Annotated in this window: 116 protein-coding genes, 2 tRNA genes and 3 pseudogenes (1 of these 121 running past the window's edge); 59 read left to right on the top strand and 62 right to left on the bottom strand. The window is 63.9% G+C overall.

Translation table 11 applies throughout. The features are described 5' to 3' along the window. Window positions 1-112, bottom strand: partial view of a M24 family metallopeptidase gene (locus tag ACLGL5_RS06085; RefSeq protein ID WP_069090561.1) — the start only. The gene continues 1130 nt to the left of window position 1, outside the view; 112 of the gene's 1242 nt are visible here — the first part of the coding sequence; it begins with the start codon at window positions 110-112; the stop codon falls past the left edge of the window. A 398-nt stretch (window positions 113-510) separates the two neighbouring features. Here ACLGL5_RS06085 and ACLGL5_RS06080 point away from each other — a divergent pair, with 398 nt between their 5' ends. Further along, window positions 511-648, top strand: coding sequence for a hypothetical protein (locus ACLGL5_RS06080; RefSeq protein ID WP_210184866.1), 138 nt, complete (start codon window positions 511-513; stop codon window positions 646-648). Between the two features lie 94 nt (window positions 649-742). Here the strand turns inward: ACLGL5_RS06080 and ACLGL5_RS06075 are convergent. Further along, a tRNA-Ser gene (locus ACLGL5_RS06075) sits at window positions 743-843 on the bottom strand. A 966-nt stretch (window positions 844-1809) separates the two neighbouring features. Between ACLGL5_RS06075 and ACLGL5_RS06070 the strand changes: the two genes are divergently transcribed. From ACLGL5_RS06070 to ACLGL5_RS06060, 3 genes are all read left to right on the top strand, one after another. After that, on the top strand, window positions 1810-2547 hold the full coding sequence (locus ACLGL5_RS06070) for a universal stress protein (RefSeq protein ID WP_494372886.1): 738 nt from the start codon (window positions 1810-1812) through the stop codon (window positions 2545-2547). 60 nt (window positions 2548-2607) lie between these two features. Then, window positions 2608-5175 carry a cation-translocating P-type ATPase gene (locus tag ACLGL5_RS06065; protein WP_069090559.1) on the top strand — a complete coding sequence of 856 codons (2568 nt, stop codon included), beginning with the start codon at window positions 2608-2610 and terminating at the stop codon, window positions 5173-5175. Between the two features lie 92 nt (window positions 5176-5267). Next, window positions 5268-6329 carry an AI-2E family transporter gene (locus ACLGL5_RS06060; RefSeq protein ID WP_069090558.1) on the top strand — a complete coding sequence of 354 codons (1062 nt, stop codon included), beginning with the start codon at window positions 5268-5270 and terminating at the stop codon, window positions 6327-6329. A 31-nt stretch (window positions 6330-6360) separates the two neighbouring features. Here ACLGL5_RS06060 and ACLGL5_RS06055 read toward each other — a convergent pair whose 3' ends face one another. From ACLGL5_RS06055 to ACLGL5_RS06015, 9 genes and pseudogenes are all read right to left on the bottom strand, one after another. Next, window positions 6361-6561 carry an OsmC family protein gene (locus ACLGL5_RS06055; protein WP_494372885.1) on the bottom strand — a complete coding sequence of 67 codons (201 nt, stop codon included), beginning with the start codon at window positions 6559-6561 and terminating at the stop codon, window positions 6361-6363. Between the two features lie 178 nt (window positions 6562-6739). After that, window positions 6740-7189, bottom strand: a pseudogene (locus ACLGL5_RS06050) (universal stress protein). 44 nt (window positions 7190-7233) lie between these two features. Continuing rightward, window positions 7234-7428, bottom strand: coding sequence for an SHOCT domain-containing protein (locus ACLGL5_RS06045; RefSeq protein ID WP_069090557.1), 195 nt, complete (start codon window positions 7426-7428; stop codon window positions 7234-7236). 182 nt (window positions 7429-7610) lie between these two features. Next, window positions 7611-7997, bottom strand: a complete 387-nt coding sequence (locus tag ACLGL5_RS06040; RefSeq protein ID WP_038648521.1) for a DUF302 domain-containing protein — start codon at window positions 7995-7997, stop codon at window positions 7611-7613. Between the two features lie 181 nt (window positions 7998-8178). Continuing rightward, window positions 8179-9366 (bottom strand): efflux RND transporter periplasmic adaptor subunit, encoded by a 1188-nt coding sequence (locus ACLGL5_RS06035; RefSeq protein ID WP_069090556.1) that lies wholly within the window; start codon window positions 9364-9366, stop codon window positions 8179-8181. A 2-nt stretch (window positions 9367-9368) separates the two neighbouring features. After that, window positions 9369-11735 (bottom strand): ABC transporter permease, encoded by a 2367-nt coding sequence (locus tag ACLGL5_RS06030; protein WP_069090555.1) that lies wholly within the window; start codon window positions 11733-11735, stop codon window positions 9369-9371. Next, entirely contained in the window at window positions 11729-12457 is a 729-nt protein-coding gene (locus ACLGL5_RS06025) for an ABC transporter ATP-binding protein (protein WP_038648526.1), read from the bottom strand. Before ACLGL5_RS06025 ends, ACLGL5_RS06030 begins: the two co-directional genes overlap by 7 nt. A gap of 362 nt (window positions 12458-12819) precedes the next feature. Then, complete coding sequence (locus ACLGL5_RS06020; RefSeq protein ID WP_240564856.1) at window positions 12820-14121, bottom strand: sensor histidine kinase; 1302 nt, start codon at window positions 14119-14121, stop codon at window positions 12820-12822. Window positions 14122-14177: 56 nt separating this feature from the next. Beyond that, on the bottom strand, window positions 14178-14837 hold the full coding sequence (locus tag ACLGL5_RS06015; RefSeq protein WP_069090554.1) for a response regulator transcription factor: 660 nt from the start codon (window positions 14835-14837) through the stop codon (window positions 14178-14180). 146 nt (window positions 14838-14983) lie between these two features. Between ACLGL5_RS06015 and ACLGL5_RS06010 the strand changes: the two genes are divergently transcribed. The 7 genes from ACLGL5_RS06010 (at window position 14984) to ACLGL5_RS05980 (ending at window position 21531) form a co-directional block, all read left to right on the top strand. Further along, window positions 14984-15295 (top strand): PepSY domain-containing protein, encoded by a 312-nt coding sequence (locus tag ACLGL5_RS06010; RefSeq protein WP_069090553.1) that lies wholly within the window; start codon window positions 14984-14986, stop codon window positions 15293-15295. Continuing rightward, window positions 15285-15971: a cytochrome b/b6 domain-containing protein gene (locus ACLGL5_RS06005; RefSeq protein WP_069090552.1), complete on the top strand. Its 687-nt coding sequence runs from the start codon at window positions 15285-15287 to the stop codon at window positions 15969-15971. Before ACLGL5_RS06010 ends, ACLGL5_RS06005 begins: the two co-directional genes overlap by 11 nt. A 156-nt stretch (window positions 15972-16127) precedes the next feature. Then, on the top strand, window positions 16128-16490 hold the full coding sequence (locus tag ACLGL5_RS06000) for a hypothetical protein (RefSeq protein ID WP_038648533.1): 363 nt from the start codon (window positions 16128-16130) through the stop codon (window positions 16488-16490). 40 nt (window positions 16491-16530) lie between these two features. Further along, on the top strand, window positions 16531-17001 hold the full coding sequence (locus tag ACLGL5_RS05995) for a DUF2271 domain-containing protein (RefSeq protein ID WP_069090551.1): 471 nt from the start codon (window positions 16531-16533) through the stop codon (window positions 16999-17001). A 12-nt stretch (window positions 17002-17013) separates the two neighbouring features. Then, window positions 17014-19218, top strand: a complete 2205-nt coding sequence (locus ACLGL5_RS05990) for a PepSY domain-containing protein (RefSeq protein WP_069090550.1) — start codon at window positions 17014-17016, stop codon at window positions 19216-19218. After that, window positions 19199-20209, top strand: a complete 1011-nt coding sequence (locus tag ACLGL5_RS05985; RefSeq protein WP_083246489.1) for an FAD:protein FMN transferase — start codon at window positions 19199-19201, stop codon at window positions 20207-20209. Before ACLGL5_RS05990 ends, ACLGL5_RS05985 begins: the two co-directional genes overlap by 20 nt. Window positions 20210-20229: 20 nt before the next feature. Continuing rightward, window positions 20230-21531 (top strand): glucoamylase family protein, encoded by a 1302-nt coding sequence (locus ACLGL5_RS05980; RefSeq protein WP_069090549.1) that lies wholly within the window; start codon window positions 20230-20232, stop codon window positions 21529-21531. 859 nt (window positions 21532-22390) lie between these two features. Here the strand turns inward: ACLGL5_RS05980 and ACLGL5_RS05975 are convergent. Beyond that, window positions 22391-22465: transfer RNA gene (locus tag ACLGL5_RS05975), tRNA-Gly, on the bottom strand. A 212-nt stretch (window positions 22466-22677) separates the two neighbouring features. On the opposite strand from ACLGL5_RS05975, the gene ACLGL5_RS05970 reads away from it, so the two are divergent. The 4 genes from ACLGL5_RS05970 to ACLGL5_RS05955 all read left to right on the top strand — a co-directional run bounded on the left by ACLGL5_RS05970 (window position 22678) and on the right by ACLGL5_RS05955 (window position 25518). Continuing rightward, a complete protein-coding gene (locus ACLGL5_RS05970) occupies window positions 22678-23175 on the top strand; it encodes a prolyl-tRNA synthetase associated domain-containing protein (protein ID WP_069090548.1) in 498 nt (165 codons plus the stop codon). Between the two features lie 81 nt (window positions 23176-23256). After that, window positions 23257-24264, top strand: a complete 1008-nt coding sequence (gene trxA / locus ACLGL5_RS05965; protein ID WP_069090547.1) for a thioredoxin — start codon at window positions 23257-23259, stop codon at window positions 24262-24264. A 121-nt stretch (window positions 24265-24385) separates the two neighbouring features. After that, window positions 24386-25057 carry an LON peptidase substrate-binding domain-containing protein gene (locus ACLGL5_RS05960; protein ID WP_027047556.1) on the top strand — a complete coding sequence of 224 codons (672 nt, stop codon included), beginning with the start codon at window positions 24386-24388 and terminating at the stop codon, window positions 25055-25057. Between the two features lie 218 nt (window positions 25058-25275). After that, on the top strand, window positions 25276-25518 hold the full coding sequence (locus ACLGL5_RS05955) for a Trm112 family protein (protein WP_069090546.1): 243 nt from the start codon (window positions 25276-25278) through the stop codon (window positions 25516-25518). Window positions 25519-25813: 295 nt separating this feature from the next. Here ACLGL5_RS05955 and ACLGL5_RS05950 read toward each other — a convergent pair whose 3' ends face one another. Genes ACLGL5_RS05950 through ACLGL5_RS05940 form a run of 3 tightly spaced genes read right to left on the bottom strand, consistent with a single transcriptional unit; the run spans window position 25814 to window position 31609 of the window. Continuing rightward, the gene (locus tag ACLGL5_RS05950) at window positions 25814-29170 is read right to left on the bottom strand and encodes an error-prone DNA polymerase (protein WP_069090545.1); all 3357 of its coding nucleotides are present in this window, start codon (window positions 29168-29170) and stop codon (window positions 25814-25816) included. Further along, the gene (locus tag ACLGL5_RS05945) at window positions 29167-30642 is read right to left on the bottom strand and encodes a DUF6504 family protein (RefSeq protein ID WP_032920816.1); all 1476 of its coding nucleotides are present in this window, start codon (window positions 30640-30642) and stop codon (window positions 29167-29169) included. Before ACLGL5_RS05945 ends, ACLGL5_RS05950 begins: the two co-directional genes overlap by 4 nt. After that, a complete protein-coding gene (locus tag ACLGL5_RS05940) occupies window positions 30584-31609 on the bottom strand; it encodes an ImuA family protein (RefSeq protein ID WP_069090544.1) in 1026 nt (341 codons plus the stop codon). Before ACLGL5_RS05940 ends, ACLGL5_RS05945 begins: the two co-directional genes overlap by 59 nt. 181 nt (window positions 31610-31790) lie before the next feature. Between ACLGL5_RS05940 and ACLGL5_RS05935 the strand changes: the two genes are divergently transcribed. Next, window positions 31791-32213: a metallopeptidase family protein gene (locus ACLGL5_RS05935; protein ID WP_019862133.1), complete on the top strand. Its 423-nt coding sequence runs from the start codon at window positions 31791-31793 to the stop codon at window positions 32211-32213. Window positions 32214-32375: 162 nt separating this feature from the next. Here the strand turns inward: ACLGL5_RS05935 and ACLGL5_RS05930 are convergent, their stop codons facing one another. Together ACLGL5_RS05930 and ACLGL5_RS05925 are read right to left on the bottom strand one after the other, a co-directional pair. After that, on the bottom strand, window positions 32376-32582 hold the full coding sequence (locus ACLGL5_RS05930; RefSeq protein WP_027047555.1) for a DUF1737 domain-containing protein: 207 nt from the start codon (window positions 32580-32582) through the stop codon (window positions 32376-32378). A 49-nt stretch (window positions 32583-32631) separates the two neighbouring features. Continuing rightward, complete coding sequence (locus ACLGL5_RS05925; RefSeq protein ID WP_064981544.1) at window positions 32632-33525, bottom strand: HpcH/HpaI aldolase/citrate lyase family protein; 894 nt, start codon at window positions 33523-33525, stop codon at window positions 32632-32634. A gap of 681 nt (window positions 33526-34206) precedes the next feature. On the opposite strand from ACLGL5_RS05925, the gene ACLGL5_RS05920 reads away from it, so the two are divergent. From ACLGL5_RS05920 to ACLGL5_RS05905, 4 genes are all read left to right on the top strand, one after another. Then, window positions 34207-35748 (top strand): DUF4153 domain-containing protein, encoded by a 1542-nt coding sequence (locus ACLGL5_RS05920; protein ID WP_069090543.1) that lies wholly within the window; start codon window positions 34207-34209, stop codon window positions 35746-35748. 3 nt (window positions 35749-35751) lie between these two features. Further along, complete coding sequence (locus ACLGL5_RS05915) at window positions 35752-36444, top strand: response regulator transcription factor (protein WP_019862126.1); 693 nt, start codon at window positions 35752-35754, stop codon at window positions 36442-36444. Beyond that, window positions 36435-38036: an ATP-binding protein gene (locus ACLGL5_RS05910; RefSeq protein WP_069090542.1), complete on the top strand. Its 1602-nt coding sequence runs from the start codon at window positions 36435-36437 to the stop codon at window positions 38034-38036. Before ACLGL5_RS05915 ends, ACLGL5_RS05910 begins: the two co-directional genes overlap by 10 nt. 75 nt (window positions 38037-38111) lie before the next feature. Beyond that, window positions 38112-39278 carry an NAD(P)/FAD-dependent oxidoreductase gene (locus tag ACLGL5_RS05905; RefSeq protein ID WP_069090541.1) on the top strand — a complete coding sequence of 389 codons (1167 nt, stop codon included), beginning with the start codon at window positions 38112-38114 and terminating at the stop codon, window positions 39276-39278. Window positions 39279-39285: 7 nt separating this feature from the next. On the opposite strand, the gene ACLGL5_RS05900 is transcribed toward ACLGL5_RS05905, so the two are convergent. From ACLGL5_RS05900 to ACLGL5_RS05880, 5 genes are all read right to left on the bottom strand, one after another. After that, complete coding sequence (locus ACLGL5_RS05900; protein WP_069090540.1) at window positions 39286-40017, bottom strand: DUF72 domain-containing protein; 732 nt, start codon at window positions 40015-40017, stop codon at window positions 39286-39288. 73 nt (window positions 40018-40090) lie between these two features. Further along, window positions 40091-40585 (bottom strand): SRPBCC family protein, encoded by a 495-nt coding sequence (locus tag ACLGL5_RS05895; RefSeq protein ID WP_069090539.1) that lies wholly within the window; start codon window positions 40583-40585, stop codon window positions 40091-40093. Between the two features lie 44 nt (window positions 40586-40629). Continuing rightward, entirely contained in the window at window positions 40630-41076 is a 447-nt protein-coding gene (locus ACLGL5_RS05890) for an SRPBCC family protein (protein ID WP_019862121.1), read from the bottom strand. Further along, window positions 41076-41387 (bottom strand): ArsR/SmtB family transcription factor, encoded by a 312-nt coding sequence (locus ACLGL5_RS05885; RefSeq protein ID WP_064987727.1) that lies wholly within the window; start codon window positions 41385-41387, stop codon window positions 41076-41078. Before ACLGL5_RS05885 ends, ACLGL5_RS05890 begins: the two co-directional genes overlap by 1 nt. Window positions 41388-41479: 92 nt before the next feature. Then, window positions 41480-41905: a GNAT family N-acetyltransferase gene (locus ACLGL5_RS05880; protein WP_027047554.1), complete on the bottom strand. Its 426-nt coding sequence runs from the start codon at window positions 41903-41905 to the stop codon at window positions 41480-41482. Between the two features lie 155 nt (window positions 41906-42060). On the opposite strand from ACLGL5_RS05880, the gene leuD reads away from it, so the two are divergent. The 5 genes from leuD to leuB all read left to right on the top strand — a co-directional run bounded on the left by leuD (window position 42061) and on the right by leuB (window position 45825). After that, window positions 42061-42666, top strand: a complete 606-nt coding sequence (leuD, locus tag ACLGL5_RS05875; protein WP_019862120.1) for a 3-isopropylmalate dehydratase small subunit — start codon at window positions 42061-42063, stop codon at window positions 42664-42666. 71 nt (window positions 42667-42737) lie between these two features. Continuing rightward, window positions 42738-43667: an Ivy family c-type lysozyme inhibitor gene (locus ACLGL5_RS05870; RefSeq protein WP_019862119.1), complete on the top strand. Its 930-nt coding sequence runs from the start codon at window positions 42738-42740 to the stop codon at window positions 43665-43667. Window positions 43668-43887: 220 nt separating this feature from the next. Beyond that, window positions 43888-44280 carry a RidA family protein gene (locus ACLGL5_RS05865; protein WP_019862118.1) on the top strand — a complete coding sequence of 131 codons (393 nt, stop codon included), beginning with the start codon at window positions 43888-43890 and terminating at the stop codon, window positions 44278-44280. A 4-nt stretch (window positions 44281-44284) separates the two neighbouring features. Next, a complete protein-coding gene (locus ACLGL5_RS05860; RefSeq protein WP_064981533.1) occupies window positions 44285-44635 on the top strand; it encodes a VOC family protein in 351 nt (116 codons plus the stop codon). An 86-nt stretch (window positions 44636-44721) separates the two neighbouring features. Further along, on the top strand, window positions 44722-45825 hold the full coding sequence (gene leuB / locus ACLGL5_RS05855) for a 3-isopropylmalate dehydrogenase (RefSeq protein WP_019862116.1): 1104 nt from the start codon (window positions 44722-44724) through the stop codon (window positions 45823-45825). Window positions 45826-45985: 160 nt separating this feature from the next. Here the strand turns inward: leuB and ACLGL5_RS05850 are convergent, their stop codons facing one another. The 4 genes from ACLGL5_RS05850 to ACLGL5_RS05835 form a co-directional block, all read right to left on the bottom strand. Next, the gene (locus ACLGL5_RS05850; protein WP_019862115.1) at window positions 45986-46363 is read right to left on the bottom strand and encodes a MarR family winged helix-turn-helix transcriptional regulator; all 378 of its coding nucleotides are present in this window, start codon (window positions 46361-46363) and stop codon (window positions 45986-45988) included. Between the two features lie 70 nt (window positions 46364-46433). Next, window positions 46434-46862 carry an SRPBCC family protein gene (locus ACLGL5_RS05845; protein ID WP_069090538.1) on the bottom strand — a complete coding sequence of 143 codons (429 nt, stop codon included), beginning with the start codon at window positions 46860-46862 and terminating at the stop codon, window positions 46434-46436. A 155-nt stretch (window positions 46863-47017) separates the two neighbouring features. Further along, window positions 47018-47680: a DUF805 domain-containing protein gene (locus ACLGL5_RS05840; RefSeq protein WP_038650686.1), complete on the bottom strand. Its 663-nt coding sequence runs from the start codon at window positions 47678-47680 to the stop codon at window positions 47018-47020. Between the two features lie 70 nt (window positions 47681-47750). Then, on the bottom strand, window positions 47751-48455 hold the full coding sequence (locus ACLGL5_RS05835; RefSeq protein WP_069090537.1) for a DUF805 domain-containing protein: 705 nt from the start codon (window positions 48453-48455) through the stop codon (window positions 47751-47753). Window positions 48456-48596: 141 nt separating this feature from the next. On the opposite strand from ACLGL5_RS05835, the gene ACLGL5_RS05830 reads away from it, so the two are divergent. Continuing rightward, the gene (locus ACLGL5_RS05830; RefSeq protein WP_069093222.1) at window positions 48597-50021 is read left to right on the top strand and encodes a glycosyltransferase; all 1425 of its coding nucleotides are present in this window, start codon (window positions 48597-48599) and stop codon (window positions 50019-50021) included. A 2-nt stretch (window positions 50022-50023) separates the two neighbouring features. On the opposite strand, the gene ACLGL5_RS05825 is transcribed toward ACLGL5_RS05830, so the two are convergent. Beyond that, the gene (locus ACLGL5_RS05825; protein WP_069090536.1) at window positions 50024-51892 is read right to left on the bottom strand and encodes a DEAD/DEAH box helicase; all 1869 of its coding nucleotides are present in this window, start codon (window positions 51890-51892) and stop codon (window positions 50024-50026) included. Between the two features lie 35 nt (window positions 51893-51927). Between ACLGL5_RS05825 and ACLGL5_RS05820 the strand changes: the two genes are divergently transcribed. The 4 genes from ACLGL5_RS05820 (at window position 51928) to ACLGL5_RS05805 (ending at window position 54020) form a co-directional block, all read left to right on the top strand. Then, window positions 51928-52227: a hypothetical protein gene (locus tag ACLGL5_RS05820; RefSeq protein ID WP_069090535.1), complete on the top strand. Its 300-nt coding sequence runs from the start codon at window positions 51928-51930 to the stop codon at window positions 52225-52227. Between the two features lie 107 nt (window positions 52228-52334). Beyond that, complete coding sequence (locus ACLGL5_RS05815; RefSeq protein ID WP_069090534.1) at window positions 52335-53369, top strand: aspartate-semialdehyde dehydrogenase; 1035 nt, start codon at window positions 52335-52337, stop codon at window positions 53367-53369. 193 nt (window positions 53370-53562) lie between these two features. Then, window positions 53563-53856, top strand: coding sequence for a GNAT family N-acetyltransferase (locus tag ACLGL5_RS05810; protein ID WP_245307274.1), 294 nt, complete (start codon window positions 53563-53565; stop codon window positions 53854-53856). Next, window positions 53796-54020 (top strand): GNAT family N-acetyltransferase, encoded by a 225-nt coding sequence (locus ACLGL5_RS05805; RefSeq protein ID WP_245307003.1) that lies wholly within the window; start codon window positions 53796-53798, stop codon window positions 54018-54020. The genes ACLGL5_RS05810 and ACLGL5_RS05805 overlap by 61 nt, the downstream gene beginning before the upstream one ends. Before the next feature lie 4 nt (window positions 54021-54024). On the opposite strand, the gene ACLGL5_RS05800 is transcribed toward ACLGL5_RS05805, so the two are convergent. Next, window positions 54025-54438 (bottom strand): ACT domain-containing protein, encoded by a 414-nt coding sequence (locus tag ACLGL5_RS05800; RefSeq protein ID WP_069093221.1) that lies wholly within the window; start codon window positions 54436-54438, stop codon window positions 54025-54027. Between the two features lie 169 nt (window positions 54439-54607). On the opposite strand from ACLGL5_RS05800, the gene ACLGL5_RS05795 reads away from it, so the two are divergent. The 4 genes from ACLGL5_RS05795 to ACLGL5_RS05780 all read left to right on the top strand — a co-directional run bounded on the left by ACLGL5_RS05795 (window position 54608) and on the right by ACLGL5_RS05780 (window position 57016). After that, entirely contained in the window at window positions 54608-55513 is a 906-nt protein-coding gene (locus ACLGL5_RS05795; RefSeq protein WP_069090533.1) for a bestrophin family protein, read from the top strand. A 132-nt stretch (window positions 55514-55645) separates the two neighbouring features. Further along, window positions 55646-56056 carry a DoxX family protein gene (locus ACLGL5_RS05790; protein ID WP_069090532.1) on the top strand — a complete coding sequence of 137 codons (411 nt, stop codon included), beginning with the start codon at window positions 55646-55648 and terminating at the stop codon, window positions 56054-56056. A 29-nt stretch (window positions 56057-56085) separates the two neighbouring features. Beyond that, the gene (locus ACLGL5_RS05785; protein ID WP_038650670.1) at window positions 56086-56613 is read left to right on the top strand and encodes an SRPBCC family protein; all 528 of its coding nucleotides are present in this window, start codon (window positions 56086-56088) and stop codon (window positions 56611-56613) included. A 139-nt stretch (window positions 56614-56752) separates the two neighbouring features. After that, window positions 56753-57016, top strand: coding sequence for a YMGG-like glycine zipper-containing protein (locus ACLGL5_RS05780; RefSeq protein ID WP_019862099.1), 264 nt, complete (start codon window positions 56753-56755; stop codon window positions 57014-57016). Window positions 57017-57082: 66 nt separating this feature from the next. On the opposite strand, the gene ACLGL5_RS05775 is transcribed toward ACLGL5_RS05780, so the two are convergent. The 7 genes from ACLGL5_RS05775 to ACLGL5_RS05745 all read right to left on the bottom strand — a co-directional run bounded on the left by ACLGL5_RS05775 (window position 57083) and on the right by ACLGL5_RS05745 (window position 63135). Beyond that, on the bottom strand, window positions 57083-57898 hold the full coding sequence (locus tag ACLGL5_RS05775; RefSeq protein ID WP_069093220.1) for an acyl-CoA thioester hydrolase/BAAT C-terminal domain-containing protein: 816 nt from the start codon (window positions 57896-57898) through the stop codon (window positions 57083-57085). A gap of 105 nt (window positions 57899-58003) precedes the next feature. Beyond that, window positions 58004-58402: a hypothetical protein gene (locus tag ACLGL5_RS05770; protein WP_069090531.1), complete on the bottom strand. Its 399-nt coding sequence runs from the start codon at window positions 58400-58402 to the stop codon at window positions 58004-58006. Between the two features lie 143 nt (window positions 58403-58545). Beyond that, complete coding sequence (rpsP, locus tag ACLGL5_RS05765; protein WP_019862097.1) at window positions 58546-58947, bottom strand: 30S ribosomal protein S16; 402 nt, start codon at window positions 58945-58947, stop codon at window positions 58546-58548. Window positions 58948-59004: 57 nt separating this feature from the next. Continuing rightward, the gene (locus tag ACLGL5_RS05760; RefSeq protein ID WP_019862096.1) at window positions 59005-59331 is read right to left on the bottom strand and encodes a chorismate mutase; all 327 of its coding nucleotides are present in this window, start codon (window positions 59329-59331) and stop codon (window positions 59005-59007) included. A gap of 8 nt (window positions 59332-59339) precedes the next feature. Further along, complete coding sequence (gene ffh / locus ACLGL5_RS05755) at window positions 59340-60932, bottom strand: signal recognition particle protein (protein WP_069090530.1); 1593 nt, start codon at window positions 60930-60932, stop codon at window positions 59340-59342. 437 nt (window positions 60933-61369) lie between these two features. Continuing rightward, complete coding sequence (locus tag ACLGL5_RS05750; protein ID WP_069093219.1) at window positions 61370-61939, bottom strand: DUF1236 domain-containing protein; 570 nt, start codon at window positions 61937-61939, stop codon at window positions 61370-61372. A 98-nt stretch (window positions 61940-62037) separates the two neighbouring features. Next, the gene (locus ACLGL5_RS05745) at window positions 62038-63135 is read right to left on the bottom strand and encodes a zinc-binding metallopeptidase family protein (protein ID WP_069090529.1); all 1098 of its coding nucleotides are present in this window, start codon (window positions 63133-63135) and stop codon (window positions 62038-62040) included. A gap of 379 nt (window positions 63136-63514) precedes the next feature. On the opposite strand from ACLGL5_RS05745, the gene ACLGL5_RS05740 reads away from it, so the two are divergent. Beyond that, window positions 63515-64312: a lytic murein transglycosylase gene (locus ACLGL5_RS05740; protein ID WP_069093218.1), complete on the top strand. Its 798-nt coding sequence runs from the start codon at window positions 63515-63517 to the stop codon at window positions 64310-64312. A 262-nt stretch (window positions 64313-64574) separates the two neighbouring features. Here ACLGL5_RS05740 and ACLGL5_RS05735 read toward each other — a convergent pair whose 3' ends face one another. The 4 genes from ACLGL5_RS05735 to ACLGL5_RS05720 form a co-directional block, all read right to left on the bottom strand. After that, window positions 64575-65117, bottom strand: coding sequence for a hypothetical protein (locus ACLGL5_RS05735; protein ID WP_069090528.1), 543 nt, complete (start codon window positions 65115-65117; stop codon window positions 64575-64577). Window positions 65118-65124: 7 nt separating this feature from the next. Continuing rightward, window positions 65125-65583: a hypothetical protein gene (locus tag ACLGL5_RS05730; RefSeq protein ID WP_019862090.1), complete on the bottom strand. Its 459-nt coding sequence runs from the start codon at window positions 65581-65583 to the stop codon at window positions 65125-65127. A 61-nt stretch (window positions 65584-65644) separates the two neighbouring features. After that, window positions 65645-65920 carry a hypothetical protein gene (locus ACLGL5_RS05725; protein ID WP_245307002.1) on the bottom strand — a complete coding sequence of 92 codons (276 nt, stop codon included), beginning with the start codon at window positions 65918-65920 and terminating at the stop codon, window positions 65645-65647. A 332-nt stretch (window positions 65921-66252) separates the two neighbouring features. Then, window positions 66253-67476 carry an argininosuccinate synthase gene (locus tag ACLGL5_RS05720; RefSeq protein WP_494372884.1) on the bottom strand — a complete coding sequence of 408 codons (1224 nt, stop codon included), beginning with the start codon at window positions 67474-67476 and terminating at the stop codon, window positions 66253-66255. A 349-nt stretch (window positions 67477-67825) separates the two neighbouring features. Between ACLGL5_RS05720 and ACLGL5_RS05715 the strand changes: the two genes are divergently transcribed. After that, window positions 67826-69919: a putative bifunctional diguanylate cyclase/phosphodiesterase gene (locus ACLGL5_RS05715; protein ID WP_069090526.1), complete on the top strand. Its 2094-nt coding sequence runs from the start codon at window positions 67826-67828 to the stop codon at window positions 69917-69919. Between the two features lie 105 nt (window positions 69920-70024). Next, window positions 70025-70666, top strand: coding sequence for a LysE family translocator (locus tag ACLGL5_RS05710; RefSeq protein WP_038650649.1), 642 nt, complete (start codon window positions 70025-70027; stop codon window positions 70664-70666). On the opposite strand, the gene ACLGL5_RS05705 is transcribed toward ACLGL5_RS05710, so the two are convergent. Genes ACLGL5_RS05705 through rlmN form a run of 3 tightly spaced genes read right to left on the bottom strand, consistent with a single transcriptional unit; the run spans window position 70638 to window position 72795 of the window. Beyond that, the gene (locus ACLGL5_RS05705; RefSeq protein WP_019862083.1) at window positions 70638-71120 is read right to left on the bottom strand and encodes a hypothetical protein; all 483 of its coding nucleotides are present in this window, start codon (window positions 71118-71120) and stop codon (window positions 70638-70640) included. The two genes, ACLGL5_RS05710 and ACLGL5_RS05705, sit on opposite strands and share 29 nt — an antisense overlap. After that, on the bottom strand, window positions 71117-71566 hold the full coding sequence (locus ACLGL5_RS05700; RefSeq protein WP_019862082.1) for a hypothetical protein: 450 nt from the start codon (window positions 71564-71566) through the stop codon (window positions 71117-71119). The genes ACLGL5_RS05705 and ACLGL5_RS05700 overlap by 4 nt, the downstream gene beginning before the upstream one ends. After that, window positions 71563-72795, bottom strand: a complete 1233-nt coding sequence (gene rlmN, locus ACLGL5_RS05695; protein WP_019862081.1) for a dual-specificity RNA methyltransferase RlmN — start codon at window positions 72793-72795, stop codon at window positions 71563-71565. Before rlmN ends, ACLGL5_RS05700 begins: the two co-directional genes overlap by 4 nt. Before the next feature lie 271 nt (window positions 72796-73066). Here rlmN and ACLGL5_RS05690 point away from each other — a divergent pair, with 271 nt between their 5' ends. Both ACLGL5_RS05690 and ACLGL5_RS05685 read left to right on the top strand, forming a co-directional pair. Further along, the gene (locus tag ACLGL5_RS05690) at window positions 73067-73366 is read left to right on the top strand and encodes a hypothetical protein (RefSeq protein WP_019862080.1); all 300 of its coding nucleotides are present in this window, start codon (window positions 73067-73069) and stop codon (window positions 73364-73366) included. A 189-nt stretch (window positions 73367-73555) separates the two neighbouring features. Further along, window positions 73556-74911 carry a chloride channel protein gene (locus tag ACLGL5_RS05685; RefSeq protein ID WP_069090525.1) on the top strand — a complete coding sequence of 452 codons (1356 nt, stop codon included), beginning with the start codon at window positions 73556-73558 and terminating at the stop codon, window positions 74909-74911. Window positions 74912-74921: 10 nt separating this feature from the next. On the opposite strand, the gene ACLGL5_RS05680 is transcribed toward ACLGL5_RS05685, so the two are convergent. From ACLGL5_RS05680 to ACLGL5_RS05665, 4 genes are all read right to left on the bottom strand, one after another. Beyond that, window positions 74922-75101 carry a hypothetical protein gene (locus ACLGL5_RS05680; RefSeq protein ID WP_141700876.1) on the bottom strand — a complete coding sequence of 60 codons (180 nt, stop codon included), beginning with the start codon at window positions 75099-75101 and terminating at the stop codon, window positions 74922-74924. Window positions 75102-75183: 82 nt separating this feature from the next. Further along, window positions 75184-75687, bottom strand: a complete 504-nt coding sequence (locus tag ACLGL5_RS05675; protein ID WP_010912373.1) for an invasion associated locus B family protein — start codon at window positions 75685-75687, stop codon at window positions 75184-75186. Window positions 75688-75960: 273 nt separating this feature from the next. Then, a complete protein-coding gene (locus tag ACLGL5_RS05670) occupies window positions 75961-76323 on the bottom strand; it encodes a YkvA family protein (protein ID WP_038650638.1) in 363 nt (120 codons plus the stop codon). A gap of 127 nt (window positions 76324-76450) precedes the next feature. Further along, on the bottom strand, window positions 76451-76747 hold the full coding sequence (locus ACLGL5_RS05665) for a 4a-hydroxytetrahydrobiopterin dehydratase (protein ID WP_027047546.1): 297 nt from the start codon (window positions 76745-76747) through the stop codon (window positions 76451-76453). 104 nt (window positions 76748-76851) lie between these two features. Here ACLGL5_RS05665 and ACLGL5_RS05660 point away from each other — a divergent pair, with 104 nt between their 5' ends. Next, a complete protein-coding gene (locus ACLGL5_RS05660; RefSeq protein WP_083246483.1) occupies window positions 76852-77364 on the top strand; it encodes a low molecular weight protein-tyrosine-phosphatase in 513 nt (170 codons plus the stop codon). Here the strand turns inward: ACLGL5_RS05660 and thpR are convergent. Together thpR and ACLGL5_RS05650 are read right to left on the bottom strand one after the other, a co-directional pair. After that, window positions 77268-77864: an RNA 2',3'-cyclic phosphodiesterase gene (gene thpR / locus ACLGL5_RS05655; RefSeq protein ID WP_019862074.1), complete on the bottom strand. Its 597-nt coding sequence runs from the start codon at window positions 77862-77864 to the stop codon at window positions 77268-77270. The two genes, ACLGL5_RS05660 and thpR, sit on opposite strands and share 97 nt — an antisense overlap. Window positions 77865-77992: 128 nt before the next feature. Continuing rightward, window positions 77993-78637 carry an arylesterase gene (locus tag ACLGL5_RS05650; protein WP_027047545.1) on the bottom strand — a complete coding sequence of 215 codons (645 nt, stop codon included), beginning with the start codon at window positions 78635-78637 and terminating at the stop codon, window positions 77993-77995. A gap of 88 nt (window positions 78638-78725) precedes the next feature. Here ACLGL5_RS05650 and ACLGL5_RS05645 point away from each other — a divergent pair, with 88 nt between their 5' ends. From ACLGL5_RS05645 to ACLGL5_RS05630, 4 genes are all read left to right on the top strand, one after another. Continuing rightward, entirely contained in the window at window positions 78726-79421 is a 696-nt protein-coding gene (locus ACLGL5_RS05645; protein ID WP_019862072.1) for an ABC transporter ATP-binding protein, read from the top strand. Continuing rightward, the gene (locus tag ACLGL5_RS05640; RefSeq protein ID WP_069090523.1) at window positions 79421-81970 is read left to right on the top strand and encodes an ABC transporter permease; all 2550 of its coding nucleotides are present in this window, start codon (window positions 79421-79423) and stop codon (window positions 81968-81970) included. Before ACLGL5_RS05645 ends, ACLGL5_RS05640 begins: the two co-directional genes overlap by 1 nt. A 228-nt stretch (window positions 81971-82198) precedes the next feature. Further along, window positions 82199-82972, top strand: coding sequence for a Bax inhibitor-1/YccA family protein (locus ACLGL5_RS05635; protein WP_038650627.1), 774 nt, complete (start codon window positions 82199-82201; stop codon window positions 82970-82972). A 244-nt stretch (window positions 82973-83216) separates the two neighbouring features. Continuing rightward, window positions 83217-83801 carry a GNAT family N-acetyltransferase gene (locus tag ACLGL5_RS05630; protein WP_494372883.1) on the top strand — a complete coding sequence of 195 codons (585 nt, stop codon included), beginning with the start codon at window positions 83217-83219 and terminating at the stop codon, window positions 83799-83801. 124 nt (window positions 83802-83925) lie between these two features. Here the strand turns inward: ACLGL5_RS05630 and ACLGL5_RS05625 are convergent, their stop codons facing one another. Continuing rightward, window positions 83926-84312: a DUF2794 domain-containing protein gene (locus ACLGL5_RS05625; RefSeq protein WP_019862068.1), complete on the bottom strand. Its 387-nt coding sequence runs from the start codon at window positions 84310-84312 to the stop codon at window positions 83926-83928. 480 nt (window positions 84313-84792) lie between these two features. On the opposite strand from ACLGL5_RS05625, the pseudogene ACLGL5_RS05620 reads away from it, so the two are divergent. Beyond that, a pseudogene (locus ACLGL5_RS05620) lies at window positions 84793-85068 on the top strand (4-hydroxybenzoate octaprenyltransferase); the annotation flags it as partial. A 24-nt stretch (window positions 85069-85092) separates the two neighbouring features. Here ACLGL5_RS05620 and ACLGL5_RS05615 read toward each other — a convergent pair. Further along, on the bottom strand, window positions 85093-85899 hold the full coding sequence (locus ACLGL5_RS05615; protein ID WP_019862065.1) for a DUF1223 domain-containing protein: 807 nt from the start codon (window positions 85897-85899) through the stop codon (window positions 85093-85095). Between the two features lie 179 nt (window positions 85900-86078). Between ACLGL5_RS05615 and ACLGL5_RS05610 the strand changes: the two genes are divergently transcribed. Next, window positions 86079-86744 carry a ceramidase domain-containing protein gene (locus ACLGL5_RS05610; RefSeq protein ID WP_069090521.1) on the top strand — a complete coding sequence of 222 codons (666 nt, stop codon included), beginning with the start codon at window positions 86079-86081 and terminating at the stop codon, window positions 86742-86744. Between the two features lie 71 nt (window positions 86745-86815). On the opposite strand, the gene acnA is transcribed toward ACLGL5_RS05610, so the two are convergent. Then, complete coding sequence (acnA, locus tag ACLGL5_RS05605) at window positions 86816-89506, bottom strand: aconitate hydratase AcnA (protein ID WP_069090520.1); 2691 nt, start codon at window positions 89504-89506, stop codon at window positions 86816-86818. Window positions 89507-89791: 285 nt separating this feature from the next. On the opposite strand from acnA, the gene ccmA reads away from it, so the two are divergent. From ccmA to ACLGL5_RS05585, 4 genes are all read left to right on the top strand, one after another. Further along, the gene (ccmA, locus tag ACLGL5_RS05600) at window positions 89792-90427 is read left to right on the top strand and encodes a heme ABC exporter ATP-binding protein CcmA (protein ID WP_064981497.1); all 636 of its coding nucleotides are present in this window, start codon (window positions 89792-89794) and stop codon (window positions 90425-90427) included. Then, window positions 90427-91092 carry a heme exporter protein CcmB gene (gene ccmB, locus ACLGL5_RS05595; RefSeq protein ID WP_019862060.1) on the top strand — a complete coding sequence of 222 codons (666 nt, stop codon included), beginning with the start codon at window positions 90427-90429 and terminating at the stop codon, window positions 91090-91092. The genes ccmA and ccmB overlap by 1 nt, the downstream gene beginning before the upstream one ends. A 161-nt stretch (window positions 91093-91253) precedes the next feature. After that, window positions 91254-91427, top strand: a complete 174-nt coding sequence (ccmD, locus tag ACLGL5_RS05590) for a heme exporter protein CcmD (RefSeq protein ID WP_010912356.1) — start codon at window positions 91254-91256, stop codon at window positions 91425-91427. Continuing rightward, window positions 91424-92002: a DsbE family thiol:disulfide interchange protein gene (locus ACLGL5_RS05585; protein ID WP_019862059.1), complete on the top strand. Its 579-nt coding sequence runs from the start codon at window positions 91424-91426 to the stop codon at window positions 92000-92002. The genes ccmD and ACLGL5_RS05585 overlap by 4 nt, the downstream gene beginning before the upstream one ends. A gap of 300 nt (window positions 92003-92302) precedes the next feature. Here the strand turns inward: ACLGL5_RS05585 and ACLGL5_RS05580 are convergent, their stop codons facing one another. Further along, a complete protein-coding gene (locus tag ACLGL5_RS05580) occupies window positions 92303-92470 on the bottom strand; it encodes a hypothetical protein (protein ID WP_019862058.1) in 168 nt (55 codons plus the stop codon). A gap of 292 nt (window positions 92471-92762) precedes the next feature. Between ACLGL5_RS05580 and ACLGL5_RS05575 the strand changes: the two genes are divergently transcribed. Both ACLGL5_RS05575 and ACLGL5_RS05570 read left to right on the top strand, forming a co-directional pair. Further along, window positions 92763-93683 (top strand): SMP-30/gluconolactonase/LRE family protein, encoded by a 921-nt coding sequence (locus tag ACLGL5_RS05575; RefSeq protein WP_019862057.1) that lies wholly within the window; start codon window positions 92763-92765, stop codon window positions 93681-93683. A gap of 162 nt (window positions 93684-93845) precedes the next feature. Beyond that, entirely contained in the window at window positions 93846-94052 is a 207-nt protein-coding gene (locus ACLGL5_RS05570; RefSeq protein ID WP_019862056.1) for a tautomerase family protein, read from the top strand. 240 nt (window positions 94053-94292) lie between these two features. On the opposite strand, the gene ACLGL5_RS05565 is transcribed toward ACLGL5_RS05570, so the two are convergent. The 9 genes from ACLGL5_RS05565 to ACLGL5_RS05525 form a co-directional block, all read right to left on the bottom strand. After that, window positions 94293-94823 carry an NADPH-dependent FMN reductase gene (locus ACLGL5_RS05565; protein ID WP_019862054.1) on the bottom strand — a complete coding sequence of 177 codons (531 nt, stop codon included), beginning with the start codon at window positions 94821-94823 and terminating at the stop codon, window positions 94293-94295. 21 nt (window positions 94824-94844) lie between these two features. Further along, window positions 94845-95465, bottom strand: coding sequence for a pyridoxamine 5'-phosphate oxidase family protein (locus ACLGL5_RS05560; protein ID WP_069090519.1), 621 nt, complete (start codon window positions 95463-95465; stop codon window positions 94845-94847). A 69-nt stretch (window positions 95466-95534) separates the two neighbouring features. Continuing rightward, window positions 95535-96209, bottom strand: coding sequence for a septation protein A (locus ACLGL5_RS05555; protein WP_038650596.1), 675 nt, complete (start codon window positions 96207-96209; stop codon window positions 95535-95537). Between the two features lie 45 nt (window positions 96210-96254). After that, window positions 96255-98303 (bottom strand): signal recognition particle-docking protein FtsY, encoded by a 2049-nt coding sequence (gene ftsY / locus ACLGL5_RS05550; protein WP_069090518.1) that lies wholly within the window; start codon window positions 98301-98303, stop codon window positions 96255-96257. Between the two features lie 12 nt (window positions 98304-98315). Next, window positions 98316-99656, bottom strand: coding sequence for a tRNA (N(6)-L-threonylcarbamoyladenosine(37)-C(2))-methylthiotransferase MtaB (gene mtaB / locus ACLGL5_RS05545; RefSeq protein ID WP_069090517.1), 1341 nt, complete (start codon window positions 99654-99656; stop codon window positions 98316-98318). Further along, entirely contained in the window at window positions 99656-100540 is an 885-nt protein-coding gene (gene dapF, locus ACLGL5_RS05540) for a diaminopimelate epimerase (RefSeq protein WP_038650590.1), read from the bottom strand. The genes mtaB and dapF overlap by 1 nt, the downstream gene beginning before the upstream one ends. 145 nt (window positions 100541-100685) lie before the next feature. Continuing rightward, window positions 100686-100847 carry a DUF1328 family protein gene (locus tag ACLGL5_RS05535; RefSeq protein ID WP_010912345.1) on the bottom strand — a complete coding sequence of 54 codons (162 nt, stop codon included), beginning with the start codon at window positions 100845-100847 and terminating at the stop codon, window positions 100686-100688. 201 nt (window positions 100848-101048) lie between these two features. Continuing rightward, window positions 101049-101615, bottom strand: coding sequence for a hypothetical protein (locus ACLGL5_RS05530; RefSeq protein WP_069093217.1), 567 nt, complete (start codon window positions 101613-101615; stop codon window positions 101049-101051). A 70-nt stretch (window positions 101616-101685) separates the two neighbouring features. Beyond that, a complete protein-coding gene (locus ACLGL5_RS05525; protein WP_069093216.1) occupies window positions 101686-102738 on the bottom strand; it encodes an MBL fold metallo-hydrolase in 1053 nt (350 codons plus the stop codon). A gap of 237 nt (window positions 102739-102975) precedes the next feature. On the opposite strand from ACLGL5_RS05525, the gene ACLGL5_RS05520 reads away from it, so the two are divergent. Together ACLGL5_RS05520 and zapE are read left to right on the top strand one after the other, a co-directional pair. Then, window positions 102976-103515 carry a protease inhibitor Inh/omp19 family protein gene (locus ACLGL5_RS05520; protein ID WP_069090516.1) on the top strand — a complete coding sequence of 180 codons (540 nt, stop codon included), beginning with the start codon at window positions 102976-102978 and terminating at the stop codon, window positions 103513-103515. Between the two features lie 81 nt (window positions 103516-103596). Further along, on the top strand, window positions 103597-104814 hold the full coding sequence (gene zapE, locus ACLGL5_RS05515; protein WP_069090515.1) for a cell division protein ZapE: 1218 nt from the start codon (window positions 103597-103599) through the stop codon (window positions 104812-104814). A gap of 157 nt (window positions 104815-104971) precedes the next feature. Here zapE and ACLGL5_RS05510 read toward each other — a convergent pair. Next, window positions 104972-105232 (bottom strand): annotated as a pseudogene (locus ACLGL5_RS05510) (GNAT family N-acetyltransferase); the annotation flags it as partial. 282 nt (window positions 105233-105514) lie between these two features. Here ACLGL5_RS05510 and mdh point away from each other — a divergent pair. From mdh to sucD, 5 genes are read left to right on the top strand one after another with little or no spacing between them, the layout of a single operon-like run. Further along, window positions 105515-106483 carry a malate dehydrogenase gene (gene mdh / locus ACLGL5_RS05505; protein WP_069090513.1) on the top strand — a complete coding sequence of 323 codons (969 nt, stop codon included), beginning with the start codon at window positions 105515-105517 and terminating at the stop codon, window positions 106481-106483. 49 nt (window positions 106484-106532) lie between these two features. After that, window positions 106533-107726 carry an ADP-forming succinate--CoA ligase subunit beta gene (gene sucC / locus ACLGL5_RS05500; RefSeq protein ID WP_069090512.1) on the top strand — a complete coding sequence of 398 codons (1194 nt, stop codon included), beginning with the start codon at window positions 106533-106535 and terminating at the stop codon, window positions 107724-107726. A 4-nt stretch (window positions 107727-107730) separates the two neighbouring features. Beyond that, entirely contained in the window at window positions 107731-108102 is a 372-nt protein-coding gene (locus tag ACLGL5_RS05495; protein ID WP_064981484.1) for a cupin domain-containing protein, read from the top strand. 3 nt (window positions 108103-108105) lie between these two features. Then, window positions 108106-108603, top strand: a complete 498-nt coding sequence (locus tag ACLGL5_RS05490) for a DUF1579 family protein (protein ID WP_069090511.1) — start codon at window positions 108106-108108, stop codon at window positions 108601-108603. A gap of 12 nt (window positions 108604-108615) precedes the next feature. Continuing rightward, window positions 108616-109518 carry a succinate--CoA ligase subunit alpha gene (gene sucD / locus ACLGL5_RS05485; protein WP_010912334.1) on the top strand — a complete coding sequence of 301 codons (903 nt, stop codon included), beginning with the start codon at window positions 108616-108618 and terminating at the stop codon, window positions 109516-109518. Window positions 109519-109585 lie beyond the last annotated feature (67 nt).

Genomic DNA, 109585 nt, shown 5'->3' with positions numbered 1-109585 from the left:
TCCACGCACCGGTCGCATAGTGGTAGGCCTCGGGTGCGCACAGCACCAGCGCCCCGATGCCGGCGCCTTCCATCAACTGCGCGGCGCGCTGGCGGTCGACAAAGCCTGTCATGGGTTTCTCCGGATAGCCTGGCGGCAACGGAGCATTGCGGGCGCGGACAATCAAGGGCCGGATGGGAGATCCGGCTGCCGACAGATCGCGCGTTGGCCGGCAGATGCTGCAGGCGACTGCAAGGGAGACCCGTGGGACTTGATACCCACCCATCTCTTTCCAGGCTTTGGCGCCGCCCCTCACCGGCCTGCCGGCATCCTCTCCCCGTATAGTGACGGGGAGAGGGGAGCTGTCATCAACGGTTTCGCCAACCACAAGCGTCGAAAGAAAGACGGCGAGGTCGCCGCCAGCTACTTTCTCCCCGTCACTATGCGGGGAGAAATGCCCGGCAGGGCAATGAGGGGCGGCGCGAGCTTCGGCAATGGGCCGCCTCTGCCACGCGTTAGGATTATTGGGGCGTGCCCTACGGCCGTCGCAAGACAGCGGGCGGGCGCAATCCCTACTTGATCGATTCCAGCACCCAGCCGCAGAACTCCAAGAACCCGAAGAGCGTATCTCAGTACGACGTTGCCGGCTTCCAGCAGTCCCATAAGTGACGCCCGGCCCTTTGGCGGGCGAGATTCCACCGCCAAAAACGAAAAAGCCGCGGCGGACTGCGGCTTTTCGATGCTTGATTCCCTGGTAGGAAACTGGAGCGGGTGAAGCGATTCGAACGCTCGACCCCAACCTTGGCAAGGTCGCTCTTTTCCGATGAAATCAAGCGGTTAGCTCCAAAACCGCTTCATTCCCGCGCGAAATAACTCAATGAATACCGTGCAGGTGTAAAACTAACCAGCACATCTAAGACCAGGACTCGGCCTGCCCGCCGCGCCAAAAACGAGTCCTCGGTCGACGTGCACTACGCTGGAGGATCTTCCACAGCATTCCTTTTGGCATTAGGCGGAATCCCTCGCCAATCGCGCGAGCGTAGGCCGCTTCGTACTCCCCATCCGGCAATTTATTGCCGCTTTTTGGAAACATATTTCCGGCTCCGGAGCCAGATGGACGAGGACGAAGCCCGGCACGCGTTCCAGGATTCGATGCGCCAACACCCAATTGGGCCGTGCACCTTCGGGTGCGAGCTTTCGATTGGGACTGAGCCGCGCGAATGGCACTGTGGCCAGCGGCATATGAAGAGCCGCACCTACAGGTCGGATACCTGGCCGCACCAACCAGCAACTGCAGAGCGCTCAAATAGAACCCTTGCCAACGGAGGGCCGTCCATACACGGCCCAAAGCTGCCGGACCGAAACGCGCCCAATATCAGACGTTGCTGAGAGGATTGAGGCTTCCTGGAAGCAGTCATTCGTTAACGTTGCTAAGTTCGGTCGCTCCCACACCGAGCCATTCTCGGGCGTTATCAAGAGAGCCGGTCCCTCCGGCAAAACAAGAGAAAATCTGATCGGAAGCCGGCGCGATATCTGAAATTCAGTTGCTTTAAGGTTTGCGATCGCCAGCAACGCGGCTTGACGCTTTGGCTAAACTCGTCGAACGCGCGGTCAGAAAGGCAATGATCGGACCTCAATCCGACCATTTGCGGTGGATCAAAGCTCGGACCATCCATTGGGCTAAAAACGCTTGCGGCTATCTCGCCGCGGACGGGACGGAGGCGCAATCCTATGAAACTCATGACATGTCTCCCGCTAGTCACATATCCCGAGGCGAATACGGTGAAGGTCGGTTCGAATGCCGTGACACTTGCTAGGCAGGTGGGGGCAGTGCTTCATGCAATCGCTGTCGATGTCGACATTCCGGACGTTTCGAACGCGCTTTCGAGCTATCTACTCGATCTTCCAAGCAAGATTAGAGAAGCCGAGGCGGCCAGCCGCAAGCGAGGCAAAATCTTGCTGGAGGTGGTTGCCAAGGAGGCGGCACAAGACAAGGTGCCGCTCACGACCCATGTGATAGCGGCGCCTCCGGCTCTGATGGGCGATGTCGCCGCAGAACAGTGCCGCTATTTCGATCTGTCACTGGTTGGCCTGGCCGCGGACAATCCGACAGCGCGCATGACTGCCGAGGCTATACTCTTCGGCGCAGGCCGGCCGACGCTGCTTTTTCCCGAAGCTACGGATGTTGGTGTGCTCGACCATGTCGTCATCGCGTGGGACGGAAGCCGCGTGGCGGCACGGGCGGTCGCTGACGCGCGGCCGTTCCTGGAGCGCGCCGCCAGGATCACCGTCATCAGTGTGACCGACGAAAAGCCGCTTCCGGGAAAAGACATTGGCGAACGCCTTGCCGAGGGCCTGCGTGTGCGTGACCTGACCGTTGAGAGCAGTTCGATCCGAGCTGGCGATCGTTCGATCGGTGCCGCTCTCCAGGAGCATGCCGTCAAGATTGGCGGAAAGCTGCTGGTCATGGGTGGATACGGTCATTCGCGGGTCAGGGACTTTGTACTCGGGGGCGCAACGGAGGGTGTTCTCGCGGATCTGCGGCTCCCCGTCCTCCTGTCGCACTGAAATAGCGTCTCGTGAGAAGCGGCCATGACATTGGCTTATAGTCCGACAGAGACAGTTGAGATGTTCCAACCAACCCCGACGGCCGATATGTTTTCCGGCCTTTCAGAGGCCGAGGCGCAAGCCAGGCTTGTCGCCGAAGGGTACAACGAACTGCCGAGGTCAAACCAGCGCACGCCGCTGCGGATTGCCTTCGAGGTCATTCGTGAGCCGATGCTGGCGCTCCTGCTTGGCGGCGGCGTTGTCTATCTCATTCTGGGCAATCTGGAAGAAGCGCTGATCTTGCTGGCATTCGCCACGATGTCGATCGGCATAACGATCATACAGGAGACACGCACCGAGCGTGTTCTGGAAGCGCTGCGTGATCTCACCAGCCCTCGCGCCCTGGTCATTCGCGGTGGTGAACGCAAGCGCATTGCCGGTCGCGAGGTTGTTCGGGGGGATCTCGTCGTGCTGGGCGAGGGTGACCGCGTGCCGGCCGATGCCAGGCTTCTCCAGAGCCAGGACCTTCAGAGCGACGAATCGCTCTTAACCGGCGAATCCGTGCCGGTTCGAAAGGTTGCTGTCGGCGGCATCTCGCCGGTGAGCGAACGCCGGCCAGGCGGCGACGACCTGCCTTTCATATTCTCTGGTTCGCTGATCGTTCGCGGGTCAGGCATGGGCGAAGTCCTGGCGACGGGGCGACGTAGTGAAATCGGCAAGATAGGGCACTCCCTGAGTTCAATGGAGACAGAACCGCCGCGATTGCAGGCGCAAATGCGGCGCGTCGTACGCATTTTCGCTATGGTGGGGGGTGCGGTCAGCGTCGTCGCGGTCCTGCTTTACGGGCTTCTGCGAGGCGGCTGGGTTGACGCTGTGCTCGCAGGCATCGCGCTCGGCATGTCCATGCTGCCGGAAGAGTTTCCCGTCGTGCTCACGATCTTCATGGCCATGGGTGCGTGGCGCATATCACAGGCGCGCGTCCTGACCCGTAGGGCCGCCGCGATCGAGACGCTTGGCTCGGCGACGATCCTTTGCACCGACAAGACAGGCACGCTCACCGAGAACCGGATGACGGTCGCCGAACTTCGGACGGCAGATGGAAAGTCGTTTCGGATTGCGGACAAGTCCGGCACCGACCTGCCGGCGGCATTCGCCGATCTGGTCGAGACTGGCGTGCTTGCCAGCGCCCAGATTCCTTTCGACCCCATGGAGATCGCATTTCACAAGCTCGGCAAGGAACGGCTATCCAGGTACGACATTCTGGGCAACCCAGATTGGGAGCTGGTCCACGCATATCCGCTTCGACCCGGACTGCTGGCGATGTCGAATGTCTGGCAATCGACACTTGGCGATGGCAATTCGCTGGTTGCGGCAAAAGGCGCGCCAGAGGCGATCGGGGCGTTGTGCCATCTGAACGCAAGGGACTTCAAGGCCCTGAAGAACTCGGTCGAGGCCATGGCGGCCGAGGGGCTGCGTGTGCTCGGCGTGGCACACGGGTCTCATCGCGGCACCGACTTGCCGCAGACGCAACACGATTTCAAATTCGAATTTCTCGGGCTGGTCGGCCTGATGGATCCGCTGCGCGTGGGTGTTCCCGAAGCCGTGAGCGACTGCCGTTCCGCCGGCATCAGGGTGATGATGATCACCGGCGACTACCCGGCAACCGCCAAAATGATCGCGCGCCAGGCTGGCCTCGATGTCGAAAGTGTCGTGACCGGCAGTGAGATGCAAGCGCTCGGTGACGACGAGCTGGCGCTGGGTGTGAAAACCGCAACCGTGTTCGCGCGCATCATGCCCGAGCAGAAGCTTCGCATCGTCAACGCGCTGAAGGCGAGTGGTGAAATCGTCGCCATGACCGGCGACGGGGTCAATGACGCGCCGTCGCTCAAGGCCGCCAATATCGGGATCGCCATGGGTGGCCGCGGTACCGACGTTGCGCGCGAGGCATCGTCCATCGTGCTGCTCGACGACGATTTCGGTTCAATCGTCAAAGCAATTCGGCTTGGCCGCCGCATCTTCGACAATCTGCGCAAGGCCATGGGCTTCATCTTCGCGGTCCACGTGCCGATCGCGGGCCTCTCGCTGCTGCCGCTGCTGTTTGGCCTGCCGATCCTGTTCGGGCCGATCCATATCGCCTTTCTGGAGATGGTGATCGATCCCGTGTGCTCGCTTGTCTTCGAGGCTGAAAGCGAAGAAGACGATGTCATGCGCCGTCCGCCTCGCAATCCGGACTCGCCACTCTTCTCCTGGGCGTTGATCGGATGGGGTCTGCTCCAGGGGACGCTCGCCTTCGTGCTTCTGGCGGGCATTTACCTTGTCGCCCTCGGCCAGGGCATGGCCGAGAACGAAATCCGGGCCCTGACGTTTTTCTCGCTGGTGCTGACAATCGTTGGACTGATCTTCGTCAACCGTTCCTTCAGCGCATCGCTTCTGACCGCGCTCATCAGGCCGAACCGGTCGCTGATGATCGTCGTCGTGGCTGTCGCTTCGATGCTAGGCGGGACGCTCCTGTGGCCCTTTGCCGCCAGTCTGTTCCGCTTCGGACCCCTGCATCTCGACGATCTGGCGGTGACGATTGCCGCGGGATTTGCCGTGCTGGCATGCCTGGAGTTGCTGAAACTATTCTGGCGGGAGCGACTGAAGGCCTAGCCGTTCAATGAAACGATCAATGACCAGTCTTCTGTTGGGAAAGAGTTGGACGTGAAGAAAACTCCCGGACGAACCGTTTCGGTGTCGGCAAAATGAGCGCAGACAATCCACGAGTTCGTCGAAGCCAGGTTGGCACACTTGTCCTAGCGGCCGCCGCGATCGTCGGGATTGTCGTCTGCGTGCTTCTGACCGAGCCATTTTTGGGCGCGATCACATGGGCGTTGGCACTGGCAATCCTCTTTATCCCTTTCCATTCCTGGATCGAGACGAAGTTGAAACTCCCCAACCTTGCGGCGATGGTTTCGGTCTTGACGATCGTACTGCTCGTCGTTGTCCCCGCAGCTTTCCTGTTAGAGCGCTTGGTCGAGGAAGCTGCTTCTGGGGCAGCCTCGATCCGAACCCGGGTCGCTGATGGAGAGCTCCAACTTCTCCTGGACGCCCACCCCGGCATAGCACCTATTGGAAAGTGGATAGAGCAACAGATCGATCTGCCGTCGATGATGGCGAGCCTCGCAACATGGCTGAGCAACGCCGGTGCAACGTTCGTCAAGGGTTCCGTGCTGCAAGTGGCCGAAGTCCTCCTGACCTTCTACATGCTGTTCTATTTCCTGCGTGATCGGAACGCAGTCGCGCGCCTGCTCCATGATTGGATGCCGTTGGAGAGCGCCGATACCGAGCGGCTGTTCCAGCGGGTTTTCGATACCGTTCACGCCACGGTATATGGGACGCTGGCGGTCGCAGCAGTCCAGGGTTCTTTGGGCGGGTTGATGTTCTGGATCCTCGGGTTGCCGACGCCCCTTCTTTGGGGCGTGGTGATGAGTTTGCTTTCCGTCGTGCCTGTGTTGGGTTCGTTCCTCGTGTGGATACCGGCAGCAATCCTCCTCTTGCTTGACGGTGATTGGGGCAAGGCCCTGATTCTCTCGGGCTGGGGCGGTATTGTTGTAGGCGGAATCGACAACGTCCTTCGCCCGATGTTGGTCGGCAACCAGCTGAGGCTCCACACGATCCCAGCGTTCATATCGATGATAGGTGGGCTCGCCCTGTTCGGGGCTCCAGGATTCATACTGGGTCCCTTGGCAGTCACGGTGACTTTGCTGCTCATCGAGGTATGGGCTGCGCGCGACAAAATCAGCAACCGCCAGCAACAGGAATGATCTCACAACGTGATGCAAACCTGCGTAGGGGTCAAATCCCGTCGCGCCGAACGGCATGCAACACAACCTTGACGCCGCGCAGCTTGAAATCGAGCATCGGCGTGACGCGCTCGATGCCCTTGATCATGCAGGCTGCAATCGCCGCCAGAAGCAGTTCGGCTGGATTGAAGGCATCGGTCCGGCCCTCGAGGCTGGTGTCGAGAACAAGCGCGGCGTTCTTGGTCGTGGCCACGCTGCCTCGTGCATCGGTCCGTCTGGCTTCAATGCTGTATTCGAACATGGTGCACCTGCTTCGCCGCCCGCCTGGGAGGCATGCTATTGGCGCTTCTAGCCGGTGTTGGGGAGTTGGAGGTTGATCCAGGTCAGAAATCGCGGACAACTTGGAATGTCGATTGCTTCTGTCACCGTTCCTATCGGACGATCAACACAGGGACCGTGCTGAAGGAAAGCACCTCTGTCGCCTGACTGCCCAGTAGCAGTCTGGCGAGGCCCCGGCGTCCGTGCGCGGCCAAAACTACCAGATCGCAGCCCCGGGTCTAGGACAGCTCAAGGATTGCCTCCGCCGGCTTCCTATTTTCAAGATGGACGGCCTCGGCTTGCACACCGAGCCGGTCAGCCGCTGCATTGCATTGATCTAGTATTTGCCCCGCGAAACGGCGCCCCTCTTCCTCGTATGAGACGAATTTTGCGCCGGCTGAATAGCCCGACATTGGACTTCCCCAATCAAACATTGGGAATGGCTCGGTGACATGCAAAAAGATAACCTTGGCCTTGAGGCGATTGGCGAGGGACAGTCCATGCGTAACGCCACTCCAAGCGAAGTCAGAACCATCCGTTGAAATAAGGAAGTGCGTGTAAATCGCATTCGTACCTGAGCGAGCGATTGCGTCTGAACTGCGAAAATTCAGTGCCTTTTCAGGTCACCTTTCATCTGCTCATACTGCTCTCTCGTGATCTCGCCGGAGGCGTAGCGGCGATCCAGAATATCTAGCGAGGCCGCTTCACGTGAACGGTCGCGCGTGGGTTGATGCCAAAAATAGTAGACAACACCAGCCGCGATCAGGATCAGCAGCAACGGGCCAAAGCCGAAGAATGGCATGCCCCAAGCTCCGCCGCAGCAATTGCTCCACCCCCACGACATCATAGCGAGTACTCCATCCTCGTGACACCAAACAATCGGACGGCGCGCGTCGCATTGCGTTGGATCAAATCGCTTGGAGAATCCTCAGATGCGCGGGCCAAGTCACAAGCGCTTTGGGCTCCAGAATTGTCATACGATGCCTAAAGTTGAGCTACCACGCGCTCAAGCTTCGAACGCACAACTTGTGCAGCTTGTTTGAGCGCCGGATTATCGATCGCTTGCATCGAGGCGACCGGATCGATCGCAGCGACCTCAGTTTGTCCGTTTCCCGAATCCCGCACGACGACGTTGCACGGCAGCATCGTCCCCACCTTGTTTTCCAGCAGGAGAGCTTCGTGGGCCAGCGCGGGGTTACATGCACCGAGGATAATGTATTTCGGGAACTCTACACCGATCTTGGTCTTCAGCGTTTCCTGCACATTGATCTCAGTCAGCACGCCAAAACCTTCGGCCTTTAGAGCTGCTTTCGTTCGCGCGACGGCCTCGTCGAAGGCCGTCGGCAACATCCGACCTATGTAATACGTCATTGATTTACGCCTCCAAACAGACAAAAGCTCGCCAGGAGCACGCCCTGACTGCGTATCGCGCGAGCCGCAAGCGGACCATTCACACATCGTCGACGGCATCGACTATCGCCGAAATACGAACGGAAGTTTCGACTTACATAGAACATAGCATCAACATCGATTGCACCGTCAAATAGCAAGTTTACTGGAGCGTGACCTTGCCGCCTTCGGCAAGGTTGGCAGGTGGATAGATGACCACAATCTCGCCAGGTCGAACGCCCTGCGCCACGGCGGCAGTGCGAGCCGATAGGCGCGCCACCTGGATCTCTCGCAGGTGAACGCGGCCCGCCTCGACAACGAAGACGCTCCAGGCATCGCCGCGCCGGAACAGGGCTCCGATCGGCACGACGATTGCCTGGTCGTTCTCGTCAACCACGATCTTGACCTCGACGCGATAGCCATCCCCCAGGCTGGTCCACGTCTCCCGTGGCGAGGTTATGTCGACAACGACCCAGACGCGCTGCTCCTCGACGCCGAGCGCGGAGATCTTGGTGAAGCCGGAGGGCTCGACGCGCCGCACGGCCCCAAGCAAATCGGTGGGGCCGCCCCAACGCTCGATGATCACCTTGTCGCCCTCCCTTATCCGGGCGGCATCGGTCGTCAAAACGTCGACGGCGATTTCGAGATCGCCAGGATCACCCAGTTCGAGCAACGGCGCTGCCTGCGCGACAACGGTCTCGCTCTCCTGCATGACCCTGAGAACGCGGCCGTCTACGGGCGAGGATACCGGGAAACTCTCGCTGGTTTCGGAATTGTTGGCGGAGTTCAGTGCCGCGCGCGCCTGTTCCAGAAGATGCGTGGCGGCGTGCCAGCGCCGCTCGGCGGCATCGGTTTGTCGCTGCGTTGAGCGGAACAGGAATTCCTCACGCTCCAGTTGAGCCGCGGCCGCCACGTTGCGCTTGACGAGCTCCCTGGTGCGTTCGAAATCCGCACTGGCCTGAGCCAGCAGCACCTTGGCCTGCTCGTGAAGCGATGCCGTCTCCTCGACCGCCGCCTCAGCGGCACCGACCTGGGCCTCGAGCTCTAGCCGCACGCGGGGGTCGAGAAGCGGCGAAACTGGCGGCGTAATGGTCGCCAGCTTCTCTCCCGTCCGCACGGTATCGCCGGCCTTGAGTGTCAACCTCTGGATACGCCCGGACAAGGGCGCCGACACCAGATAGCGATCCCGCACGCGCGTGCGGCCGTCCTCTTCAACCGTGTCCTGGAAGCGCGAGGTCACCACCTCGGCGGTTTCGACAAGGGTCGGCTGCGGCATCAGGAGCCAGTAGAAGCCCAGTGCCGCAAGCGCCAGCACCAGTGCACCGGCGATCGAAGTTGTTCGACGCTTCATGTTCAGTCCCTCGTCTTCAGGACAGCCACGAGATCGAGCTTGTCGATCCTGCGGCGGATTGTGATGAAACTGGCAATGGCCGCGCCGATGACCAGGAGCGCGGCGATGGCATAACTGCTGCGATCGATCACGGCGGGGATCTGAAACGACTCGCTCGCGCGCGCCGACGCGATCAATTCGATCAGGTACCGTCCGATCAGGAGCCCGGCGGGGATGGCCACAATCAGCTCCAAGGCAAGCTCGCTGACAATGACGGCACATACCTCGCGCCGCGTCAGTCCGACTATGCGCAGGCTGGCCAATTCCCAGGCGCGCTCCTGCAGGGCGATGCGGGCACTGTTGTAGACCACGCCTATGGCGATCAGCATTCCAAACCCCAAGAGGACCAGCGCGCCGATAACCACCATTCCGCCGATCGTTTCGTTGAACAGCGCAAACCACAGGGCCATGACCGAGCTTGCCTCGATCTTCGGCATTGACCTTATCCTGGACCAGAGCCGATCAGATTGACCCGGATCGATCCTGAGTGCCGCGACATTCGCAACGGAACCCTCCCGCATCAGGCGATTGAGTGCGGTGCGCTCCATCGTCACGGACGCCCCCAGAATATCGTCCGAAATCCTGCGGACGGTGACTTCCCTGACGGCCCGGCTGCCTTCGAGCACCTCGATCGTGACACTGTCGCCGACGTTGAGGTCTAGCTGCCTCGCGATCGTCCGGCTGAGCATGATGCCATCGGAGGGTACGGCAATCGGCCGTAGCGCGCTGTCTCTCAGCACCTTGAGCTCGGAACCCGAATCCAGACCAGTAGCCGAGGTGCGATAGGAGCGATGGCCAGCTCGCAATGTGACCGGCACGACTCGCTGCACTTCAGCCTCAAGCACGCCAGGTATCGCCCGCAGCTCGTAGAGTGCATCCGCCGAGACCGGTTCCGTGAAGGTGACAAACGCGTCACCGCGCTCGATGCGTCCAAAACTCACATCGATCATGTAGTCGATGGCGTCGAACCAGTAGAGCCCGAACAGAATGAGCGGAATGGCCAGCGCGATTCCGACGGTCGTCAACAGCGTCCGCACGGGCCGTCCGAGGATCGTGCGCGCCGCTATCACGTACTGAAGCGGAATTCGCTGGCTTCCAATCGCCTGCAGCCAGCTGAATGTGTGCAACGCGGGCGGCGTCTCGGGGCGCATGGCTTCGGCGGGAGCAAGCATGGCAATCCGGTATACCGCCGATGCCGCGGCAAGGTTCGCCGCGCCGACGCTGACAAGGGTCGCCGCGACGAGCAGCCATGGCTCCAGTTGCGCCCCCAGCGATGGAAACCGGAAGAAAGCGCCATAGCTCCCGACAACCCCGATCGCGAACCAGCGCCCCACGACCAGACCTATCGCCGATCCCAGCAACGCGATGGCGGTGACCAGCTTGAAGTAGTGGAAGGCGATGGTGCGGTTCGCAAACCCCAGCGCCTTCAGCGAAGCGATCTGCCCCCGTTGTGCTTCCACCATCCTGCCGATGACGACGTTGAGCAGGAACGCCGCGATGCCGAAGAAGACCGACGGCATGACGATGCTCAGCGTCTCCTGCTCCGCCAGTTCGTCCTTGAGAAAGCGGTGCGACGGCTGATCGCTCCGGCCATAGGCTCCGGTGCCGCCGTATGGCGCCAGCAACCGATCGACCTCTTCCAAGACATGCTGCGGCCCTGCGCCGGGCGCCAGAGTCATCAGCGCGTCGTTGAAGGCGCCTTTCATGTCGAAGGCGCTTGCCACCGCATCCTCGCTTGCCCACACCACCACGAAATTCCGATCGTCCGGAAGCGGCACCGCGGCGCGGGTGGCAAAGATGAATTCGGGTGACAGGGCGGTGCCCACGACGCGGAAGCCTTGCAGCCGGCCATTGAGCACCACCTCCATGGTTTCTCCGCTCCGCACGGCGCGCGCCTCGGCATACGCCGCGTTGATGATGACTTCTTCCGGATGCAGCGGATCGGGCCAGCGTCCCTGCACGAGATGCAGGCGGTTGAGCAACGGCTGGCCCGCGGCCGGGAGCGAGATGACGCGCCCCGAGATCGGAAGGTTGGTGTCCTCGCGGATCACGCGTACCGGCTCGGCGACGCGCGGCTCCACAATGCCAATGCCGTTGATTTCGCGCAGCCGATCGACGATCGAGAGCGGCGCGCGCGTCATGCCCACGAAGATGTCGGCGAAACGTTCGTTGCGGTAGTGCGCCTCCATGGCGCCGATCAGCGCCTGGTAGTTCGACACCGACATCACGAAGACGGCCACGCCGGCCGCGACGAGCAGCGCGATGCTGAGGACCTGAAGCCGCATCGACCAAAGGTCGCGCGCCACCTTGATGTCCAGGACGTTCACCATGTCACATCCTCGGCCCGGATGCGCCGCGGATTCGGTTCTTCCTTGACGATGCGCCCGCCGCTCAGCCGCAACACGCGATGAGCCATCCCCGCGATTGCCGAGTTGTGAGTGATCACGGCGGTCGTCGTGTTCAGCTCCGCATTGACCTTGGCGATTGCCGCCAGAACCAGCCTGCCGGTGTCGACGTCGAGCGCGCCGGTCGGCTCGTCGCAGAGCAGGATATCCGGCCGCTTCACGATTGCGCGTGCCACCGCGACGCGCTGCTGTTCTCCACCGGACAGTTGTGAAGGAAAGTGACCGGCGCGATGCGACAGTCCAACGAGTTCGAGCGCCTCGGCCGGTGTCATCGGATTGCTGGCGATCTGCGCGACCAGCCGCACGTTCTCCTCGACAGTGAGGCTCGGTATCAGGTTGTAGAATTGAAACACGAAGCCGACATGCTCGCGCCTGTATGTCGTGAGCTGCTCGTCGCTGGCTCCGGTCAGTTCGTGATCTCGCCAGGTCGCAGTGCCTGACGTCGGAGCGTCCAATCCGCCGAGGATGTTGAGCAGGGTCGATTTTCCCGAACCCGAGGGGCCAAGAAGAATGATGAATTCGCCTTGTCGGATATCGAGGTCGACGTCCTTCAGCGCCACGACACGTGAATCGCCCGCGCCATAGACCTTGGTCAATCCCCGGGCCACGAATACCGGGGCGAAGGGTTGCTTTGCTGAACTCTCCATGTCTTGTCCTTGGACTGGCATGCGGACTCCGGTTCCAGCCCACGCCGGAAAGGTGCTACAGTCTGGACGGCTCGATCACCTTGACTCTCGTCAAGTCGGAACGTTGGTAAGCAAACCGGGGTCCAGTAGGAAGGGCCCAGCCCGGGTGCACCGCATGCTCATGACAGTGCAGCTATTGGATCGGCATCACGCGCATCCATAATCCGCACGGGTGAACCCAGACACGGACGACTGCTTCGGGCCTCATCTTTGCCATAGGGGGTCAGCTTCTGCAATTCCTGAAAGCCACGTCTTCTGGGCCACCTAGCGTCGTGGTCGCGCCAACGAAGGATCTTCGGTCCTTTCCGAACTGAGCGACCGGATCAGGATGAAGCTGTCTGCTTGGGCTCGCTTGCGATTGGGAGCTTAACACTTGCTTCGAAACCGGACCGCGTCCCGGGTCTCGGCGATCTGAGGGCGACAGAGCTGCCTATGCGGTCGGCAATCGTCGAAACGATTGATAACCCTATTCCGCTGCCGCGGGCCGAAGCTCCGCCTCGCTCGAAACGGTCAGCCAGTTTCGCCAGTGCCTCGGGCGCCACGACGGGTCCATCGTTTGAAACCGTGAGCAACCCATCTGGCTCGAGCGTCACTTCGACTGGGCAGGAGTCGCTGCCATAGCGCAAGGCATTCTCGACGAGGTTGCGGCACACGATTCCAACGGCATCGGGATCGATGTCGGACATTACGGAGGTTTCCGGCAGGCGAAGGACGACCCTATCCTCCCGTGGCATGCCTCTGCGCAAGTCATCGACCACGACACGCAGGGCAGCGCGCAGGTCGGATGTACGTTCTAATCGGAGCCGGCTGCCCTCCGCCCGGGCGAACTGCATGAGCCGCTCGGCCCGCACCGTCAATCGCTTGAGGGTCGCCTCGATGTCCGCTGCCCGCTGTTCGATTTGCGGTTCGCTGGTTTCCTTCCGGATGCGCTGCGCCTGGGCAATCGCGCCGGCGAGCGGGGTCCTGAGTTCATGCGCGGTGTTGGCGGCGAGGCTGCGTTCGGCCTCGAAGGCGGCCCTGAGCCGCCTGAGCAGCGCGTTCAAGGTGTCGGCCAACGGGTCGAGCTCGCTGGGCAGTTCATCGGACACGAGAGGCCCAAGGTCCTTCTCGCTTCGGGTTTCGAGCTGTTCGCGGAACGCCCGCAGCGGTTTTGTGCTTCTCCGGACCGCCAGCAGCACGGCGGCAAGCGCGGCCGGAATCACCAGGAGGATCGGCAATCCGAGGCCAATCTGGACATCCCTCACCACCTGAGCCCGGTGGGCGAGCGGTTCGGCCATGGTGATACGCACCGTCCCCTGCAGGGCCTCCTCGCTGTATAGGCGATGCGTCGCAGTCCGACCGAAGCCGGGCGCTTCATAAGGCGGGAACACGGCGAGGTCGGCCGCATGGGACTGAAGCAAAATCTTGCCCTTGTCGTCGCGGATCACGTAGGTGAGAAGTTCGTCATGGGCGCGGATCGCGCCAAGGCGCTGGCTGGCGACGTCTTCGTCCTCGCGGCCCACGATGTCCAGGACCGCCAAGGGAAGCAGGCGCTGCGCGGTCTCCTGGAGGGAGGAATCGAAGACATCCTCGATGCCGTGCCGCAGCAGGACAGCGGTCGCCCACGCCGCGCCGGCCCAGATCATGAGCAGAACCCCTCCAAGCGTCAGGAGGAGCCTGCCCTGTAGGCTTCGGGGGCGCCTCACGCCTGAGCCAACCTGTAGCCGAGGCCCCGCTCGGTCTCGATGAGGTCGGTGCCGAGCTTCTTGCGCAGCCTGCTGACATGAACCTCGATCGTGTTGCTTTCCACCTCGGCATCGAAATCATAAAGCTTTTCCTCGAGCTGCGCCTTGGAGAGCAACTGGCCGGGCCGCGTCAGGAACGCCTCCAGCAGTGCCCATTCGCGGGCTGTCAGCTGAACGGCCTTGCCGTCCCGACGCACATTTCGGCGGGCGATGTCGATGTCGAGCGAACGAAGCCGAATGATGGGGTTGGGATTGCCTGAATATCGGCGCGCGACCGAGCCGATGCGCGCCGACAGCTCGTCGAGATCGAACGGCTTGACCATGTAGTCGTCCGCCCCCGCGGTCAGCCCTTCGATCCTGTCCGACACCTGGTCGAGCGCTGTGAGCACGATGACGGGCGTGACATCTCCGGCGGCCCGCAATGCACGAAGGAACACGATGCCCCTTCCGTCGGGCAGCATCAGGTCAAGCAGGATCAGGTCGTAGGCCGCACCCGCCATCGCGTCCCTGGCCGCGTCGATCCGCGAGACCCAGTCCACCGAATGGCCGTCACCGACGATCTGGTCGCGTACGGCCGCGCCCAGCACGCTATCGTCCTCTATGAGCAGGATTCGCATTTTCGTTCGCCCTTCGCGGTCACAGCCTTCCTTGCCGGACGTTCCTGACGCCCGGCTGAAGCGGATTGCGCGTAAACTTCAGGATAGCGTCAGCTTGGCCGTGCACTTTGCGCTGGCGCAAATCGGTTCGAACGGAGTCCTGGCCCATGCGGCTTGCCCTGATAATTCTTGCGTGTGTCGCGTCCCTCTCCGCAGGGCCGGTGCGCGCCGATGACGAATGCTTCGTGCCGATGGCGGACTGGAAGCCGAGGGAGGCCGTTGCCACTCTGGCGGCCCAGCATGGCTGGACCGTGCGTCGGATCAAAATCCACGACGGTTGCTATGAAATCGACGGCATCGACGCCCAAGGCCGTCGGATCGAGGTGACAGTCCAGCCATCCACCCTCGAAATCATCCAGATTGAACTCAGGGGTGACGCCAATCGGCACCAGGACGAAGAAGACCGCCATGACAATTGATGACATTGCCCCGACCGAGTCCGAGTCCCGCAACGCGGCTGCGCGGCCGGTTCCTGTCTGGGACCCGATGGTCCGTCTCTTCCACTGGAGCCTCGTCGTCGTGTTCGCCACGGCTTGGCTTATGGCGGAAGATCTCCAGCCCGTTCATCAGCTTGCTGGATACGCGATCGCCGGTCTGGTCGGCTTCAGGATCGTATGGGGTGTCGTCGGCAGCCGCTACGCCCGCTTCACACAATTCGTCCGTGGACCGGCCCGGACGATCTCCTACATCGCTGACATGGCAGGAAGCCGGGAACGGCGCTACCTTGGCCACAACCCGGCTGGTGCGGCGATGGTCGTGGCGATCCTGGTGACCCTGTCCGGGACCGCCTTCACCGGATGGCTTATGGAAGCGCCGGACCGCGCCGCTGCGGCTGTCGCACAGATGCGGATCGTCGCCCCCGCATTCGCAGACAATGATGGCAACGACACTGAGGGCGGGATTGGAGCCGCCGTGGAAGGGCGGGCCGTGGGTCCGCTCAAGGAAGTCCACGAGGCCCTTGCCAACCTGATGCTACTGCTGGTCGCGCTGCATGTCGGCGGAGTGGTTTTGGCGTCGTTCCGCCATCGCGAGAACCTGATTCTGGCGATGCTCACGGGCCGCAAGAGGCCTCCCGCTCCCGACGACGTCGCCTGAATAGGGACATTTCGCAATAGGTTGCCAACCCGGCCCCGCCGTTTCGGCGGGGCCTTTCAATTCCTGACGGCAAGCTGAAGCAGAAAACCCATTCCCTTCAGGAGAGGATCAGGTCTGGCCGTCAGAACAGTGGCAGCAGAAAAAGGAGATCCTGCCATGAAAAAGACCCTTGTCATCTTGCTCGCGTCGACGGCGTTGATCGCCGGGATCGGCCTTCCCGCGTGGAGCGCGATGCACGGCGCTGGCCTGTTCGAAGGACCGCGCGATGTGGCCCTGACTGCCTTCCGCAACGCAAGTGCTTCCCCAATGCTGGTCAGCGATGATGACAGCGCTGACCTTAAACACAGTCGCAGCCTGCAACGCGGAGGCGATGATGACGAACATGGCGCAAGCGACGAAGAGGATGACGACGACTCCGATGGCGGCAACGCCTCCGGCCCGGCTCCGGCCGGGAGCGTGGCTCCCCCGAGCAACGGCCTCTTTGGCACCGGCGCGACGCCCAAGGTCCAGGTGAACTGAGCCAACGGCCCGCATCACGGCAGATCAAGGAAACAGTCCAATGAAGACCATATTCACCACCCTGGCTCTGACCACGGCGCTGACACTCCCCGGCATCGCCATGGCGCGGCCGGTAACCATCACAACCACGCTGAAGGACTATGGCGGCAACGGGGCCTTCCTCGCTATCTACGTCACAGACCCCAAGGGCACCTACGCCGGCAGCCTGTGGATGGCCGGAACCAAGTCCAAGTACTACGAGCACCTGTCCGACTGGTATCGCGCGACGGGCGGCAACACGGCCGAGATCAATGGCATCACCGGAGCGAGCGTGGGCGCCGGCCGCCGGCTGGAGATCACGCTCGACCTTGCCGACGCGCTCTTTGACGCGGGCTATACCGTTCACATCGACGCGGCCGCCGAGGACATGCGCGACAGCCCCAACGAGATCGCCGTGCCGCTGACCGCGCAAGGAGCGGGACAATCCGTCCCCGGCCGCCGCTACATCGCGAACTTCAGCTACGGCTTGTAAGGGGTCGCAACGATGATCCGTGCCCTTCACCGCTGGCTGGGCTTGCCGGCCCTGGTTCTTCTGACGCTGCTCGCTGTCAGCGGTGCGGTGCTGTCCATCTTCCCGGCGGCCGAGCGGATTTCCGCACCTCAGGCGAAACAGTCGATGAGCGTTGCAGACCTTGCCGCGCGCATCCAGGCCGCCTTCCCGGGAGTCGAGCAGATCCGGCGTTCGCCCTCCGGTCGCTTCACCGCCTACTGGTTCGATGGCGGCACGCCGGCGTCCGCCGTCATCGATCCGGCGACCGGAACCGCTACAGCATCGGCCGATCCGAATCCGATGCAGCGCTGGCTCACCAACCTGCACCGCTCGCTGTTCCTTGACGACGCCGGCCGCATCGCCATGGCGGCGGGAGCGGCGGCTATGCTCGCCCTCGCTGTCTCCGGTTCCATGCTCGTCGCGCGACGCGCCGGCGGGTGGAGACGCTGGTTTGGCCCGCTTCGGGGACCTGTGGCAGGACGCGTCCATGTCGAGCTTGCGCGGCTCGCAGTACCCGGCCTCCTGCTGTCGGCAGCAACTGCGCTTTGGATGACGGCCTCGACCTTCGGGCTCCTTCCCGACAAGGCGGCCCTAGCGGAATTGCCTGCGGCAAGCGGCACAATTGGCGCGCAGCTGACATCGATGCCGCTGCTCGCGGCGACGCCAGTCTCGAGCCTGCGCGAGCTGAACTTCCCCTATCAGGGAGACGCCACCGACGTCTTTACGCTCAAGACCGACACCGGCACCGGCTACCTCGACCAGGGAACCGGAGCAACGCTAGGCTGGTCCGGCCTGAGTGGCTGGACGCGTGTCTCCGAAACCATCTACATGATCCACACCGGACAGGGTGCCGCTCTTCTCGGCCTGCTTCTAGGGCTTTCGGCGCTTGCCGTGCCTGTCATGGGCGCCACCGGGCTCCTCATCTGGTTGGCGAACCTCAAGGGTCGCCCCACAATCCGCGACAATGCCGCACCGGCCCGCGCTGAGACGGTCATCCTGGTCGGAAGCGAGGGTGGCAGCACCTGGGGTTTTGCGGGGACACTTCACGCGGCGCTGACCAGCGCCGGGCAGCGCGTCCACACCGCGCCGATGTCGGCGTTCGACCCGGTCCGCTTTTCCAGCGCGCAACAGTACCTCATACTTGCCGCGACCTATGGCAATGGCGATCCGCCGGCGTCGGCGAAGGGGTTCCTCGATCGAGTGGCCGGACTTTCCGCCGCGCCACAGGCAAGACTGGCGGTGCTGGGCTTCGGCGATCGGAGCTTCCCGGGCTTCTGCGCCTACGCCAGGGCGGTTGCCGCTGCGGCGGAAGGCAAGAGCTGGCCGCTTCTGCTGCCTTTCGAAACGGTGGACCGCCAGTCGCCGCAGGGATTCACCCGCTGGGGCCGTGCGCTCGGTGCTGCGCTCGGCGTCGACCTTGAACTGAATCACCAGCCGATCCTGCCCGAGACCAAGACGCTGACGCTGGTTTCGCGACGCGACTATGGCCATGAAGTCCAGGCTCCGACCGCGATCCTACGCTTTGCCCTGCCGCCCTTGGCCGTTTGGCAACGCCTGACGAGATACGGGTTCGCACGCTTCGAACCTGGAGATCTGCTCGGCATCGTGCCAGAGGGATCGCCCGTGCCGCGCTTCTATTCGCTGTCATCAGGCAGCCGGGACGGGTTCGTCGAGATCGTGGTGCGCAAGCATGTGGGAGGCATCTGCTCGGGCGAACTCATGGCGCTCGAACCGGGCGGGGCTGCCGCCGGCTTCATTCGTCGCAATCCAACGTTCCGTCTCAGAAGCGACAGCGCTCCCCTGATCCTGATCGGAGCGGGCACCGGAATAGGACCGCTCGCCGGCTTCATCCGCGCCAATACCGCGCGGCGACCGATTCATCTGTTCTTCGGGATGCGACTTCCCGAAAGCGATTTCCTCTATCGCGAGGAACTCGAAGCCTGGGCGGCTGCTGGCAGGCTATCCAGCCTGTCCACGGCGGTCTCCCGCGGCGCGCGGCCACGATACGTTCAGGACGCACTGGCCGCTGAGCAGCTCGAAGTCGTCCGCGCAATACGCAAGGGGGCACGCGTCATGGTGTGCGGCGGGCGGCAGATGGCGGCCGGAGTGGCAGAGGCGATGGCGCGGATACTTGAACCGCTTGGCCTGTCCCCCGCAGTCTTGAAGGCACAGGGGCGCTATGTCGAAGATGTCTACTGATCTTGAGCGCCACGCCCTCAACGGGCCGACGATGGGCACGCGCTGGTCTGCGCTATTCCACGCTCCCTCCGGCTTCGACGTGAAAGCTCTCCGTGCGGCCCTGCAGGCCGGGGTCGATGAGGTCGATGCGCAGATGTCGACGTGGAAACCCGACAGCGATCTGATGCGCCTCAACCGGGCGCCCGCGGAAGAGTGGGAGACGGTTCCGGGACGCCTTATGGACGTGATCCGGCTGGGACTGAGGATCGGCCGGGAAACGGGTGGTGCCTTCGACATCGGCATGGGCGACGCGGTGACCGCGTGGGGCTTCGGCCCGTTTGAAGCCAGTTCGGATCGAATCCGTAGCGCGATGCAGGCAAGGCGTTTGCCTGCCCCCGACGCGCTGGAGATCGATGGAGCCAGGGTGAGAAAGCGCGTACCAATTGCGCTCGACCTGAACGGCATTGCTAAGGGTTACGGCGTGGACCGTCTTGCCGAGATCCTCGGCAGCTTCGGAGTCCGCGACGGGCTCGTGGGCATCGATGGCGAGTTGCGGGCCATGGGCCTCAGGCCCGACGGTGAGGCCTGGACGGTCGCATTGGAGAAACCGAACCCGCAACGCCGCGCGCCGCATTCAATCCTCGCCTTGCAGGATTGCGCGGTAGCCACGTCCGGCGACTACCGCCACTGGGTCGAGGTACAAGGCCGACGTCTCTCACACACCATGGATCCGACACGCGGCGCACCACTTACCAAACCTCCGGCGTCGGTCACAGTCCTTGCGCCCACCTGCGCCGAGGCCGATGCTTGGGCGACCGCGCTCATGGTACTGGGCCCGGACAAGGGCGGTGATATTGCCCGACGACTGGGGATTGATGCCCTGTTCCTGCTTCGGGGTGAAGCAGATAGCATCGGCTCCTGCCGGATAGACTGTAGCAGCAAGGCGGTGATCAACTTGGAGGCATCGCGCCGTGGGAGACGCTGTAGTAGGTTTCCGATGATGCTGAGTTAGATGAGGGCGAGGCGATTGCCATGAACGACGACCTCGAGACTCTGCAGCGGGAGACATTCGACTACTTCGCCCATGAGGCAAACCCAGCCAACGGTCTCGTTCGTGACAAGACCGAAGCCGACTGGCCCGCAAGCATCGCCGCCACCGGCCTTGCGCTGGGATGCTATCCAGTCGGGGTCAAGCGTGGCTTCATGAGCCGGAAGGCCGCGGTGGAGCGGACGCTAGCCACGCTAAGCTTCTTCTGGAACAGCCCTCACGGTCCTGAGCCGGACGCCACCGGCTATCGCGGCTTCTATTATCATTTTCTCGACATGCAAACCGGCCGGCGGGCTTGGCGCTGCGAGCTGTCGACCATCGATAGCACCCTGCTGCTGGCGGGTGCATTGGCGGCTGCCACTTTCTTCGACCGGGACACAAAGGCCGAAACAGAAATCCGGACCTTGGCTGATGCGCTTTACCGTCGGGTCGACTGGCGCTGGGCGCTAAACAAAGGAAAGACCGTCACCCACGGTTGGACTCCCGAGGCTGGTTTCCTGAAGTATCGCTGGGAAGGTTACGATGAGGCGCTTCTGCTGTATGTCTTGGGCCTCGGCTCGCCGACCCACCCTCTGCCTTCCAGCAGTTATACGGCATGGACCGCTACATTCCGATGGCTGAATGTCTACGGTCACGACTATGTCTATGCGGGACCGTTGTTCATCCATCAACTTTCGCATGTGTGGATTGATCTTCGCGGTCTGCAGGACACTTACATGCGCGGCAAGGGAAGCGACTATTTCGAAAACAGCCGACGCGCCACTCTTGTCCAGCACCGCTACGCCTTGGAAAATCCACGCGGCTTCGACGGCTACGGAGAACACTGCTGGGGCATTACCGCTAGTGATGGCCCCGGGCCCTCCACGATCAAACTGAAAGGCATCGAACGCCGGTTCCTTGACTATGCCGCGCGTGGCGTTCCGTTTGGCCCCGACGATGGAACGCTCGCGCCCTGGGCAGCCGTCACCTCGTTGCCGTTTGCTCCGGAGATCGTGTTGCCGACAATCGCCTTCTGGATCCATAAGGCCAAACTCAAGTCCAGCAGAACGTACGGTTTCGCGTCGTCCTTTAATCCGACCCACCCGCAGGGCAAAGCCAAAGGGGCGTTCGGCTGGTGGGTCTCACCTTGGCATTTCGGCCTCGACGAAGGCCCCATCGTATTGATGATTGAGAATGTGCGCACCGGACTATTATGGCGGTTGATGCGCTTGTGTCCGTACATTCGTGACGGCCTGCAACGGGCAGGTTTCGAGGGTGGTTGGTTGGATCAACTTCCCCACACCTGATGCAAACCTCAAGGGACTTGATTGAACTCAGCCATCCGCCGCCTCGAAAATCCAGCTATTGCACACAGCTGTGGCCCGCATTTTCGCACTCATGCGCCAATCCTCATTAGCCAACAACCGCGGCCACTCCGGCCCTTTTTGTCGATATCTCGCCGGAAAACTCTCAGGCGAGAGGGCGGCCATCGAGTATAGCATCGTGCGAAGGATTGAAGAGCGTCGAGTGCTATTTCGGTTCGGATAATCGAGGGTGCACCCGACCCGAGTGTCCCGATCAGTTGCACGGTCACGTTTCGCCGTCCTGATGACGGCAAAAGCCCCTGGGGCAGACCAACGATGTCCTTCCTGGCCATTCAACAAGAGACTATGAGCAAAGAGCCTGCTTACGGCAGATTCACCCCGACAGCCGACGGGCAGTTTTCGGCCCATAGCGGTCGCTTACAGGGGCACGTTCCGAAGGTCAGCACCCGACGCAAGCAGATCCTTGCCAGAGGTGAATGAGGTCAGTTTGAATCCTTACCGCAGACGCAGGGCTGCATGATGATTTGCACCGCTTCCACGATTTCAGAGAAATGGCAGCTAAGTTTTATCTGGCGGGGCTCTCGTTCAGGGTCATCGCGAAATCCTAGCTTGGGAGGAGGAACGAGTGGAAAGATCATTCGTCGTTACGTCGGGCGTTCAGCGGCCACACAAGCGATTATCCGTAAGATTGACGGGACCAAAGAATGAACGTCAGTTGTAAAACCAGCTGTAAAACCATGCACTCTCGGTCGTTGCTTCGACGGCGCCGCCACACTTCAGAAAAACGAAAAAGCCGCGGCGGACCGCGGCTTTTCGATGCTTGATCTCCCCTAAGGAAAACTGGAGCGGGTGAAGCGATTCGAACGCTCGACCCCAACCTTGGCAAGGTTGTGCTCTACCCCTGAGCTACACCCGCTCACACGGCGTCTTGGCCGCAAGCCGGGCCTATATGGCTGAAGAGCGCGGCGATTGCAACAGGGAAATCGCAGGCTTTTTTCAACACGCCAAACGATGCCGGCAAACCGCCTGCGGCGCGGGGATTTGATCGGCCTGTCATGCGATGGCCTTGTGCCGGCCACCGCATTGGCCGTAAACGGCAAGGCGGGAAAACGACGAAGAAGAAGACCGATGCCGAAGACCGAAGCCGAACTTTTTGCCTTTCTCGCCGAACTCGGCGTCGCCGTTTCGACGAAACGCCATCCGCCGCTCTACACGGTCGCCGATTCGCAGGCGCTGCGCGGCGAGATCGCCGGCGGGCACACGAAAAACCTGTTCCTGAAGGACAAGAAGGACAATTTCTTCCTGGTCACCGTCGGCGAGGACGCGGTCGTCGATCTCAAGCAGATCCACCAGCTGATCGGCGCCGCCAGCCGTGTTTCCTTCGGCAAGCCGGAGATGCTGATGGAGCTTCTGGGCGTCTCGCCGGGCGCCGTCACCGTCTTCGGCGTCATCAACGACACGGCCAACCGGGTCAAGCTGGTGCTCGACGAGGATTTGATGGCACATGCCGTCATCAACGCCCATCCGCTGACCAATGAGGCGACGACATCGATCGCGTCGGCCGATCTCATCAGATTCGTCGAGGCAACCGGGCACGATGCTGCTATCTTGAAAGTCTCGGCATGATCGCCACATGCATGGCGAAACCGACTTCCAATGACATGGCGCCGACCCGCGGGCCGGCGGCGCGACCGAAAGGGTGACGAGATGAGCGACAACAAGCCGTTTGGCGGGTCATTCGGCAGCAGTGGCGGCCAGTATGCCACCACCGTTCAGTATGGCGGAACCGCAGCCGCGCCGGCGAAGGTCTCGCTTGGCGATGCGCCAGCCGCCGCCCCCGCGGGCGATGTCATCAAGGACACCACGACCGCCGCCTTCGCCGCCGACGTCATCCAGGAATCGCGCCGCCAGCCGGTGCTCGTCGATTTCTGGGCGCCGTGGTGCGGCCCCTGCAAGCAGCTGACACCGCAGCTGGAAAAGGCAGTCCGGGCCGCCGGCGGCAAGGTCAAGCTGGTCAAGATGAACATCGACGATCACCCCTCCATCGCCGGCCAGCTCGGCATCCAGTCCATTCCGGCCGTCATCGCCTTCAAGGACGGCCAGCCGGTCGACGGCTTCATGGGCGCCATTCCGGAGAGCCAGATCGCCGAGTTCATCACCAAGGTCGGCGGCAAGGGCAATGGCGCCCCGGCCATGGCCGAGGCGCTGGCGGCTGCGACCGAAGCGCGCGAGGCCGGCGACATGCAGACCGCCGCCGACATTTTTGACGCCGTCCTGGCGCAGGCGCCGGAGACGGTCGAGGCGATCGCCGGACTGGGCGAGCTGCTGTTCGAGGCCGGCGACACGCAAGGCGCCGAGGCCTTGCTGGCAACGGCACCCGAGGCCAAGAAGGACGCGCCTGTTCTCGCCGCCTTGCGTGCCAAGATGGCGCTGGCCGCGCAAGCGGCGGAACTTGGCAATCCGGCCGAGTTCGAGCGCCGCCTCGCCGAAAACCCCAAAGACCATCAGGCGCGTTTCGACCTGGCCATGATCCAGAACGCCAGGGGCGAACGCACGGCGGCTGCCGACAATCTGCTGGCCATCATCAAGGCCGACCGCGGCTGGAACGAGGATGGCGCCAGGACGCAATTGCTGCAGTTTTTCGAAGCCTGGGGCATGACCGACGAGGCGACGCTGGCGGCGCGGCGCAAATTGTCGGCGCTGCTGTTTTCCTGAGCCGGCGGCTGTTTCGTCGCACGGGCTTGTGGTCGGCGGCGGCCGCGCCAGATTAGGAAGCTGACTTCGGCCAAGCCGACGATCCCGGCGGCGGGCGAAAGAAGTCGATCGGAGGAATGTGGTGCAAGCGGGAAACGCGCATTACCGGCTGGCCAAGGATCTGCCGTCGACGATCCCGATCTTTCCGCTCGAGGGCGCGCTCTTGCTGCCGGGCGGCCGCATGCCGCTCAACATCTTCGAGCCGCGCTATCTGCAGATGGTGGACGAAGCGGTCGCCGGCTCGCGGCTGATCGGCGTCATCCAGCCGCGTCTGGACGGCGCGCTGCGCGAGGATGGCGAGCCTGAGCTGTGCAATGTCGGCTGCGCCGGCCGTATCATCGCCTTCTCCGAAACCGGCGACGGCCGTTACCTGATTTCTCTGCAGGGCGTGTTCCGCTTCCGCATCGCCCATGAACTGACGGTCAAGACGCCGTTTCGCCAGGCGAAGCCCGCGCCCTTCCTCGCCGATCTCGATGACGATCCGGCGGCGAACGAGATCGACCGGCCGGCACTGCTCAAGGCGTTTCGCGCCTATCTTCAGGCCAATGATCTCGAGGCCGACTGGGAAAGCGTCAGCCGCGCCGAAAATGCCATGCTGGTCAATGCGCTGTCGATGATGGCGCCCTACGGCCCGGCCGAGAAACAGGCGCTGCTCGAAGCCGCCGACCTGAAGACGCGCGCCGAAACGCTGATCGCCATCACCGAAATGGCGCTGGCGCGCGAGAATGAGGACTTTGGCTCGAGCCTACAGTAAGATGTGCCGATATTCAGGTGATGCCGGCCTGCAGATGGAGGCTTCCTGCGCTTCTCAGTTCTACTGCGTCGCAGTAGAACTGAGCTCACGTACGAAAAGTACGCTCCGCTCCGGTTCTCGGAAGCCACCATTTTGGTCGCTGTGCGCCCGTCTTCGACTCCGGTTCGGCCTGACCTGGGTCTTGGTACATCTAGGCTAGAAGCTGAGAAGAGGAACCGATGGCGGCGGATGGGCGTGACGGGAAGAAGATCGATGTCGATCCCAAGCTGCTGGAGCTTTTGGCCTGCCCGCTGACCAAGGGGCCGCTAGCCTGGGATCCAGAGCGCGGCGAACTGATCTCGCGGGTCGCCAAGCTCGCCTATCCGGTGCGCGACGGCATCCCGATCATGCTGCCTTCCGAGGCGCGGACGCTGTCGGCGGAGGATGTGCTGGCACCGCCGAGGCTGGGTGGGCCGGCCTGAACTGCATAGCCGTCCATCGTTTGTTCTCCCAAGGAGAGCAGCCGCGAAGCAGCTGGGCGTAGAAGTTTGAGAGGCCGGCGGGACAGCGCCCCCCTCTGCCCTACCGGGCATCTCCCCCACAAGGGGGGAGATCGGCTGTCACCTCGGCCTTCGCGAATTTTCAGCATTGCGAGTTAAGAGAGGCGGCGAGATCGAAGCTGCCAATCTCCCCCCTCGTGGGGGAGATGTCCGGCAGGACAGAGGGGAGCGCCAAGGATCACGGCGTCTCTTCAGATGACGAAGACAAGGGCCGCGCCTACTGAAAATTGCGCCCCTTGGGCATGACCTGTTCCGCCTCTTCCGACAGCGTTGCGAGGTCCTGCCTTGCCGGCGCGTTCCCAGTCTCGGGCCGGCTGCGGCGATCAGAGCCTACCTCTTTGGCATACCCCATCGGTTGGGCCCCCGGCGCTCCGGCTCCGCTGACCTTCTCCAGCAGCACGGTCAGCCAGGGCGTCAGATCCTCGATCTTTTCGGCGACGATATGGATGACACCGGATTCCGACTGCAATTTCCCGGTCACCTTGACGAAGCGCGCGCCCATGACGATGGGCCGAAAGCGGGTAAAGGTCCGCTCCCAGAAGATGACGTTGGCGACCGCCTTGTCGTCCTCCAGCGTCAGGAAGATGGCATTGCCCTTGCCGGGGCGCTGGCGCACCAGCACGAGGCCGGCGACGGAAACCCGTCTGCCGTCACGTACCGAAGGCAGGTTGGCATTGGGCGTGACGCCGGCGCGGTCGAGCCGCTCGCGCAGGAAGGCGACGGGATGCGCCTTCAGCGACAGGCCGAGCGAGCGGTAGTCGTGGATGACATGCTCGCCGAGCGGCATTTTCGGCAGCTTCGTCTCCGGCTCCAGTTCGCGCAGACGCAGTGCCGGCTGGTCGAACAGCGGCAGCTTTTCGGCCGCGCTCTTGGCGCCAAGCGCGCGCACTTCCCACAGTGCGGCACGGCGGTCGAGGCCGATCGAGCGGAAGGCATCGGCCTGCGCCAGCCTCTCGATCTCGTCGACATCGAGGCCGGAGCGCAGCCAGACGTCACGGACGGTTTCATAAGCTGAACCCCGCCGCTTTACGAAATCCTCCATGCGTTCCTTGGAAAGACCCTTGATCTGCCGGAAGCCGAGCCGCACCGCATGGTTCGTCTCGATGACACCACGCATATCGGCATGGCGCGGCAGGATGCGGGCCGGATCGAACGGCGCTTTTTCCAGGGTGCAGTCCCAGACGGAATAATTGACGTCGACCTCGCGGATGTCGACGCCATGGTCGCGCGCGTCGCGCACCAGCTGCGCCGGCTGGTAGAACCCCATCGGCTGCGAATTCAGGATCGCGGCGCAGAACACGTCGGGATAGAAGGTCTTGAACCAGCAGGAGGCATAGACGAGCAAGGCGAAGGAGGCGGCGTGGCTTTCGGGAAAGCCATATTCGCCAAAACCCTCGATCTGCTTGAAGCAGCGCTCGGCGAAGTCCTTGGTGTAGCCCTTGCCGACCATGCCGTCGATCATGCGCTGGCGGTAATTGCCGATGGTGCCGGTGCGCTTGAAGGTGGCCATGGCGCGGCGCAGTTCGTCGGCCTCGCCCGGCCTGAAGCCGCCGGCGACGATGGCGATCTTCATCGCCTGTTCCTGGAACAGCGGCACGCCGAGCGTCTTGCTGAGAATCGCCTCGAGCTCCGGCTTCTGATATTCGGGTTTTTCCTTGCCTTGCCGGCGGCGCAGATAGGGGTGCACCATGTCGCCCTGGATCGGGCCGGGCCGCACGATCGCCACCTCGATGACAAGATCATAGAAATCCTTTGGCTTGAGCCTCGGCAGCATCGACATCTGGGCGCGCGATTCGATCTGGAAGACGCCGAGCGTGTCGGCGCGGCCGATCATGTCGTAGACGCGCCTGTCTTCCGGCGGCAAGGTGGCGAGCACATAGGGTTGGCCATAGGGATCCCGGGCTTTTGGATAGTGATCCGTAAGCAGGGTGAAGGCGCGCTGCAGGCAGGTCAGCATGCCGAGCGCCAGCACATCCACTTTCAGGATCTTCACCGCGTCGAGATCGTCCTTGTCCCATTCGACCATCTTGCGCTCGTCCATCGCCGTCTTGACGATGGGCACGATCTCGTCGAGCCGGTCCCTGGTGATGACGAAGCCGCCGACATGCTGGGAGAGGTGGCGGGGGAACCCCATGATCTCGTTGGCCCGTTCCATCACATGACGCGATGTCGGGTCGCTCTGGTCGAGGCCGCCGGCGCGGGCTTCCTTCTCGCCGACCTCGGAGGTCGACCAGCCCCAGATCGAGCCGGACAGGGACGCCCGGACATCCTCCGACAGGCCCATAGCCTTCGACACTTCGCGCAGCGCCGAACGGCCGCGATAGCTGATGACGGCGGCGGCGAGCGCGGTGCGCTTGGAGCTGTATTTCTCGTAGATGTACTGGATGACGGTCTCGCGCTTCTCATGCTCGAAGTCGACATCGATGTCGGGCGGCTCGTTCCTCTCCTCGGAAATGAAGCGCTCGAACAGCGTGTCGATCCGGTCCGGCCCGACTTCGGTGATGCCGATGCAGAAGCAGACGATCGAATTGGCGGCCGAGCCGCGCCCCTGGCAGAGAATGTCCTGGCTGCGGGCGTATTTGACGATGTCGTAAACCGTCAGGAAATAGCGGGCGTAGTTGAGGCGCTCGATCAAAGCGAGCTCTTCCTCGATGCGCTTGATCACCGAGTGAGGCACGCCTGAGGGATAGCGCCTGGCTGCCCCCTCCCGCGCCAGCCTTTCCAGCTCGGCCTGCGGCCCGAGGCCGGATTCCGTCGGCTCGTCGGGGTAATTGTACTGGAGATCACTGAGCGAGAAGGTCAATTCTTCCGCGAACAGCAGCGTCTCGGCCAGCGCCTGCGGATGCCTGCGGAACAGGCGGGCCATTTCCAGCGGCGGCTTCAGATGGCGTTCGGCATTGGCGCTGAGTTCCAGCCCGACCTCGGCGACGGGCGTGTTGAGGCGGATGGCGGTCAGCACGTCCTGCAGCGGGCGGCGTTCGGCGGTGTGGTAGAGGACATCGTTGGTCGCCATCAGCGGGATGCCGGTGCTCTGGGCAAACGCCGCTGCCTGCTCGATCCGGAAACGGTCATTGCCCGCATAACAGGGCGAGACGCCAAGCCGCAGGGCCTTGCCGAAGCGGTCCTTGAGCTGGCCAAGCAAGGCAAGACCGTCTTCAGCGCCCGCCGCCAGATCGGGCAGGACCGCCAGCGACATCAGATCTCCCCATTCGAGCAGGTCGCCGCGCTGGAGAAGGGTGGCGCCCTTTTCGGTCTCGTCGCGCAGATTGGCCTGGGTGAGCATGCGGCACAGATGCCCCCAGCCTGCCCGGTTCCTGGGATAGGCGAGAATGTCCGGCGTGCCGTCGCCAAAAACCAGCCGGCAGCCGGGGTGATAGGCAAGCTTTTCGACCTTGGCCTGCTGCCAGGCGCGCACCACGCCGGCCACCGTGTTGCGGTCGGCAAGGCCGATCGCCGAAAAACCCATGAGCTTGGCCGCGACCACCAGCTCCTCCGGCTTGGAGGCGCCGCGCAGGAAGGAGAAATTCGACTGGATGCCGAACTCGGCATAGGGAATGACGGTCAGCGCGTTCATGCGAAGACCCCGTGCATGAACCAGCGCGGCGCGGATTGCGAGCCGCCGTAAAGCCCTTGCCGGTAGAGCCAGTAGCGGCGGCCTTCGGCATCCTCGATGCGGAAATAGTCGCGTGTCGATGCCGCCGCGTCGCCTGGCGCCTGGCGCCACCATTCGGCGGCGATGCGTTCGGGACCCTCGGCGCGGGTGACGCGATAGAGCGCGCGCCGCCAGCGGAAATGCAGCGGCGGACCCTCCGGCATTTCGGTGGCCGGCACCTCGATGGGCTCGGGCGCGCGGAACAGTCGGATCGGCCGTTCCGGCGGAAAGATGGTTTTGGGCGCCTGCACCCTGTCCTGTCTCTTCGGCGGCGTGGTCCGGCGCGGCGCTTCGCTGAAGGGGACGATGGCGACGGCACGCTCCGGCAGATGGCTTTCAACCGCGACCGGCTGCAGCACGGCGCCCTCGCCGAGCCTGGCGCGGATGCGGTCGGCGAACAGCGCGATGTCGGCGCCGTCATCGGTCACCTCGCCGGTCAGATCGGCCTGTGCCATGTCGAAGGCGGCGGCCGCCAGCACCGAAAGCCGCACCAGATCGAAGCCGTAGCCGGCGTCGATGTCCTGCTCGAGGGCGGCCAGCCTTTCATGGAACAGCTTCTGGATCAGCCGGGGATCGCGCATCGGCCGCGAGGTGCCCAAGGCGATGCGGCTGACGGCGCCGTCGACGCGGAAGAGCAGCAGCGCCAGCGTCCGGGCGCCCTCGCCGCGGCGTTCGAGATCGGTCTTCAAGGTCGTCGCCAGCAGGCCGACCAGGCGTTCGATGTCCTCGGTGAGGGTGACGGGTTCGGCGAGATGCCGCTCGACCGAAAGCGGCGCCACGGGAAGGCGCGGCGACACCGCTTCGTCGAGCCGGCCAAGCGCCTGGTCGAGGCGCAGCAGCAAGGTGGCGCCGAAGCGGCGGGCAAGCGGCGCGCGCGGGGCGGCCATGACCGCGCCCGCCGTGCGCAGGCCGACACTTTCCAGGCTGGCGCGGGTTTCCGGCGCGATGCGCAGTGCGGCGAGCGGCAAGGGCGCCAGCAGCGCTTCCTCCTCGCCGCCATCGACGATGCGGTCGCCGCAAAAGCGGGCCGCCGCCCAGGCCGCGCCCGGCGTCGGGGCAAGGCCGGCGCGGACATCGAACCCCTGATGCAGGAAGCGCGACAGGATGTCGTCCAGCATGGCGCGTTCGCCGCCGAACAGATGGGTGCAGCCGGTGACGTCGAGAAACAGGCCGTCCGCCCCGTCCAGCGCCACCAGCGGGGTGTAGCGGTCGCACCAGTCGGCAAGGCCTTCGAGTAGGCGCCGGTCTGCCTCCGGATCGGCCTCGACGATGTCGATCGAGGGATGCATGGCACGAGCGTCGGCAATGCCCATGTCGCGCTTCAGGTGCAGCGCCTCAGCCCGCTCGTCGAGGGCTGAGATGCGCTGCGCGTTGCCCTGGCGGTGGCTGATCACCAGTGGCGGATGAGATGGCGTCGGATGATCTTGGGGCCGGGAACGCCAGGACCGCCCCAGACGCTGCCGCAGGATCCTTTCGGCCGCCAGATAGGGAAACCACAGGGACAGGATTCTTTGCCCGGCCTTCTTCGCCCCTTCTTTCGTCGAATACGCGTTCATCGGGGTTCCACTCCAGTGTGAATTGTCCAGGCAGGGCCGTGCGGCTCTTGCCGATGCTGATGGTGAAGGCCGGGCGGCCGATCGATCCGGCGAGCAGCCCGGCGACGGTTTCGCGCGGCACGGCCGGCGCCGGCGAGACGATGAGGCGGACGGGCGCCGCCGTCGGTTCGGGCTCGGCCGCCTGCCGCAGCAGGAATACGGGGCGGCCGGCACTTTGCGCCCGCGCATGCAGCCGCCGCGTCGCGGTCAGGTCGAGCCGTTGCGGATTGCCGCGGATTTCGAGGATGACCGCGGCGAGCGCCGTCATCCGCGCCGCTTCCTCGGCGACCCACAGCGCATCGACGAGTTTCGGCGCCTCGGAAAACAGCAATTGTTCCGGTTCGATGCCGAAGGAGGCCTGCAGTCCCCTGGCATAGGGAAAGCCCGCCTCGCGGAAGATTTCCGCGGTGCCGATCCACAACACCGGCAGGCCTTGCGCCTGCTTGAGGATCAGGCTGGCGAGCGACAGGGCAAAGCCGGCGACGGCTCCAGCATCGCGGGTTTCCAGGCCATGGATTTCGCTGAGCGCCGCTTTCGGCAGCCCGCCGCTCAGGGCGGCATCGAGGGGGTCGACGCCGACAGGCAGGAAGGCATCCGGCAAGGCAGCGGCAAGACCGCGCCGGACGATCGTGAGATCGGGGCTGGCGTCGGCATCAAGCGGCGCGCCAGCCGGCGCCTGCAGGCGCTCGGGCAGCATTCCCTCGATTTTCGCGATCTGGCGGCGCAGGGCAAAAACAGTCTCCCGCGCCACGGCTGATATCGCCATGACGGTCAGTGTCCACTCACAATTGTTCCTGTTATGTTCTCTAGGATTCCAGAGCCGACCCGAAGAGTCAAGCAGAGTCACAAGGAATTTATTCCTGCAGACCCTGCACGACAGGGCGTAGCGGCCGCTTCATTTGCCTCGCCCGGTGCGAAAGCCTATATGCCGGATCAAAGGACAAAGCATGGCCCGCATCTATAAGACCCGCACCTGGCATGGCGAACTCGCGCCCTCGATGGAGGAGATAGAGTTCCTGGCGCTGGAGGCGTACGCCCATCTGCCGGAGGATTTTCGCAAGCTGACCGGCGAGATCGTCATCCAGATCGCCGAGTTCCCGACCGACGAGATCATGGACGACCTGTCGCTGGAGACGCCGTTCGACCTGCTCGGCCTGTTCGAGGGCCGCGGCATCGCCGAGCGCTGGAACCCGCAGACCGGCGAAGGCCCGAACCGCATCACGCTCTACCGCCGCGCCATGCTCGACTATTGGGCCGAGAACGAGGAGACGCTGGGCGACATCGTCACCCATGTGCTGATCCACGAGATCGGCCACCATTTCGGCCTGTCGGACGATGATATGGAGAAGATCGAAGAGGCAGCCGAGTAGGCTGTGTCGATATTCAGGTGATGCCGGCCTGCAAATTGCGGTCCCTTGCGCTTCCGGTGCTCACGTACCAAAAGTACGCTCCGCTCCGGTTCTCGGGCACCACCATTTTCGCCTCGGCCTGACCTGAATCTCGACACAGCCTGCGTCGGCGCTTTGCAAAATCTACCAGTCGCTGAGCTTGGTGTCCGGCCCATATTCCTGGCCGTCGACGTCCTTCACCACGGCCTGGCCGCAGCGCATGGTCTTGGCCTTCTTGTCGTAGGCGTAGGTCGGCGAGCCGAACAGGTGCCAGCCCTTGTTCAGCGCCGCCGTCACCTTGTGGCAGAAGCTGGCGTCGTCCGGGCCGGTGAGAAAGCGGTAGAGTTTCATGTCTCAAGTCCTGTCGTAAGTGCCCATAGCCCGCGAGCATGGGGCTATATCATGCGCCGATGGCGGCCGCCTTCGCCAGCAGTTTTTCGGCCTGTGCCAGATGCAGCCGCTCGACCATCTTGCCGTTCAGCGCGATCACGCCTTTGCCAGTATTCTCGGCACGTGAAAAGGCATCCTTCACCGCGCGTGCCTCGGCGACCGCCTGCGGCGAGGGCGCGAAGGCGCGGTTCGCGGCGTCGATCTGGGCCGGATGGATCAGCGTCTTGCCGTCGAAGCCCATGGCCGCCGCCTCCGCACACTCACGGGCAAAGGCGTCGAGGTCGCGAAAATCATTGGCAACGCCGTCGAGCATGTCGAGACCGCCGGCGCGCGCGGCCAGCACCATCTGCATCAGCCATGGCACGAGGTAGCGCCGGTCCGCCGTCACCAGCACACCGGTTTCCTTGGCGAGATCATTCGTTCCGGCCACGAAACAATTGAGCCGTGAGGCCGGATCGCGGCCCAGTTCGGCAATGGCGCCGATGTTGAGCAGCGCCTTGGGCGTCTCGATCATCGCCCAGAGTTTCACGCTGTCGGGGGCAAAATTGTCGTCGAGCACGTCGCCGACTTCGAGGATGTCGCGCGGCGTGGCGACCTTGGACAAAAGGATGCCGTCAGGCTCGACTTTCGCCACGGCCAAGAGGTCGTCGGCGCCCCATTCGCTGGCCAGCGCATTGACGCGCACCACCATCTCGCAGCGGCGGCCGAGATTGTTGGCGACCGGGCGGTTGGCGAAGATCGCGGGCAGTTTTTCGCGGGCGGCGATCTTGTCGGCCGGGGCGACGGCGTCCTCGAGGTCGATGATGATTGCGTCGCAGGACAGAAGCGCGATCTTGGCAAGCGCCTTGTCGTTGGAGGCCGGGACATAGAGGACGGAGCGGCGCGGGCGGTAGGGTTCGGTCATATCCGATCTATGCCGTCTGTGGGTGGTCGAGGCAAGCGTTGGTGCTGTGCGCAGGGTCGCTGCGAAGCTGCGGGGTCGGCGCCAGCACCCCACCCGGACCTTCGGTCCGACCTCCCCACAAGGGGGAGGTAGAAGCTCGGCGCCCTTCCTCAGCAGTTGCGGAAGAGAGCCTTCCTCTCCCCCGTCGATCGGGGGAGAGGTGTCGAGCGAAGCTCGACGGAGTGGAGGGTCGACCCTTGCGTGCAAGGCGGGGCGATGCTTGCGCCTGGTGCCTTCCTATGTGCGTTCGCGGGGGTTGCCAGCTGGTTCCCCCACTCCGTCTCGGCTTCGCCGAGCCACCTCTCCCCCCTCCGGAGGGAGAGGAAAGGAGCCTGCCTGGAGCAGCGCCAACGTCCGTAGGATGGTGGGGCAGCGCACCAGCCGTGATGCGCGGCCCTGCATGAAAACTGCACAGGCCTGCGGAAAAGCTCCTCGGATCCGCCCTGCCGTTTCCCTGCCGGCCTGCGAAACAGGCGGCATGCACAAGCGAGCAAAACCCCATTGGTCCGTGCCACAGCGCCTGCGCAGCGAAGGCTGGTGGCTGGTCGATCCGCCACGCGCGAATCCCATGGCGATTCTCATCCCTTTCGCCCGCAAGTGTCCGCCGACCTTCCGGCTGGACACCATCGGGAGGATCAGGTCGTGACAGCGTTTTTCTCTGCCGCGCCAAGTTATTGCAGCCGCTTCGGTGTTGCCGTGCTGCTGGTCGTGCTGGCGGATTTCCTGTTCTACGGCCAACCCGCCGGCATCACGGCTTTCCTGTTCGCCATCCTGATTGCCGCTGCGGTCGTGGCCGTGCATCCCACGGCCTTCAGCGACATCAGGGTCTGGCTCAAGCCCGCCGCCTTGCTTGTCGCGCTGCTGCCGCTCGCCGAAAATGTCAGCCCCCTGTCCGTCTCGATGGCGCTTGCGGCGCTGGTCGTCTTCGCGCTTTCGCTGAGCGGTCGCCTGCGGCACGGCATGGCCCGTATTGTCGGCCAGATTGCGTTGTTCGGGCTCGCGGCGCCGTTCCGCTTCGTCCGTGATTTCATCCGTTGGCGCAAGACGGCGCGCCGGCTTGGCGGGCGCCGCGTCAGGCTTGCGGCGGTCGCCGTCTGGGTGATGCCGCTGACGCTGGGCGCCGTCTTCCTGGCGCTGTTCGGCGCCGCCAATCCGGTCATCGACTACTGGCTGTCGCTGATCGACCTGATGAAGCTGCTCGATCTCATCCAGCTGGCGCGGATCGCCTTCTGGCTGTTCGTGCTTGCCGGCGTCTGGGCCTTTCTGCGGCCACGCCTGCCGCGTTTTTCGCGGCGCATCTCCCGGCCACCACTTGCCGTTGCTCAACCGGCGACCAATCCGCAACGACACGTCATCGAGGAGACCGTCTTCGGCAAACCCGCCATCCTGCGCGCGCTGATTGTCTTCAACGCGCTGTTTGCGCTGCAGACCGGGCTCGACGCCACCTATCTGTGGGGCGGTGTCGCCCTTCCCGACGGCTTGAGCTATGCCGCCTATGCGCATCGCGGCGCCTATCCCCTGATCGTTACCGCACTGCTTGCCGCCGGGTTCGTGCTGGCGGCGCTCAGGCCGGGCAGCGAGACCTCAGGAGATCCCGTCATCCGCCGGCTGGTCTATGCCTGGGTGGCGCAGAACATCATGCTGGTCATCTCGTCGATCCTGCGGCTCGACCTCTATGTCGGCATCTATGCGCTGACCTATTGGCGCATCGCGGCTTTCGTCTGGATGGGGCTGGTGGCGGCAGGGCTTGCGCTGATCATCGCCCGCATCGCGCTTGGAAAATCCAATGAATGGCTCTCCTCCGCCAATCTTCTGACGTTATCCCTGACGCTTTATGCCTGCTGTTTCATCAATTTCGCCGCGACGATCGCCAATTACAATGTCGACCATTCCCTCGAAATGACCGGCCAGGGTATTCCCCTCGACGCTTGGTACCTGCGCTCGCTCGGCCCGGGCGCGTTTCCGGCGCTCGACCGCTTCTTCGATCATCAGGGCAAGACCCCCGACGCCGGCGCCACACGCGAACTTGCGAGACTGCGTGGCATCGACGAGGGTTGGTACCGAACCGTCCAGGAAAACTGGCGGGCCTGGAGCTTTCGCGACTGGCGCCTGCTTGCCTATCTCGACAGCAAGGGGTCGCTCGTGCTTCCTCAGCCTTCGCAACCTTCCTTGCCGGGCCGCTGACCGATGCCGCATCACATCCTCGTCGCCGACGATGACCCGCACATCCGCGAGGTGATCTGCTTCGCGCTGGAAAAGGCCGGCATGAAGACGCTTGGCGTGGCCGATGGCGCCGCCGCCTTGCAGGAGATCGGACGCCGGGCGCCGGATCTCGTCGTGCTCGACATCGGCATGCCGGAGATGGACGGGCTGGAGGTCTGCCGGCGGCTGCGCCACACATCGGACGTGCCGGTGCTGTTCCTGTCCGCGCGCGACGAGGAGATCGACCGCATCCTCGGGCTCGAAATGGGCGGCGACGACTATGTGACGAAACCGTTCAGCCCGCGCGAGCTGGTCGCCCGCGTCAACGTCATCCTGCGCCGCGCCCGCCCGGCGGCGGCCGAGGCGGCCGACGACCGGCAGTTTTCGCATGGCAAGCTCACTCTGGCGCCGGCCAGCCACGCCGCAAGCTTCGACGGCAAGCCGCTTGCCCTGACGGGGATCGAATTCTCGATCCTGAAAGGGTTTTTGGCGCGGCCGGCGCATGTGCTCGACCGTGACGCGGTGATGGCGAACGCCTATGCCGGCAAGATCCATGTCGCCGACCGCACCGTCGACAGCCATATCCGCAACATCCGCGCCAAGCTGGCGGCGGTGGGCTGCCTGGACGCCATCGAGACCGTGCATGGCGTCGGCTTCCGGCTCGGCCGATGCGGCTGACGACGTCCAGCAAATGGATCGGCCGCAAATGGCGACCAAGGCTTGCCACGGTCGTCGTCGCCATCCTGATCATGGTGATGGCGCTGCCGCTGGTCGGCCTGTTCTTCTTTCGCCTCTACGAAAACCAGCTGATCCGCCAGACCGAGGCGGAACTGATCGCCCAAGGGGCGGCCATCGCCGCCATCTATGCGCAGGAAGTGCGCGACGCCGGCATTCCCCCGGACAAACTCGGCGCGCCGATGCCGCAGGCCAATGGCGGTGCCAGCCGAGCAGCCAATCCCGACGGCCCGTACCGGCCGATCGAGCCGCAGCTCGATCTCGCCTCAGACGCCGTGCGGCCGACCCGGCCCGCCGCCATGCCCGCCACCACCGATCCGGCCTTCGCCGCGATCGGCACGCGCCTGTCCGGCATTCTCGACGCCACGCAGAAAACCACGCTGGCCGGTTTCCGGCTGCTTGATCCCACAGGTGTCGTCATTGCCGGACGTGGCGAGGTCGGGCAGTCGCTTGGCGAGGTCGACGAGGTGCGCACGGCACTTGGCGGCCACTATGCCAGCGCGCTCAGGCTGCGCATCCCCGACCAGCCGACGCCACCGCTCTATTCGGTCAGCCGCGGTACCAAGGTGCGGGTCTTCGTCGCCCTGCCGGTGGCCGTTGATGGCCGGGTCGCCGGCGTGGTCTATGTCTCGCGGACACCCAACAACATCATCAAGCATCTCTATGGCGAACGCGGCAAGGTGACCCTGGCGGCGATCGCCATCCTCGGCGGCACGCTGCTCATCGGCCTGGTGTTCCTGCGCACGGTCAGCCGGCCGATCTATGCGCTGATCGACCGCACGCAGCGCATCGCCGCCGGTGAGCGTGACGCAATTCGGCCGCTCGACCATCATGGCACCTACGAAATGGCCGAGCTGTCCGCCGCCTTCCTCGACATGGCCGAAAAGCTGCAGGCGCGCTCGGATAGCATCCAGACCTTCGCCACCCATGTCTCGCACGAGCTCAAATCGCCGCTGACGGCGATCCAGGGCGCGGCCGAATTGCTGCGCGATTCCGGCAGCACGATGGATGATGAGGAGCGGCGGCGCTTCTCTAACAACATCGTCACCGATGCCGGGCGGCTCAATCTGCTAGTGCGGCGGCTGCTCGATCTGGCCAAGGCCGAAAATCTTGCACCGAGCGGCGAAAGCACCTCGATCGGTGCCGCGCTGGCCCTGCTGCCCGCCGACACCAGGCTGGCGGTCCGCATCGAGGCGGGCGGCGATCTCGCCTTGCGCATCTCGGCCGAGAACGCGGCAATCGTGCTGGCCAATCTCATCGACAATTCCGCTAGGCACGCCGCGACGCTCGTTTCGATCACGGCGGCAAGCGCCGGCGGCAAGGCGACGGTGCTGGTCGGCGACGACGGCGCCGGCATTTCGCCGAGCAACCGGGCGCGCATCTTCGAGCCGTTCTTCACCACGCGGCGCTCCACCGGCGGCACCGGCATGGGCCTCGGCATCGTGCTGGCCCTCCTGAAAGCGCATGATGGTATGATCCGGCTGGTTGACTCCGAGCGCGGCACGCGCTTCGAGATCACATTGCCGGTAGTATGAGAGGGAGCATGATCTCTTCCGAAAACCGGCGGCCACTTTTCGGGATCATGCTCTAGGCTTGGAGAGACATTAAGCGTGCGCTACGACATCGTCATCATCGGCGGGGCCATCGTCGGGTCCTCCATTGCCTACTATCTGCGCGAGGAAGGCTTTTCCGGCTCTATCGCGCTCATCGAGCGCGATCCGCTATTCGCCCATGCGGCAACGACGCTGTCCATGGCCTCGATCCGCCAGCAATTCTCCATTCCCGAAAACATCCGGCTGTCGCAATTCACGCTGAAGCTGTTCCGGCGGCTGAAGGAGACGTTCGGCGCCGATGCCGACATTGGTTTCCGCGAAGGCGGCTATCTCATCCTGGCCGGCGAGAACGGCCTGCCGGTGCTCAGGGCAAACCATGATGCGCAGGTCGCCGAGGGCGCCGACATCGTGCTCGAGGACGCCGAACAGCTGACGCGGCGCTTCGCCTGGCTGTCGGCTGACGGCATTTCCGCCGGCGCCTATGGCCGGACCGGCGAAGGCTGGTTCGACGCGCATGCGATGCTGACGCTGTTCCGCAAGGCGCTGCGCGACAAGAAGATCGACTTCATCGCCGCTTCGGCCACCGGCATTACGCGCAACGGCAACCGCGTCACCGGCGTCTCCCTCGAAAATGGCCAGACCTTGGAGGCCGGCATCGTCGTCAACGCCGCCGGACCGAATGCCGGCAAGGTCGCGGCTCTCGCCGGGCTGGCGCTGCCGGTCGAGCCGCGCAAGCGCAACGTCTTCGTGTTCGAGGCGCGCGAGAAATATGCCGACATGCCGCTGCTGGTCGATCCCTCCGGCATTTATGTGCGGCCGGAAGGCTCGGTCTACCTCACAGGCGGCGCCGAGCCGGAAGAAGGCGACGGCCCGGCCGATCCCGCCGATTTCGAGGTCGACTGGCCGCTGTTCGAAGAGGTGATCTGGCCGGTGCTGGCGACCCGCATTCCCGCCTTCGAGGCGATCAAGGCGACCCGCGCCTGGGCCGGGCACTATGACTACAACACGCTCGACCAGAACGCGGTGATCGGGCCGCATCCAGAGGTCGGCAATTTCCTCTTCGCCAACGGTTTTTCCGGCCACGGCCTGCAGCAGGCGCCGGCGGTCGGCAAGGCGCTGGCTGAGTTGATCGTGCATGGCGGGTATCGGACGATCGATTGCTCGGCGTTTGGTTATGAGCGGGTGGCCGAGGGGCGGGCGTTCCGGGAATTGAATGTGATTTGAGAAGCGCCTAGTCAACCGTCGCATCGATAGCGAGAGCATTGCCGAGCGCGTGGCCGGCGGCCGTGTTGTCGAAGATGCCCCAGACCTCCGCGCACGAGGCGGCCGCTGCCTGCAGCTGCCGGCCGATCCGGTCGAGGCTTTCGGCGTCATAGTCCGAGTAGTAGACACGCGGCACGCCGTGCCAGCGGAAATAGGCAAGGCCGGCCCAACCGCCCGGCATCGCAGCAGCCGGTACAGGAGCGGGATCGGCGGCAACGCGCGCGATCCGCCGGTCGGCAAGGAGCGCTTCCGCCTGCGCTTCGAACCAGCTCGGGTGGCGTGGTTCGCATGCCAGCCTTGCCTTTGTCCGCCTGCCCAGCATGTCAAAGAAACCGCAGGCGATGTCCGGCTCGAACGGCAAGCTCGGCGGCAGCTGCACCAAAAGCACGCTCAGTTTTTCGCCGAGACCTTCGACCTGCTGGAGGAACATTTCGGCAAGCGCATCGCCATCCGCGAGACGATGCTCATGGGTCATTGTCTTGGGCGTCTTGACGGCAAAGCGGAAGTGCTCCGGTACGGAGCGTGCCCAGCGCTCGTAGGTCTCGCGACGGTGTGGCTTGTGGAAGGACGTGTCGATTTCGACGATCGGAAATCGGCGGGCGTAGCGTTCGAGATGCGAACCGGGTTGCGGCAAGTCCTCCTTATATCGGGTTGGAATTCCCCAGCCGGCCGTGCCGATGAAACATCCCTGCTTTTCCATGCATGGGATGTGGACCAGATGAAGTGTGGGTCAAGACGAGATGAACGACGAGCCGTTGCCACCGTCCCGCTGCTCAGGCCGCCGCTAGTCTTCCATCCCCGACATAGGCCTGCAGCCAGGCCAGCACCCGGCCCCAGCCCTCGGCATGCTCGGCCGCCGCATCATCGCTCAGGCCGGCAAAACCGCCATGGCAGATGGTGAGGCGCGTGCCCTTGGCAGTCGGTTCAAGCAGCCAGGCGACCGTGGTTTGCCGCCGGCCAAGCGTCGGATGGTCCCAGGCATAGGCCCGCGTCTGCACGATCCGGCGCGGCGCTTCGATCTCGAGGAATTCGCCGCCGGCCGGCAGCTCCCTGCCGTCGGCAGTGCGGACGACGACCGTCCAGCGACCGCCGACGCGAAGGTCGGCCGACCAGTCGGCCATCCGGTAGGTGTCGGCGGTCCCCCACCATTGCTCGATTTCTCTCGTGACCAGCGCGCGAAAGATGCGTTCCACAGGCGCCTCGATCTCGGCTGACGCCATGATCGTCTCGCCATTGGTCATGCTCTGTACCCCGAGGACGTGCATCATTTCTGCCTCCACATCCAGTTTGTTTCGGTATCGAAACGAGCCTTTCACCCTTTCGTTGGCGGGCGCTCGAAACCCTTGCCGGTCTCGAGCAGGCTCTTGAGGCTCGCCAGCACCAGCGGCCAGCCCTTGCTGACATTCGGGATCAGCCGGTGCGGGCCGTCGGCCTCGTGGGTGACGGCCAGCTTCATCAGCTCGCCGTCCTGTTCGATTGTGAAGGTGCAGCGCGTGTAGCCGTCTTCCTTGACCTCCGGCATCCATTCATTGCGCCATTTGATGACCAGGCGTCGCGGCGGGTCGATCTCGAGGATCTCGCCCGAGTCGGCGACGCGGCCGTCGGGGAAGATCAGTTTCCAGCTGGAGCCGACCTTCCACTCGCTCTCCTGATAGGAGCAGAGGAAGAACTGCCGGTTGAACTCCGGGTCGGTCAGCGCCTCCCAGAGTTTTTCGGCCGTGGTGCGGATGTAGGTCACGTAAACGAAGCTGTTGCTCATCAGTCTTCCCTTTCGAGGCGTTTCTTCAAATCACTCAATGCATCCAGCCGATGGCGCTCGAACTTGCCGATCCAGCGCTCGGCGATCTCGTTGATCGGGACCGGATTGAGGTAATGCTGCTTCTCGCGTCCCTTGCGGAGCGTGGTGACGAGGTTGGCTTCCTCCAGGATCGCCAAATGCTTGGTCACCGCCTGGCGCGTCATGTCCATCTCCGCGCACAGCGCGTTCAGCGTCTGCCCGTTCCGGGCATGGAGGTTGTCCAGCAATTGCCGGCGTGTCGGGTCGGCCAAGGCGCGAAAGACTGCATCCATGCTCATGGCTTTAATATGCAACCATTTAGTTGCATGTCAAGCGACAAGATCGCACGCCGCCGGCGGCTGGGCGCGGCCACGGGAGAAAAAAGTCAGCCTTTGCGGGAGAACCAGAAAGCGTCGGCCATGCGCTTCATGCCGATGCGTTCGTAGAAGCCGACGGCGTCGGGCATGGAGATCAGGCTGATGGCGACCGACGGCCCAAGCTGCCGTCGCGCCTCGTCCATCAGGCCCTTGCCGATGCCGAGCCCCTGCGCCGATCGGGAGACGGCGAGCTCGGAGATGTAGCAGACCCAGGAGAAGTCGGTGACTGCACGGGCCACGCCGATCAGCGGTTTGCCTTCGATATCGAGACGCGCGGTCAGCACGAGATTGGCGCCGGACAGCATCGCCCGCAGCCTGGCGGGATCATCGACAGGCCGCGTCTCGCCGAGGCCGGATTCCACCAGCACGCGGCGGAATTCGGCGATGTCGAGCGCGGACTCGCTTGCGTAGAGGACATGGGAGTTTTCAGCCATGCCGGTCAGACTGCATCATCGCCTCGCGAATTCGAAGTCGCTTTGTAGTACGCCCCTTGTGCCAGCGCGCACGAACAGTTGCCTTTTATTTGCCCTCGGCTTTGTGTAAACGGGGCGTCAGCAAATCCCCCGCAACGAAAACACGGGCCAAAGCCATGGAAAAATTCACCAAGCTCACCGGCGTCGCCGCTCCTATGCCGATCGTCAATGTCGACACCGACATGATCATCCCGAAGGATTATCTCAAGACGATCAAGCGCACCGGCCTCGGCACCGGCCTGTTCGCCGAAATGCGCTACAATGACGATGGTTCGGAAAATCCGGATTTCGTGCTCAACAAACCGGCCTACCGCAAGGCGCAGATCCTGGTCGCCGGCGACAATTTCGGCTGCGGCTCGAGCCGCGAGCACGCGCCGTGGGCGCTGCTCGACTTCGGCATTCGCTGCGTCATCTCGACCTCGTTCGCCGACATTTTCTACAACAACTGCTTCAAGAACGGCGTGCTGCCGATCACCGTCAGCCCCGAAGATCTGGAGAAGCTGATGGACGACGCCTCGCGCGGCTCCAACGCCACTTTGTCGATCGATCTCGAAGCCAAGGAAATCCGCGGCCCCGATGGCGGCGTCGTCAAGTTCGACCTCGACGACTTCAAGCGGCACTGCATGCTCAACGGCCTCGACGATATCGGCCTGACCATGGAGAAGGCCGGCGCCATCGCCTCGTTCGAGAAGAAGAACGCCGAACAGCGTCCCTGGGCCTGAGCGGCACCGTCCGACGATAGGTCCGGCCGCGTTCCGGCCGGGTTTGGTGGCGACTGAAGGGAGGGACAGTCATGGCACGTTCGCTTCTTGCCGGCGTTTGCGGCTTGGCCTTGTTGCTGGTGCCCAGCGCGAGCGCCTTTGCGCAGACACAGACGCCCGCGGCAGCCCAGAAGCCAGCCGACCAGCCGGCGACCGACCAGGGATCGTCGAGCGACGCGGCGCCCGCCGACGACGACAAGCAGGCGCCGATAGCGTTCGAGGGCGGCCAGCTGACCATCACGCAGCCGGAGCAGGACGGCGAGAAGGTGCTCGCCTATGACGGCAAGCAGCTGGCCAGCAACTACGATGTCTTCTTCGACAAGATCGTGAAGATCGGCGACGTCAACGTGGCGCTGGTCGATGTCGGCGACGGCGGCAATCAATGCGGCCCGGCCAAGGTCATCGTCTGGAAGCCGAAGGACGGCGAGATCAAGACCACGACGGTCGAGCAGGACGAATGCGGCGCGCCGCCGGCGGCGATCTCCGACAGCGCCATCTATTTCGTGCCCTATCTGCTGCCGGGCGACGAGAAGCCGGCCCTGCAATGGTCGCCGACCGAAGGCCTGACGACTTCCGGCAACCTCGCTTACACGCCCGAACCCGGCACCGACTGGAAGGATATCGATCCGTCGAAATACGACAACATCATCGATGCCTTCCACAACGAGGCTGTCTACAAGGCGGCCAAGGCGCTGCTCGGCGACACCATGCCCGACATGGCGACCAGCCTGCTGGTCGGCGGCGGCACGGAAAAGACGGCCTCCGGCGCCTTTTACGCCACCGGCTGCGTGCCGCATGATTGCGGCGGCAATGACGGCTTCATGGCGGTCGATCCGGCCAAGCACACGGTCTATTTCTCGCGGCGTGGTGACGATGGCGCGCCAGCGGCCTGGCCGCCGCTCAAGGACTGGCCGGACGATATCAAGAAGGCGCTCGACGACGCGCAGGCGTCGGGGAACTAGGGCACTAGCGTTGCGCGACGGCCAACAGAGCTTCGTCATCCTCGGGTCTGCGCCGCGTCGCTTCGCTCCTTGCTACGCCCCAGGATGACGACGGGAGGGATACCCCGACTAATCTCCGAGGCAGCACTTCGCCGCGTCGTGACAATGGTCCGCCCTGCTTGGCCCACGACCCGCTCCGCGCCGCCTGCTAGACGCAGGCCACAATCCAAGGATGCCTTCCATGCGCAAACTGATCTCCACCGGTTCGCCCTTCGAGAAGACCGCCGGCTATTCGCGCGCGGTGGTGCAGGGCGACTGGTGCTTCGTCTCCGGCACGACCGGCTATGATTACGCGACGATGACGATGCCGGAAACGGTCGAGGCGCAGACGCGCAACTGCCTAGCGACGATCGGCAAGGCGCTGGCCGACGGCGGCTTCGAGATATCAGACGTGGTGCGGGCGCATTACTACATCACCGACCAGGCCTTCGTGGATGTGGTCTTCCCGATCCTGGGCGAGACATTCGGCGACATCAGGCCGGCGGCGACAATGATCGTGTGCCAGCTCAACAAGCCGGAAATGAAGATCGAGATCGAAGTCACGGCGCTGCGGCGCTCGGCTCCGAGGCGCTGAGACCATGAAGGTCCGGCGCATCGTGGCCAATATCGAGACGCAGGATGCAGCGGCGGCGAAACGCTTCTACCAGAATGTGCTTGGCCTCGACATGCTGATGGATCAGGGCTGGATCGTCACCTACGGCTCCGCGGAAAAGATGCAGGTGCAGGTCTCCTTCATGGTGCAAGGCGGCTCCGGCACGCCGGTGCCGGACCTGTCGATCGAGGTCGACGATCTCGAGGCTGCACTTCAAGGCATGAAGGCCGCCGGCTTCGCCATCGAATACGGTCCGGCCGACGAACCGTGGGGTGTGCGGCGCTTCTATGTGCGCGATCCCCTGGGCCGGCTGGTCAACATTCTCTCACATCGGTGATCGTGGTTCTGAACCGCAGGCTTGCGCCGCAAGCGCTTGGCGTTTAGCAAGGCCGCGGTTCAAATTCTTTCTGGGACGGTTTCTCCATGGCAACGAAGCATCTTTTCCTGCTCCCCGGCGACGGCATCGGCCCCGAGGCCATGGCCGAGGTCAAGAAGCTGATATCGGCCATGAACGAAAAGCTCGGCAGCGGCTTCGTCACCGATGAGGGCCTGGTCGGCGGCTGCGCCTACGACGCGCACGGCGCGGCGATCTCCGATGCCGACATGGCCAAGGCGATGGCGGCGGACGCGGTGCTGTTCGGCGCCGTCGGCGGACCGAAATGGGATGCCGTGCCTTACGAGGTGCGCCCCGAGGCCGGCCTGCTGCGGCTGCGCAAGGACATGGAGCTGTTCGCCAATCTGCGTCCCGCCATTTGCTATCCGGCGCTCGCGGCGTCCTCCTCGCTCAAGCAGGAGGTGGTCGAAGGCCTCGACATCCTCATCGTGCGCGAGCTGACCGGCGGCGTCTATTTCGGCGAGCCCAAGCAGATCATCGATCTCGGCAACGGCCAGAAGCGCGGCATCGACACGCAGGTCTACGACACGTTCGAGATCGAGCGCATTTCGGGCGTCGCCTTCGAACTGGCTCGGACCCGCAAGAACCACGTCACCTCGATGGAAAAGCGCAACGTCATGAAGTCGGGCGTGCTGTGGAACGAGGTCGTCACCCAGACGCACAAGGCGCGCTATTCCGACGTCAAGCTCGACCACATGCTGGCCGATGCCGGCGGCATGCAGCTGGTGCGCTGGCCGAAACAGTTCGACGTCATCGTCACCGACAATCTGTTCGGCGACATGCTGTCCGATATCGCCGCCATGCTGACCGGCTCGATCGGCATGCTGCCGTCGGCTTCGCTCGGCGCGCCCGACGTCAAGACCAAGAAGCGCAAGGCGCTCTACGAGCCCGTGCACGGCTCGGCACCCGACATCGCCGGCAAGGGCATCGCCAACCCGATCGCCATGATCGCTTCCTTCGCCATGTGCCTGCGCTATTCCTTCGGCATGGTCGATGAAGCCGACAGGCTGGAGGGCGCGATCGCCGCCGTGCTCGATCAGGGCCTGCGGACGAAGGACATTTTCTCGCCGGGCATGACCGAAGTCGGCACGGTCGAGATGGGCGATGCGATCATCGCCAAGTTCCTGGGCTAAGGCGTGTCGGTATTCTGGTGAGGCCGGCCTGCGAATGACGGCTGCCTGCGCTTCCGGTGCTCGCGTACTTCAAGTACGCTCCGCTCCGGTTCTCGGCAGCCGCCATTCTCGGCTCGGCCTGACCTGAATCTCGACACACCTTGGCGCAGGACCTCCCGGCTTAGCGTATTTCGCCGGCCAGCTGCTGCAGCAGGCCGACGAGCTGCGCTTCGTCCACCGGTTCGAAGAAGGCCGCGTCGGCGGTCTCCACGGCAACGATGGCGCGCTGTGCGGCGGCCGCCCCGGCCGGGGTGACACGGATCACCTTGGCACGCGAATCCCTGGGGTCGGCTTCCCGCGCGATCAAACCCTTGGCCTCGAGCCGGGCAACGACGTCCGAGGTCATCTTCACCTCGGTGCCGGCCTGGGCGGCAAGCTGCACCTGGTTGGGCGGCTCGCCATTGCGGCCGAGCCACATGGCCGAGGCCAAGAGCACGAACTGGACATGAGTCAGGTCGAGCGGCGCCAGCGCCGCCGTCATGACGCGCTGCCAGCGCATGGTGGTTCGCCACAACAACAAGCCCGGGCTCTCCGAAGGTCCGCTGAAGCGCGTTTTCAAATCCTGTCCATCAGCCACCCGTCGCAAACTCCTTTGCCTGCTCGAACAATTTAGCCATCGAGGCGTCGAAATCGCCGCTGATCTGCGGACCGAGTTCGGGTCCGACCTCGGCGGCCGAAGGGCCGGAAATTTCGAGCCGGTGCGTCACCTGCGTGCCGCCTTCGACCGGCACCAGCGTATGCCTGAACAGCATGTTGGTGTCACCGAACGACGTCTCGTCGGCATAGGTGAAATTATCGACGAGATCGACGATGGTCGATTCAAACGTGTCCTGCCCGACCGGCGTCACCGAGACACGGGTGCCCTTGGCGAACGGGCCGTGCAGCACGAAAGTGTCGGACCCTTCATAGGTCAGGCGGCCCTCGTGCAAAGCCTTCAGCGCGTTCCAGATGGCTGCTGCGGGAAGGGAGGAAATGGCGGTGTATTCATTGCTCCACATTGTCTCGGCTCCATTCATCCTGGCTGATCGATCATTCGATCTGTGCACAGACTATCTGTGCACAGATTAAATAGCAAGAGGAATCTTGCTGCTCCGCCTGGATGGTGCCAACTCCTTGCTTTTATGCAGTTTCGAGCGGCATGCAGCCGAAGTCGCTAAACCCTGACCCCCGCCGGCACCGGTCCCCACTGGTTTTCGCGCCCCTGAGACGGCACAAGCCCCAAGACCAGCACGGCCACCCCGCCGATAGCCGGGATGAAGCAGATCAACACAAGCCAGCCACTCAGGCCGATGTCGTGAAGACGCCGCACGACAAGCGCGATCCACGACCAGCCGAATGCCAGTGTAAAGATACCAGCGGGTAGGAACCCTATCGAGCTTTTGCCCGCGTTGATGCCGAAACCGTTGATGGCCAGATTGACGAGTATCCCGAGGCCAACAAGTGCTAACTGCACAAGGATAAAGCATAGCCAAAAGGCCCAGAATTCCTTGCGGCGGCCGCGTCCGTGGAAATTGAAATAGTTCACGCTCACCGTGCACAGGAAGTACGCCCACAGTCCTGTGGAAGCGGCAAGCCGCTTTTCGGCAAGCTGGCTAGGTTGCGATGGCCGGCCGGTGCTTGACGACGGCGAGGTTGAGGCCACAGCGGCTATATTGTGAGCCGTACCGTCGTCTGGCTGGAATTCGACGAGCGTACCCCTGGCGAGAGCCACCTCATGGCTTAGATCACTACGGGCAAACATGTAGCGTTTGCCGTCAACCCCATTGATGTAACCGAAATCCTGATCCTGGTCGAAGTGATAGACCGTGCCACGCATACTTTGCCCCCGTCATGCCGAGCGGGGACTCTACCTAAAGTTGCAAGTAGTTGCAAGATGCACGTTTAGGTTAGATCCTGACCCCCGCCGGCACAGGCCCCCACTGGTTTTCGCGCCCTTGTGTCGGGATGAGCGCGAAGACCAGGATGATCAGGCTGCCGAAGGTCGGGATCAGGAGGAGCAGGCAGAGCCAGCCGGTCAGGCCGAGGTCGTGCAGGCGGCGCACGATCATGCCGAGGCTGGGCAGGAAGGTGGCCAGCAGGAAAAGGCCGAAAAGCCCCACCGTCATCGCCGGCACCTCGGCGTTGTCGAAATTGCCGATCTCGGCATCGGTGAAAACGCCGATGCCGACGATCACCAGCAACGCGATCGTCCAGAACAGGCAATAGCCCCAATATTCCTTGCGGCGGGCGCGGCCGGCGAAATTGAAGTAGTTCCGGGTAACGCCGCCCCAGAAATAGGACCAGAGGTCGGTGGGCTCTGAGGGCTCGGACGTCCGGCCGAAATGCTGCGCCGGCGATGCGACGGCAGTAGGTGCGGGACCGGCTTGAGCCGGTGCGGGAATGGTGCCGGCGGCCGGGCTTGCCGCCTGTGCGGCGATCGAGAAAACGTCACGCGCCTGGCCGCCGCCCGGCTGGAATTCCACCGCTGTGCCCTTGGCCATCGCGGTTTGCCGGCGAAGGTTCTCGCGGGTGAATGTGTAGCGGTTGCCGTCGGCTCCGGTGATGAAGCCGAAACCCTGGTCTTCGTCATAGTGAAGCACTTCGCCACGCATCGCCCACCCCCTTGTCGCCGCGTCCCCGCCAAGGTGTGGCACAGGGCCGATCCCATGGGCAACACCGTGCGGCATGGCTACCATATTAGCGGCAAATCAAGCATAAGGCTTCACGTGCAGCCGTCTTCGACAAAGCAGATCATGACAGTCGAGCATTCCGATGCCAGCGCCGGGACCGAGGGGAGGCAGGTCGCAAGGCCGCCGAGGTATGCCCCTGCACTGGCCATCGATGCCACCGGCCTGATGTTCTGGCCGCCGGGCAAGGGCCTGGCGGGCATTCCACGGGTGGAGAGCTTTCTCGTCAACGCTGCATTGGCGGATCCCGACCCAGACGTGGAGGTGGTGGCGTTCAGGCCAGGCGAAGGCCGGTTCCGGCCGCTCGCGCCTTTCGAACAGGACCATGTCGCGGCGGGCGAGATTTCACCGCATCGTGTCAAGCGGTGGCCGGGCAGACGCATGGCGCTGTCGCAGGCTTTCGAGGCGGTGCGGCAACAGCCCTGGGACAAGCGTGACGCGGACCGCCATCTGGCCAGGACGGTGACCAATGGCGGTATGGGGATCGCCTGGCAGGTGACGCGGCTGTTGATCCGCGCTTATCGCCTGTACCAGCGGGCGCGGATCCGCTTTGGCTTGCGAGAAGATGCCCCAGCCCGGCCGGCCGAGACGGAGCCCGGCCTTGTGCTGATCAGCCATCACATCCTGACCCAGGAAGACCGGTCCGCCGTTTCGGGCGGCGCCGGCAAGCCTGCCTTCCTGTGCCACGATATCATCCCGGCATTGCGCCCCGACCTGATCGGCTCGAGCGCCGGCGAGCGCCGTTTCGGCTCCGATCTCGAGCAGCTCGTGCGCGCCGGTGCGCCGGCATTCTGCGCTTCCGACGAGGTCGGCGCGACGCTGACCGAATATATGCGCAAGGCCGGCATCGGCGCGCCGGTGGTGTACCGGTTTCCGATGCCCTCCATCCTGCACGACACGGCATCGCGCATGGGCAGCACCTCGCGCATCGAGGCCGGCGAGCCGTTCGTGTTCTATTGCTCGACCATCGAAGTGCGCAAAAACCACATATTGCTGGCGCGGATCTGGCAGCAGGCGCGCGAAGAGGGCGTCAAGCTGCCAAGGCTTGTCTGCGCCGGGCGCTGGGGCTGGATGATCGAACCGCTGCGCGCTTTTCTCAAGGCGCATCCCGAACTGCTCCAGTCGGTCACTTTCACCGGGTTGGTCAGCGACGAGCAGCTCATCGGCTATTATCGCAGCGCCACGTTCGGCGTTTTTCCCTCGCATATAGAGGGCTGGGGCTATGGCGCCTCGGAATGCCTCGATTTCGGCGTTCCGGTCATCGTGTCGACGGCGCCGTCGCTGATCGAGGCGAGCGGCGGGCTGATGCCGGCGATCGATTCCGAAGACCAGGCCGGCTGGTACGCCGCCATCCGCAAGATGGCTGAGGATCACGCCTGGCGCTCCTCTTTGGCGGAGCGCATCGCCCAAAACCATCGGCCGACGCAGGCGGCCGCTAGCTGGTCGGCCATCAAGGCCGGGCTGCAGGAGAGCGCGTCCCGGCGTTTATAGGGTTATGAAGGCCGCTTCTTCGGCTTCTTGTGCTTTGGCGGGCTGGCATTGTCGAATTTCGGCTTGCCCGGCTTTTTTGCCCATGGCTTTGCCTCATGCGCGGCTGCCGGGCGCTGATCGACTGAAGCCGGCGCGCGCTTCTCGAATTTGCGCTTCGGCGCGTTCGGGTCGAATGGCGCCTTGCCGCGATGCGGCTTCTTGTCGGGGCTGGGTGGCTGATAGCCGGCCCGCGACAGGTCCGGCGTGCCGTCCAGCCGCTTGACCACGATGTTGCCCTGCAATTTGCGGTCGGGACCGATGGCGGCGAGAAAACGGTCGGCCCAGTCCGCGGCGATCTGCACGAAGGTTTCTTCCGGCTGCATCTTGATGGCGCCGATCTCGCGCTTGGAGATGCTGCCGGTGCGGCACAGCATCGGGATCAGCCAACGCGGCTCGGCATTCTGCCGGCGGCCGACCGACAGCGAGAACCAGACGCTGGCGCCGAAATCGTCGCGGCGGCTCGGCGCCTCGTCGCGCTGCGCGAATTTTTCGCCGGCCGGTCTTTCGCGTGAAGGCGTGAAGGGTGCTACGTCCAAGAGATCCTCGGGCGCCGAGCGGCTGGCGCGGCACTGGCGCACGAAGGCGGCCGCCACCTGTTCGGCGCCATGCCGGCTGAGAAGCGCGTCGATGAAAGCGCGCTCATCGTCCTTCACCGGCTCGTCGAAGGCCGGATCGGCGAGGATGCGCTCGTCGTCGCGGCGGATCACGTCGTCGGCGGAGGGCGGGCTCGCCCATGTCGCCTTGAGGCCGGCGTTCTGCAACAGCCGCTCGGTGCGCCTGCGGGCGCTGCCCGGCACGATCAGTGCGCTGACGCCCTTGCGCCCGGCGCGGCCGGTGCGGCCGCTGCGGTGCAGCAGCGTCTCGGGATTGGTCGGCAGATCGGCGTGGATGACCAGTTCGAGGTTGGGCAGGTCGATGCCGCGCGCCGCGACATCGGTGGCGATGCAGACTTTCGCACGGCCGTCGCGCATCGCCTGCAGCGCATGGCTGCGCTCGTTCTGGCTGAGTTCGCCCGAAAGTGCCACGACGGAAAAATTGCGGTTGTTGAAGCGCGCGGTCAAATGATTGACGGCGGCGCGTGTGTTGCAGAACACCAGCGCGTTCTTCGCCTCATAGAAACGCAGCACGTTGATGATGGCGTTCTCGCGGTCGGCCTGGGCGACGTTGAGCGCGCGGTATTCGATGTCGAGATGCTGCTTTTCCTCGCCGGCGGCGGAGATGCGCACGGCATCGCGCTGGTAGCCTTGCGCCAGCGTGGCGATCGAGCGCGGCACGGTGGCCGAGAACATCAGCGTGCGGCGTTCGGCCGGCGCGGCGTCGAGTATGAACTCGAGATCCTCGCGAAAACCGAGATCGAGCATCTCGTCGGCCTCGTCGAGCACTACCGCTTTCAGCGCCGACATGTCGAGCGATTGCCGTGTGATGTGGTCGCGCAGCCGCCCGGGCGTGCCGACGACGATATGGGCGCCGCGCTCCAGCGCGCGCCGCTCGGTGCGCATGTCCATGCCGCCGACGCAGGACGCCACCGTGGCGCCGGTCGGCTCGTAAAGCCATTCGAGTTCACGCGTCACCTGCAGCGCCAGTTCGCGCGTCGGCGCCACCGCCAGCGCCAGCGGCGCTGTCGCATGGCCAAAGCGCTCGGCGCCGTCGAGAAGCGTCGGCGCCATGGCAAGGCCGAAGGCCACGGTCTTGCCGGAGCCGGTCTGCGCCGATACCAGAGCATCGGCGGACCCAAGTTCCAGCACCGCCTTCTGCACCGGTGTCAGTGCGGAATAGCCGCGTTTTTCCAGCGCCTGTGCCAGCGCCGGGACGATACCTTCAAAGTTGGACATCTCGCTCTTTCGGAATTCAGGGGTCTGCGCTCATCATGGAGCACGAGCCGGGGCCGGCGCCGCGCCAGCCAAACAATCTTGGCCGTTCGTACTTCCTGCCGCCGCTCTTGTACAGGGCGCGCCATGAAGGCCATGCGACGCGCCGCGCATTGACTCCTGCCGCAAACCGCGTAAAAGCCCGCTTCGAACGGGATCGTTTTTCGATGCGCGGCCTCTCGATGGCTCTTCTTGCATTCGATGCCCCCAGCCTCAATGCGAACCATTGGGCCGGGCGCCTCGGCTCGTCTCCTCGTTCCAGCAAAACCACGGCCAAAACCACCACCAAAACGGTGTGATTCCCTTGGCCTAACCACCCTCTCCCGGGTTCGGCCCGGGGGACGGAACCCGCATTGGCCGGCGGGTTTTCTCCAAAAACCAAGCGGAGAGGGACAAGGAGATCTTTATGAGTTTCAAGGTTGCAGTCGTCGGCGCCACGGGCAATGTGGGCCGGGAAATGCTCAACATACTGGAAGAGCGCGGCTTTCCGGTAAGCGAAGTGGTGGCGCTGGCGTCGCGGCGCAGCCAGGGCACGGAAGTGTCGTTCGGCGACCGCACGCTGAAGGTCAAGGCGCTCGACCAGTATGATTTTTCCGACACCGACATCTGCGTCATGTCGGCCGGCGGCAATGTCTCCAAGGAATGGTCGCCGAAGATCGGCAAGCAGGGTTGCGTCGTCATCGATAATTCGTCGGCCTTCCGCTATGACCAGGACGTGCCGCTGATCGTGCCGGAGGTGAACCCGGACGCGATCTCGCTGTTCACGCGCAAGAACATCATTGCCAACCCGAATTGCTCGACTGCGCAGCTGGTCGTGGCGCTGAAGCCGCTGCACGATTTTGCCACCATCAAGCGCGTCGTGGTTGCCACCTACCAGTCGGTGTCGGGCGCCGGCAAGGAAGGCATGGACGAGCTGTTCACGCAGACCCGCGCGGTGTTCGTCGCCGACCAGGTCGACGTCAAGAAGTTCACCAAGCGCATCGCCTTCAACGTCATTCCGCATATCGACGTCTTCCTCGACGACGGCTTCACCAAGGAAGAGTGGAAGATGGTCGCCGAGACCAAGAAGATGCTCGATCCCAAGATCAAGCTGACGGCGACCTGCGTGCGCGTGCCGGTGTTCATCGGCCATTCGGAAGCGGTCAACATCGAGTTCGAGAAGCCGATCACCGCCGACGAGGCGCGCGACATCCTGCGTGATGCTCCCGGCTGCCAGGTCTTGGACAAGCGCGAGGACGGCGGCTACATCACGCCGCTGGAATCGGCCGGCGAGGACGCCACCTTCATCTCGCGCATCCGCGAGGATTCGACCGTCGACAACGGCCTGTCGATGTGGATCGTCTCCGACAATCTGCGCAAGGGCGCCGCGCTCAACGCGGTGCAGATCGCCGAGCTTCTGGTCGAGCGCGGCCTGATCCAGCCGAAGAAGAAGGCGGCGTAGTTTACCGCTCAGGGGCCTTATCGCCGCGGCCGCGGCGGGCCCTCCGCGAGGGCGCCGGACGACCGGCGGCCCGCGGTCGCGGGCTCGGCCTTCGGCCGGGGCGCTTCTCCCTTCTCCCCCTGTGGGAGAAGGTGGATCGGCGCGAAGCGCCGGATGGGGGGCTCCAGCGGAGTGAGACGTTGGGGTTCCCTTCATGACTAGCGCTCAGCCCGTAGATACCATCCTGCGTCCGGCCATCGGCTCGGACGCTGCCGCCATCGCGACCATGATGCGGGCGGCGCTCAGCTCCTTCGACTGGATGCCGGTGCTGCATACGCCGGAGGAAGACCTTTTCTTCATCCGCGATATCGTGCTGCCACGGCAGCAGGTGACGGTCGCTGAGGCCGGCAAGGTGATTGCCGGTTCATTGCCGTCAGCGGCGATTGGGTGGAGCAGCTCTACCTCGACCCGGCCTGGACGGGGCAAGGCATCGGCAGCCGGTTGCTGACGGACGCCACCGCTGCCCTGCCGGTCACCAAACTCCATTGCTTCCAGGCCAACACCGGCGCCCGGCGTTTTTACGAGCGCCACGGGTTCCGCGCCGAGTCGTTTGGCGACGGCATGACCAATGAGGAAGGCCTGCCGGATATTCTGTATGTCCGCAGGCGCTGACGCCTTACTCCACCCGTCCGTTCTCTATCGCCAGTCCACGCAGCAAGATCATCGCCTCGTCGGCCCGTTCCGCCGGCACGAACAGATGGTCGTGATAGAAAGCCGAGACCGGATTGACGCCCATGCCGGCGCTAGCCAGCCGCGTGGTGATGGCGGCAAGGAAGCCGACGGCTTCCAGCGATGAGTGGATGTTCAGCGTGATCGTCCGGCAGCGGAACGAGGCGCTCAGTCCGGCGGCCTTCGCCGCGTCCTCGGTCACGATCAGCGTCGTGCCCTCGCGCTCGCGAAACACCATCACCGGGTCGAGGTCCTCCGGCTGGGGAACCCCAGGCGCCAGCATGGCGAAGACATGGATGCCGTCGAGCAGTTCCGGTGTCATCGATGCCAACAATGTCTTCAGGTCGGTCTCGCCGGTCATTTCTCTCGCCTGAAAAGGAACGGGCACAGGCTTCTCAATATCGGCAACCGGCACACGCCGATAGTCCGCGCGCACGACATGGCGATGTCGCTGGCGGCCGGGCTTGCGGATCTGTCGCATCGCACAATAGAGCAGCTGAGGGCCGATGCCGGTCCGTGAAAGGCCGTCCATGATCGTTCGCCCGCGCCCCAACTTCCTGCAGCTGTTCTTCATCATGCGCGGCTCCGTGGTGCCGCGCATCCTGCCGCAGATCTTTGGGTTCGCCGTCTATTCGGCGGTCATCCTGGCCCTGGCGCGATGGTTCGAGCTCGATCTCGGCGTCTTCAACATCACGCCGTTCGGGCTGGTGGGCGTGACGCTGTCCATCTATCTGTCGTTCCGCAACAACGCCGCCTATGACCGCTGGTGGGAAGCGCGCAAGCTGTGGGGCACGCTGGTCTTCGAGATCCGCAACCTGGCGCGGGCCACGACCAGCCTCATTCCCGATCCGGCCGAACAGCGCGCCTTGCTGATGGAGGCGCTGGCCTTCTGCCATTTCCTGCGCGGCCAGTTGCGCAAGATCGACAGCATCAAGGATGCCCGCGCCTTCATCGACGCCGAGGCGGATACGGTCGCGACTTTCGCCAATCCGGCGGACGAGATGGTCCGGCGCATGGGACGGCGCGCCAATGGGCAGCGCCGGGCGGGCGACGTCGATCCGATCGGCTTTCGCATTCTCGATGAGAGGCTGGCGTCGATCACGGCCATCCAGGCCGGCTGCGAGCGGATCGCCGGCACGCCCTTGCCTTTCGCCTATACACTGCTCGTGCACCGCACGGCCTATATCGTCTGCCTGCTGCTGCCCATCGGGCTGATCTCGACCACCGGCTGGGCGACGCCGCTGTTCACGGCGCTGATCGCCTACACCTTCTTCGGCCTCGATGCGCTTTCGGAGGAGCTCGAAGACCCGTTCGGCACCGAAGCCAACGACCTCGCGCTCGACGGCCTGTGCCGCGTTTGCGAGATCTCGGTCTTCGAGGCGCTGGGGGAGGCGCCGCCGAAGTTGCTGCCGGCCGAGAAGTTCTATCTTTCGTAGAATCTGGACTGGCCTGCTTGCCGGCCAAAGGACGGATCGAAAAAACCCAGCCCCCTGTAGGATCGCCGCCTCATGCCGCGTCCTTGGTTCGACCCCGGCGAAAGGGGTTCGAACCATCAGGAGGGAACACCGATGAGCATTTCCGAAACCGCGCCTGTCTCGTCCGGCGCCTTGTGGACCGGCCGTGTGCTCAGCGGCATCATCATCCTGTTCATGATCTTCGACGGCGCCATCAAGCTGCCGCCGCTCGATGTCGTCACCCAGACGATGGTGCCGCTCGGCTGGCCGGCCGACGCCAACGTCGCGCGCCTGCTCGGCGTCATCGGCCTCATCGCGACCGCGCTCTACGCGCTGCCGCGCACATCGGTGCTCGGCGCCATCCTGCTCACCGCCTATATGGGCGGCGCCATCGCCACCAATGCGCGGATCAGCAATCCGCTATTCTCGCACACGCTGTTCGGCGTCTACCTCGGTGTCATCCTGTGGGGCGGCCTCTATCTGCGCGACCCCAAGGTGCGCGCACTGATCCCGTTCAGCCGATAGTTTTTCAGGTATTTTTCCGGGAGAGAAAAATGTTCAGCACCATCCTCATCATCCTGGTCGTCATCATCGCCGCGGTCCTCATCTATGCCGCGACACGGCCGAACGATTTCGTCGTCACCCGCACGGCCAGCATCAAGGCGCCGCCAGAGGCGATCTTCCCTCTGATCAACGATTTCGGCCGCTGGCCGACATGGTCGCCCTACGAGAAGCTCGACCCGAACATGAAGCGCACGCTCTCCGGCGCGCCAAGCGGCAAGGGCGCCGTCTATGCCTGGGAAGGCAATGGCAAGGCCGGCAAGGGACGCATGGAGATCGTCAATTCGGTGCCGTCGTCGCAGGTCGCGCTCAAGCTCGATTTCGAGAAGCCGTTCCGCGCCAACAACAGCGTCGACTTCACCTTGACGCCATCGGGCGAAACCACCGCCGTCTCCTGGGCGATGCGGGGCAGCCGGCCCTTCATCGCCAAGTTGATGGGCCTGTTCATGAATTTCGACACGCTGATCGGCCGGGATTTCGAGGTCGGCCTCGCCAATCTGAAGCGCAACGCCGAGGCATGATGCGAACGGGCACGGCCGTTCGCGGGAAGTCGCCCGGGCGAGCGGCACCACGATCTTCATTCTCTCTTGGATCAAATTAGCCGTCTGCGAGTTAAGCACTTGGCGGAGCGATGGCGATCCCCCTGTGAGAGGAACTAAAATGAAGAAAATCATGACCATTCTGGTACTGACGATGGCGTTGGGCGCGTGCTCGCAGACGGAAAAAGGCGCTGCAATAGGCGGCCTTGGTGGTGCCGCGGTCGGCGCGGCCGTGGCCGGTGATCCGGTCCAGGGCGCCGTCGTCGGAGGCGCTGTCGGCGCCGTTGCGGGCGCCCTGATCGGGCACGCCAGCGAAAGTGGCCAGTGCCGCTACCGCGACCGTCATGGTCGTGTCTATGTCGACCGCTGCCCAAGTGGCTATTGAGCAGCGACCAGCACTGAAGACAGCAAAACGGCGGGCACTGGCCTGCCGTTTTCGTCTGAAACCGCCCTACAACAAGTCCCGGATGAATTCCCAGGCTTCTTGACCGAGACGCGCATCGGCTTGGTCATTGCCGCCATGGGCGTGCAATGCGGAGCGTGGCGTGGTTTCACCCGGCAAGAGAATGCGGTGGCCGGCTCCAAGGCTCGAAACGAGGCGCGTGGTCTTTCCGGCATCTTCCCGACGCCGAACAATCGACCGGGCAAAGTCGAGGGATGGCCACAGCGCGTCGTCGCCGCCCGCGACGAGCACAAGCCTCGCCGAGATAGTCTCGACGCGAATTGCGGCCTTGTCGGCCTCCTGCTCGAAGCTTGCCAGGCAATGCTCGAACAGCCCCCTGTAGGACACAAGGCCATCGACGTGGCTCGTGCGCCAGTTCGGCTCGGTCGGAACGAACGGGAGCGGGATCCCCTTCAGCGTCCATGACGATCGCTCGGGCCAACTGATGCCGTCGTCGCCGGGCCCGATATTGCCCCAGACCACCGATGTCGGGCTGATCGCGGCCACGGCATCGATGCGTGGGTCGTGAACCGCCGCGAGCAAGGCCGCCTCGGCGCCCTTGGACGTGCCGACATAGACGATGCGCCGGCAGCCCTGTCCGACAAGATGGTCGGTCGCGGCGAAAAAAGTCTCGAGCGGGATTTCGCAGATGCCGGGAATCTGGCCTTCGCCGCCGAACCACCGGAGCGCCAGGGCGGACGCGCCCTCGCCGGCAAACAGCCGTGCGCGGGCGACGTCGACACGGCCGCTGGATCCGCCCAGCACCACGACACCCGTCGTGGCGTCAGCGCATCGCAGCAGCGTTCCGGCAACGCCGCCGGACATGATTTCTTCCGTGACTGGCCGTTCGTCCATCCGATCCGTCGGCGCCTCAGCGAGGCGTGGTCGGCCGGGACCTATTCGCACAGAACCGTGCTACGGCCAGCCAAATCATCGAATGCTGAAGGGTGCCGAGTCCGCAACCGTACCGTCGATAGACAGATCAACGCGATAGGTGCCAACTGGCCACCCCGCCGTCGGCTTGCTGAGTTGCGAATCCGCCTCGGTGTTCTCTCCGACATTGAGGTCAACCTTGTCGATCGTGTAGTTGGCCGGCGCAACGCCATGAGAATCGATCGAAATCCAGGAGAATGTGATCGTCGACGTGGCCGGGATGTCCACCAGGTCAGCCGATAAATAGACGACCGGTGTGTCCGCCGGGAACTCGCTCTGGGCCTCGCCTCCCTTCGTCGCTGAAACGACGATGTTGTCGAAACCGGCCGCTTGGGCTGGCGTGTCAAGGGTTAGCGCCGCCAGGGCCGCGATGGCCAGAACCAGAACTGATTTCAAGACTCACACCTCTCTGAAGCCGGAAGAAAATCAACGTCGCGGTGCTTCGTCAAGTGGGACGCAGCGGTGCCGGGGCGAGATAGGACCAAACAGCAAAACGGCGGGCACAGGCCCGCCGTTTTGTCGATGCGATGAAGCGATATTTATTCGGCGGTGGCGGCTTCCGCCTCGGCCGGTGCCGCGGACGCGGCCGCGACAGCAGCGGCAGCGTCTTCCTGCGCCTTCTTCAAAAGGGCAGCGCGTTCCTGCGCCTTCTTGCCAGGCTCGGCCTTCTTCGGGTTGGAGCGGGCGTCGCGCTTGGCAAGGCCGGCCTCGTCGAGGAAGCGCAGCACGCGGTCGGTCGGCTGGGCGCCGTGCGACAGCCAATGCTTGACGCGGTCGGCGTCGACCTTGACGCGCTCGCCGTCCTTCGGCAGCAGCGGGTTCCACGAGCCGAGCGACTCGATGAACCGGCCGTCACGCGGTGAACGGGCGTCGGCGACGACGACGTGGTAGTAAGGACGCTTCTTCGAGCCCGCACGGGCCAGTCTGATCTTCAGTGCCATTTCTTATCTCCTAAAAGCTCTGATTTCGTTGATATGGTTTCGGCTAAATCTTTGGTTTCAGCCGGTTTTCGTCACGCCGTTGGCAGCGGCGATCTGTTCGTGGTGGCGGATCACTTCGCGGACGACGAAGTTGAGGAATTTCTCCGCAAAATCGGGGTCGAGATGCGCGTCCTTGGCCAGCTGGCGCAGACGGGCGATCTGCTGCTGCTCGCGCGCCGGGTCGGCCGGCGGCAGGCCATGCTCGGCCTTGAGCACGCCGACCGCCTTGGTGCAGCGGAAGCGCTCGGCCAGCATGTGGATGAGGGCGGCGTCGATGTTGTCGATCGAAGCGCGATAGCCTGCCAGGATGGTGCGGGCGTCGGCCATGTCCTTTTCTTCGTTCATCCGTATTCTCACTTCTTCTTGCCAAGGCCCGGCAGTCCGCCTCCGCCGAGGCCGGGAAGCCCCGGAAGTTTCATGCCGCCGGGCAGGCCAGGCAGCCCGCCGCCGGGGGCGGGCAGGCCCTTCATGCCGCCGAGACCGGCGGCCTGCGCCTGCTTCTGCAAGGCTTCGAGCTGCTTTGGGTCCATCTTCGACAAATCGGGCATGCCGCCCATGCCGCCCATGCTGCCGGGCATCATGCCGCCGAGACCCATCTTGGAGGCAAGGCCGCCCATCATGCCGCGCATCAGGCCGCCGCCTTTGCCCTTGCCGCCCATCGCCTTCATCATGTCGGCCATGCCGCGATGCATCTTCAACAGCTTGTTGATCTCGGCGGCATCGGTGCCGGAACCGGCGGCGATGCGCTTCTTGCGCGAGTGTTTCAGAATATCGGGATTGGCGCGCTCGGCCTTGGTCATCGAGGAGATGATGGCGAGCTGGCGGCCGAACATCTTGTCGTCGAGGCCGGCGGCGGCCATCTGGTCCTTCATCTTGCCCATGCCGGGCATCATGCCCATGATGCCGCCCATGCCACCCATTTTCGACATCTGCTGAAGCTGCTGGGCGAGATCGTTCAGGTCGAACTTGCCCGACTGCATCTTCTTGGCCATCGCCGCCGCCTGCTCGGCGTCGATGTTCTCGGCGGCCTTCTCGACCAGCGAGACGATATCGCCCATGCCGAGGATGCGGTCGGCGATGCGCTTGGGGTGGAATTCCTCCAGCCCATCCATCTTTTCGCCGGTGCCGATCAGCTTGATCGGCTTGCCGGTGACGGCGCGCATGGAAAGGGCGGCACCGCCGCGGCCATCGCCGTCCATGCGGGTCAGCACCAGGCCGGTGATGCCGACGCGCTCGTCGAAGCTTTTGGCCAGGTTGACGGCGTCCTGGCCGGTCAGCGAATCCGCGACCAGCAGGATCTCGTGCGGGCTCGACACCTTCTTGATGTCGGCCATCTCGACCATCAGCGGCTCGTCGATATGGGTGCGGCCGGCGGTGTCGAGGATGACGACGTCATGGCCGCCGAGCTTGGCCGCCTGCACGGCGCGCTTGGCGATGTCGACCGGGTTCTGGCCAGCAATGATCGGCAGCGTCGCGACCTTGGTCTGCTCGCCGAGCTGGCGCAACTGCTCCTGCGCGGCGGGCCGCCGCGTGTCGAGCGAGGCCATCAGAACCTTCTTGTTCTGGCGCTCGGTCAGCCGCTTGGCGATCTTGGCCGACGTGGTCGTCTTGCCGGAGCCCTGCAGGCCGACCATCATGATAACGACCGGGGCCGGCGCATTGAGGTCGATGGCGACGCCCTCGGCGCCCAGCATATCGACCAGCTCGTCATGGACGATCTTGACGACCATCTGTCCGGGCTTGATCGACTTCAGCACCGCGGCGCCGACGGCCTTCTCGCGCACCTTGTCGGTGAAGGACCGCACCACTTCGAGCGCCACGTCGGCCTCGAGCAGCGCACGGCGCACCTCGCGCAGCGCCGCCGAGACATCAGCCTCGGAAAGCGCGCCGCGGCCGGTGAGGCCGTTCAGGATGGAGCCAAGACGCTCCTGCAGCGATTCAAACATCTTGCGTCCTTCGATCTCGGTTCATTCGAACCGAGAGGTAATGCGTTCGCGCCAACTGTCCAAGCAAAAGCAAAGCCCAAAACCAAAAAGCACCCGGGGGCGCATTGCGCTGCCGGGTGTTGGCCTCCAGGATCTATTTACAGCACGGCCTCATAGAGGCTTCGGCGTCCTGGTCGGCTTGCTCGGAGGGATACTCGTCGCGGAATTCGAGGCGTGTAGACAGGAAATCGGCCGAAGAGTCAAGACAAGGGCCGGGCGGCGACAGTCTCCAAGTCCTGACCGGGCCATGATCGTGGCATCAGGAAGCTCGACGCCGCCCCTCATCTGCCTGCCGGCATCTTCTCCCCGTATAGTGACGGGGAGAAGGACGCCTTCGCAAAGGGTGGCGCTTCCCAATACAGGCAACCTGTTGCCGTCTTGGCGACCGCCGGTTTCTGTCAACGAACCACGTACATGATGCGCCGTGTCTGCGGGTCGATCAGCGCCGGCTGACCGTTCACATAGACATAGCGGTAGTTGTAGTCGGGAATTTCGCGCAGTTCGACCGTGTCGGGCAGGGTCGCGCCGGTCACCACCTCGCCGTCGAGATAGACGGGGTCGAGACGATGCGTATCGACATAGGTGCGGACCTCGGCGGGAGGCGGGGGAAAGGCGTCCTCGGCCGGCTGGCCGGCGACGATGGCACCGGTATAGTCGGTCGAATAATTGCCGATGTCTTCCGGCGGCGAGACGATTGCCACACTGGAGCCGTGCGGACGCTGCGTCAGGATCACCCGGCTGCCGCTGAAATCGGCCGTCACATAGTCGGAATAGACCCAGCCCTGGCCGCCGGCTTCGGCGATGGTGCACCATTTGCTGTTTTCGATGCAGCCATTGAGCGTCGCCGACTGGCCGGACGCGAGAACGCCGATGACCGGATATTGCGGACCGGGGCCGGCGCGCACGTTGAGATCGGTGACGGCCGAGACGGCGGTGTCGGCAAAGGCGGCGCCCGACATCACGGTCATCATCCCGGCAATTGCGGCAACAAGACGGATTTCATGGTCTCACTCCGTTTTCATGGTCCCTCGGCGGTGAAAACGGGGCAGCGGCGCATGCGTTCCGGCTAAAACGCCCGCGCCAACTCACGATTTGTTCCCGCGTCTTTCGGCAGGCCGGTCAAAAGCTCGTGAACGAAGGCCAGTTTTCGCGCCGTCACGTCCGAAATGACGAAGGGATAGAGGTCGGGCAGACCCATGCAGCGGTTGATCGAATTGGAGGCTTCCGACAGCACCAGCCAGCGGGCAAGGATCTTTTTGAAGGGCTCGGGCGCGTTGGAAGGTTCCGAAGGGGCCGCCTGCAGTTCGCCGCCGGTGTCGCCGCGCGGCAGATCATTGGCCTCCACCGTCTCCAGCCGGCCGAGCGGGAAGTTCAGCGCGTGGACCATCTCCAGCGTGTCGGTGATGTGCAGATGGTGGGCCCAGGTCTCGGCCCAGTCCTCCCAGGGATGCGAGGTGGCGTAAGCCGAGATGTGGTTTTGCTGCCAGTCGGGCGCGGCACCATTGGCGTAGTAGGCTTTCAGCGCCTGTTCGTAATCGGCGCGATCGTCGCCGAACAAAGCGCGGAAAGCGTCCAGCCTTTGCGCATCGTCGCGGATCAGGCGGTCCCAGTAATAGTGGCCGAGTTCATGGCGGAAATGGCCGAGCAGCGTCCGGTAATTCTCGCCCATCTCGACGCGGCGCTTCTCGCGCTCGGCTGAATCGGCCTCGGCGACATTGAGCGTGATGAGGCCATTGTCATGGCCGGTCAGGATGCGTTCGCCGCCCGGCCCGCCGCCGATCGGATCGGCGAGGAAGTCGAAGGCGAGGCCCACCTCGTCGGCCGGCGCCGGTTTGGGCGCCACCGGCAGGCCGAAAGCGAGCAGCGAATAGATGGCGCGCTTCTTCGCCGCCTCGACCCGGATCCAGCGGCGGCGGTTGCCGTCGACGGAGAGATCGGGGATCAGCTGGTTCAGCGCGCAGGCGCGGCAAAACCCATGTCCCGGTTCGGCCATCCAGTTGCAGGCGCATTCATCGGCATTGGTGCACTGGAAGATGCCGTCGGCGCCCGACAAGGCGAAGCGGGCGTGCTCGGGATCGTAGAGCACGAGGCTCGAACAGTTCAGGCACTGCGCGTTCTCGAAGTAGAGACGATGGCCGCAATGCGGGCAGTCGAACAGTTTCATGTCGGCCTCAAAACCTCAGAGCCCAGCGGGCGGCAGGTGCCCAACGCCGAGCGCCGGCCGCCGTTCCGCATGTGTCGACGCTATTTCGCCGCATGCGGCCCATCGCCTGCAGGGTGCCAGCCGCGGCAAGCCCCGCCGCGCCGCCGATGATCACGCCGCCTATGTCGAAAGGCACACCGACATGCCGGGCGCTGGTCCAGGCGCGGCCGCCGACGTGATATCAACGTCTTCCATGGCTATTTCGACCCCGCCACAATAATCACTTGATCGTAGGCAAATTCCCCGGCATTCGCCAGCATCGTGCGGCGGACGGTGACAAATGCTCGTTTCGCTGGCAAATTCGCAGATGGGACGTGAATCAGGCAACCAGGAGAACAATATGGCATTTCTTGCCAAGGGTAGGATTTTAGCGGCCGCGGTGGTGGCCGTACTTGGGCTGGCGACGGGCGCACAGGCGGCGGCCAGCTGTGGCAGCAACGGTGCGGGTTTCGATGCCTGGAAGCCGGGGTTCGCCGCAGAGGCCAAGTCCGAAGGGGTCGGCGCCAAGGGTCTGGCCGCGTTGGCCGGCGCCACTTACGCGACAAAGACAATTTCTGTCGACCGGGGCATTCACAAGGCGTTCAGCGGCTCGGTGGATGCCTTCATGAAGCGCCGTGGCGGCGCGGCGATTATTTCCAAGGGCCGTTCGCTGAAAAAGTCGAACGCGGCGCTGTTCAGCCAGATCGAAAGCAATTACGGCGTGTCGCCCGGCGTGCTGCTGGCCATCTGGGGCATGGAGACCGGCTTCGGTTCATCCATGGGCAACCAGAACACGGTCTCGGCCATTTTGACGCTTGCCTATGATTGCCGCCGTCCGGAATTCTTTCACCCGCATGCCATTGCGGCGCTCAAGCTGGTCGATCGCGGCGCCCTGAGCGCCTCGTCGGTCGGCGCCGCGCACGGCGAGATCGGCCATACGCAGTTCCTGCCCGGGAATGTCCTGAAATATGGCGTGGGCAGCGGCAATTTGCGCGACAAGGCCACCGCACTGGCTTCCACCGCCAACTTCCTGAAAGCCCATGGCTGGCGGCGGGGCGCGAGCGCGGCGGACAATATCGGCGCCATTGCCGGCTGGAATGACGCCAACGTCTACCAGCAGGCCATCGTGCGCATCGCCACGGCGATCGACGGCGACTGATTGAAGTCCCTATCCGACAAGAGCCCGGCCATGCGCCGGGCTTTTTTGTTGCGTGGACGATCACGGAGATCCGGGAATGGCCGAAGCATCCAACTTCGTCATCCTCGGGTCTGCGCTGCGTCGCTGCGCTCCTTGCTCCACCCGTGGATAACGAAGCGATGGCGTTCCCGGCAGCGGGGTCGTCGCCGATGCGCCGGTCAAATCCCTGAGCCGGGGGCGTATTTCACTTGGCTCAATCGAACTCCGTGCAACGCCGGATTTTCTATTCCACATCAAGCACGTAGGAGCAGCCGGCCAGTGTCTTGCCGGGATGGGAAGTGACGGTCGAGACGTTGAGCGTGATGCGCGTGGAAAGGCTGACGCCGCCGGTGTTGTCTGTGCTTTCGGCAACGACCTTCTCGCCAAGGAACTTGTCCGGCGACGAGACCATTGCCGGGACGTCGAGCTGCCGAGCGAGATCCGCTGCTGCAATGCCGTCAAGCACAGCCATCGGCCCTGATGCGGTAAACACGATTGTCGCCGTCTCGCGCCCGAAGACACGGGTCGGGGCGGGCAGTCGATACTGCCGCAGGAAGGCATTGCCTGACGGCACCTCTTTCCAGCCGAGCGTGCTCGCCGCGCCGGGGTCACCGGCCAGCCAAAGGGCGTAGCCAGTATAAGCGGACACGTCGGCGCGGCATTCGATCAGCGCGGCGAGGTCGAGAGAGGCGGGGTCATAGTCGTCGGCTTTGGCAACAGCCAAACTCGCCAGGACAGCCAACGCCGGCAGGAAACCGGTTCCAGGCGTGGCAAGGCGCGTGATCACATCACTCTCAATGGTTCGCGTAACCGCTCAGCGGGCATTTCTGGGAGATGGGGACCTGGAAAGTGCCGTCAATACCGTTGCAGTTGCGGAAGTAGCGGTTCTGCCGGGCCGGGGTAGCCGCCTTTCGCTTGCCCTCGATGACCGTCGGGACGCCGGAACCCTGCGCGTAACCGCTCAGCGGGCATGGCTGCGAAACGGGAATCTGGAAGGGGCCGTCGAAACTTTTGCAGGTACGGAAATTGGGGTTTCGCCGCGCCGGAGCCGCCGCCTTTGGCTTGCCCTCGATGACCGTCGGGACTCCGGAACCCTGCGCATAACCGCTCAGTGGGCATTGCTGGGAGGCGGGAATCTGAAACGGACCATCAAAACTTTTGCAGGTACGGAACTTGGATGTCTGCGCCGCCTGCGTTGATTGGCATCCGGCAAAGACGGCGACCACTGCAAGCAGAAAAATTCCGTTTTTCACTGTAAAACCTCCCCTAGCCCCGTAAGAAAAAGTAAGATCCGAGCGCCTGAGCGCATCACTTTCAATAATGCGCCCAGCCGCTCAGCGGGCATTTCTGGGAAATGGGAACCTGAAAGGCGCCGTCGACACCGCTGCAGTTGCGGAAGTTGGATGACCGCGGCGCTTGGGATCGCGTGGGCGCAGCCGGCTTTGGCTTGCCCTTGAGGACCATCCAGATTTCGGTCGGCTGGTCGAGCTGCAGGCGGTTTATGTCGGAATAGCTGATCCGGCCGCTGTGGATACCATCGTAAAGACGCTGGCAGAACAAAGCCGGCAAGCGCTCGAGCGACACACCCATGAACGAAGCCATATCGTGTTTGGCGGTGGTGTTCCATGAATGGACGACGTCGATGCACCCGGCCGCCCCCGCCTTCGGGTCGCGCTTGGCGCTTGCCTGCGAGGGCTGGCATACTGCCAAGACGACGACCGCGCCAAGCAGAAGAGGAATGCTTTTTTACGGTCAAAACCCCCAAAACCCGTAAATGAACTTAGATGAAGCTGTCAAAAGGTCAAACAAGAACCGACTGCAGGTGGCTTCATTTTCCTTATATTAGCGGTACAAAATAAAAACCCGGCGTCTCCGCCGGGTTTCTTGGACATGATTGATAGCGCCAGGCCGTTGTTTGGGTATCAGCCCTTGCGGTTGCGTGCGGCAAGCGTGCGCAGCCTGAGCGCATTGAGGCGGATGAAGCCGGCGGCGTCCTTCTGGTCGTAGGCGCCGCGATCGTCCTCGAAGGTGACCAGCGCGTCGGAATAGAGCGTCTTCTTCGATTTGCGGCCGGTGACCATGACATTGCCCTTGTAGAGCTTCAGCCGCACCGTCCCTTCGACGTCTTCCTGGCTCTTGTCGATCATCGCCTGCAGCATCAGGCGCTCGGGCGAGAACCAGAAGCCGTTGTAGATGAGCTCGGCGTAGCGCGGCATGAACTCGTCCTTGAGGTGCGCGGCGCCACGGTCGAGCGTGATCAATTCGATGGCGCGGTGGGCCACGATCAGGATGGCGCCGCCGGGCGTCTCGTAAACGCCGCGCGACTTCATGCCGACGAAGCGGTTCTCGACCAGGTCGAGCCGGCCGATGCCATTGTCGCGGCCAAGATCGTTGAGGGCGGCCAGCATGGTCGCCGGCGACAGCTTCTTGCCGTTGAGCGCTACGGGATCGCCCTTCAGGAATTCGATCTCGATCTCGGTGACCTTGTCCGGCGCGTCCATCGGCGAGACGGTGCGCTGGTGGACGAATTCCGGCGGCTCGCTCCAGGGATCTTCCAGCACCTTGCCCTCGGAAGAGGAGTGCAGCAGGTTGGCGTCGACCGAGAAAGGCGCCTCGCCCCTTTTGTCCTTGGCCACCGGGATCTGGTGCTGCTCGGCGAAGTTGATCAGGTCGGTGCGCGACTTGAACGACCAGTCGCGCCACGGCGCGATGACCTTGATGTCGGGGTTCAGCGCGTAGGCCGACAGCTCGAAGCGAACCTGGTCATTGCCCTTGCCGGTGGCGCCATGCGCGATCGCATCGGCGCCGGTCTCCCTGGCGATCTCGACAAGGTGCTTGGAGATCAGCGGCCGCGCGATCGAGGTGCCGAGCAGATAGGTGCCTTCATAGACGGTGTTGGCGCGGAACATCGGGAAGACGAAGTCGGCGACGAATTCCTCGCGCACATCGACGATGCGGATGTCCTTGATGCCCATCATCTCGGCCTTCTTGCGTGCCGGCTCCAGCTCGCCGCCTTGGCCGAGATCGGCGGTGAAGGTGACGACCTCGGCGCCGAGTTCGGTCTGCAGCCATTTCAGGATGATGGATGTGTCGAGGCCGCCGGAATAGGCGAGCACGACTTTCTTGACGTCTTTGGTCTTGGACATTTCTGCTCCGTCGGTGGCGGACGCCTGGGCAAGGGCGTCACGCATTGTCGGAGCGCCTTTTAGCAGGAACGGCAAAGCGAGCAAGCAGGCGCGGCGCCAGACTGCTGATCCAGCGCGCGGCGAGGGCATAGAACGGCATCAGGCTTTTCGCTGGCGCGGTCCCCGGTTTGCGATAAAGCGCCTGGGAAAACAACCTGCTGCAATCATGGGCTGCATTTATGCCCGGGATTTAAGCAAGTTTTCACGTCCTGCCGCTAAACCAGCGACACAGAATTGCCCTGGCCACGCAAGGGTGGCGAAGCGGCTTTTGCCTGCTCATTGCGGGTGTCTCGGGCTTGGACCATTCCTGATGCGCGTCATATCATGCATCTTCACGGAGCATAATCTGTGGCTCGTCCTGCTGGCGGCGCTGATGTGCGTCACCGGCTGCTGGGTGACGATCGGCCTCCTGGACCGCGCCAGGAAAACCGTCGGCGTGCAGATGCGGGGATGGCTCTTCCTGACCGCGGTCGCGGCCGGTTCCTCGGTCTGGTGCACGCATTTCATCGCTATGCTCGCCTATCAGCCCGGCGCGCCGATCACCTTCGATCCGGCGCTCACCATGATCTCCCTGGTCATCGCCATGGTCGGAACCGGGGCGGGCTTCGGTCTTGCGCTCGGCAAAGGCCGCGGCCTGGCGCCGGAATGGGGCGGGTGTGCCGTCGGCCTGGCGATCTCGGCCATGCACTATACCGGCATGATGGCCTATCACGTGGCCGGCATCGTCGAATGGGACGCCTTCTACGTCATCGCTTCCGTGCTGATCGCGATGGCATTCTCCTCCGTGGCGGTCGGCCATGCGATGCGCCGGCCGTACCGCTGGTCGCACTATGTCGGCATCGGCCTTCTGGTGCTGGCGATCGTCGGCCTGCATTTCACGGCGATGGCGGCGGTGGCGGTGACGCCGCTTTCCTTCATCACCACGGGCACCAATCCCGATATCCTGGAAGCGATGGCCGTCGCGGTCGCCGTGGTCGGTCTGATCGTCGCCGCCACCGGCTTCGCCAGCTATCTGATCGACGAACGCGGTCGGCTCGAAAGCTTCGAGCGGCTGCAGCATCTTGCCCTCAACGATGCGCTCACCGGCCTTGCCAACCGGGTCTCCTTCAACGACCGCCTCGACCATGAGATCGAGCGGGCGCGCGAGGATCAGGGCACGATGACCGCCGTCATCGTCATCGACCTCGACCGGTTCAAGGAAATCAACGACCTGCGGGGACACGCCGCCGGCGACCAGGCGCTCAAGATCATTGCCCGCAGGCTGGCAAAGCTGGCCGGCGACGGCGAGTTCGTCGCCCGGCTGGGCGGCGACGAATTTGCCGCCATCAAGCGCTTCAAGGACCAGAACGACCTGCTCGGCCTGGTGTCGCGGCTGGAGAAGTCACTGTTCGAGCCGTTGCGGATCGACGATTTCGAGAGCGTCACCGGCGCCAGCATCGGCGTTGCCGTCTATCCGCGCGACGGGGCCGACCGGGAGAGGCTGGTCAGCAATGCGGATCTGGCCATGTACCGGGCCAAGAACGACGTGACGCGGGCCGTCTGCTTCTACGAATCGGCGATGGACGAGACGGCGCGGGCGCGCCGGGCGCTGGCCACCGATCTTCGCCAGGCAATCGACCGGGGCGAGCTCTCGCTGCACTATCAGGTGCAGACTTCGGTGCAAACCGGCGCCACGTGCGGCTACGAGGCGTTGCTGCGCTGGACGCACCCCGTGCACGGCATGGTCCCGCCCGCCGAATTCATTCCGATCGCCGAGGAGAACGGTTCCATTCTGTCGATCGGCGAATGGGTGCTGCGCACCGCTTGCCGCCAGGCAGCCTCCTGGGACAATGGCCACAAGATCGCGGTCAATCTGTCGCCGGTGCAGTTCGCCCATGCCAATCTCGCAACGCTCGTCCATCAGATCCTGGTCGAGACTGGCCTGTCGCCGAAGCGTCTCGAGCTCGAGCTGACCGAATCGACGATCGTCGCCGACAAGGTGCGCACGCTGCACGTGCTGCGCCAGATCAAGGCGCTTGGCGTGACGATCGCGATCGACGATTTCGGCACCGGCTATTCCTCGCTCGACACGCTGCGCTCGTTCCCGTTCGACAAGATCAAGCTCGACCGCTCCTTCATGGCCGATGTCGAGCGCAGCCCGCAGGCAAAGGCGATCATCCGCGCCGTGCTGACGCTGGGGCGCAGCCTCGACATTCCCGTGCTTGCCGAAGGCGTCGAGACCCATGTCCAGCTCACCATCCTGCAGGTCGAGGGCTGCAACGAGGCGCAGGGCTATTTCCTCGGCCGCCCCAAGCCGATCGATCAGATCGTGCTCATCGGCGGGCCTGATGGCCAGGACGGCCCGCCCGCCTTCGAGGCGCCTGCCAGGATGCGGGCTGCCGCCGGCTGGCGCTCGCCGCCATAGGCTGGAAACTGCAGTTACCGAAGCGATTGCCATGCTGGATCAACGCTTTATCTGGCGCCGGCGTGACGCATCCTGTATAGGCCTACACGTTCCCTGGGGCCTGCCATGTCCTTCATTCCCGACACCACCACACTGATCCAGTTCGCCATCGCCACCGTGATCCTGGCGATCACGCCCGGGCCTGACATGACCCTGTTCGTCTCGCGCACGCTGAGCCAGGGGCGCGCCACCGGCTTTGCCTCGATGGCCGGCGCGCTGTGCGGCACGCTGATCCACACCACGCTGGTGGTGGTGGGCGTCTCGGCGCTGATCGTCGCCTCGCCGATGGCCTTTTTCGTGCTGAAGATCTTTGGCGCCGGCTATCTCGTCTTCCTGGCCTGGCAGGCCATCGCCAAGGGCTCGGCCTTTTCGCCGGAGAAGAAGACAGGCCCGCAAATCTCGCTGTTGCGCAGCTGGGCGGCCGGGCTCGGCGTCAATTTGCTCAACCCGAAGATCATCCTGTTCTTCATGACCTTCCTGCCGCAGTTCGTCTCCGCGCATGATCCGAACGCGCCGGGCAAGCTGTTCTTCCTGGGCTCGATGTTCATCGTGCTGTCGATCCCGGTGACAGCGCCGATGGTGCTGGCGGCGGAGAAATTTTCCGCGGCGATGAAGGCCAGCCCGCGCGTCACGCGGGTGGTCGATTATCTTTTCGCTGGCGTGTTCTCGGCCTTCGCGCTCAAGATCCTGACGGCCCAGGCGAAGTAGAGACGTTGTCGTCCTTCCACCAGCTTCCGGCCCAGCGCCCGGCGCTCAGCCAGTAGAAGATGCCGCCGACCATGCCGCCGCCGATCACCGCCATGATGGCGCTGGTGTCGGTGATCGCGAAGGTGGACTCTTGGGAGTGGTCGACCAGGCCGAGGAAGACGGCCGCCACCACCGCACCCGCCAGCGCATAGTACAGCCAGTCGCGCCGGCCGAGGATTTCGGCAAGCAGGATGACGATCACCGCCGGCAGGAAGGCGAAATAGGCGACGAACAGAGCGACGAAGGGGATCGAGAAATACAGCGAAGCCGTCGCCGTCGGGTGCGTGTGGTCAGGCGTGTAGCCGAGCGAGGCCAGGAACAGAACGTTGAGGAAGGCGCTCGCCGCCAGCGAGGCGACGGCATAGCCGAACAGGATCATGGCAAAGCGAACGAGATAGGCGACGAGACGGGTCATCCGGGATCTCGCGGCATCAGACGGCCGGACCTGCGCCCGGCCAGGAGCCAGTAGACCGAACCGGCGACGGTGCCGGCCGTGGCCAGGAAGCCGAGAAAGCCCGGATTGAAGACAAAGCCTCCGGCCGAGCCAGGGACAAGAACGCCAAAGGCGATGGAGGTGATCGCGCCCGTGACCGCGAAATAGAACCATCCCCGCAGCGACAGCCATTCGGCGACCAGGATCGCGGGGCCAACGATCAGCAGAGCGCAGACCGCCACGGTCAGCACGGCGAGCGGGAAGGACCCGAGCCAGTCGAAGGTGAAAACCAGCGACCAGTTGCCATATTCGATGCCTTCCAGCAGCGTGATCAGCAGCACCGGCACCAGGATCGAGGTCAGCACACCGGCGATGTAACCGACGGCTATGATGGCGATGCGTTTGAGCCCGGCGACGAGACGGCTCACGCCTCCCCATGCCCCGCGATCATCATGGCTTCCAGCGCCAGCCGGTCCACTTTTCGCATGCGCTCGGATTCCGATTTCAGCTGGCCGCAGGCGGCGAGGATGTCGCGGCCGCGCGGCGTGCGGATCGGCGAGGCATAGCCGGCATTGTTGATGTAGTCGGCGAATTTCTCGATCGTCTCCCAGTCCGAGCACTGGTAGTTGGTGCCCGGCCACGGGTTGAACGGGATCAGGTTGATCTTGGCCGGAATGCCCTTGAGCAGCTTGATCAGGCCCTTGGCGTCCTCGATGGAATCGTTGACGTCCTTCAGCATCACATATTCGAAGGTGATGCGCTTGGCGTTCGACAGGCCGGGATAGGCGCGGCAGGCGGCGATCAGTTCCTTCAGCGGATATTTCTTGTTGATCGGCACCAAGAGGTCGCGCAGATCGTCATTGGTGGCATGCAGCGAGATCGCCAGCATGACGCCGATCTCCTCGCCGGTGCGGAAAATCTCGGGCACGACGCCGGAGGTCGACAGCGTGATGCGGCGCTTCGACAGGGAAAGCCCGTCGCCGTCGGAAGCGATCAGCAGCGCCTTCTTCACCGCCTCGAAATTGTAGAGCGGCTCGCCCATGCCCATCATGACGATGTTGGACACCTTGCGGCCCTCGGCCGGCACGATGGCGCCGTCCGGCGTGTCGCGGTCGGGGAAGTCGCCGAGCCGGTCGCGCGCGGTGAGCAACTGGGCGAGAATCTCTTCCGCCGTCAAATTGCGCACCAGCTTCTGCGTGCCGGTGTGGCAGAAGGAGCAGGTCAGCGTGCAACCGACCTGCGAGGAGATGCAGAGCGTGCCACGGCCTTCCTCGGGAATATAGACGGTCTCGATCTCGACCGGCCGGCCGGCGCCGCGCGGCGGAAAACGGAACAGCCATTTGCGGGTGCCGTCGGAAGAAATCTGCTCCTCGACAATCTCGGGACGCGCGACGGTGAAATGCTTGTCGAGCTCGGCGCGCAAGTCCTTGGAGATGTTGAACATGCCGGCGAAGTCGGAAACGCCGCGCACATACATCCAGTGCCAGAGCTGCTGGGCGCGCATCTTGGCCTGGCGCTCCGGCACGATGCCGGACGCGACCAGCGCCTCGCCAAGCTCGGCGCGCGTCAGGCCGATCAGCGACGGCTTCTCGGGCGCGGCGCGGGCGCGCAACGCGTCACGGGCACCTTCAGTGGTGAGGTCGAAGGAAAGGGTCATGGTCGCACTGATATAAGCGGTTTGCGGCCGATTTCATCCATCGTGCCGGGAACTGAAGCGCGGCGCATAGCACAGGTTGCGGGCAGAGTCATGCGGAGCGAACGCAACCATACGCACTTCGGCTGACAGCCCGCTCCGGCTATCTGACAGCTTTGCCCTATCTTCCCGCTGCAAAGGAGAGATCACATGGTCGTGTTCGCGTAACGATTCCCATCGCGCCTTCGAAGTCTGAATGGGGCAACCATGCCTCTATAAAATGGGAGTATGCAGAATGAACTCTATCAAGTTCGCCGTCATTGCCGGCCTCGTCGGCCTTTCCGCCTCGCAGGCATTTGCTGAAGACGCAATGGGCACGATGACCATGATGAAGGGCGGAGAAGTGATGGCGATCATGCCGGATGGGCACATGGGCACCATGATGCCGGATGCAAAGATGGGTGCCGAGATGATGAAGATGGCAAAGCCGATCAAGCACTGCATGATGATGATGACCGACGCCAAGGGCAAAGCCTTCATGATCGATACGTCGACTAAGAAGGCTCAGGCCGAATGTGAAAAAATGGCCATGTAAGACTGGACCTGTCACGATCGAGACTCGCCGGCGCACACGCCGGCGGGTCATTTTGATACGAGTCCCAACTTCGCCGGACTTCGTTTCCCGCTCCCCGTCATTTACCTCGCGTGTGACGGCGGCCTGACCTCGCAGGCTTGATCGACCTCATGCCTGTGCTAGGGCTGGGCATTCACCGCGAGGACAGACATGGCCGGAACATCGCGAAAACATCCCATGCTGCGGCGCTCGCGGGCGATGTGGGGCTCGCGGCGTGTGTGGCAGCCGCGGCTGGTGTTCTGGGCCGGCGCGGTCTCGATCGGCGTCATCAGCGTGCTGTTCGCGGTGTTGGCCGACAAGGCGCAGACGCTGTTCCATATGATGATCGGCGATGGTGGCGGCCGGCGCTTCTATCTGCCGCTTGCGATCACGCCGCTCGGCTTTGTCCTGTGCGCCTGGCTCGCCCACGCCTTCTTCCCGGGTTCGCAAGGCAGCGGCATTCCACAGGCGATCGCCGCGCGCCATTTGCGTGAAGACGACGATCGCAACCACTTTCTGTCGCTGCGGCTGGCGGCGGGCAAGATCGCGCTCACCGTCGTCGGCCTGTTCTGCGGTGCTTCCATCGGCCGCGAGGGCCCGACCGTGCAGGTCGGCGCGTCGCTGATGCTGCAGGCGGCGCGCTGGGGCGGCATGGCGCAGGCGCGCGGCCTGATCCTGGCCGGCTCGGCCGCAGGCATTGCCGCCGCCTTCAACACGCCGCTGGGCGGCATCGTCTTCGCCATCGAGGAGATGGGCCGCACCTATGAGGCGCGCACCAACGGGCTGGTGCTGACGGCGGTGATCCTGGCCGGCCTCGCCTCGCTCGGCCTGCTCGGCAATTACACCTATTTCGGCGTCTCGAAGGAGACGATCGCGTTTGCCGCCGACTGGCCGCTGGTGCTTGGTTGCGGCATCATCGGCGGCGGCTTCGGCGCGCTGTTCTCGCTGCTGGCGCTGAAGATCACGCGGCGGATCCGCCGCTGGCACACGCAGCAGCCTTTGCGGCGCGCCTTGCTGGTGGCGGCTGTCTGCGGGCTCGGCGTGGCGGTGATCGGCATCGCCTCGGGCGGGCTGACCTTCGGCACCGGCTACGCGCAGGCGCGCGGCGCTGTCGAAGGCGCGCCGCTGCCATGGTTCTTCTTTGCCGAAAAATTCCTGGCCGGGCTGCTGTCGATGGTCTCGGGCATTCCCGGCGGCATCTTCGCGCCGTCTCTGGCGGTCGGCGCCGGCATCGGCAGTTCGCTTGGGCTGCTGTTCGGCGCCAGCGCGGGGGCTGCCGCGCTGCTCGGCATGGCCGGCTATTTCGCCGGCGTCGTGCAGGCGCCGATGACGGCCTTCGTCATCATCCTGGAGATGACCGGCAATCACGACAATGTCATCGCGCTGATGCTGGCCTCGATGTTGGGCTACGGCACGGCGCGCATGATCTCGCACGAGCCGCTCTATCATGCGCTGTCGCGCGTCTTCATCGCCGAAGCGATCCGGCGGCGGCGGGCGGAGACCGTGCCGGAACCAGGTCAGGGCTGAACGAGAACCCCTATGGCGGGCCCTCAGGTGCCTGCGGGAGGCGAACTTCACTGTTGCGCCACAGGGAAAGATCGCCCTGATTTTCGATGTCGCCCTGGGAGGCAAGAACGGCTATTCGCTCGGCGATTTCTTCCCAGGACGCTTCCACGCCGGCTTTGCGAAGTGCTTCTTCTGACTTCGCTATGATCATGGCGGTCTTCTGCCACCGCTCCACGACCATTTGCATAATCGTGGCGTCGATGTCGCGATTTGTCAGCGGGGTTGGCAGCAGCCTATTTGCACTTGGCGATCGACGACAGCGCCGCCGAAATGCCCTTCAGCGAGAAGACATAGGAGGTGGGGTTGCCGCGGCCGGACTTCGCCGTCACCTTCATGTCGGTGCCGGTCTTCATGGCGGCGATCAGCACCGGCTCCTCGGCGGCGTTCTCGACCCAGGCCGACTTGCCGCGCGTGAACATCGAGAAGGACTTCTTGTCGATGGTGACGGTGGCCTTGGAGCCTTCCTGGAAATTGTAGCCGGCGATGAATTGCGGCTCGTAGGACACCTGCTGGCCGGGACGCTGGCTGACGAAGAAGAACATGTCGCCATGGTCTAGCGTCGGCGGCTGCTTGTCGGTCGGCACGGTGAGCACGTAGCAGACCTTGCCGCCCGATGCCTGGTAGCTGTAGGTGCCCCAGGCATTGTGCTGGCCGATCTTGGTCGCCTGCTGCGCCAGAACGGGCGCTGCCGAGGCCACCAGGACCAGACTCGAAACTAGTGCTATCAATCCGCGCATCGTCTTTCCCGTATTCCAAATGGTGCGGGGGCGGGCCGCATGGCGTCCTGCCGTCGCTTCATTTTGATTTAATCTGGGTTACCAAACGGTGAATTTCCCTCAAGAAAAGGACGCTCACCCCAGGAAACCGCCGCCATTCCCGCGCCGCCGCCTTGTCAGCGGCCGGCGCGACGTCCCTTCGGCGACTTGGAGGCCACGAAAGCGGCAAGAGTTTGACTTTTCAGCAGGGCTCCAAACGCCTCTGTCCACAGGGCGCGCGCCACGTGAAGGTGCTCAGCTCCTGTCGGCGATGGCGTCCTTGGCGGCCTGGCGATGTGCCGGCGTGATGTGGGCGCTGACGGCGGTGATCGCGGCGGTCAGCACGGCGATGTCGTCGGTGAAACCGAGGCCGACGACGAAGTCGGGGATGAGGTCCACCGGCAGGACGAAGTAACCGAGCGCGGCCACCAATATGCCCTTGGCGCGCAGCGGTGTGTTCTTGTCCATGGCGCAGTAGTAGGCGGCAACGACCTCTTCCATGAACGGGATCTGCCGCGCGGCCTTCTTGGCCGTGCGCCAGAATTTCTCGCGCACTTCGCCCTCGCCGCCCAGCCTGTCGCCAAAGCCGAAGAAATCAAAACCGGATTCTCGCGCCATCAATCACTCCTTGCGGGCTCATGCGCGTCCTGGCGCATGCCTCGCGGGGGAAAATGTGGTGAAAGCCGGACCCGGCTGCAAGATGCCGGCGCCGATTTGGGCTCGCCGCTCACGGCCAAGCGTGCATTCAGCCGCCGAAATAGTGGTTCATCTTCTTGGCCAGCGCGATGTCGAGCGCCGTGACGCCGCCGGCGTCATGGGTGTTCAGCGTCACGTCGACGGTCTTGTAGACATTCGACCAGTCGGGGTGATGGTCCATCTTCTCGGCAGCCAGCGCGACGCGGGTCATGAAGGCGAAGGCTTCGGAAAAATTCCTGAAAACGAAGCTGCGCTTGATCGAGCCGCCGTCCGGGGCCAGCGACCAGTCGCCGAGTTCGGCAAGGGCAGCGGTGATAGCGTCCTTGCTGAGTTTTTCTCTCGTCATGATGTTTTCCCGTGCTATTTCGAATTTGACCCTCACCATAGTGCAAGTTGCCCCGGAGTGCTTCGCGGTTTTGGGGTTCCAAATGCACAAACGGCGCATATCGAATGAGCTTAAAGCCGATAAATTCCATTCTGTTCGTCTGCCTCGGCAACATCTGCCGTTCGCCACTGGCCGAGGGCGTCTTTCGCGCCGTCTGGGCCGAGCGTGGCCGGGGCCGCGACATGCTGCTCGATTCGGCCGCCACCAGCGGCTGGGAGGTCGGCTCGGCCCCCGATCCACGCTCGATCGCGGTCGCGATGCGTCACGGCATCGACATTTCCGGACAGCGGGCACGCAAGGTCCGGCGTGAGGATTTCTCCCGTTTCGACCTGATCCTCGGCATGGACCGCTCGAATGTCGCCGATCTCAAGGCGCTGGCGCCCGCGCGGGACCGGGTGCACCTGTTTTTGGAGTTCGCGCACGGACAGGCGCGTGACGTGCCCGATCCCTATTATGACGGGCCGGAGGCCTTTGCCGAAGTCTACCGCATGATCCGCGACGCGTCGGAGGCGCTGGCGACGCGGCTGGCGGCGCGGGCATCGTTGCCGGACAGCGGCCAGGCTTCCTCGACGATATAGGGGCCGCCGCCGACCGAATCGCGCGACGACATCAGGACGAAGCGGCCGATGCGGAAGGGTAGCGTCGAGAAATTGCCGCGTGCCGACAGGTATTGCGCGACATCCAGCGGGCTCGAATTGCGCAGCCGCGCCAGTGTGACGTGCGGCATGAACTTGCGCGGATCGGCGGGGATGCCGAGCCGCTGGCAGATGCGCTCGATCTCGCCCTGAAGCGCGGCCAGATCGGGCGAGGCGGACGCCCCGGCCCATACCGCATGCGGCTTTTTCTGGCCGAAGGCGCCGACACCGGACAGGGTCAGCGAGAAGGAGGGGCGGTGGACGCGGTCCAGCGCGTTGGCGATCTCGTCGGCGACATGGCCTTCGACATCGCCGATGAAGCGCAGCGTCAAATGGTAGTTTTCGACATCGATCCAGCGGGCCCCGGGCAGGCCGCCCCGGAGCAGGGACAGCGACAGGGCAGCATCACGCGGAATTTCGAGGGCGGTGAAAAGACGCGGCATGAAGAGCCTCCCTTCCTCGAATCGAACTGTCACCCATAGCGAATCATCGATAGTCGAACGGAGCAAGAGGTTTATTGGTCACAGTCTTTGCTAAAAATTTCCCTAACGGAAAGCGGTTCCGGCCGGCCTCACGCGCCTCCGGGCACCGCGGCAATGGCTTTCTCGACCGTCGGGAGGATGCGCTCGACCATCAGGTCGACCCCCTTGGCGCTCGGATGCAGGCCATCCTCGAGCTGCATGCCGGGCTGCCCGGCGACGCCGTCGAGGAAGAACGGGTAGAGCGGGACATCGTATTTTTTCGCCAGCTCCGGAAAGATGGCGTCGAAGGCGGTCTGATAGTCGGCGCCGAGATTGGGCGCGGCGCGCATGCCGGCCAGAAGCACGGCGATCTTGCGCTGCTTGAGCTTGGCCAGCATCTCGTCGAGGTTCTTCCTGGGAATATCGGGCAAAACGCCGCGCAGCATGTCGTTGGCGCCGAGTTCGAGGATGACCAGCTGGGTTCCGTCCGGCACCGACCAGTCGAGCCGCGCCAGGCCACCGCTGGTGGTGTCGCCGGAAACACCGGCATTGGCGACGGCCACGTCACGGCCCTTGGCGCGCAGGGCGGCCTGGAGCTTGTCGGTAAAACCCTCGCCGGGCCCGAGACCGTAACCCGCCATCAGGCTGTCACCGAAGCCGACGATCTTGAAGGGCTCCGCCCGCGCCGACGAAATGGCGCCGCAAAGAGCGAGGAAAAGGATCAAGCCTGCGGCTATCTGGCGTTTGAAAGACATAAGGCAGGCCCCATATGACCAAAGGATTCTTCCGGGCGACGGCTTCCGGCAAACACAGCCTTCACGCTCCATATAGGACACTTTCATTTTGACAGAAGCCGTCATCGCGCTGAAAGACGTATCCCTGACGCTCGGCGAGGGCGCTTCGTCGGTCCATGTGCTCAAGGGCGTCAGCCTCGAGGTGGCGCGCGGCGAGGCGACCGGCATCGTCGGCCCTTCGGGGTCCGGCAAGTCGACACTGCTGATGGTGCTGGCAGGCCTGGAAAGGGTCGATTCGGGTACGGTACGAATCGCCGGCGAGCTGCTCAACGGCAAAAGCGAGGACCAGATTGCTTCGTTTCGTGGCCGAAACATTGGCATCGTCTTCCAGTCCTTCCACCTCATCCCCAATATGACGGCGCTCGAGAATGTCGCGGTGCCGCTGGAACTGGCCGGCCATGCCGATCCGTTTTCGGTGGCGGCGCGCGAACTGGCGGCGGTGGGCCTGAGCGACCGCGTCACCCATTATCCCGGCGAACTCTCCGGCGGCGAACAGCAGCGCGTGGCGATCGCCCGCGCCCTGGCGCCGTCGCCGCGCATCCTCATCGCCGACGAGCCGACCGGCAATCTCGACCAGGCGACGGGGCGGCAGGTCGCCGACCTTCTGTTCGCCAAGGCGGCCGAGCGCGGCATGACGCTGGTGCTGGTCACTCACGATCCGGCGCTTGCGGCGCGCTGCTCGCGCCAGGTTTCGATGCGTTCGGGCCGGATTGAAACACCGGCGCCCCTGAAGGTCACAGCCTGATGCCGCTGGCACAGACGCTGAAGCTCGCGGTCCGCTTCTCGCTGCGCGAAATGCGCGGCGGCCTGTCCGGCTTCCTGATCTTCCTTGCCTGCATCGCGCTCGGCGTCGCGGCGATCGGCGGCGTCAATTCGGTTGCGCGCTCGATCAGCGCCGGCGTCGCCGATCAGGGCCAGACGCTGCTCGGCGGCGATGTCCGCTTCCAGATCAACCAACGCGACGCCAGCCAGGCCGAGCGCGGCTTCCTCGACGGGCTTGGCACCGTTTCGCGCACCGCCAGCATGCGCTCGATGGCGCGGCTGGCCGACGGCTCGGACCAGGCGCTGGTCGAGGCCAAGGCGGTCGACGACGCCTATCCGCTCTATGGCGCGCTGGAAACGGAACCGAAGCTGTCGAGGCAGGAGCTGTTCGGCGAAGAATTCGGCGTCTTTGGCGCGGCCGCCCCTGATCTGCTGTTCGAACGGCTGCACCTCAAGCCCGGCGACCGGCTGAAGCTCGGCACCGCCACTTTCGAATTGCGCGCCAGACTGGTCACCGAGCCGGATGCCGTGTCCGACGGTTTCGGCTTCGCACCGAGGCTGATGATCTCGATGGAAGGCCTGGCCGCCACCGGGCTGGTGCAGCCAGGCAGCCTGGTCGAAAACGCATACAAGATCCGGCTGCCCGCCAACGCCGGCGCGGCGCGGCTCAAGGCCATTCAGGATAAGGCGGCGAAAGACTTTCCCGAGGCCGGCTGGTCGATCCGCACGCGCGACAATGCGGCGCCGGCGCTGTCGTCCAACATCGAACGCTTCTCGCAATTCCTGACGCTGGTCGGGCTGACGGCGCTGGTGGTCGGCGGCGTCGGCGTCGCCAATGCGGTGCGTGCCTATCTCGACGGCAAGCGCGGCGTCATCGCCACCTTCAAGAGCCTCGGCGCTTCCGGCGGCTTCGTCTTTGCCGTCTATCTCGTGCAGATCCTGATCATCGCCGCCCTTGGCATCGTGCTCGGCCTCGTTCTCGGCGCGTTGATGCCGTTCGTGGCGAGTGCCGCCCTCCAATCGGTCATTCCGGTGCCGGCGCAAGGCGGCTTCTATCCCGGCGCGCTCGCCATGGCGGCGCTGTTTGGCCTGCTGGTGACGCTGGCCTTCGCGCTGCTGCCGCTCGGCCGCGCCCGCGACGTGCCGGCGACAGCATTGTTCCGCGAGATGGGGCTCGAAGGCCGCGGCCAGCCTCGTCCCGTCTATGTCGCTTCGGCGCTCGGCATCGCGCTGCTGCTGGCGGCGCTGGCGATCCTGTTCTCCGGCGATCAGCGCATCGCCTCGATCTTCGTCGGCGCCACCATCTTCGCCTTCCTGGTGCTGCGCCTGGTCGGCGCACTGGTGCAATGGGCGGCGAGAAAAAGCCCGCGCGTGCGCTTCGTGGCGCTCAGGCTCGCCATCGGCAACATCCACCGGCCGGGCGCCCTGACGCCATCGGTGGTGTTGTCGCTGGGGCTCGGGCTGACGCTTCTGGTGACGCTGGCGCTGATCGACGGCAATCTGCGGCAGCAGATCTCCGGCAGCCTGCCGGAGCGGGCGCCGAACTTCTTCTTCGTCGACATCCAGGGCAGCGATGTCGATGCATTCTCCGCGCTGATCGGCAAGGAGGCGCCAAAGGGGACGCTGGCGAAGGTGCCGATGCTGCGCGGCCGGGTGATGGCGCTCAACGGCGTCGATGTCGACAAGGTCAAGGTGCCGGCCGAAGGCGCTTGGGTGCTGAAAGGCGATCGCGGCCTGACCTACGACGCCAGGCAACCGGAAAACGCGACGCTGACCGAGGGCAAATGGTGGCCGGACAATTACGCCGGCGAGCCGCTGGTTTCATTCTCGGCTGTGGAAGGCAAGGAGATCGGACTGAAGCTCGGCGACACCGTCACCGTCAATGTGCTCGGCCGCAATGTGACGGCGAGGATCGCCAATTTCCGCCAGGTCCAATGGGAAACGATGGGCATCAACTTCGTCATGGTGTTCTCGCCCAACACATTCGCTGGCGCCCCGCATGGCTGGATGGCGACACTGACCGAAAAGAGTGCCACCACGGCCGACGACGCGCGCGTCCTCAACGCCGTCACCCGCGCCTTTCCCGCGGTGACGACGGTGCGGGTCAAGGATGCGCTCGATGTCGTCAACCGGTTGGTTGGGCAGCTCGGCACGGCGATCCGCGCGGCGGCCGGCGTGGCGCTGATCGCATCGGTGCTGGTGCTGGCCGGCGCGCTCGCCGCGGGAAATCGGGCGCGCATCCATGACGCGGTGGTGCTGAAGACGCTCGGCGCCACCAGGCGAACGCTGATCACGGCGTTTTCCCTCGAATACATGCTGATCGGTTTGGCCACCGCCATTTTCGCGCTGGCCGCCGGCGGCATCGCGGCCTGGTATATTGTCGCCCGCATCATGACCCTGCCGTCGCATTTCATGCCGGAGGTGGCGGTGGCGACCATCGTCTTTGCGCTGGTGATCACCGTCGGAATCGGCCTCGCCGGCACCTGGCGGGTGCTCGGCCACAAGGCAGCACCAGTACTGCGCGAGCTGTAATTTCGCGGCCGGAGCGACCATCCCGGATTAAATCTTGGTAAGGATGCCGGTCGGAAAGCCCGGGAATCGGCCTTTCGGCCTCTCACGAACCGTTACATCCGGTTACGGTCTTGTTCTTGACGCGAATAACCATCATATTTCGCCATAGGCATGCTGGAGCCCTGCCAGCGGCGCCTGGGTCCGTAAGAGGCCCGACACCGGACGGGGCAGAAGCAATAGAGGATTCCAATGGCTGATCCCATTCGCAACTATCAGACGTCGGCGGTGCCCGGCGTCCGCGCCGACATCGATCAGGGTCTGCGCGCCTATATGATCAAGGTTTACAATCTGATGGGGCTTGGCCTCCTCATCACCGGTCTTGCCGCGGTAGGCACGATCATGCTGGCCACCACCACCGATCCGGCCTCGGCTGTCGCAACGCTGCCGAGCGGCGAGATGCTGACGTCCTTCGGCTATGCGATCTTCGGGTCGCCGCTGCGCTGGGTGGTGATGCTGGCGCCGCTGGCCGCCGTGTTCTTCCTGTCGTTCAGGATTCAGTCGATGAGCGTCGCTGCCGCGCAGACAACGTTCTGGGTCTATGCCGGCCTCGTTGGCCTGTCGCTGTCGTCGATCTTCCTGGTCTACACCACGGCCAGCATCTCGCAGACCTTCTTCGCCACCGCCGCCGCCTTCGGCGCGCTGTCGCTCTACGGCTACACGACCAAGCGCGACCTGACCGCGATGGGCTCGTTCCTGATCATGGGCGTGTTCGGCATCATCATCGCGATGGTGATCAACATCTTCCTGCAGTCGTCGGCGCTGTCCTTCGCCGTTTCGGCGATTGGCGTGCTGGTCTTCGCCGGCCTCACCGCTTACGACACGCAGAAGATCAAGGAGATGTATTTCGAAGGCGACGCTTCCGATATCGCCGGCCGCAAGGCCATCATGGGCGCGCTGAGGCTCTATCTCGACTTCATCAACCTGTTCATGTTCCTGCTGCAGTTCATGGGCGACCGCCGCTAGAGCAGCTCGCCGTTTCGAGGAATCGGCGAACCGCTCGAAATTTTTGTTTGGCGCAATTCCCAAGGGAAAGCGCTACACGCTTTTCCCGGGAAAACCGTTTCACACTTTTCCTGGAATTGCTCTAAGGCTTCGCATCATGGTCTGACTGGACCATCGAGTTTGGAAAGGGCGGCCCAACGGCCGCCCTTTTCTTTTGCGCCGGCGTTTGCTGTTATCAGAGGCAGACAAAAGGCTTGCATAAAGAATGAGCAATATCGTGATTCGAGCGGCCAGCGCCGCCGACCTCGACACCATCACTGAAATCTACGCCGACGCGGTGACTCACGGCACGGCGAGCTACGAGCTGGAGCCGCCCAGCCGCGCCGAGATGGGCACGCAATTCGCCACGCTCACCGCCGGCGGCTTTCCTTATCTGGTGGCGGAGAAGGACGGCGCCGTGCTCGGCTACGCCTATGCCGGCGCCTTCCGGCCGCGCCCGGCCTATCGCTTCATCGTCGAGGATTCGGTCTATGTCGCGCCTGACGCCAAGGGGCAGGGCATCGGTCTCAAGCTGATGCGGAGCCTGATCGCGGCGGCCGAGGCGGCGGGTTTTCGCCAGATCATCGCGGTGATCGGCGACGGCCATGCCGACAGCGCCTCGGTCAGGCTGCACGAAAAGCTCGGCTTTCGCCATTCAGGCCGCCTCGAAGGCTCCGGCTACAAGCACGGACGCTGGCTGGACACGGTGTTCATGCAGCTGTCGTTGAATGGCGGCGCGTCGCTGCCGCCGGATGCGGACTCCTTGCCGGAGCGGAAGTTTCGGGGGGACAAAGAAGAATTGAAGAACTGAAAACTGAAGAATTGGAGAATTGAAGAACAAAGAAGATGGCGCTTACGTCAGGTAAGTGCCTTTTCATCAATTCCTCAATTCCTCAATTCCTCAATTCCTCAATTCCTCAATTCCTATTCCCGGCTCACGCCTCGACCACTCTCAGCTTGCTGTCGAAGACGCCAAGCACGCGGCCGAGCTCCTGGCCGCGTTTGAGGATGCGGCCGCCGGCGGCGATGACGGCGAAGGCGCCCTGCTTGCGGGCCAGCTTCGGATCCTTGACGATCTGGAACAGCGGCACTTCGCTGGCGCGGCGGAAGACGGAAAACACCGCCCTGTCGGTGAGATGATCGATGGCGTAGTCGCGCCATTCATTGGCGGCGACCATGCGTCCGTACAGCCTGAGGATCTGGTCCAGTTCACGCCGGTCGAAGCGTACCGGCTGGTCGAGGCGTGCGCTGCGCACCTCGTGCAGCGGGATCAATATTGCGGATGCGTCACCATCCCCCGTCCCGCCGCTGTCGTCAGTCATGCCTCGATCCTTCAAAATGAATCTTTGCCAACCAAAATTGGCCCCTTCGCGCGGCAATTGCAAGAGCCGGCGAAGCGGTCGTGGCGATGCGCCTTTTCGGTCACGTCCAGTCACGTTTGCAAACCGCATGTTGGAATTGGTGATGCTTCGCCACATTTCTGCCTTTTTTTTATCCGCGCTCATGCCCCAATCTCCGACGAATTTACCGGCGTTGCCTGAGACGGTTCGGTCCGGCACCGGCTCGTAAACCCCAAGCCCCCCGCCCACGGGTCTGCGTCGGATCGAACCAACCTCGGTTTTTCCTTGGAAAAATCGGGTGCGACGATCCCAAAACCTAAATGACCGGCGTCAGAAGCAAGCTGACGTCGGTTTTTTCATGCCTGAAGGTCCAGATCGGCGTAGACCTTGCCGGCGCTTGCGAGGTGACCGGGCAGGTACCTGCTGGTGTCATGTAGGTCGGCGCGATCCGATACCGTCAACGTGGATGTCAAAGACGACACTCGCCTCGGTTTGAAGCCGACAGCAATCCTGTTCGGCCTGTTCTACGCTCTCACGGTCGCATTGTGGTCGCTGGGCGGCTGGCTATCATGCATGTCCCTGCCATACGCCGCCGGAATGGCGGTGATCGCCGCTCATCTGGCCTGGCAGGCCCGGCGTATTGACCTTCAGCGCCCGGAGCTGAATTTCAGGCTTTTCCTGTCCAACATTTTGACCGGCGTGCTGCTGGCTTGCACGGCATTCGCCGGGACATGGTGAGGTTATCCGGCCCGCCGGAGATGGTTATAAGTCCTGGGCCTTGTTCAGGGGCTTGTGGATGAAGGCAGCGCCGAGAATAGGCCCCGGCATGCCGTCCTTGCCGACCGACTGCAAAAGTACGGCGCAGCCGCCCTTCTTGGTGATCTCGCTCATCGGCAACTCATAGCGCTGCGCCTTGCCGTGCCACATGCCGGCGGTCTGGATGCTGGTGACGGCGTTCCAATAAGTCATCTTGCGGCCGGAGTTCTCGCCCTGGGCGATCTTGACCGTCTGCGGCGGCTCGAAATACACGATGACGACATGGGCGTCGCTCGGACCGGCGCCGGCATCGCCGGCATCGATGATCACGCGGTCGCTGGTGCGGCTGACCTTGACGGGCACACGCATGCCTTCGCCGGATCTCGCCATGCGGGCGAGCGCGCCGTCGACCTCGCCGCGATTGGCGCCGTTGACATGCGCGCGGCCATTGAGCACCGCCTGCGGCGTATAGACGGAGCGACTGCCGAAGGCGCGCATGTAGTCATATTGCCGCTCGGTGTTTTCCTTGCGGCTCAGCGTGTCCTTCCAGCCGAGATAGTCCCAATAGTCGACGTGATAGGAGAGCGCGACAATGTCATCCTTGGTGGCAAGTTCGGCGAAGAAGGCATCGGCCGGCGGGCAGGAGCTGCAGCCTTGGCTGGTGAACAGTTCGACCACGCCGAGCGGCTTGTCGGGCGAGGGTTTTTCGGCCTGGATTCTTTCGGTCTCGCCGGCATGGCCGGCACCGGCAACCGCCGAGAAGGCCAGCGCGAAGGCTGCCAGCCAAAGTGATCTTCGCCAGGCCATGATCATTCCAATTCCCGCCGGTGGCGCCGGCTTTGTTCTGATTGTCTGAAATATGTGGCAGAAGCGGAAGTCAACGGGAAGTCACGTTGCGGTGAAATTTTTGCCGTTGCCGCCGCAGGTAAGGCCGCAACAGGACCGACACTGCATTTCACGACGTGGTTCGATTAGGGAGTGGCATCACCATCATGCGGCAAACTCTCCTGACCCCTGTCGATCTCTATTGCGAGCGGACCGGGCCTGGACTTTGGGCCGAACCCGCCAATGCTTTGACCAACCTTGCTTTCATTGCAGCGGGACTATGGGGTGTGCGGGAAGTACGCCGATGCAAGGCCGGCACTTTCGCCGAGGTGCTGGCTTGGTGGGTGGTGGCGATCGGCATCGGCTCGACCATCTTCCATACCTTTGCCACCAAGGGCACGATCTGGGCCGATATCCTGCCGATTGCCAGCTTCACGCTCGCGTATACGCTGTTTAACCTGCGCCGCTTCCTCGGCATGGAATGGGGCAAGGCGATCGCGGTCTTCGTCGTTTTCTATGCGGTGGCCGGCGCGATAAGTTTCGCCGTGCCGGATTGGCTGCGCCAGGCATCGAACGGCACGACGAGCTACCTGCCGCCGTTCCTGGCGCTTGCCTTCTTCGGCATCTGGGTGACGGCAAGCGGCAACCGGGCCGGCTGGTACAATCTGGCGGGGTCGGCGATCTTCGTGGTGTCCGCCATCTGCCGGATGATCGACCCGATCGTCTGCGCCGGCTTTCCGCTTGGCACGCACTTCCTGTGGCACCTCCTCAACGGGCTGATGCTGGGGGTGCTGTTGGCGGCGGTGGCGCGGTTTGGAGCGCCGAAGGAGTAGGCAGTAGGCAGTAGGCAGTAGGCAGTAGGGGTCTTATTCCCTACTGCCCAAGCCCTATTCCCTGGCTGCGGCTACGCAGCCAAATCGCGCAGCACGTACTGCAAGATGCCGCCGTTCTTGAAGTAGTCGAGCTCGTCCAGCGTATCGATGCGGCAGATGATCGGCACGTTCTTCACCGTGCCGTCGCCATAGGTGATCTTGGCGGTCATCGTCTGGCGCGGCTTGATCGAGCTCAATCCGTCGATCTCGACCAGTTCGTCGCCCTTGAGGTTGAGCGAAGCCCAGGACGTGCCTTCCTCGAAGACGAAGGGGATGACGCCCATGCCGACCAGGTTCGAGCGATGGATGCGCTCGAAGGACTGGGCGATGACCGCGCGGACACCAAGGAGATTCGTTCCTTTGGCGGCCCAGTCGCGCGAAGAGCCGTTGCCGTATTCGACACCGGCGAATATCACCAGCGGCACGCCTTCCTTCTTGTACTCCATCGCCGCGTCGTAGATCGATTCCTCTTCCTTCGACGGGTAGTGGATGGTGTAGCCGCCCTCGCGGCCGTTCTCGCCCAGCATGTGGTTGCGGATGCGGATGTTGGCGAAGGTGCCGCGCATCATCACCTCATGATTGCCGCGCCGCGTGCCGTACTGGTTGAAGTCGGCGACGCCGACGCCATGGTCGGTGAGGTATTTGCCGGCCGGCGAGGCGGCCTTGATCGACCCCGCCGGCGAGATGTGGTCGGTGGTGATCTTGTCGCCGAACAGGCCGAGCACGCGCGCGCCCTTGATGTCGCCGATCTTGCCGAAACCTGATGTCATGCCGGCGAAATAGGGCGGGTTCTGCACATAGGTCGAATTGTCGTCCCAGGCATAGGTCTGACCTTCCGGTGCCTGAACCTTCTGCCAGTGCTCGTCGCCCTTGAAGACGTCGGCATATTTGCGGGCGAACAGCTCGCGGGTGACGTTCTTCTCGATGAACTCCTGGATCTCGGCCGAGCTCGGCCAGATATCCTTGAGGTAGACCGGATTGCCGTTCTTGTCTTCGCCGAGCGGCTCGGTCGTCAGGTCCTTGGTGACGGTGCCGGCCAGCGCGTGCGCCACGACCAGCGGCGGTGACGCCAGGTAGTTGGCCTGCACGTCGGGCGAGACGCGGCCTTCGAAGTTGCGGTTGCCGGACAAGACCGCGGCGGCAATCAGACCTTTGTCGTTGATGGTCTTGGAGATCGGCGCCGGCAGCGGGCCGGAATTGCCGATGCAGGTGGTGCAGCCGAAGCCGACCAGGTTGAAGCCGATCTGGTCGAGCTCCTTCTGCAGGCCGGACTTTTCGAGATATTCGGCGACCACCTGGCTGCCGGGGGCGAGCGAGGTCTTCACCCACGGCTTCTGCTTGAGGCCGAGGCGGTTGGCGTTGCGGGCCAGAAGGCCGGCGCCGATCAGCACGCTCGGGTTCGAGGTGTTGGTGCAGGACGTGATGGCGGCGATGACGACGTCGCCATGGCCGAGATCATGGTCGGTGCCTTCGACGGCGTAGCGCTTGGAAATCTCCGCCGCCTTCTTGTATTCGGTCTCCATCGCCTTGGCGAAGCCGGCCGGAATGCCTTCCAGCGCGACGCGGCCCTCGGGGCGCTTGGGGCCGGCCATCGACGGCACGACGCTGCTGAGCTCGAGCTCGAGCAGGTCGGTGAAGACCGGGTCGGCGGAGCCGGCCTCGCGCCACATGCCTTGCGCCTTGGAATAGGCTTCGACCAGCGCGATGCGGCTTTCCTCGCGGCCGGACATCGTCAGGTAGCGGATGGTTTCCGAATCGACCGGGAAGAAGCCGCAGGTGGCGCCATATTCCGGCGCCATGTTGCCGATGGTGGCGCGGTCGGCGAGCGTCATGTTGGACAGGCCCGGGCCGAAGAACTCGACGAACTTGCCGACGACGCCCTTCTTGCGCAGCATCTGGGTGACGGTGAGCACCAGGTCGGTGGCGGTGACGCCTTCCTTGAGCTTGCCGGTGAGGCGGAAGCCGATCACCTCGGGCAGAAGCATGGAGACCGGCTGGCCGAGCATGGCCGCCTCGGCCTCGATGCCGCCGACGCCCCAGCCGAGAACGCCAAGGCCGTTGATCATCGTGGTGTGCGAATCGGTGCCGACGCAGGTGTCGGGATAGGCCGTGGTTTCGCCGTCCTCGGTGTTGGTCCACACCACCTGGCCGAGATACTCGAGGTTGACCTGGTGGCAGATGCCGGTGCCGGGCGGCACGACGCGGAAGTTGCGGAACGCCTGCTGGCCCCATTTCAGGAACTTGTAGCGTTCCTCGTTGCGCTCGTATTCGAGCTCGACATTGCGGGCGAAGGCCATCGGCGTGCCGAATTCGTCGACGATGACGGAATGGTCGATGACGAGGTCGACCGGCACCAGCGGATTGATCTTCTGCGGGTCGCCGCCGAGCGAAGCCATGGCGTCGCGCATGGCGGCCAGGTCGACCACGGCCGGAACGCCGGTGAAATCCTGCATCAGCACGCGGGCCGGGCGATAGGCGATCTCGACGCCGGCGGTGCCCTTGTCGGTCAGCCAGCCGGCCACCGCCTGGATCGATTCCTTGGTGACGGAGCGGCCGTCCTCATTGCGCAGCAGGTTCTCCAGCAGCACCTTCATCGAATAGGGCAGCTGGGCGATGCCGGTGAGGCCGTTCTTCTCGGCCTCGACGAGGTCGAAATAGGCATATTCGGTGCCGCCCGCGGTCAGCGTGCGACGGCAATTGAAACTATCGAGGGATTTTGACACGTGCGATCCGTCCTTGTCTGTTCAGCCTGAAAGGGAACGGACGCCGATGGCATGCAATCACGCGCAAAGGTGCGGGTACGGCCATTTCCGCTGTCCGTTCCCAAGCAACCCGAGCCGTTCAAGGCGGCGCGTGCGCTGGTTCGGCGCTAATTCTGTTCCCGAGCCGACCGCTGGCACGGATGCACCGCATATAGAGAATTTTCTGGAATAGTTCTAGACAGTCAAAAAGCAAATTTGTGCGATGCGGCAGCGACCGCGGAACATTGTTTTCGGGGCAGGCGAGGGATGCGGCTTATCGCCGAAAATCTGGGCGGCGAACGCGGCGGCGAGGGGGTTTTTTCCGGCGTCGGCTTTGCGCTCGATCAGGGCCAGGCGCTGGTCGTCACCGGGCCGAACGGATCGGGCAAATCGACCTTGCTCCGGATCATCGCCGGACTGCTGCCGAAGGCCGAAGGCCGGCTGCTGATCGAAGGTGGCGGCGATGACTTTCCGTCGATCGCCTCGGCCTGTCATTATCTCGGGCATCAGAACGCGATGAAGACGGCGCTGAGTGTCGTGGAAAACCTGCGCTTTTGGCGTGATTTCAATGGAAGTGGCGATTCGAGTGTCGACGAGGCGCTGGAGACCGTCGGGCTCGGCGGCATCGGCCATCTGCCGTTCGGCTATCTCTCGACCGGGCAAAGGCGGCGCGCGGCGATCGCCAAGCTCTTGGTCAGCCATCGGCCGCTGTGGCTGCTCGACGAGCCGACGGCGGGTTTGGACAAGGCTTCGGAGGCGCGGTTCGCGGCACTGATGATGAAGCATTGCGTGGCTGGCGGGATGATTGTCGCGGCGACGCATCTGCCGCTGGGGATCGAGGCGACGGAGTTGAGGATGGGGGAAGCCACAGAGCGCCTGCCTCAACAAGGGATCATATCGTAATGTGGTCCCTCTTCGCCCGTGACATCCGCCTCAACATCCGCGCCGGCGGCGGCGCGTTGACCGGCGTCATTTTCTTCCTCGCCGTCATCGCCACCATCCCGTTCGGCGTCGGGCCGGACCTGAAGCTGCTTTCCCGCATCGGCCCGGCGATCCTGTGGATCGGCGCGCTGCTCGCCTGCCTGCTCGGGCTCGACCGGCTGTTCCAGGCCGACCGCGAGGATGGCTCGCTCGATCTGCTGGTGCTGGGCAACGACCGGCACATGCTGGCGCTGACCGTGCTGGTCAAATGCCTGGCGCATTGGGCGGGCAGCGTGCTGCCGCTGGTCGTCGCCGCCCCCTTGCTCGGCCTGTTCATGAACATGGAGCCGCTCGGCATCGGCGCGACCGCGCTGACGCTGCTGGTCGGCACGCCGGCCATCACCTTCATTGGCGCCGCTGGTGCCGCGGTGGCGGTGGCGCTGCCGCGCGGCGGGCTGCTGATCTCGGTGCTGGTGCTGCCGCTGACCATTCCGGTGCTGATCTTCGGCGTTTCGGCGAGCTACGGCGCGACGGCCGATCCCGATCCTTTCCTGCAACCCTTCCTCATTCTTGCCGCGCTGACGCTGTTTCTTGGCGTGCTGGGGCCGGCCTCGGCAGCGCTGGCGCTGCGCCACGGAACCGATTGAGCGAGGTTTGGCATGGTTTGCGCGACATCAAGGGCGGCGGCGCGGCGGCCATGTAGGTTTGAAACCACGGCGCGTTGCGCAGCCATGGGCATGTCGCTAAGGGAAAGCATGATCGAACGAGGCAGACGGCTGGAAAGAGGCGCGCCGATGGAGCGGCAGGCATGAGTGCGCACGCACTCTATGTCACGGCCGCCTACGGCATCACGGCGGTTGTTCTGGCCGGGCTGATCGGCTGGATCCTGCTCGACCAAAAGGGCCGCAAGCGCGATCTTGCCGAACTGGAAGCAGCCGGCGTGCGGCGGCGTTCCGACAAGGCGGAGGCAGAAAAGTCGTGAGCAGCGAAACCGAAACGCCGACGCGTGGTCGCCGCCTGTTCGTGCTGTTGCCGCTGCTGATCTTTCTCGGCCTGGCGGGCCTGTTCCTGTGGCAGCTGTTGTCAGGACGCGATGTCTCGGAAGTGCCATCGGCGCTGATCGGGCTGCCGGCGCCGCAGACCAATCTGCCGGCACTGGAGGGGTCAAACCTGCCGGGGCTTGATTCCAGGGCGTTCGCCGGCAAGGTCACGCTGGTCAATGTGTTTGCGTCATGGTGCGCGCCGTGCCGCGAAGAGCATCCGGTGCTGCTGGCGCTGTCGCAGGACAAGCGGTTCACCATGGCGGCGCTGAATTACAAGGACCGGCCGGAAAACGCCCGCCGGTTCCTCGGCGATCTCGGCAATCCGTTCCAGGCCATCGGCGTCGACGAAGCCGGCCGCACGGCGATCGACTGGGGCGTCTACGGCGTGCCGGAAACCTTCGTCATCGGCAAGGACGGCAGAATTGCCTACAAGCATGTCGGCCCGCTGACGGCGGAAGCGGCGCGGGATCTCTTGCTGCCGCAGATCGACAAGGCATTAGCAGCACCGAACTGATGGCGTTCTCGCGCTTCGTCATTCTAGGGCGAAGCAAGGAGCGAAGCGACGCGGCGCAGACCCTGGAGCTGCTCAGCAGCCCAAGGAATCCATGTTGGTCAAGGATACTTCGGATCAGAATAGGCGTTGCGTACAGCGGTAGACAGAAATTCTGCACCGCCGCGGCGCTCGAAGAGCACCGCCGCGGCGCTCGAAGATCACGGCATGGATCCCTCGGGCTGCTGAGCAGCTCCAGGGGTCTTCGCTCCGCTTCGCGTCGCTACGCCCAAGGATGACGAACGTGATAGGTCGACCGAATACTCAGCCGTAGATCTGTTTGTGGATCTGGTAGAGCATTTCCGAGCGGTCGGCGCGCATGTCGGCCAGATCGCGGCTGGAGAAGCTGTCGATTTCGGCGACGAGGCGGTTGTAGTGCTTGCGCTTGGCGATGTTGTTGCGAGCGCGGGTCATGAGATCGTTGAAGATCATAGCAAGGGTCCTTCTGTGCCGCATTCTGGCGGCGGTTTCTTCCTCCCTTGGTCAATACGAAACATGACATAGGATTAGTGCATTGCAAAAAGAATATGTTGCAATGCACCATTGCACGCAGCGCATAGCCGGTTAATCGAGTCCTAAGGCGTCCTGGTTGGACGATCGGGGCCAGAACTGCCTGGGCGGCGGCTTCCTCTCTGTTTTGTCATACAAATTGCGAAGGCCGCGTCTTGCCAGATCGATCGCGGGCTGGCTTGATCCGGTATCACGTGATGCCGGGAGGAAATGCATGGCGGCCGCAGACTATTACGAAATTCTCGATCCGCGCTTCGCGCGCCTGTTCAACGGCAATGCGCAGGTGGAGAAGCTGTTCACCGGATGCCGCTGGGCGGAAGGGCCGGCCTGGTTCGCCGCCGGGCGCTATGTCGTCTGGTCCGATATCCCGAACAACCGCATGCTGCGCTATGACGAGACGGATGGCAGCGTCAGCGTCTTCCGCCAGCCCTCGGGCAATTCCAACGGCAACACCGTCGACCGGCAGGGCCGGCTGGTGACCTGCGAGCATTCGGGCCGCCGCGTCAGCCGCACCGAGCATGACGGCTCGGTCACCACCATTGCCGCCAAATGGAAGGGCAAGCGGCTGAACTCGCCCAACGACGTGGTGGTGAAGTCCGACGGCTCGATCTGGTTCACCGACCCGACCTACGGCATCGACACCGACTATGAGGGCGACAAGGCCGAGAGCGAGATCGGCGCCTGCTACGTCTACCGGGTCGATCCCGACAGCGGCGAGATCGAGGCCGTCATCACCGACATGGTGCGGCCCAACGGGCTCGCCTTCTCGCTCGACGAAAGCCTGCTCTATGTCGTCGACACCGGCCGTACGCACGGCGCTGAGAACCCGGCGCATATGCGGGTGTTCAACGTCGGCAAGCACGGCAAGAAGGTGTCGGGTGGCAAGGTCTTCGCCGACTGCACCGCCGGCCTGTTCGACGGCTTCCGGCTCGACGCCGACGGACGCATCTGGACCAGCGCTGCCGACGGCATCCACTGCTACGATCCGGACGGCACGCTGATCGGCAAGGTCAAGGTGCCGGAGGTGACCGCCAATTGCGTGTTCGGCGGCGCCAAGCTGAACTGCCTCTACATCGCCGGCACCACCTCGCTCTATTCGGTGCGGCTGATGGTGAACGGGGCCAAGACTTTTTGAGGCTGCTCGACACGCTTCTCTGGCGGGTTTTGATGGCGTTGCTGCGCATACCCGTGGCGCCAGTTGCGCCTCGGCTACCGGAGCTGCCGCCATTCAGTTCTCCGGAAAGGATCTCGAAGCAGTCTCTTGCCGGTATCAGACACAATTCAAGGGGAGAGCGTCATGCCATTCGTCAACATCCGCATCGTCAAGGAAGTGATCGCCGCCGATCCGGCAGGCAAGAAGGCTGACATCGCCAAGAAAGTCACGGCGGCCATCATGGACGCCACCGGACTTGGCAATGACGATGTCTGGGTGGTTTTCGAGGAGGTCAATGCCCGCGACTGGTATGTCGGCAGGACCGACGTCGAGACGCTGCGGAAGGGGTAGGGTGGCGACGCTCGACTGCGGGTGCACCTTTCCTTCGTCATCCTCGGGCTTGACCCGAGGATCCATGCCGTGACTTCCGACTCGGAGTGCTGCGGTGCAGAATTCTGTAAGGATTGCAGCGCCTTAGTGTAACGGCATGGATTCCTTGGGCTGCTGAGCAGCTCCAGGGGTCTGCGCCGCGTCGCTGCGCTCCTTGCTCCGCCCTAGAATGACGAAGTCGTATAGTTGGCCGCCAACAGATCAGCGCGAGCGGATAAACTCCGCGAAGGCCGTGAGCCCATTGCGCATTGCCAGCACGCTCACCGGCTCCGCCAGGATGCCATCCACCTCCGGCGGCTTCTTCCCCAGCAATGCAACCTCGATCCCGCCCTCACAAAGCGCGAAGGACATCGTCCGCATGACCTCGGCCAAAGCGGCGCGGGCGAACAGCGAGCGCTGCGAGGCGTGGGCCAGCATGGCGGGCTTGGCGATGGCGGCGTCGCGCGAGACCAGCCAGTCGAGCGCGTTCTTCAGCCCGCCAGGCACGCCATGGGCATATTCGGGACAGGAGACGATGATGCCGTCGGCGCCGGTGACGGCGTCGATCAGCTCGGCCGCTTCGCGCGGCGTGCGCTCGCCCTCGTCATCGGGATTGAAGATCGGCAGACGGCCGAGCCCGCCATAGATGGTAACGCGGCAGCCCGCCGGCGCGTTGCGCGCCAGTGCCGCGACCAGGGCGGAATTGGTGGAGGCAGCCCGCAAGCTGCCGGAGATGGCGAGAAGGTTCAGCACAGCGTGGGATCGGTCCGGCGCCTACCACATCGTCTGCTTGTATTCTTCGTCGAGCCAGCGGTCCGTCGCCTCGGCCGAATCGGCGACCACCAGCTGGTCGCGCAGGATCTGGCCGAGCGTCGGCAGCGTCGCGCGGTCGTACCAGGTGTCGGGCTTCCACAGATCAGAGCGCATGAAGGCCTTGGCGCAATGCATGTAGGCCGCCTTGACCGTGACCACGATGACGCTTTGCGGCTCCTTGCCGTCGACGGCGAGGCGCTTGCGCAAACCGGCGTCGACGGTGATGCGGGCATCGCCATTGACGCGCAGCGTCTCGTTCATGCCGGGGATGAGGAAGAGCAGCCCGACCGAGGGATTGCGCAGTATATTCTCCAGCGTGTCCAGCCGGTTGTTGCCGGGCCGGTCGGGGATGGCGATGGTCCTGTCGTCGAGAATGGCGGCGAAGCCGGGCTTGTCGCCCTTCGGCGTCACGTCGGCATTGCCGGCACCATCGGACGAGCCGATCAGCACGAAGGGGCTCTTGCCGATGAAGGAGCGGCAATGGCCGTCGAGCGCCTTGAGCTCCTTGCGAATGGAACCGTCGGTCGGCCGTGGCGTCTTGTAGACCGTCCGCAATTCTTCGTGCGTGGTGACGAATTCCATGGCCCTCTCCTCAGTTGTTTGGACGCAATTCCGGACGGAAAACCGCTTCACACTCGTCCTGGAATTGCTCTACTTGCCGGCCTTTTCTTCCCCGCTTGCCTTGTCGTCCAGCGAATGGCGCAGGATCAGCGGCATCTGGCTGAAGGTGAACAGAAGCGTGATCGGCATGATGCCCCAGACCTTGAAGGTAACCCAGGCATCGGTGGAAAAATTGCGCCACACCACTTCATTGACGATGGCCAGGAACAGGAAGAACAGGCCCCAGCGGAAGGTGAGCTTGCGCCAGCCTTCGGCATCGAGCTTGAAGGCAGAATCGAAGACATAGCCGAGCAGCGACCTGCCGAAGAACAGGCCGCCGAGCAGCACGCCGCCGAACAGCGTGTTGACGATGGTCGGCTTCATCTTGATGAAGATGTCATCCTGCAGATAGAGCGTCAGCGCGCCGAAGATGAAGACGACGACGCCCGACACCATCGGCATGATCGGCAGCGTGCGCGTCAGCAGCCACGAGGCGATCAGCGCGATTGCCGTTGCGGCCATGAACAGGCCGGTGGCGACGAAGATCGGGCCGCCGAATTCGCCCAGAACAGGGAATTTCTGCACCAGCCACTCGCCGCGCGCATTGGCGAAGAAGAACACCAGCAGCGGCCCAAGCTCCAGCACCAGCTTGAGCACGGGATTGACGCCTTCCTTCTTCTCTTTCTGCGGGTCGGACGGATCGCGTTCGAGAATGGGTGGGTTCATGATCTTCCTTCTTACGCACGATCCCGTTGAAAAGGGATCATGCCGTTACGCCACTCCAGCGATCGCCCTGGCGAATTCGCTCGCGGAGAAAGGTTCGAGGTCGTCGACCTGTTCGCCGACGCCGATGAAATAGACCGGCAATTTGTGCTTTGCCGCGATCGCCACCAGAATACCGCCGCGCGCCGTGCCGTCCAGCTTGGTCATCACCAGGCCGTTGACGCCGGCGATGTTGCGGAAGATCTCGACCTGGTTGAGCGCGTTCTGGCCGGTGGTGGCGTCGACCGTCTGCAGCACGGTGTGTGGCGCTTCCGGGTCGAGCTTGCCGAGCACGCGCACGATCTTCTCGAGCTCGGCCATCAGTTCAGTCTTGTTCTGCAGGCGTCCGGCGGTGTCGATGATCAGCACGTCGGAGCCGGCTTCCTTGGCCCTCTCGAAGGCGTCATAGGCGAGGCCGGCGGCATCGGCGCCGAGCTTGGAGGCGATGACGGGCGATTTCGTCCGTTCACCCCAGATCTTCAGCTGTTCGATCGCGGCGGCGCGGAAGGTGTCGCCGGCGGCGAGCATCACCGATAGGCCGCCATCGGTCAGTTTTGCCGCCAGCTTGCCGATGGTGGTGGTCTTGCCGGTGCCGTTGACGCCGACCACCAGGATGACATGCGGCTTGTGCGAGAGGTCGAGTTCCAGCGGCATGGCGACAGGGGTCAGCACCTTCTCCACCTCGGCCGCCATGATGGCGCGCACTTCGGTGTCGGAGACATCCTTGCCGTAGCGGCTGGAAGCCAGCGCATCGGTAACGCGCAGCGCCGTCTCCATGCCGAGATCGGCGCGGATCAGCACGTCTTCCAGATCCTGCAGCGTGTCCTCGTCCAGCTTGCGCCTGGTGAAGACGCCGGCAATGTTGCCGGTGAGCTCGCGCGAGGAACGGGCAAGCCCGTCCCGCATGCGCTGGAACCAGGAGCGCCGCGGCGCCGGCTCCGGCGCCTTCACCGGCTCGGCCTTCTGCTCGACCTTCTTGGCGACGGTCACCTTGCCGGGAGCGGGTTTCGGTTCCGGCATCGGCTGTGGGACGGGCTGCGGCTCGGGCGCGATCTCGGCAATGACGGGCTGCGTCTCGATCGGTGCCGGCTGACGAATGGGAGGCGCGATTTCCGCCGCCGGGGCCTGAGGCGCGGCAGTCGCTGGCGTGAGTTCGGCAGCAGGTGCCAAATCTTGCGTGCGCTCGCGCTGCCCCTCACCCTTACCCTCTCCCCGTGAAGTACGGGGAGAGGGGGGCGTCGGCGTCGGGGCTTCTTCTTCAATGTTTGCGAGAGAAGGCGTGGCGTCACTGGCAGCTTCCTTCTCCCCGTCTCTATCCGGGGAGAAGGTGCCGGCAGGCGGATGAGGGGCGGCGCCAGCTTCTAAAGTCGGCTGTGCGGACGGGGCCGCCGGTGGAGGTACCTCGATCGGTGCTGGTGTCTCGACCGGGATCTCCGCAGGCGGCGCTGGCACTTCGATCGGTGCCGGTTCGGGCTGCCTTTCCGGGCGCGGCGGCACAATCTCCGGCTCGGCAGGTGCCGGAGCGGGGACTTCTTGCGGCTGCGGCTCGGGAGCGGGCTCCGGAGCGGCGGGAGGAAGCGGAATTTCCTCGGGCGCCGGCGGCTCCGGCGGCTCAGGCGCGGGTGCGGGTTCCTCTTGCGGCGCGGGCTGCGGCAGGGGTTCCGGCTCGGCGGGAATCGCCGGCACCGGCATGGGCGGGATGGTCGGAGCGGGCTCGGGTGCCGGTTCCTCGACAGGCGACGGCTGAGGCGCGTCCTTTACCTCCCCCTCGATGGGGGAGGTCCCAAGCGCAGCTTGGGGGTGGGGGTGATCGGCGCTGGCGTCGGCGCTGTCACCCCTCCCCGCCACTTCGTGGCGACCCTCCCCATCGAGGGGAGGGTGGCGCGCTGGTTCCAGCTCCTCGCGCTTCAGAAACTCCGGAACGACCTGTTCGGCAGCCGGCTTCAGCGCATCGAGCTGGTCCCATTTGATCGGGGGCAGCGGGGCGGTCTCGTCGACGCGCTCCTCGACAACCTCTTTCTTGCCGAACGAAAATATCTTCTTGAAAAAACCAGCCATGCTTTGCGTTTCTCAGGCGGCGCGTGCGGCAAGCGGCACTGCGTTGAGCCGGGCGCCATCGTGGCCAGTAATTGTCGCTTCGACGATCTCGCCCGGCGCGCCGGTGCCGAGTGCGGCGAGGGTAAATCCTTCGGTGCGGCCGAGGCCATCGCGCTCGATCAGGATCGACTGACGGGTTCCAGCCAGCGAGGACAGATGGCGCCGATAGGCGGCTTCGCCGGCGGCGCGCAAACGGGCGGCACGCTGCTTGACCAGTTCGCGGCGGACCTGCGGCATGCGCGCGGCGGGCGTGCCCTCGCGCGGTGAAAACGGGAAGACATGGAGATGGGTCAGGCCACATTCCTTGACGATTTTTATCGAGTTCTCGAACATGGCGTCGGTCTCGGTCGGGAAGCCGGCGATGATGTCGGCGCCGAAGACGATCGCAGGGCGCAATTTGCGCACATCCTCGCAGAAACGGATCGACTGGTCGCGCAGATGCCTTCGCTTCATGCGCTTCAGGATCATGTCGTCGCCGGACTGCAGCGACAGATGCAGATGCGGCATCAGCCTGGGTTCGGTGGCGATGGCATCGAGCAAATCGTCGTCGGCCTCGATGGAATCGATCGAGGATAGCCGCAGGCGCTTCACGTCGGGCACCTGCTTCAAAATGGTCTTCACCAGTTTGCCGAGCTTGGGCGCCCCCGGCAGATCGGCGCCGAAACTGGTCATGTCGACGCCGGTCAGCACGATCTCGGCATAACCATTGCCGGCGAGACGCTTGACCTGCTCGACCACGGCGCCCATCGGCACCGAGCGGGAATTGCCGCGGCCATAGGGAATGATGCAGAAGGTGCAGCGATGGTCGCAGCCATTCTGCACCTGGACGAAAGCGCGGGCGCGGCCTTCTATGGCATCGACCATGTGGCCGGCGGTCTCGCGCACCGAGAAGATGTCGTTGACGCGGGCCTTCTCGGTGTCGTTGACGCCGAAATCCGGCAGCGCGCGGTACGAGTTTGCCTTCAGCTTCTCTTCATTGCCAAGCACGAGATCGACCTCGTCCATGGCGGCGAATTTTTCAGGCTCGGTCTGCGCGGCGCAGCCGGTGACGATGATACGCGCCAGCGGATTGTCGCGGCGCGCCTTGCGGATCGCCTGTTTGGCTTGGCGGACCGCCTCGCCGGTGACGGCGCAGGTGTTAAAGATCACCGCGCCGCCTTGCAGCGTGCCGAGACCGGCGCTTTCGGCCTCGCGCCGCATCACTTCGGATTCATAGGTGTTCAGCCGGCAGCCGAAGGTCACCACGTCAATGCGGCTGGGGGCCTCGGAAAGGGAGCCGTCGAAATCCGGACTCCTGGACAGAGCAACCGACATCAGGCCGCGCTTTCGGTGTCGCGGGCCCAGGTGCCGGTCGAGGGATCGAAGCTGCCGGAAAATTCCCACTCGGCGGCACCGGTCAGGATGACGTGGTCGTCCTCGCGCCATTCGACATGCAGCGTGCCACCGCCGGGGGTCAAAAGGCTGACGCTGCGGCCGGTGCGCCTCGTGCGGGCCGCGGCCACCACCGATGCGCAGGCGGCGGAGCCGCAGGCCTTGGTCAGGCCGGCGCCGCGTTCCCAGGTACGGATGATCATGCTCTCCGGTGAGGTCACCTGGGCAATGGTGATGTTGGCGCGCTCGGGAAAGATCGGGTGGTTTTCGAGCAGCGGGCCGAAACGCTCGAGCTCATAGGACCAGACATCGCGGTCGACCCAGAAGATGGCGTGCGGGTTGCCCATCGAGACGGCGGAGGGCGAATGCAGCACCGGAGCGTCGATCGGGCCGATCTGCAATTCGATCATGCGGGTGTCGCGGAACTCCTCGGCGAGCGGAATTTCCTGCCAGCCGAAATGCGGCATGCCCATGTCGACCGAGATCGTGCCGTCGGCATGTTCCCTGGCGTTGAGAATGCCGGCGCGGGTCTCGAAGGTGAAGGTCTTCTGGCCGGTCTCGGCGGCGAGCGCCTGGACGACGCAGCGCATGCCGTTGCCGCAGGCCTGCGCACTGGTGCCATCGGAATTCAGGATGTCGACATAGTAGGCGGTGCCCGGCGTCTTCGCATCATGGATCGCCATGATCTGGTCGAAGCGGGTCGCGGCATCGGCGTTCAGCGCAAGGGCCGCCGCCGCCGTCACCTGATCGGCACGGCCGCGCATATCGGCGACGATGATCTCGTTGCCGATGCCGTTCATCTTGGCGAAAGGGGCAGTGCTTGCCATTGCTCCGCGAAATTCCGTGTCCGTTTGGCGCTATATGGCGGAAACGGGCGGGAATTACCAGTGCGCAGGCGTGTTCCGTCACGGCGAAGACGCCGGACTGGTCACGGCGAAGGCGCCGGACTTAGTCACGGCGAAGACGCCGGACTTAGGTCACCGCGAAGATGCCCAGCACCACCAGCAGGAAGATGACGAGAACGATGCCGATGAGGATGCGCGCGCCGGTGGCCGCGGCTCCGGCCAGCGCCGGCATGCCGAGCAGGCTCGCCGCCGCGGCGACGATGAGCAGGATGATGATCCATTTGATCATGGGAATGCCTCGCAAGCCGATAGATTTCAAAACCGCATGAAAACGCTTCTGTCGCGCTTGGGTTCCCGCCGGCTGCGAGGCGATGTCAGTGGAAAAACTAAAGCGCGTCGCGTTGAAACGGATTCATGCGACGCGCTTTAGGTCTCTGCTTTTATGCATATCGTTCTCCGAAAAACCGAGATCACTTTTGGGCGACATGCATCAGCCGGCGATCTCGATATCGGTGCTGAACGGCGCCGTCTTGGTCGAGTTCTGGTCATGCATGAGGAAGTTGCACTTGTATTTCCCGGCCGGCAATCCATCGAGGGACAGGTCGAGTTTGAAGAAGAGTTCGCGGTTGTGCGAGCGGGAAGCGACCTGCACGCTGCCGATCTTCTCGAAGGTACCCAGAGCTTCGCCCGAGTCGGAAAGCACGGTGAGGTCGACGGAAAGCGCGATCTGGCTGTTGCCGAGGCCGTCCGACCCATAGCCGTAGCCGACCGGCTCCATATAGAGCACGACCTTCTCGCCTGGCTTGTAGATGTGATTGGCACGCTCGCTGTAGATGCCGAAGCCGCCGGCCGAATCGACCTGTTTGACATTCTGCACGGCGAGCGGCATCGCTTGCCACAAGGCCTCCTCGGCGCCGCGGAATTTCTCCAGCGCGCCGGCTCCGTCACCGGCCTGCAGCGCCTTTTCGGCCTCGGCGGCGCGATCAGTGATTTCGCCCGCGAAAGCCGCCGGCACCGAGATTGCCAGCACCATCAGCGCTGCAAGCATAGATTTCATCCGCATCCCCCTTTTCTGCTGGGCGGACCATCGGCGAAAATGACGGTGCCGTAAATGGCCAATGCAGACTTCAGCCGCGCCCGATCTCCGGCACGTCCCAGACCTCGCCGGGTTGCAAGGCGCGAAAGCGCTCCGGCGGCACGCCCTCCGCCTCACGCGCCTCGGCCAGTTTGCGGACCGGTTCGTCCATCGGTTCGTCGGTGAGCTGGAATGTGCCCCAGTGGCAGCCGGCGGCGAAGGCGGCCTTGCACAGCTTCATGCCTTGCACCGCTTCCTCCGGGTTCTGGTGCTGCGGCGCCATGAACCAGCGTGGCTCATACGCGCCGATCGGCAGGATGGCGAAGCGGAAGCCGCCATGTTTGTCCGCCATCAGCCGGTAGTTGATGCCGTCGTGGAAGCCGGTATCGCCGGCGAAATAGAGTTTGCCGCCCGGCGTCTCGATGACGAAGCCGGCCCACAGTGCCATGCGCCGGTCGCGGGCACCGCGCGCCGACCAGTGATGCGCCGGCTCGATGTGGATGGCGGCGCGGTCACCGATGTCGATCCTGTCGCCCCAGTCATGCGCCGCCAGCCGCATGCCGGGAACCGCCTCGCCGATCAGCACATCGTTGCCGAGCGGCGTCACCACCAGCGGATCGTCGCTTTCCTTCAGTCGCCTCAGCGTGACGAGGTCGAGATGGTCATAATGGTTGTGGCTGACCAGCACGAGGTCGATCGGCGGCAGGTCGTCGAAGGCGATGCCCGGTGCATTGACGCGTTTCGGCCCGGCGAAGGAAAACGGCGAGGTGCGTTGCGACCAGACCGGATCGGTGAGGATGTTCAGGCCGGCCGTCTGGATCAGCAAGGTCGAATGGCCGACCATGGTGACGGTCAGGTCGGTGCCTTCGACCCTCGCGGACGGCCTCGCCTGCGGAAAGGGACTCGGGCTGGTCGCCGGCCATTTCGCGCGTTGGCCGTTGAGCTGCCATTTCAGCAGATCGGTGAAGCGGCCGGGCATCCGGCCACCGGGATTGAAGAACAAGGTGCCATCGAAATGGTCGCTGGGCGGACCGCTGTAATAGCGGTTGGCGGCTTTCTTTCTTGCGGCCAAGGTATGCTCCAGCGGGTTTCGGTTTCTTGACATAGGTTCTGCGCCGGTTGGCGCAAGCATTTGCAGGGCGAATGCGCGGTCGCGGCCGAACTCCACGGATTTGAGCGACGGGGCGAACATGGCAGGTCGAGATTGCGATAAATTTGCAACAATCTTGCCGCAAACCCTATTTTAACCATATCGGGTTGAAATTTCGCCACCTTCTCCATCTTGGTGGAGGGTGATATTGCGCGGACGGCTTCCCCCCAGCCGGATCCGACGGAGGTTGTAATGAATTTTTCGAAAAGCGGTCTTGTGGCCGTATCGCTGGCGGCGCTCGTTGCGAGCGGTTGCTCGACCTCGCGCTTCTCGTCCATGGACGACCAGCAACCGGCGCCGCTGCAGCCGGCGCCGGCCGGCCAGGTGACTTCCAACCAGCTGCCGCCGCCGGCCTCGCCCGGCACCACCGACCCGTCGAAGTTCCCGACCGCTCCGGCGAACACGCAGGTTGCGTCCTTGCCGCCGGACGGCCAGGCGCCCGCCGGGGCCTCGGATCTCAGCGCGGCAGCCGTCGCCGGCGTCTGGAATGCCAGCGTTTCCGGGCAGAGCTGCAAGATCGCGACACCGCAGACCAAGTTCGGCGCCGGCTTCCGCGCCGGGCCGCTGCATTGCCCGGCTCCGATCGACGGCATCAAGTCGTGGAACGTCGCCGGCAAGCAGTTGACACTTTACGATGAGAATGGCGGCTCGCTGGCGCGGCTCTATTCCTCGGGCGGCTCGAAATTCGACGGCCAGACTTCCAACGGTCAGCCGATTTCGCTTACTAGGTAGCCCGATCTCCCCAGTGCATGTCGCCCAAACTGGGGCTCCGGTTTTGGGGCAACGACGTGCATGAGAAAAACGACGTGACCGATGCATCTGCGTGACGGCCTCCAGACCCATGCGACCGTCAGGCAGCGCTACGACCACCTGGTGGAAACCGGCGCGATCGGACGCGATCCGGCGCAGGAGCGGATCGCCGCGGCGCTCGACCGGCTGACCGACGAGATCTCGGCCAAGCGGCTGGCGCACAAGTCCAGCGCGCTGGGCTGGCTGTTTGCCCGCAAGCGCGAGACGCATGAGGCCGTCAAAGGCCTCTACATCCATGGCGGCGTCGGCCGTGGCAAGACCATGCTGATGGACATGTTCTTCGAGCTGCTGCCGGTCCGGCGCAAGCGCCGCGTGCATTTCAACGACTTCATGGCCGATGTGCAGGACCGCATCCAGAAGCACCGGCAGGCGCGCAAGAACGGCGACGTCAAAGAAGACGATCCTATCCCGCCCGTGGCCAAGGCGCTGGCTGATCAGGCCTGGGTGCTGTGCTTCGACGAATTCTCGGTCACCGACATCGCTGACGCGATGATCCTGTCCAGGCTGTTTTCGGCGCTGTTCGCCAATGGCGTCGTGTTGATCGCTACTTCGAACGTGGCGCCGCAAGATCTCTACCGTGATGGGCTCAACCGCCAGCTGTTCCTGCCGTTCATCGGCATATTGGAACGACACGCGCAGGTGCTGTCGCTCGACAGCGACAAGGATTACCGGCTGGAAAAGCTCGCCCGCACGCCGGTCTATGTCACGCCAGCCGACGACACGGCCGACCGGACGCTGGACGAGGCCTGGCGGACGATGACGCGCGGCGCGCCGACAGCCGCGACCTCGCTGACGCTGAAGGGCCGGCAGGTTCTGGTGCCGGCCGCCGCCGGCGACGCGGCGCGGTTCTCCTTTGCCGATCTCTGCGAAAAACCGCTTGGCGCGCGTGATTTCCTGGCCATTGCCGGACGGTTCTCGACCATCTTCATCGACCATGTCCCGGTGCTGGGCGAAGGCAAGCGCAACGAGGCCAAGCGCTTCATCCTGTTGATCGACACGCTTTACGATCATCATGTGCGGCTGGTGGTGAGCGCCGAGGCGCCGCCACAAGAGCTTTACGTGGCAAAACGCGGCGTCGAGGTGTTCGAGTTCGAGCGCACGGCCTCTCGCCTGATCGAGATGCAGAGCCGCGACTGGCTGGAGGACTGGGCTGAGCGGCGAAAAGAAAGGGCGCCGCCGGCTGCGGCACCGCGGGCTCAAGCCCTGCCTTCGTCGTCCTAAGCAGATGGACCCAAAGCAGAGCGAAGACCCTGGTCACTAAAGCCTGTACGCATACATGACGAAACTCTCCGCTTCCCCATGCGGCTCCTTGCGCGAACTCATAAAGTGCCCGGGCCGGGAGGTTGCCGGGTTCGGTGCCAACCCAGGCCTCCTCGCAGCCATTCTCCCTGCCGATCGCGAACATCGCGTCGAGCATTTTGCGCGCGATACCCTGGCGCTGGAAGGCGGGCGATACGCCGACCTCGTCGATGTAGAGTTCCGCAACCTTGTCAGGATGGCGGTGGATCACCGCCGCACATTGACCGACAACCGCGCCGTCAGCCAGGGCTACGACCATGAAATGGCCGGGTTGGCTGAGATAGGCTGCCAATCGATCCGGCCTGACCGGTTCGTCGAACACATCCTCGGCGATCCGCATCACAAGGGCGTCATCGCCGGCTTCAAGCCTTACGATCTCCATCTTCATTGTGTAACTTCTCCCAAGTCGGCTTACAAACTTTGACGTTTACGTAAATCCCAATCCATCTAACCGATTGAAAATGTTCACTCCAAAATAATCGTTTGAATTTATCTTGCACCGGGGCTATTGGGTGCGGCGAAATCTCGCGGGTTTCCTCAGCATTCCGGCCTCTTCCTCGACGCCGTCATCAAGTCGTCAAAGATTTGGGCGCAGTCACAGACAAAGGGAAAACATCCTCACATGGCACGCAACAAGATAGCGCTTATCGGCTCGGGCATGATCGGCGGCACGCTGGCCCACATGATCGGCCTCAAGGACCTCGGCGACGTGGTGCTGTTCGATATTGCCGAGGGTATTCCGCAAGGCAAGGGGCTCGATATCGCGCAATCGTCGCCGGTCGATGGTTTCGACTCCCGGCTGACCGGCGTCAACGACTATGCCGGCATCGAGGGCGCCGATGTCTGCATCGTCACCGCCGGCGTGCCGCGCAAGCCGGGCATGAGCCGCGACGATCTGCTGGGCATCAACCTAAAGGTCATGGAACAGGTCGGCGCCGGTCTGAAGAAGTACGCGCCCAAGGCCTTCGTCATCTGCATCACCAACCCGCTCGACGCCATGGTATGGGCGCTGCAGAAGTTTTCCGGCCTGCCCAAGACCCATGTCGTCGGCATGGCCGGCGTCCTCGACAGCGCGCGCTTCCGCTATTTCCTGGCCGAGGAATTCAAGGTTTCGGTCGAGGACGTCACCGCCTTCGTGCTCGGCGGCCACGGCGATTCCATGGTGCCGATGATCCGCTACTCGACGGTGTCGGGCATTCCGCTGCCCGACCTCGTCAAGATGGGCTGGACCTCGAAGGAGAAGCTCGACCAGATCGTGCAGCGCACCCGTGACGGCGGCGCCGAGATCGTCGGCCTGCTCAAGACCGGCTCGGCCTATTACGCGCCGGCGGCCTCGGCGATTTCCATGGCCGAAGCCTATCTCAAGGACAAGAAGCGCGTGCTGCCCTGTGCGGCCCACCTCTCCGGCCAGTATGGCGTCAAGGGCACCTATGTCGGCGTTCCCGTGGTGATCGGCGCCGGCGGCGTCGAGCGCATCATCGAGATCGACCTCAACAAGAGCGAACAGAAGATGTTCGACAGTTCGGTGGCGACGGTGCAGAGCCTGACCGAGGCCTGCGTCAAGATCGCGCCGCAGCTCGCCTCGAAGTGAACCCCACCAAAACGTCGACCCCGGCAAAACGACCTGGAGATAGTTCCCGATGAACATCCATGAATATCAAGGCAAGGCGCTGCTGAAGAGCTTTGGCGCGCCGGTGGCCGAAGGCGTGCCGGTGTTCAAGGCAAGCGAGGCGGAAGCCGCGGCACGCGCGCTGCCCGGCCCGCTCTATGTGGTGAAGAGCCAGATCCACGCCGGTGGCCGCGGCAAGGGCAAGTTCAAGGAACTGTCGACCGACGCCAAGGGCGGCGTGCGGCTGGCGAAGTCGGTTGCCGACGTCGTCGCCAACGCCAATGAGATGCTCGGCCACACGCTGGTGACAAAGCAGACCGGCCCGGCCGGCAAGCAGGTCAACCGCCTCTATATCGAGGACGGCGCCGACATCGAGCGCGAGCTTTATCTGTCGATCCTGGTCGACCGTTCGGTCGGCCGCATCGCCTTCGTCGTCTCGACCGAAGGCGGCATGGACATCGAGGCGGTCGCCCACGACACGCCGGAAAAGATCATCACCGTCGCCATCGACCCGGAAAAGGGCGTGACGGCGGATGATGTGAGGGCGCTCAACGCAGCCCTCAAGCTCGACGGCGACGCGGCCAAGGATGGCGGCACGCTGTTCCCGATCCTCTACAAGGCCTTCGTCGAGAAGGACATGAGCCTGCTCGAGGTCAATCCGCTAATCGTCATGAAGAACGGCCGGCTACGCGTGCTCGACGCAAAGGTGTCGTTCGACAACAACGCGCTGTTCCGCCATCCGGACGTGCTTGAACTGCGCGACACCACCGAAGAGGACGAGAAGGAGATCGAGGCGTCGAAATACGACCTCGCCTATGTCGCGCTCGACGGCAATATCGGCTGCATGGTCAACGGCGCAGGGCTTGCCATGGCGACGATGGACATCATCAAGCTTTATGGCGCCGAACCCGCCAACTTCCTCGATGTCGGCGGCGGCGCGTCCAAGGAGAAGGTGACGGCGGCGTTCAAGATCATCACCAAGGATCCGGCGGTCAAAGGCATACTGATCAACATCTTCGGCGGCATCATGAAGTGCGACATCATCGCCGAGGGCGTGATCGCCGCGGTCAAGGAAGTCGGGCTGGAAGTGCCGCTGGTGGTGCGCCTGGAAGGCACCAATGCCGAACTCGGCAAGAAGATCATCAACGACAGCGGCCTCAACGTCGTGTCGGCCGATGATCTGGACGACGCAGCCAAGAAGATCGTGGCGGCGGTGAAGGGCTGAGCCTGTGCCTCCACGCAAGATAAACCTGGTCGAGGCGGCGGATCAAAAGATCAGCAAGGTCTTCGATCCGCATATCGCCGGCGACGTCAATGACAGTCAGGCCAAGGTCGCCAAATTCGGCGCAACCTTCGACTGGCACGCGCATGACAATGAGGACGAAGCCTTCCTCGTGCTGCGGGGCAGGATCGCCATCGATTTTCGCGACGGACCGGTCGAGCTCGGCGAGGGTGATTTCATCGTCGTGCCGCGCGGTGTCGAGCACCGGCCGCGTTCGCTCACCGCCGAGCCCGTGGTGCTGATGTTCGAGCCGGCGACGACGCTCAACACCGGCAACGCCAAGAGCGACCTCACCGTCACCGATCTGAAGCGGCTCTGACCGATGAACGCTGCCTCCTTCTCCTCGCTTTCCGCCGATCACCAGCGCCTGCAGGCGCTGGTCGGCGCGTGGCGCGGCGAGGAAGAGGTCGCGGCCACGCAATGGACCGATGCCGGCACGGCGACGTCCGAAGTGCTGGCGGAGGCGCAGTTCGGCGGCCTGTTCGTGGTGCAGCGCTATCGCCAGCGCCGCGACGGCACGATTTCCTTCGGTTCGCACAATGTGTTCGGCTTCGACCAACCGAACCGCCTCGTCACCATGCACCAGTTCGATTCGATGGGCTTTGTCCCGGCCTCGCCGGCGACGGGCTCGTGGAATGGCAGCGAGCTCAATCTGGAGCGGTCGTCGCCGCGCGGCACCGCGCGGGTGACGTATATTTTCGACGATGCCGACACCTACCGCATGCGACTGCATTTCAAACCCGCCGGCAGCGATGGCTGGCATGACATGGTGAGCGGCGTGTACCGACGCGTCTCGCCTTCCTCGATCAACAGTCTTTAGAAAAGGGCTCCAATGTCCATTCTCGTCGACAAGAACACCAAGGTGCTGGTGCAGGGCCTGACCGGCAAGACCGGTACGTTCCACACCGAACAGGCGCTGGCCTATCACGGCACCAAGATGGTGGGCGGCATCCATCCCAAGAAGGGCGGCGAGACCTGGACCGGATCGAAGGGCGAGAGCCTGCCGATCTTCGCCACCGTCGCCGAAGGCAAGGCAAAGACCGGGGCCAATGCCTCCGTCGTCTACGTACCGCCAGCGGGTGCCGCCGAAGCGATCCTGGAAGCGATCGAGGCGGAAATCCCGCTGATCATCTGCATCACCGAAGGCATTCCGGTGATGGACATGGTCAAGGTCAAGGCGCGGCTCGACCGCTCGACCTCGCGGCTGATCGGGCCGAACTGCCCGGGCGTTCTCACGCCTGACGAATGCAAGATCGGCATCATGCCTGGAAACATCTTCCGCAAAGGCTCGGTCGGCGTTGTTTCGCGCTCGGGAACACTTACCTATGAGGCCGTGTTCCAGACCACCAATGTCGGCCTCGGCCAGACCACGGCCGTCGGCATCGGTGGCGACCCGGTCAAGGGCACCGAGTTCATCGACGTGCTCGAGATGTTCCTCGCCGACGACGAGACCAAGTCGATCATCATGATCGGCGAGATCGGCGGTTCGGCCGAGGAAGACGCCGCGCAGTTCCTCAAGGACGAAGCCAAGCGTGGCCGCAAGAAGCCGATGGCCGGCTTCATCGCCGGACGCACGGCGCCGGCCGGCCGCACCATGGGCCATGCCGGCGCGGTCATCTCCGGCGGCAAGGGCGGCGCCGAGGACAAGATCGCGGCGATGGAATCGGCCGGCATCAAGGTCTCGCCATCGCCGGCGCGGCTTGGCACGACGTTGGTTGAAGCCATCAAGGGCTGAGCGTCGGCGCCGGCAGTGGAATGAGAGCCGACGGCGGTTCGTTGGCTTTGAGGGGACAAGAAGGGCG

The sequence above is a fragment of the Mesorhizobium sp. U510 genome (genome assembly GCF_059180695.1).
This window is presented reverse-complemented; position numbering and strand designations above follow the sequence as displayed.

Coding starts and splice junctions, on each gene's coding strand:
- rpsP (WP_019862097.1), bottom strand. CDS start 58,947: ATGGCACTGAAGATCAGACTGGCCCGTGCGGGCTCGAAGAAGCGTCCT.
- ACLGL5_RS05785 (WP_038650670.1), top strand. CDS start 56,086: ATGTTCAGCACCATCCTCATCATCCTGGTCGTCATCATCGCCGCGGTC.
- ACLGL5_RS05670 (WP_038650638.1), bottom strand. CDS start 76,323: ATGGCGCGAGAATCCGGTTTTGATTTCTTCGGCTTTGGCGACAGGCTG.
- ACLGL5_RS05610 (WP_069090521.1), top strand. CDS start 86,079: ATGCGGCAAACTCTCCTGACCCCTGTCGATCTCTATTGCGAGCGGACC.
- ACLGL5_RS05915 (WP_019862126.1), top strand. CDS start 35,752: ATGCCGCATCACATCCTCGTCGCCGACGATGACCCGCACATCCGCGAG.
- ACLGL5_RS05690 (WP_019862080.1), top strand. CDS start 73,067: ATGAACTCTATCAAGTTCGCCGTCATTGCCGGCCTCGTCGGCCTTTCC.
- ACLGL5_RS05520 (WP_069090516.1), top strand. CDS start 102,976: ATGAATTTTTCGAAAAGCGGTCTTGTGGCCGTATCGCTGGCGGCGCTC.
- ACLGL5_RS05570 (WP_019862056.1), top strand. CDS start 93,846: ATGCCATTCGTCAACATCCGCATCGTCAAGGAAGTGATCGCCGCCGAT.
- ACLGL5_RS05705 (WP_019862083.1), bottom strand. CDS start 71,120: ATGACCCGTCTCGTCGCCTATCTCGTTCGCTTTGCCATGATCCTGTTC.
- ACLGL5_RS05745 (WP_069090529.1), bottom strand. CDS start 63,135: ATGAAACTGTTCGACTGCCCGCATTGCGGCCATCGTCTCTACTTCGAG.
- ACLGL5_RS05795 (WP_069090533.1), top strand. CDS start 54,608: ATGATCGTTCGCCCGCGCCCCAACTTCCTGCAGCTGTTCTTCATCATG.
- dapF (WP_038650590.1), bottom strand. CDS start 100,540: ATGGCAAGCACTGCCCCTTTCGCCAAGATGAACGGCATCGGCAACGAG.
- ffh (WP_069090530.1), bottom strand. CDS start 60,932: ATGTTTGAATCGCTGCAGGAGCGTCTTGGCTCCATCCTGAACGGCCTC.
- ACLGL5_RS05910 (WP_069090542.1), top strand. CDS start 36,435: ATGCGGCTGACGACGTCCAGCAAATGGATCGGCCGCAAATGGCGACCA.
- leuB (WP_019862116.1), top strand. CDS start 44,722: ATGGCAACGAAGCATCTTTTCCTGCTCCCCGGCGACGGCATCGGCCCC.
- mtaB (WP_069090517.1), bottom strand. CDS start 99,656: ATGTCGGTTGCTCTGTCCAGGAGTCCGGATTTCGACGGCTCCCTTTCC.
- ACLGL5_RS05535 (WP_010912345.1), bottom strand. CDS start 100,847: ATGATCAAATGGATCATCATCCTGCTCATCGTCGCCGCGGCGGCGAGC.
- ACLGL5_RS05710 (WP_038650649.1), top strand. CDS start 70,025: ATGTCCTTCATTCCCGACACCACCACACTGATCCAGTTCGCCATCGCC.
- ACLGL5_RS06020 (WP_240564856.1), bottom strand. CDS start 14,121: ATGATCTGGGCCGGCGCGGCGTGGGCGACCGCTGTCCTGCTGCGGCAC.
- ACLGL5_RS05750 (WP_069093219.1), bottom strand. CDS start 61,939: ATGACCGTGATGTCGGGCGCCGCCTTTGCCGACACCGCCGTCTCGGCC.
- ACLGL5_RS05715 (WP_069090526.1), top strand. CDS start 67,826: ATGCGCGTCATATCATGCATCTTCACGGAGCATAATCTGTGGCTCGTC.
- ACLGL5_RS05860 (WP_064981533.1), top strand. CDS start 44,285: ATGAAGGTCCGGCGCATCGTGGCCAATATCGAGACGCAGGATGCAGCG.
- ACLGL5_RS06030 (WP_069090555.1), bottom strand. CDS start 11,735: ATGGTGAACGTCCTGGACATCAAGGTGGCGCGCGACCTTTGGTCGATG.
- ACLGL5_RS05995 (WP_069090551.1), top strand. CDS start 16,531: ATGAAGACCATATTCACCACCCTGGCTCTGACCACGGCGCTGACACTC.
- sucD (WP_010912334.1), top strand. CDS start 108,616: ATGTCCATTCTCGTCGACAAGAACACCAAGGTGCTGGTGCAGGGCCTG.
- ACLGL5_RS05980 (WP_069090549.1), top strand. CDS start 20,230: ATGAACGACGACCTCGAGACTCTGCAGCGGGAGACATTCGACTACTTC.
- ACLGL5_RS05490 (WP_069090511.1), top strand. CDS start 108,106: ATGAACGCTGCCTCCTTCTCCTCGCTTTCCGCCGATCACCAGCGCCTG.
- ACLGL5_RS05665 (WP_027047546.1), bottom strand. CDS start 76,747: ATGACGAGAGAAAAACTCAGCAAGGACGCTATCACCGCTGCCCTTGCC.
- ACLGL5_RS05850 (WP_019862115.1), bottom strand. CDS start 46,363: ATGCGCTGGCAGCGCGTCATGACGGCGGCGCTGGCGCCGCTCGACCTG.
- ACLGL5_RS05935 (WP_019862133.1), top strand. CDS start 31,791: ATGGCCCGCATCTATAAGACCCGCACCTGGCATGGCGAACTCGCGCCC.
- ACLGL5_RS06040 (WP_038648521.1), bottom strand. CDS start 7,997: ATGACGTATTACATAGGTCGGATGTTGCCGACGGCCTTCGACGAGGCC.
- ccmA (WP_064981497.1), top strand. CDS start 89,792: ATGCGGCTTATCGCCGAAAATCTGGGCGGCGAACGCGGCGGCGAGGGG.
- ACLGL5_RS05635 (WP_038650627.1), top strand. CDS start 82,199: ATGGCTGATCCCATTCGCAACTATCAGACGTCGGCGGTGCCCGGCGTC.
- ACLGL5_RS06060 (WP_069090558.1), top strand. CDS start 5,268: ATGAGCGCAGACAATCCACGAGTTCGTCGAAGCCAGGTTGGCACACTT.
- ACLGL5_RS05560 (WP_069090519.1), bottom strand. CDS start 95,465: ATGGAATTCGTCACCACGCACGAAGAATTGCGGACGGTCTACAAGACG.
- ACLGL5_RS05680 (WP_141700876.1), bottom strand. CDS start 75,101: ATGATCATAGCGAAGTCAGAAGAAGCACTTCGCAAAGCCGGCGTGGAA.
- ACLGL5_RS05925 (WP_064981544.1), bottom strand. CDS start 33,525: ATGACCGAACCCTACCGCCCGCGCCGCTCCGTCCTCTATGTCCCGGCC.
- ACLGL5_RS05685 (WP_069090525.1), top strand. CDS start 73,556: ATGGCCGGAACATCGCGAAAACATCCCATGCTGCGGCGCTCGCGGGCG.
- ACLGL5_RS05525 (WP_069093216.1), bottom strand. CDS start 102,738: ATGTCAAGAAACCGAAACCCGCTGGAGCATACCTTGGCCGCAAGAAAG.
- ACLGL5_RS05675 (WP_010912373.1), bottom strand. CDS start 75,687: ATGCGCGGATTGATAGCACTAGTTTCGAGTCTGGTCCTGGTGGCCTCG.
- ACLGL5_RS06000 (WP_038648533.1), top strand. CDS start 16,128: ATGAAAAAGACCCTTGTCATCTTGCTCGCGTCGACGGCGTTGATCGCC.
- ccmD (WP_010912356.1), top strand. CDS start 91,254: ATGAGTGCGCACGCACTCTATGTCACGGCCGCCTACGGCATCACGGCG.
- ACLGL5_RS06045 (WP_069090557.1), bottom strand. CDS start 7,428: ATGCCATTCTTCGGCTTTGGCCCGTTGCTGCTGATCCTGATCGCGGCT.
- ACLGL5_RS05630 (WP_494372883.1), top strand. CDS start 83,217: ATGAGCAATATCGTGATTCGAGCGGCCAGCGCCGCCGACCTCGACACC.
- ACLGL5_RS05530 (WP_069093217.1), bottom strand. CDS start 101,615: ATGAAATCTATGCTTGCAGCGCTGATGGTGCTGGCAATCTCGGTGCCG.
- ACLGL5_RS05725 (WP_245307002.1), bottom strand. CDS start 65,920: ATGGGTGTGTCGCTCGAGCGCTTGCCGGCTTTGTTCTGCCAGCGTCTT.
- ACLGL5_RS05825 (WP_069090536.1), bottom strand. CDS start 51,892: ATGTCCAACTTTGAAGGTATCGTCCCGGCGCTGGCACAGGCGCTGGAA.
- ACLGL5_RS05990 (WP_069090550.1), top strand. CDS start 17,014: ATGATCCGTGCCCTTCACCGCTGGCTGGGCTTGCCGGCCCTGGTTCTT.
- ACLGL5_RS05800 (WP_069093221.1), bottom strand. CDS start 54,438: ATGACCGGCGAGACCGACCTGAAGACATTGTTGGCATCGATGACACCG.
- ACLGL5_RS05720 (WP_494372884.1), bottom strand. CDS start 67,476: ATGTCCAAGACCAAAGACGTCAAGAAAGTCGTGCTCGCCTATTCCGGC.
- ACLGL5_RS05775 (WP_069093220.1), bottom strand. CDS start 57,898: ATGTCCGGCGGCGTTGCCGGAACGCTGCTGCGATGCGCTGACGCCACG.
- ACLGL5_RS06035 (WP_069090556.1), bottom strand. CDS start 9,366: ATGAAGCGTCGAACAACTTCGATCGCCGGTGCACTGGTGCTGGCGCTT.
- ACLGL5_RS05640 (WP_069090523.1), top strand. CDS start 79,421: ATGCCGCTGGCACAGACGCTGAAGCTCGCGGTCCGCTTCTCGCTGCGC.
- ACLGL5_RS06010 (WP_069090553.1), top strand. CDS start 14,984: ATGCGGCTTGCCCTGATAATTCTTGCGTGTGTCGCGTCCCTCTCCGCA.
- ACLGL5_RS05820 (WP_069090535.1), top strand. CDS start 51,928: ATGGAGCACGAGCCGGGGCCGGCGCCGCGCCAGCCAAACAATCTTGGC.
- ACLGL5_RS05660 (WP_083246483.1), top strand. CDS start 76,852: ATGAGCTTAAAGCCGATAAATTCCATTCTGTTCGTCTGCCTCGGCAAC.
- ACLGL5_RS05930 (WP_027047555.1), bottom strand. CDS start 32,582: ATGAAACTCTACCGCTTTCTCACCGGCCCGGACGACGCCAGCTTCTGC.
- ACLGL5_RS05865 (WP_019862118.1), top strand. CDS start 43,888: ATGCGCAAACTGATCTCCACCGGTTCGCCCTTCGAGAAGACCGCCGGC.
- ACLGL5_RS05955 (WP_069090546.1), top strand. CDS start 25,276: ATGGCGGCGGATGGGCGTGACGGGAAGAAGATCGATGTCGATCCCAAG.
- ccmB (WP_019862060.1), top strand. CDS start 90,427: ATGTGGTCCCTCTTCGCCCGTGACATCCGCCTCAACATCCGCGCCGGC.
- trxA (WP_069090547.1), top strand. CDS start 23,257: ATGAGCGACAACAAGCCGTTTGGCGGGTCATTCGGCAGCAGTGGCGGC.
- ACLGL5_RS05580 (WP_019862058.1), bottom strand. CDS start 92,470: ATGATCTTCAACGATCTCATGACCCGCGCTCGCAACAACATCGCCAAG.
- ACLGL5_RS06025 (WP_038648526.1), bottom strand. CDS start 12,457: ATGGAGAGTTCAGCAAAGCAACCCTTCGCCCCGGTATTCGTGGCCCGG.
- rlmN (WP_019862081.1), bottom strand. CDS start 72,795: ATGACCCTTTCCTTCGACCTCACCACTGAAGGTGCCCGTGACGCGTTG.
- ACLGL5_RS05810 (WP_245307274.1), top strand. CDS start 53,563: ATGACTAGCGCTCAGCCCGTAGATACCATCCTGCGTCCGGCCATCGGC.
- ACLGL5_RS05575 (WP_019862057.1), top strand. CDS start 92,763: ATGGCGGCCGCAGACTATTACGAAATTCTCGATCCGCGCTTCGCGCGC.
- ACLGL5_RS05555 (WP_038650596.1), bottom strand. CDS start 96,209: ATGAACCCACCCATTCTCGAACGCGATCCGTCCGACCCGCAGAAAGAG.
- ACLGL5_RS05885 (WP_064987727.1), bottom strand. CDS start 41,387: ATGGATGCAGTCTTTCGCGCCTTGGCCGACCCGACACGCCGGCAATTG.
- ACLGL5_RS05985 (WP_083246489.1), top strand. CDS start 19,199: ATGTCGAAGATGTCTACTGATCTTGAGCGCCACGCCCTCAACGGGCCG.
- thpR (WP_019862074.1), bottom strand. CDS start 77,864: ATGCCGCGTCTTTTCACCGCCCTCGAAATTCCGCGTGATGCTGCCCTG.
- ftsY (WP_069090518.1), bottom strand. CDS start 98,303: ATGGCTGGTTTTTTCAAGAAGATATTTTCGTTCGGCAAGAAAGAGGTT.
- ACLGL5_RS05870 (WP_019862119.1), top strand. CDS start 42,738: ATGGCACGTTCGCTTCTTGCCGGCGTTTGCGGCTTGGCCTTGTTGCTG.
- ACLGL5_RS05615 (WP_019862065.1), bottom strand. CDS start 85,899: ATGATCATGGCCTGGCGAAGATCACTTTGGCTGGCAGCCTTCGCGCTG.
- mdh (WP_069090513.1), top strand. CDS start 105,515: ATGGCACGCAACAAGATAGCGCTTATCGGCTCGGGCATGATCGGCGGC.
- ACLGL5_RS05900 (WP_069090540.1), bottom strand. CDS start 40,017: ATGGAAAAGCAGGGATGTTTCATCGGCACGGCCGGCTGGGGAATTCCA.
- ACLGL5_RS05815 (WP_069090534.1), top strand. CDS start 52,335: ATGAGTTTCAAGGTTGCAGTCGTCGGCGCCACGGGCAATGTGGGCCGG.
- ACLGL5_RS05845 (WP_069090538.1), bottom strand. CDS start 46,862: ATGTGGAGCAATGAATACACCGCCATTTCCTCCCTTCCCGCAGCAGCC.
- ACLGL5_RS05940 (WP_069090544.1), bottom strand. CDS start 31,609: ATGGCGATATCAGCCGTGGCGCGGGAGACTGTTTTTGCCCTGCGCCGC.
- ACLGL5_RS05880 (WP_027047554.1), bottom strand. CDS start 41,905: ATGGCTGAAAACTCCCATGTCCTCTACGCAAGCGAGTCCGCGCTCGAC.
- ACLGL5_RS05760 (WP_019862096.1), bottom strand. CDS start 59,331: ATGAACGAAGAAAAGGACATGGCCGACGCCCGCACCATCCTGGCAGGC.
- ACLGL5_RS05650 (WP_027047545.1), bottom strand. CDS start 78,637: ATGTCTTTCAAACGCCAGATAGCCGCAGGCTTGATCCTTTTCCTCGCT.
- ACLGL5_RS06065 (WP_069090559.1), top strand. CDS start 2,608: ATGTTCCAACCAACCCCGACGGCCGATATGTTTTCCGGCCTTTCAGAG.
- ACLGL5_RS05835 (WP_069090537.1), bottom strand. CDS start 48,455: ATGCGTGGCGAAGTGCTTCACTATGACGAAGACCAGGGTTTCGGCTTC.
- ACLGL5_RS05625 (WP_019862068.1), bottom strand. CDS start 84,312: ATGACTGACGACAGCGGCGGGACGGGGGATGGTGACGCATCCGCAATA.
- ACLGL5_RS05830 (WP_069093222.1), top strand. CDS start 48,597: ATGACAGTCGAGCATTCCGATGCCAGCGCCGGGACCGAGGGGAGGCAG.
- sucC (WP_069090512.1), top strand. CDS start 106,533: ATGAACATCCATGAATATCAAGGCAAGGCGCTGCTGAAGAGCTTTGGC.
- ACLGL5_RS05895 (WP_069090539.1), bottom strand. CDS start 40,585: ATGATGCACGTCCTCGGGGTACAGAGCATGACCAATGGCGAGACGATC.
- ACLGL5_RS05780 (WP_019862099.1), top strand. CDS start 56,753: ATGAAGAAAATCATGACCATTCTGGTACTGACGATGGCGTTGGGCGCG.
- ACLGL5_RS06005 (WP_069090552.1), top strand. CDS start 15,285: ATGACAATTGATGACATTGCCCCGACCGAGTCCGAGTCCCGCAACGCG.
- ACLGL5_RS06015 (WP_069090554.1), bottom strand. CDS start 14,837: ATGCGAATCCTGCTCATAGAGGACGATAGCGTGCTGGGCGCGGCCGTA.
- ACLGL5_RS05890 (WP_019862121.1), bottom strand. CDS start 41,076: ATGAGCAACAGCTTCGTTTACGTGACCTACATCCGCACCACGGCCGAA.
- ACLGL5_RS05840 (WP_038650686.1), bottom strand. CDS start 47,680: ATGCGTGGCACGGTCTATCACTTCGACCAGGATCAGGATTTCGGTTAC.
- zapE (WP_069090515.1), top strand. CDS start 103,597: ATGCATCTGCGTGACGGCCTCCAGACCCATGCGACCGTCAGGCAGCGC.
- leuD (WP_019862120.1), top strand. CDS start 42,061: ATGGAAAAATTCACCAAGCTCACCGGCGTCGCCGCTCCTATGCCGATC.
- ACLGL5_RS05790 (WP_069090532.1), top strand. CDS start 55,646: ATGAGCATTTCCGAAACCGCGCCTGTCTCGTCCGGCGCCTTGTGGACC.
- ACLGL5_RS05740 (WP_069093218.1), top strand. CDS start 63,515: ATGGCATTTCTTGCCAAGGGTAGGATTTTAGCGGCCGCGGTGGTGGCC.
- ACLGL5_RS05950 (WP_069090545.1), bottom strand. CDS start 29,170: ATGAACGCGCTGACCGTCATTCCCTATGCCGAGTTCGGCATCCAGTCG.
- ACLGL5_RS05970 (WP_069090548.1), top strand. CDS start 22,678: ATGCCGAAGACCGAAGCCGAACTTTTTGCCTTTCTCGCCGAACTCGGC.